Raw genomic sequence first — 108,411 nt, forward strand, 5'->3', positions numbered from 1 at the left:
CCCCCCCCCCCCCCCCCCCCCCCCCCCCCCCCCCCCCCCCCCCCCCCCCCCCCCCCCCCCCCCCCCCCCCCCCCCCCCCCCCCCCCCCCCGGCCCTGTATGGCTGTGGAGCTGCAGGGAATCGAACCCTGGTCCTCCGCTGCATCTGTGAGACTTCTCCGGGTGCAGTCCGCATTGCCTTTTATCGAGCCCCACCGATCACGCGGACGAGACGGTGTGGCGGGCTCTAATCGCCGAAAATCTCGGCCAGCGGTCCCAGCGATCAAGACGTCGGCCCAGCATCCTTAAATGATGCCGCGAACCCAGAGCGGATGCGCCTCTGGAGCGGCAACTTCACGGTCGCTTAGGCAGCGAGAGCGAAGTCAGTGCGTTTTGCGTTGGCACTTATTGGTTTCCAACGTTGGTTTACGAGACAGCGTTGGCTTCCTCGACCCGCTTCCCTCACCTCAACATACGGAGTCGAAACCGATCAGCCCCGTGACTTTGGTGAGTATTTCACCCTGTTCAGTTGTGGGTCGTTCAGTAGTACTGCGGAATTCTAACCCAGTCCAACGGCGGGCGTCGAACCGATATTCCCGGGTCTCACTTCCCGCCGCGCTTGGCGGCGCGGCCCATGGCCTTCTCGATCTCGCGGTCGGACTCGCGCTTGGCGATGGCCTGCCGCTTGTCGTAGTTCTTGCGGCCCCGGGCCAGCCCGAGCTCCATTTTGGCGTACCCGTTGAGGAAGTACACCGAGAGCGGGACCAGCGTCAGGCCGGGCTCGTCGAGCTTGTGCGCCAGCTTGGCGATCTCGCCGCGGTGCAGCAGGAGCTTGCGGATGCGCCGGGGCGGGTGGTTGGTCCACGTCCCGTAGTCGTACTCGGGGATGTGGAAGTTGTGGACGCGCGCCTCGCCGTTGTAGATCTCGGCGTACGCGTCGACGACGTTGGCCTTCCCCTGGCGCAGGGCCTTGACCTCGGTCCCCGACAGGACCATCCCGGCCTCGTAGGTGTCCAGGATCTCGTAGTCGTGCCGGGCCTTGCGGTTGGTCGTCACGACCGAGCGCTCGGGACCCGAGTGCTTGACCTTCTCCTGCTGCTTCTTGGACACGCAGCAAGCTTAACGATCGAACATGTGTCTGTCGAAACCTATTTCGCTCAAGGCGGAGCGCTACCGGCATAGACAGCCGGGCAGGTATCCCACCGGGTTCACCCGCTCGCCGTGGACGCGGACCTCGAAGTGCAGGTGCGGGCCGGTGCTGTCGCCGGTGCTGCCGACCGCCCCGATGCCCTCATCGCGGTCGACGTGCTCGCCGTTGCTGACCCAGATCGCCGACTGGTGCGCGTAGCAGGTCGACAGGCCCCCGCCGTGGCTGATGCACGTCAGCTGGCCGTAGCCCGAACTCCAGCCCGCGTAGACGACGGTGCCGGAGTCGGCGGCGTGGATCGTCGCGCCGGTGCCGGCCGCGAAGTCGGTGCCGCCGTGGAGGCGGGTGGTGCCGTAGATCGGGTGGCGCCGCCACCCGAAGTCGGAGGACTTCCAGCCGTCGACCGGGACGACGAACCCGCCACCGCCGCCGCCGGAGGACGAGCCGCCGCCGGAGTCGTTGTCGTCGTCCTCGTCGCGGGCGGCCCGGCGCAGCTGCTCGGCCAGTCGCTCGGACTCGGCCTCGAGGTCGTCGTACTCGGACTGGGCGTCGTCGCGGGCGTCCTCGGCGACCGCGAGCGCCGCCGCGTGCTCGCCGACGAGGGCCTGCACGGCCAGCCGCGCGGCCTCGGCCTCGGAGTAGCGGACTTCTGCGGCCGCGAGTGCTTCGGCGGCGGCCGCCTCGGCGGCCTCGGCCTCGGTCTCGGCCAGGGACGCCGCGTTCTCCGCGTTGGCGGCCTCGCGGCGGGCGAGGGTGACCTCCTCGACCGCGCGGTTCTTGCCGTCCATCATGAACTCGAGGTAGGTGAGACCGTCGACGGCGGTCTGCGGGTCGCCGGAGGCGAGGATGGCGTCCACGGTGAGGAGCTCGGAGCCGCGCGCGGTGGCGGCGAACAGGGAGGCGCGGGCCTCGCGGGCGGCCTCGACGGCCGCGCGCGCGGCCTCGTACTCGGCCTCGGCGGCCTCCAGGGCCTCCCGGGCGGCGTCGGCCTCGCGCTGCGCTTGGGCCGCTTCGGCTTCGGCGGCCGCGACCCGGCCCTGCGCGACGTCCACGGCGTGCTCGGCGACGGGCAGCTCGGCCTCGGTCTCGGCCAGCACCTGGCCCGCGGCGCGGACCTCGTCCGAGGCGTCCTCGAGCTGCGCGGCCATCTCGGCCTTCTCGCGCTCGACCTCGTCCAGGTCGGACTGGGAGACCCCGAAAGCGGGACTGCTCGCGGTCCCCGCCAGGAGCAGGGCCGCGAGCAGCCAACCGATTCGCCTCATAAGGCCCGAATTTAGTCCATCTACGACGGACATTCAGGCCGTTCGGGGTATAACCCCCGAATGCTGCAGATCAGACCTTGATGTTGAAGCGCAAGGTGATCCACGCCGTGATCGCGCTGATCGCCGTCGAGACGCCAACGAGGATCGGGAGCAGGATGAGGATCGCCTGCATCGTGATCGGCGGCATCAGCTTGAACAGGTCCGCGAACTGGCCGTCGATGACCAGGAACTTCGCGGCGATGAGCGTGCCGAAGGCGAAGATCGAGCCGATCACGCCGGCGAAGACCGCCTCGAGGACGAACGGCGCCTGGACGAACCAGTTCGGGGCGCCCACCAGTTTCATGATCGCGACCTCGCGGCGCCGCGAGTACGCGGCCACCTGGATCGTGTTGGCCACCAGCATGAGCGCGGCCACGCCCTGCACGAGGGCGACGATCAGCGTGAGGCGCTGGGCCCCGCCGAGGATGTCGAACACCTGCTGCAGGATCTCGCGCTGGTTGGTGACCTGGTAGACGCCTTCGCGCTCCTCGAACTGCTTGATGAGCTCGGGGGCGTCGGTGATGTCCTTCATCTTGACGCGGAACGCCGACGGCAGAACCGTGGGGTCCACGGACTTCACCAGGTCGGGGGTGTCCTCGAACGTCTCCTGGAAGCGCTTGTAGGCCTCCTCCTTGGACTCGTACTGGACCTCGGCGACGAGGTCGTTGTCCTTGAGCTCGGCCTGGATCTGGTCGGTCATCGCCTGGTCGACGTCGCGTTCCAGGTAGACGACCACCTCGAGGTTGGTCTGGTAGTACTCCTCGATCACGTCGACCTGGTTGTACAGCAGCAGGCCCGCGCCGAGCATCGTCAGCGAGACGGCCATGGTGATGATCATGGCGACGGTCATGGAGATGTTGCGCCACAGTCCGAGGAAGACCTCGGACATCACGTACTTCGCGCGCATGTGCTCTGAATCTGCCTTCCGCTTAGCCGTAGACGCCGCGAGCCTGGTCGCGGACGATCTGGCCGTTCTCGATCTCGATGACGCGACGGCGCATCTGGTTCACGATGTTGGAGTCGTGGGTGACCATGAGGATGGTCGTGCCCGTCCGGCTGATCCGGTCGAGGAGCCGCATGATCTCGATCGAGGTGTCGGGGTCGAGGTTACCGGTGGGCTCGTCGGCCAGCAGCAGGAGCGGCCGGTTGACGAAGGCGCGGGCGACCGCGACGCGCTGCTGCTCGCCGCCGGAGAGCTCGTGCGGGTAGCGGTGCTCCTTGCCGCCGAGGCCGACCAGTTCGAGCACCTCGGGGACGACCCGGCGCGCGACCGAGCGCGGCTTGCCGATGACCTCGAGCGCGAACGCCACGTTCTCGGCGGCCGTGCGGTTCGGCAGCAGGCGGAAGTCCTGGAACACGCAGCCGATACTGCGCCGGTAGGCGGGGACCTTCCACCGGCGGAGCCTCGTCACGTCGGTGTCCCCGACGGTGATCTTGCCCTTGTCCGGAACCTCTTCGCGCAGCAGGAGCTTGATCATCGTGGACTTCCCCGCACCGGTGGGACCGATGAAGAAGACGAACTCTCCCTTGTCGATGAAGACGTTCACGTCCTCGACCGAAGGGCGGTTCGACCGGGGGTAGTGCTTGGTTACACCCTCAAGCTGAATCACGAGGCGGAGTCTAACCGCCGAAGCCCGGGGCCGGTCGGGCGGCTCCAGTACAAGCGTGGCATATTCCGCAGTTTCAGCCCCATATGTCACGGCCGCGCAAGGGTTACGACGCGATTTCAGCCGAACGGAGGAAGCCTGCATGGTCAGGCGGCCCATGAACGGTCGGCGGAGCGTCACCGGGCGGCCACGGACCGGTCCCTTTCGGGCACCGGCCCGCGGGGCCTACGCGTGCTTCTCGCCGCTCTTGCGCCAGCGGATGCCGGCCTCCAGGAAGCCGTCGATGTTGCCGTCGTAGACGCCCTTGACGTCGGCGGTCTCGAAACCGGTGCGCAGGTCCTTGACCATCTGGTACGGGTGCTCGACGTACGAGCGCATCTGGTCGCCCCACGAGGCCGTGGCCGAGCCGCGCAGCTCGTCGACCTTCGCCCGCTCCTCGTCGCGGGTGCGCTGGAGGAGCTTGGCCTTGAGGACGCCCATCGCGGTGGCCTTGTTCTGCAGCTGCGAGCGCTCGTTCTGGCAGGAGACGACGATGCCGGTGGGGAGGTGGGTCAGGCGCACGGCCGAGTCGGTGGTGTTGACGCCCTGGCCGCCGGGGCCGGAGGAGCGGTAGACGTCCACGCGGATCTCGTCCTCGGGGATGTCCTCGATCTCGTCGGTCTGCTCCAGGGCGGGCACGACCTCGACGGCCGCGAAGCCGGTCTGGCGGCGGCCCTGGTTGTCGTATTTGGAGATGCGCACGACGCGGTGCGTGCCCTGCTCGACCGAGAGGTGGCCGTACGAGTACGGGCCCTTCACGGCGAACGTGGCGGAGCGGATGCCGGCCTCTTCGGCGTAGGAGATGTCGTAGACCTCCGTGCCGAAGGAGTGGGCCTCGGACCACCGCAGGTACATGCGCATGAGCTGCTCGGCGAAGTCGCACGCGTCGGCGCCGCCCGCGCCGGAGCGCACCGTGACGACCGAGTCGCGCTCGTCGTACTCGCCCGAGAGCAGCGTGCGCACCTCGAGCTCGTCGACGGCCTTGCGGATCGAGTCGAGCTCCGCGGTGGCCTCGGCGGCCGCGCCGGAGTCGCTCTCGGCGTCGGCGAGCTCGAACAGGACCTCGACGTCGTCCATGCGCTCGTGGAGGGCCGCGAGCTTCTTGAGCTCGGCCTGCACATAGGAGAGGCGGGAGGTGAGCTTCTGGGCGTGATCGGGGTCGTCCCACAGCCCGGGGTCGGCGGCCGCGGCCTCGAGCTCGGCCAGCTCGCGCCTGAGCGCGGGGAGGTCGAGGACGGCCTCGACGCTGGCGAGCGTCGCCTTCAGTTCACGGAGATCGGCGGAAACATCGACACTGGTCACAACAGCTCAGCGTACGCCTGTATTCGGGCTCATACGAAACGGGACGCGAGCCCTGCGAAGGGCCGCGTCCCGTTCCGTGCTTGATCGTCGTTCCCCCGGGTCAGGGCCCGGGCCTTGCTAATTTACAGCTCCGCAAGCGTTCGCCGTGGGCGCTATCGCTTCTTCAGCCAGCTGAGGGCCGAGCGGTGGTAGCCGATCGCGAACTCCATCGCGATCGCCGCGTTCGGGTCCTCGTCCGCGTAGTCCTTCGCAGCGGCGCGGGCCTCTGCCAAGGCCTCCTGGTGCTGCTCGGTCGCGTCGGCGAACATCTCCTCGGCGGTGTCCTTGGAGAGGTAGTCGAGGAAGGCCGTGCGCAGCGCGACGGGGTCGCGCAGCTGGCCGATGCGGGCCGGCTCGTTCAGCCAGCGGGTGAACGCCCGCTTGCCGTTGGCGCTGATCGTGTAGGGCACCGAGGCCCTCGGTCCCGGCTTGCCGACGCGGACGAGTCCGCCTTCGGCGAGGGCCGGGAGTTCGCGGTAGACCTGCGAACGCGTCATGGTCCAGTACGGACCGAGGCGACGGGTCGCCTCCGCCATGAGTTGTCCGCCGGTCATCGGTCCTTCGTGCAGCAAGCCCAGCAATGCTGCTGAGGTTGCGTTGAGTTCTTTTCCTGCCATGCCCGACAGGATGCCATGTGGATGCCCTCATGACAAGTGGACAGCTCCAATGTGTCGATAGACCGTTACCGATACTTGATTGGATGGGTTCACGGATTACGCTGCAAGCCTTGCGAAACGGTCGGAGACCTCCGCTGGATTGCAACGCCTGTTTCGAGAATTCCAATCATGTGATCCCGATCGCCCCCTTGGGTTGCGATGACTCGGCGTTGCCCGGCGGTCACGGATCATTATCGACTGTCGCGATCGCTTTCAGTTGCGCGGCATCGGGGAACCGATGAGATCCGATCCGGGCGAGTCGTCGTCGGAACCGCCCTCAGTGGAATCATCATCCGCGCCTTCCGATTCGGACATTTCATCCGAATTCTGGTCAGGCGACTCGCTGTCGGCGTCCGGCCCTTGAGGAGTGACCGATTCCTCACCCGGCGTCCCGCTCGGCGCGGGCTCCGATTCCGTTGCCTCGTCCGGAGTCTGGCTCTCCACGGGCGCCGATTCGCTGACGCTAGCGGACGGATCGGCCACATCGTCCTCATCCGGAAGATCAGGGCGGGTAACCACCAGAAAGGCCCAGACGGCCGCGATCACGACGAAGCATCCGGCGAGGGCGAGGCCCACGACCCAACCGCGACCGAGCTTCTCGCCTTCTTTGCCGTACACCGCGCCGCGCGCGTCGCCGTCGCCGCCCGCGGGGGCGGTCATCATCGCCGCCAGCGCGGCCTGCTCGATCTCCGGCGCGTTCGGGGTCACCGGGTCGTACTTGAACGTGGCCGTCGCGTCCCGCTCCTTCAGCTCCGGCGCGATCGGCGCGGTCGCCTGGTTCGACAGGCGCGGGGCGAGGCGGCGCAGTTCGGCGGCGACCGTATCGAGGTCCCCGCGGGCGCGCGGGTCCAGCGCCAGGAGCATCTCGACGATCCGCCACAGGTCGGGGTCGACGGCGACGGGCTTGACGGGGATCTGCGTCAGGTGGCGCTCGACCACTTCGGTGATCGACCCGCCGCGGTAGGCGCTGTGCGCGGTCAGGGCCTCGTAGAGGACGAGGCCGAGCGCGTAGTTGTCGACGCCGGGGCTCGCAGAGTCGCCCGAGGCGACCTCGGGCGCGATGTACTCGGGGGTGCCGTGCGAGGGCGCGGTCTTGGACGCGGCGGCGCGGGCGATCCCGAAGTCGATGAACTTCAGGGCGTCCGTCCCGGCCAGCATGAGGTTGCCGGGCTTGACGTCCCCGTGCCGGTACCCGGCGCGGTGGACGGCCGCGAGGGTCTCGGCCGCGGACGCGCAGCGGCGGGCGGCCTCGGCGGCCGGGAGCGGGCCGTGCAGGCGCAGGTGCTCGCGCAGGTCCAGGCCGGGCAGGAACTCCAGGACGACCGCGCAGACCTCGATCGTGACGATGAAGTCCTTCACGGCGACCACGCCCGGGTGGTCGATGGTGCGGAGGATGTCGGCCTCGGCGCGGAAGCTCTCGAAGATCTCGGCCTCGTCGCGCAGCTCGGGGCGGAGGATCTTCACCGCCACGTGTTCGCCGGTGACCTGGTCCAGGCCCCGCCACACGACGCCGACCGCGCCGCGCGCGATCTCGTGCTCCAGGACGTACCGGTCGGCCAGAACCGTCTGCATGGGTGCTCCTAGGGGGCGGGCGAAGCGGGCTCAATCCACTGTAAAGGGGGCGTCACCGCAGCTCAGCGGCGGAGTCGCAGGGTGGCACGAACCGGGGATACAGCACGTCGGCGGCAAGGGCGGGCGCACCGGGATCAACGGTCGCGTGCTGTGAGTGGCGGGCCACTACACTTGCGCCCATGTCCCTCGAACGGCCAAGCTTTGAACAGACAGCCGAAACCCGGTGCGGAAACAGTGGTGATCGCCTGTGACCGAATTGCGTTGGCGCTATGGCGCCGCGACCGACGTGGGCAAAGTCCGCGACCTGAATGAGGACTCCCACCTGGCGTCGCGGCGGCTGCTCGCCGTGGCCGACGGCGTGGGCGGCGCGGCCGCGGGCGAGGTCGCCAGCGGCGTGACCATCGCCGAGGTGACACGGCTCGCCCGCCGCTCCCCCGTCGAGGCCACCGCCGAGCTCGGCGCGGTCGTCGAGGCCGCCCGCGACCGCATCCGCGCGGCCGTCGCCGAGAACCCCGAGTCGGAGGGCATGGCGACGACGCTCACCGGACTCTGGCTGGGCGACAACGCGGTCGACATCGTCCACATCGGCGACTCGAGGGCGTACCAGGTGCGCGGCGAGGACTTCGTCCAGGTCACGGTCGACGACTCATACGTGCAGCACCTCGTCGACGAGGGCGCGATCACGCCCGCCGAGGCCCAGGACCACCCGTACAAGTCGGTGGTCACCCGCGTCCTCCAGGCGAACCCGGCACCCGCCCACTTCGAGACGCGCCCGGCCCGGATCGGCGACCGGTACATGCTGTGCTCGGACGGGCTCAGCGACGTCGTCGGCGACACCGTCATCGAGAACGTGCTGCGCGACTTCACCGATCCGCAGGGCGCGGCCGACGAGCTCGTGCGCTTGGCCCTCGAAGGCGGCGGGCCCGACAACGTCACCGTGGTCGTGGGCGACGTCGCCGAGCACCGGCAGCTGCGGCGCTGGCCGTGGGCGATCGCCGCGATCGGCGTAGTGCTGGTGATCGCGGCGATCGTGGTGGCGCTGACCCTGCGGGGCTAGCTCCGCTACGCGCGGGTGTGCTCGTAGATGCCGCCGTCCGGGTATTCGAGCGACAGGGTGTCGGCTTCGGCGTCGAACTCGAACTGGACGGTGATCTCCTCCTCGGTCTCGGGTTCGGTGCCGGTGAAGGTGTGCGGGTCGCCGTCGTTCAAGGTGACCGTGCCTTCGTAGTCGCCGTGCTGGTTCGCGAAGGACGAGAGGGTCGCGGTGCCGTCCTCGTTGATCGTGAGGGTGGAGCCGTGCGGGCCGACGTCGTCGTAGGACGCCGCCCAGGTGCCGACGATGGCTTCGAGGCGCGGGTCGATCCCGGTGGGCTCCTCGGCGGGGGCCTCCTCTTCGGTGGTGGCCCCGGGGGCGGCTTCGGCAACGGTGGTGTTCTCCTCGGCCGGGTCGGCGCCCGGCTGGTTCCCGGCGTTGCAGGCGGCGAGGCCCGCGAGGGCGAGGAGGGCGGTTGCGGTGATCAATGAGAGGCGCATGATGGCGTTCCTTTTCGTCGAGTGCGTGTTCTTACCCAGGTAGACGAAAAGCGGGGCCAGGGCCCTTATCCCCGAATCGTGCCAGCCGTTCAGGCGCGGGCGTAGATGAACCAGCGGCCGTCGTCGCCGGACTCGACCAGGCACTCCCCCCGCATAGGTTCCATGGCGGCGTCGTCGCGGTTGCTCCGCTACGCGCCGTTGAAGGCGAGTCCGAGGTGCGCGCCTTCGGTGCGGGCGGTGTGGTCGAAGAAGAGGGCGTCGTCGGCGGTGACGTTGGCGAGGTGGCCGTGCAGCTCGTAGCCGATGATGCCGACGAGGCGGTTCCAGGCGAGGATGAGCCGGGCGGTCTCGTCGGGGGTGAACTCGTCGCCTTCCAGGAGCACCAGCATCTCGGGGGTGACGGCCTCGGGCGGGCAGACCGGTCCCGTTGGGGGCGTGAGGGTTCCGGCGCGTTTGGCGGCGGCGGCGATGCGCGCGAGGGTGAGCGGCATGCGCCCGGCGACCTCGATGGTGATGTGCGGGGCGATGTAGCCGGGGATGGGGGTGCCGAAGATGAGCGCGTACTCGTGGCGGTTGGCGAGGGACCAGGCGCGGACCGCGCGCCAGACGGCGAGCCAGCGGTCCTCGGGGGCGTCGCCGGGCCGGTCGGCGCCTTCGGCGGCCTCGCCGATCTCGGTGTAGGCCTGGACTATCAGGGCGGTGAGGAGTTCGTCGCGGCTGGCGAAGTAGCGGTAGACGGCCGAGGAGGCCATGCCGAGCTCGCGGGCGACCGAGCGCAGGGAGAGGTCGGCGGCGCCGCTCTCGCGGAGCTGGCGGCGGGCGGCGGCGAGGATCTCGGCGGTGAGCTCGGCCCGGGCACGCTCGCGGGCGGTTTTCGGCGCGTTCATCAGGCCAGTGTACCGAAACGAGAGCACCGCTCTTGCATTGTCAGCGCGAGTGTGCAATCATTGTTCTCAACAGAGAGCACTGCTCTCGAAGAAGAGCAGTGAACCCCAAGGAGCGAACATGTCCACCACCATGAACGACGCCCGGGCCCGCATGGGCGCCCTCGCCTTCGCCCTCGCAGGCGTCCTCTTCGTCATCTACGAGGCCGCCGCCCCGCGCCGCGACCAGACCACGCTCGAAGGCGCCGAGTCCTGGACCAGCGCCGGATGGTCGATCGCCCACATCGCCGCGATCGTCGCCCTCATCCTCATCCCGCTCGGCTACGGCGCGCTGCGCGGCCACCTCGAAGGCACCCGGAACGAGAAGACGGCCTTCATGGCCGCGACCATCGGCTACATCGGCTCGGCCCTGACGATCTCGTACTACGGCGCGGAGGTCTACGGACTCAAGGCGATCGGCGAGCGCGCCGTCGCGGACGGCGACGCGACCCTGACCGAGGTCGGCGAGGCGTTCCGGATGGACCCCACCGCGCTGGGCGTCTTCGTGACCGGCCTGGCCCTCATCGCGGTCGCGGCAGTGCTCGCGGCGGTGGCCGTGTGGCGCTCGGGGACCCTGAACAAGTGGAGCGCCGTGCCGCTCGCGGCCCTGCTCGTAACGATGCTCCCGCAGTACTTCATCCCCCACGCCGGCCGGATCGCCTGGGGCGCACTGGTGACCGTGGCGGCCCTGTGGCTCGCCGTCGAGATGTGGCGCGCCGGAGCGAAGCAGCCCGCCCGGGAGCTCCAGGACGCTTAAGCACAAAGCGCGAAAGCGGCCCCGCCGATGCGGGGCCGCTTTCGCGTCGTCTCGTTTCGCCTAGGCCGACAGGGCGATGCCGTCGAGGATGTCGTGCTCGGAGATGAGCACCGAGTCGATGCCGCTGCGCTCCATGATGGTCCGCAGGACGAGCGAGCCGCCGACGATGACGTCGGCGCGGCCCGGGTGCATCACCGGGATCGCCAGGCGCTCCTCATGGTTCGCGACCGCCAGGTCGGCGGTCACCTTCGCGACCTGCTCGTACGTGAGCCGCGTGCCGTCGATCGCGTCCGCGTCGTACTCCTTGAGCCCCAAAGAGATCGCCGCGATCGTGGTGGCCGTCCCGGCGACGGCGACGAGCTCGGTCGCCTCGCGGTCGGCGTCGGCCACGGCCAGCGCGCCGTCGGCGATGCCCGTGATGTCGGCGACCGCTTCGGCGATCTCGTCGGCGCGCGGCGGGTCGGAGCGCAGGTGCCGCTCGGTCATCCGCACGCAGCCGACGTTCACCGAGATCGCCGCGACGACCTCGGAACCGGTGCCGCGCACGAACTCCGTGGAGCCGCCGCCGATGTCGATGAGCAGGCGCTGGCCCTGGTGGGCCGGGAGCGTGGCGACCGCGCCGGTGAAGGAGAGGCGGGCCTCCTCGTCGCCGGTGATGACCTCGGGGTCCTGGCCGAGCACGGCCTGGACCATGGCCTTGAAGTCGGCGGCGTTCGAGGCGTCGCGGCTCGCGGAGGTCGCGACCATGCGCACCGCCTCGGCCCCGTGCTCGCGGATCTGGGCCGTGTAGTCGGCCAGCGCGACGCGGGTGCGTTCGAGGGCGGCGTCGGAGAGGCGGCCGGTCCGGTCGACGCCTTCGCCGAGTCGCACGACCTCCATGCGGCGCACGACGTCGTGCAGTCGCCCGGTGTCGTCGATGTCGGCGATGAGGAGGCGGATCGAGTTGGTGCCGCAGTCGATGCCGGCCACGCGGCGGGTCATTCGCCGTCCTCCTGGTTTCCGGTGGCGCAGCTGGTGCGCGTCCACCATTCGGGGAGCATTTCGATGGCCTCGTCGCCCATGGGGCTGACGCCCGGTCCGGCGGCGAGCGAGTGGCCGACGAGGGCGTGCAGGCACTTGACGCGGTCGGGCAGGCCGCCCGCGGAGATGCCGTCGATCTCGGGGACCTCGCCGAGGCGGGCGCGGCGGGCGAGGTAGTCCTCGTGGGCGCGGCGGTGCTGCGCGGCGAGCTCGGGGTCGGCGCCGAGGCGTTCGTTCATGTCCTTCATGACCCCGCCGCCTTCGAGCCTGCCGATGGCCGAGGCGGCTTTCGGGCAGGTCAAGTAGTACGTGGTCGGGAAGGGCGTGCCGTCGGGCAGGCGCGGTTCGGTCTCGATGACGGCGGGCTGGCCGCACGGGCAGCGCCAGGCGACGGCGTGGGCGGCGCGCATCGGGCGTCCGAGCTGCTTGCGGACGGCGGCCGCGTCGGCCTCGGTCACCGGTTCGGGCTGCTGGGGCCACTCGGCGGGCTTCACAGCGCCCCGCCTTGCAGCGCCGTCTTCAGTGCCGCGTGTCGCGGTCGTACGGCCTTCACTGCGCTGGTTCCTCTGTTTCCTCTGGTTCGATCCGGTCGGCGTCTGCAAAGGTATCGGCCAGCTCGTCGTACCAGGGCCGGTCCTCGGTCGCTTCGTCGTCTGCGCCACCGGTGTGCTTGGGGTCGTCCTCGTCGATCACGATGACGAGGTCCTCACCGGGGGGCACGAGGAGGAGGCTGGAGCGGATCTGGGCCTTGACGTACTCGGGATCGTCCCATTTGACGCGTTCGGCCTCGAGCTCCTCGATGTGCTCGGACTGGGCCGACTGCTCGGCTTCGAGGCGGTTGATCTCGATGCGCTGCTCGACGTAGGTGCGCAGGGGGTAGGCGTAGGCGAGGGCCAGCGCGGAGAGGACGAGGGCGAGGATCGCGGCGCGGCGGGAGACCTTGCGGGCGGGGCGGTAGCGGACCCGTTTGACCTCGGCGCGGCCGGTCCCGGGGGCGGGGCGGCGGGCGGCACGGGTGCGGCCGGGTCCGGTGGATCGTCCTCCCGGACGGCTGGGTCGGCGGCTCGCGTTCACGGGCCCAGCCTAGTCGATCGGGAAGTGCCCGGACGGGTTCGCCCGCTGCGGCACGGGATGCGCGAAGGCGCCCGGCTCGCTGGGGAGTCGGGCGCCTTCGTCTGCGTTTCCGCTGACCGGCTTCAGCCTGCCTTCAGGTTCGCCGGTCTACGGTTCTACTTGCCGAACTTCGGGAAGGCCGAAGCGCCGGCGTAGCGGGCGGCGTCGCCCAGGTCCTCTTCGATGCGGAGGAGCTGGTTGTACTTGGCGACGCGGTCCGAGCGGGCCGGGGCGCCGGTCTTGATCTGGCCGCAGGCCATCGCGACGGCCAGGTCGGCGATCGTGGTGTCCTCGGTCTCACCGGAGCGGTGGCTCATCATGCAGCCGAAGCCCGCGCGGTGGGCCATGTCGACGGCGTCGGTGGTCTCGGTGAGCGAGCCGATCTGGTTCACCTTGACGAGGAGGCCGTTGGCGGCCTGCTCGTCGATGCCGCGGCGGATGCGCTCGGGGTTGGTCACGAACAGGTCGTCGCCGACGATCTGCAGGCGGGAGCCGACGGCCGCGGTGAGCGCGGACCAGCCGGCCCAGTCGTCCTCGGAGAGGGGGTCCTCGATGGACACGAACGGGTAGGCGGCGATGAGCTCCTCGTAGTAGGCGCTCATCTCCTCGCCGGTCTTCTTCTGGCCCTCGAAGAGGTAGGCGCCGTCGGTGTAGAACTCGGTGGCGGCCACGTCCATCGCGAAGGCGATGTCGGTGCCGAGCTTGTAGCCGGCCTTCTCGATCGCGACCGAGATGAGGTCGAGGGCGGCGCGGTTGGACTCGAGGTTCGGGGCGAACCCGCCCTCGTCGCCGAGACCGGTGGAGAGGCCGCGCTCCTTGAGGACGGACTTGAGCGCGTGGTAGATCTCCGCGCCCCAGCGCAGGGCCTCCTTGAAGGTGGGGGCGCCGATCGGGGCGATCATGAACTCCTGCACGTCGACGTTGGAGTCCGCGTGGGAGCCGCCGTTGAGGATGTTCATCATCGGCACCGGCAGGAGGTGCGCGTTCGGGCCGCCGATGTAGCGGTAGAGGGGCAGCTCGGCGGAGTCCGCGGCGGCCTTGGCGACGGCGAGGGAGGCGCCGAGGATGGCGTTCGCGCCGAGGTTGGACTTGTCGGGGGTGCCGTCGGCGTCCAGCAGGGCCTGGTCGACGAGGCGCTGCTCGGAGGCCTCGATGCCGATGAGGGCGTCGCGGATCGGGCCGTTGACGTTGTCGACGGCCTTCTCGACGCCCTTGCCGAGGTAGCGGTTCTTGTCGCCGTCGCGCAGCTCGATGGCCTCGAACGCGCCGGTGGAGGCGCCGGACGGGACCGCCGCACGCTGGAGCGTGTCGTCCTCCAGCAGCACCTCGACCTCTACGGTGGGGTTGCCGCGCGAGTCGAGGATCTCCCTGGCCCGGATGTCTTCAATTGCAGCCACTGTCACTCCTGAAATAGCCGAATCTGACGATCGACCCGATTACGGGGCCGTGTCCGAAGGATTTCGGCCGACCCGACACTGCGTCGGCCACAGCTCCTGAGGATACGCCCCGCGTGACTTGCCGATGGCTCCGAGCCGGTAAAAGGCCGAGTGGACGGGGCCGCGTGACGCGAATTGGTGTTGCCCGCAACGCGGACGCTCGTGTTACATAGGTCGTGGACGCACCGCTATAGGGTGGAGTCCTATCTCAGATCAGACACCTGTGCTAGGCGTGCCCCCCGGATGCCGCGCTCGGCGATGCTTGCGAGCCATTGGACACGCGCAGCGGCGGTCCCCCTCGCCTGGCGCAATGGAAGTGGAGCCCCATGATCTTGCAGAACCCCCTGCGGCGCTGCGCTGTACTGGGCGCGGCGGCGCTCATGGCCCTGGCCGGATGCTCGGTCGGCGCCGAGGGCGGCAAATCGGCCTCGGAGGACCAGGCCGCGCTCACCGAGCTGAGCGGCCGACTCGCCGAAGGCGACCGGCCCGCCTACACCGCGGAGTACCTCATCGAGGGCTCGGAGGAGTCCGTGCTCGTCGCGGTCGACCTCGAAGCCGGGACCGCCGCCGTCGTCGTCGGCGACCGGCCCAGCCTGTGGGCGGGCGAGGACGCCGCCGAACTCGACGTGTGGCTGGGCCGGGAGCTCGACGGCATCCTGCCCGCCGAGGCGACCGTGGCCGCGTGGCTCTCGGAGACCGCCGCCGACACCTCGGCCTCGACCGTGTTCTCCAACACGACGCTCGCGGGCGAACTGGCCGACTGCGTCGACGTCCAGGGCGCCGAGGACTCGAGCGTGGGCGCCTACGAGGTCTGCGTGACCACGGTCGGCGTCATCGCCAGCGTCACCGCGAAGGTCGGCGACACCGCATACACCGCGAAGCTCGTGAACTACCACGACGGCGTGGACGCCGCCTGGCTCGACGAGATCACCGGCCAGGGCGGGACCGCCAACCAGTAGGATCGGCCGCCGCCGGGCGGCCGACCGCGTTACAGTCGCTCGGCGGGCCGAGGTCCGGCGCCACGGGGGTTCACCTGAAAAGGTGTCGGCGCCGACCCGGCCCGCGCCCGTTCCCGGCACCCGCAAGGTAGGCCGCGTCACAACGAGTATCCCGGTTGCGGAACCCCCCTGAGTCCCGTGTAAAGTTGTCGTCGTTGCCGCGGCAAGCCGCGGAGGCAAAGGCAAGCGCCCGTCGTCCAGGGGCCTAGGACGCCGCCCTCTCAAGGCGGAAACGGCGGTTCGAATCCGCTCGGGCGTACCAGTTAGATATGCAATTCAGAGCCTCAGCACAGCTGGGGCTCTGTTGCTATTCGGAACGCAATGCCGGCAGACCGGCCGCGATGGCCCTGAGTATGCGGCGCATGGTCGGCGGGAACCGCGGCAGGGCGGATCGGCCGCAGCCCTCGCCGACGTCGGCACTTGTCGGTCCGGGGTCGTTTCGGGAAATTCTGGCACACTGGGTTGTTCGGGCAGTATTGTGGCGGTTTTGCCTTAGGCTTCCGGCATGTGTGCCTTGCGATTGTCTACAAGGGCCTGTGTGGCGCTGCTGTGCGCGCTCCTCGCGCTGGTGTCGGGCGGCTTCGTGTTCGAACGGGCCGCCCAGGCGCAGGCGAGCGGGGCGTGGAGTACGTGGGAGGCCTTCGGCGGCAGCTCCGGCGACTACCACACCGCGATGACCTTCGCGACCGGTCCGTCCGTCATCGCCGACATGAACACGGACTCGCGCGGCGGCGGTGTCGGGGTCGTCTCCGGCCAGTCCAACTGGCTCTCGGCCGGGACTCCGATCGGCGCGAAGTACGGGACGTCCAGGAACCAGCCGTACGTGAACCTGCGGCCCCAGGCCGACCGGGCCGACTCGCCCTCGTACACCGACTACTCCTTCGACCGGGCGGTGCCGCCGGGCGGCTGGGCGTTCGCCTTGGGCGACATCGACGCCGACCAGGTCCACATCGTCGCCAAGGGACCCGACGGCGCGACCCTCACCGCCGCCGAGCTCGGGTTCCAAGGCGCGTTCAACTACTGCAGCGCCTCCTCGGCCGGGGGGCCGTCCTGCACCCGGAACCCCGCCGACCAGCCGACCTGGAACGCCGGGACGCAGACGCTCACCGGCAACGACGCCGCCTCGGACACCGACGGCGCGAGCGGCTGGTTCGAGCCGACGGTGCCGGTCAAGACGCTCACGTTCGTCTTCACCCGCCGCGCCGGGTTCCCCGTCTACCAGACCTGGTTCGCCTCGACCGGCTGCGACGTGACGGGGACCGTGACCGACTCCGGCGCCCCGTCCGCGAACACGAAGGTCAACATCATCGACTGGGAAGGGCACCTGGTCGACTCGACCACCACCGGGGACGACGGGACTTACACGTTCGCGAACTACATGATCGGCGGCCAGTACACCGTCGAGGTCGTCCCGCTGGACGGGAAGATCGCAGACGGTGTGAAGCGCCAGCAGGTGGACCTGAGCTCCTGCCCTGCCGCCGCGGCGGACTTCCAGATCCGGGACGTCGTGCCGACCTCGGTGGGCGGCAACGTCTCCAACACCTTCGGCAACAACCTCGGCGGCGTCTCCGTGACGCTGCGGCTCGAGGACGGCTCCACCGTCACCACGGTCACCGACTCGGACGGCAACTACCTGTTCGACGACGTCCCGGCCGGGGACCACGTCATCGTGATCGAGAAACCCGCGGGCTACGACTACGAGGGGGTCGAGGAGCGGCCGGTGACCGTGACGAGCGGGCAGACCGAGCCGATCACCGGGCAGGACTTCCTGCTGAAACCGCTGCCTGCCATCTTCGGGTTCGCGGAGGCCTGCGGCGAAGCGGTCTCCGGTGTGACGGTCACGCTCACCATGCCCGACGGCAGCACCCTTTCCACGGTCACCGACGCGGGCGGCGGCTACATGTTCGAAGGGCTCGAGGACGGCGACTACACGGTTGAGGCCGATGTGCCCGCGGGCCACTCGGCGGAGGGTCCGCTGACGAGGAGCGTGACCGTAGCGGACGCCGATGTGGACGATGTCGACTTCATGTACTCCCGGCCCACCGCGGTCGTGGGGAAGGTGACCGGTCCTGACGGCGAAGCGATGGATGACGTGCAGGTCACCGTCACGCCGGAGGGCGAGGCGCCGCAGACGACCACGACCGGCGACGAGGGCTTGTACAGCGTCGGCAACCTGCCGTCCGGTACGCACACGGTGAAGATCACCGCCCCGGCCGGCTACGAGGTCGTCGGCGAGGACGAGAAGACCGTGTCCAACACCGAGACCTGCGGCGACGCGGTCGCCGACTTCGCACTGGTCAAGTCCGACGACCCCGACGACCCGGGTGACCCGGGCGGCCCGATCGTCGGCGCCCCCGCGCCCGGCAGTCCTGATCCCGAGGAACCCGGAGGCCCTGATCCCGGCGAACCCGGGGGCCCGGGAGCCGACGAACCAGGAGGCCCGGGGACCGATCCGGGCGATGACCCCGGCCAGGACCCGGCCGACCGTCCGGACGGCGGCGCACCGGCCGGAGCCGGCCTGCCCCGCACCGGCCTGAGCTTCTATACCGCGCTCACGGCCGCCGTGTTCCTCCTCGGAGCGGGCGCGGTCATGGTCGCGGCGGTGCGGGCCAGGCGAACCGAGGAGTCCGATCCGCTGTTCTGATTCGGGAGCGCGGAAAGGGGAGGCCGGCCCGCGGGCCGGCCTCCCCTTTCGCTTGGGTCCCTAGACGCTCGGCCATTCGGTTGCGGCTTTGCGGGACCGGCGGATCATGAGCCAGCCGATCATCGCTGCGACGAGGGCGACCGCGCCGAGGGCGGCGTAGAGCATGCCGGAGCCGCCGGTCACCGGGAGCGCCGTGTCAGGGGACGGGGAGGCTCCCGAGGTTCCGGGGTCGGACGGGTCCTCGGAGGCGCTCGGGTCCGGGCCCGGGGGCGTGCCGGTGTTGGTGACGGTGCATTCGATGTCGTCGCCGACTTTGACCTTCACGACCTGGGACGTGCCGTCGCCGGAGGGCAGGGACGGGTCGGCCGCACCGTTGTTCGTGCACGACCAGGCCTGGGTGTAGGTCGAGAGGTCGGTGCCGCCTTCGGCGGTCTCGGCGAGGGTGTAGTCGCGCCCGCCGAGGGCCGCGAGGACCGTCTGGGGGTCGACCGTCGCGGAGTCGCCGCCGCCCGTGGAGGCCTCGCCGATGAGGTCGTCCGATTCGTCCACGATGGAGATGCCGAACGAGTCGGCGGCATCGGTCCTGTCCTCGACGGCCTTGGTCATGCCGACCTTCGCGGTGAGGATGCCGAACGCGACGCCCTGCACGGCGTTCGCGGTGCGGTCGAGGAAGCCGATCGTCGCGGTGGTGGGTGCGACCGAGTAGAGGACGATCTCGTCGACCGGGAGGCCCCCGGCGGTGTTGCCCTTGCAGGTGACCGAGGTCGTGCCGATGCCGGTGAGCTCGCCGCCGCACGCGGGCTGCGCGTCGGGCATGGTCGCACGGGTCAGCTCCTCGATGGGCTTGTCCGACGAGAACGTCAGGCCCTCAAGGCGGTTGGTGGTCTCGGCGTCGGCCATGACGATGCCGTAACCGTCGACGGCGGTCCCGGACGGGCCGGTGACGACCAGGTCCTCGATGGTGAGCGTGCCGAGGTCGCCCGAAGCACCCGTACCGGCGTCGACCTGCTGGTACAGCGCGGGCTTGCCGGGGGTGCCGGTGTAGACGGTGTTGCCGATGGGAGCTTTGTTGTACGTGGGGAACGCGGTCGGCTTGAGGACGCGGTACCCGTTCGTTCCCGGCACGACCTTGAACGTGAACGACATCGTGTAGTCGGGGGTCAGCTCGATCGTCATCGGCTGCCCGGCCGCGCTCATGGCGGTGGCCTGGTCGAAGCCGGTCATGTCGATCCAGCAGATCGTGTTGGCGTAATCGCCGCCCGAGCCGTACCCGCACCCTGTGGTCTGCGCCGCCGCCGGAGTCCCGAAGAGGGTCCCTGCGGCGACGACGGCGAACGCCGCCGCCAGTCTGGCAAAAGTCTTCACTGTGAAAGTCCCTGCGTGATCGCTGGAAAACTGGAGATACCGAGACGCGAAGCTAGAAGAGTCGCTTTTGTCCGATCGGTCCAGTGAGCATAAGGGACAGGGCAGGTCGCAAGGAGGAACGACGGGCCGGGACGCAGCACGGGCCGCCCGGAGGCGGCCCGTTTCAGGTTGCGGCGGTTCAGGCCGCGAGGTACTGCTCCAGGTCGTCGAGGATCATCCCGGCGGCGGTGACGCCGATGCCGGTCATCCAGACCTCGTCGTCCACGTTGTAGGCCTTGCCGCCCTGGACGGCCGGGATCGACTGCCACAGTTCGCCGCCGGTGTAGTCGGCGAGCATCGCCTCGCCGTCGGTGCCGTACGCGCAGTAGAAGACCACGTCGCCGCCCACCGAGTCGAGCTCCTCCGCCGAGACCTCGCCGAAGCGCTTGTCCTCGGCGTCGGCCAGCAGCTGCAGCTCGGGGCGAGCCAGGCCCGTGTCGCCGACGACGATGCCCGAGAACGAGTCCGGGCCGTAGACCCGGATCTGGTCGGGCATGAACCGCACGATGCTCACCTCGGTGGCGACCGCGTCGCCGAGGGACGCGCCGAAGTCGGCGGCGCGGGTCTCGTAGTCGGCGAGGAGCTGCTTCGCCTCCTCGCCCTTGCCGAGCGCGTCGCCGTCGAGGAGGAAGTTCTCCTTCCAGGTGACGCCGACCAGCTCGGTGAACACGGTCGGGGCGATCGCGTTCAGCTCGTCGTAGAACGCCTCCTGGCGGAACTTCGAGCCGAGGATCAGGTCGGGTTCGAGGGCCTCGATCGCCTCGAGGTCGGGTTCGGCGGTGGTGCCGACCACGGTGACTCCGGAGAGGTCGCCGAGGTAGCCGGGCAGTTCGGTCTCGCTCGCGCGGGCCGCACCGACCGGGGTGACCCCGAGCGAGAGCGCGGTGTCGATCTTGTCGGTGTCGAGGACGACGACCCGCTGCGGGTCGGCGGGGATCTCGGTCGAGCCCATCGCGTGCTCGATCGTGCGGGTCTCGCCTTCGGCCTCGTTGCGTTCGGCGGCGGGGTCAGAGGTCCCGCACGCGGCCAGCGCGACCGCGCAGGCCGAAGCGAGGCCGGCGGCCAGGAGTGCTCTTCTCATTTCGGGTTCCTTTCGTGAGCAGGAGGTAGATGAGGTAGGCGCCGCCGAGTGCGGCGGTGAGGACTCCTGCGGGCATCTGGTAGTCGCCGAACGCGGTGCGGCCCAGCCAGTCCGCGAGGACGAGGAGGACCGCGCCGGTGAGGGCGGAGGCGAGGAGGGGCGGGCGGGAGGTGCGGGCGAGGCGGCGGGCGATCTGGGGTGCGGCGAGGGCCACGAACTCGACGGCGCCGACCTGGGCGACGGCGGCGGAGGCGAGGACGACGCCGAGGACGGCGAGGCCGAGGCGCTGGCCGGTGACGCGGACGCCGATGCCGGTGGCGGTGGGGTCGTCGAGGTCGGTGGTGTCGAGGGCGCGCTGGGCCCAGACGAGGGCGGGGAGGGCGAGGAGGAGGAAGGCGGCGAGGAACGCGGTCTCGTTCCAGCCGCGTCCGGCGAGGGTGCCGATGAGCCAGATCTGGGCGCGCTGGGCGTCGATGGCGTCGGCGGCCAGCAGGAGGATCTGGGTGCCGGATTTGAGGAGTACGGCGACGGCGACGCCCGCGAGGACGAAGCGGGGCGCGGAGAGCGAGCCGCGGTTGGCAATGAGGAGGACGATCGCGGCGGCGGCGAGGCCGCCGGTGAGGGCGGCGGGGGCGAGGAGCGCGTAGGAGAGTCCGGCGGTGAGGGCGAAGGTGGCGGCGAGCCCGGCTCCGGCGGTGACGCCGATGATGTCGGGGCTGGCGAGGGGGTTGCGGGCGACGGACTGGATGAGGGCGCCCGCGATGCCGAGGGCCGCACCGGCGGTGACGGCGAGGACGGTGCGGGGTAGGCGGAGGATCTCGATCGTGCGGTCGTACCCGGTTTCGCCGGTGAGGGTGGCGAGCGTGTCGGCGAAGGTGATGTAGGTGTCGCCCAGGCAGAGTGCGGCGGTGACGGCGCCGAGGAGGGCGATGAGGAGGAGGGCCGAGACGGCGGCGCTGCGGCGGTGGACGGTGACGGAGAGGGCGCCGGAGCGGAGGACGGTGCGGCCGGGGAGTTGGAGCTGCGTCATGCCGTCACCGTCCCCTCGGCGAAGCTTGCGAGCCGTAAATTTGTCTAGCCTTGCGTACCAGGGCGATCAGGAGCGGTGCGCCGATCACGGCGCAGATGATCCCTGCGGGGGCTTCGCCGGGGACGATGAGGCGGCCGATGACGTCGGCGGTCAGGAGCATGCAGGGTCCGAGCATGAGGCTCAGCGCGATCTGGCTGCGGTGGGCCGCGCCGACGGCCCAGCGGGCGAGGTGCGGGATGGCGAGGCCGATGAAGCCGATGGGTCCGGCGGCTGCGACTGCCGCGCCCGTCAGGAGAGCGACCGTGGAAGCGGCGGCGGCGCGGGTGAGGCCGACGCGGTGGCCGAGTCCGGCGGCGGCTTCGGCGCCGAGTTGGAGGCCGTCGAGGCCGCGGGCGGCGAGGAGCGCGAGTGCGATGCCGCCCAAGAGGAACGGGGCCATGCCCCAGGCGACGTCGGCGCCGCGTCCGGCGAGTGAGCCGACGGCCCAGAAGCGGTACTGGTCGAAGGAGTGCACGTCGGTGGCGAGCACGGCGTAGACCATCGCGGAGAGGCTGGCGTCGAGGGCGGCGCCGCAGAGGGCGTAAGTGGCCGTGCCGCCGCCGGTGTTGCGGGTCGCGACGGTGGAGACGGCGTAGCCGACGAGTCCGGCGAGGAGCGCTCCGGCGATGCCGAGCCACACGTACTGGCCGATGCCGGTGAGGCCCAGGACGCTCAGGCCGATGACGACGCCAAGGCTGGCGCCTGCGGCGACGCCGAAGATGCGCGGGTCGGCGAGGGGGTTGCGGGTGAGGGTCTGCATGAGGACCCCGGCGACGGCGAGTCCGGCCCCGGCGAGGAGGCCGACGGCGGTGCGGGGGACGCGCTGCTCCCAGACGACGGCGGCCGCGATGGGGTCAGTGCGGGTGAGGCCGCCCCAGAGTTCGGTGAGGCTGAGGTCGCGGGCGCCGAGCGCGAGGGAGGCGATCACGATGAGGCCCAAGGCGATCGCCGAGACAGCAATGCTGAGCGTCCTTTTTCGGCTCGCAAGCTTCGCCGAGTGCGCGCGCCCGCGTGCGGTCCGGGCGGGGCGCAAGCGGGCGGCGGGGAAGGGCACGCCCTAGAGCATAGGGGAGCCTAACCTAATGCGGAAGTGCCGCGTACGGAATGTGACTTGCGCGCGCTAACCGGCAGGTCATTCGGGGTAGCGGATGCCCTTGGCGACGGCCTCGACCGCTTCGGAGCCCTTGCGCCCGAAGGGGTCGCGCACCTCGACGGCGAGGCCGGGCTCGATGAGGCGGGCGATCTCGTGCTCGCTCTCGAAGCCGTCGTCGCCGAAGTCGCTCGGGTTCCAGTCGTCGCCCCGCTCGTGGTATTCGACCAGGAACTCCCTGAGCGCCTTGAGGTCTTTGAGGCGGGGCGCGCGCATGACCTGGACCTGGAGGTCGACGCGCCAGGTGTCGGGCCCGATCTCGGTCTCCCAGACGCGCTGCGTGCAGTCGACGCCCTCCCACTCGGTCACGAAGTCGGAGGGCGTGCCGAGGCCTTCGGGGAGGTGGGTGAGGGCGAGGCCGTCGAGACGGGATTCGGTGCCGCTGATCGTCATGCCGCGATCGTACCCATTTGGCCGCGCGCGGAAACGGACTTCCGGGGCGCGGGCGCCGGTTCGCCAGATGTCCGCATCGGGATGGTTTCGTAAGTTTGGAGTGTCCGGGAGGTAAAAGATGGTTTCACCCCTTGCACGGACTGGACATCCCATGATTCGATGATTCCCAGGAGATTGACGCATTCACGTGCGCCGCTCCGACCGTCCCCATCGCAACCGCCGGTCACTCCCCCATCTGGAGCTCCCATGCATGCAGTCAAACGCGCCTTGAAGCGTGCCGTCGCCTTCGCGACGGCCGCTTCGCTGGCCGTCATCACCCTGCTCGTCCTCGACACCGCCCCCGCCGCCGCAGTGCGGCCCCCGGGCATCCCCTCGCTCTCCACCGCGCAGTCCGAGCTCAACGCGCTCACCGTCCGCGCCGAGGCCAACGGCGACACCTACGACCGCGACCTCTTCCCGCACTGGAAGTCCGTGAGCGGCTCCGGCGGCTGCACCGCCCGCCAGTACATCCTCAAGCGCGACGGCCAGAACATCGTCACCTCCGACGGCTGCCAGCCCACCTCCGGCAACTGGCAGTCCGACTTCGACAACGTCTGGACCACCTCGGTCTCCAACGCCACCATCGACCACGTCGTGGCCCTCTCCGAGGCCTGGGCCTCCGGTGCCAGCTCGTGGACGACCTCGCAGCGCCAGGCCTTCGCCAACGACATCAACTCGCCGCAGCTGTGGATCGCCACCACCTCGATCAACTCCTCGAAGGGCGACAAGGACCCCGCCGAGTGGCTGCCGCCGAACACCTCGGTGCGCTGCGACTACGTCAAGGCCTGGACCCACGTCAAGTACCTCTACGGCCTCTCCGTGAACTCGGCCGAGAAGACCGCGATCCAGTCCGCCCTCAACACCTACTGCTAGACAACGAGAACGGCGGCCCTCCCGGTTCCGGGAGGGCCGCCGTTTCGTAATGCTTAAGCGGTCGCCAGGGCGATCAGGCCGGTGAGCACCGCGAGCCCGCAGGCGATCAGGCCCAGGATCAGGCCCGAGGTCGCCACGCCCTTGCCCGAGACGCCGCCCTGCGCGGCCCGGATCTGGCGCTTCGCGTACACGGCCAGGGAGACCGAGCCGATGCCGAACAGCGCCGCGGACATGAAGAACGTGAGACCGGCCCACGGGCTGAAGATCGCGCTGATCAGCCCCGGGATCGCGCCGCTGATGCCCGCGATCCCGGCCACCAGCGAGCCGACGGCCGGACCCGAGGGGATCGGTTTGAGCCGGGGAAGCGTGAGATAGAAACCGTCGACCATGGCAGGTGCGGGGACTGCCATCGGCTGCCAGACGGGCTGCATGGGGTGCGCGGGTTGCATCGGATAGGGGTGCGGGTACTGCGGCTGCGCGTAGCCGTGGACCGGCGGGGCGGGCGGCGCCTGGGGAGGCGGCGGCTGCATGTGAGGTTGGTACGGGTCCTGCGCGGTCACGCCACCAGACTAGCCGCCCCGAAGGGATCTCGCGACCTCGGTGAAGTACTCGTCGACCTCCTTGGTGTCGTACCCGCGCATCGTGAGCTGGAAGCCGAGATCGGTGAGGGAGTCGGGGTGCGGAGGCGCGCCGGCCTCGGTCGCTCTTCTGATCCGGGCCACGGCGCGATCGACTTGGGCCCGGTCGTATCCGCGGAAACGGACAGAGAAGAAGGGGTTCTCCATACGTCACAGTCTGCCAGGTCTACGCCACTGAGTGGGATCGCCCCGGCCTTGATCAAATTTCGACGGTCATAACAACTCGTAACGGCCACAAGTTAAGTGAGGAAACGTCTCACCCATTTCACTTGATGCCGAATTGTCCGTGAGAAAGGTGCGACCAATGCCGTAGCAGCATCCGCGTCGGCCTCCGAGACCGCTCCCGGGGCGAAAGCCGCCGCGTTCACCAGACGCGGCAAAGCACCGATGTCGGCCTTCAGCGCCGAAAGCCGCACTGCGGCCTCTTCCGCGTTCGCATGACCGGGAACCTTCACGCCCGCCCGCGCGGCCTCCGCCAGCACCTCCGCCCAGGCCCCCGCGACCCGCTCCGCCGGAGTGCCCTTCCGCAGCCTGCGCCTGCGCCGCAGCGCCCGGCGCGCCTTGAACACCAAGGGGACGCACGCGAGCAGCAGCGCACCGGCCGCGTACCAGACCCAGCGCGGAATCCCCGCGTCCTCCTGCCCGGCCTGGTCGTTGAAGTCGCCGTCCTGCTCCAGCGCCTCGTCGTTGAAGTCCTCGGCCTCACCGCCGCCGCCCTCGGCCTCCTCCGGGCTCGGCGTCTCCTCCTCCATCTTCTCGAGGGTGTCCTCCGGCGGGACCGGGGCGACCCCCGCGGCCGGCATCGGATCGAACCGCACCCACCCGGGCCCGTCGAACGCGACCTCCGGCCACGCCTGGCCCTGCGCCGCCGTCACCGTGCTCGCACCCGACGGCACGTCGAACCCGACCACAACGCGCGTCGGCAGCCCGACCAGGCGGCCGATCACCGCGTACGCGGCCGCGAAATGCTCGCTCGTGCCGCGCTGGCCGCCCGCGGTCACGGGGCTGGCGAGGAAGAACCCGAGCGCGGGCAGGTCGTGCCCGGACGGCGCCTCGGCGTCGAACGCGTAGTGCTGGGAGAGGAAGTCCGCGAGCCCTTGGGCCCGTTCGTAAGGCGTGTCGTAGGTGGCGTTGATGTACTCGGCGATCGTCGCCATGATCTCCGGGGTCCCGGGCGGGACTGCCACCGTGGTGATGTCGGAGAGGTCCGGGCGGGCCGACTCGGCCCCGGCCGGGTCGTTCGCGACGAGCGCGGAGTCGACGTGGAAGCTCGTGCCCGTAGCGAGGCCGTCCGGGGTGAGCAGGCATTTCGTGTAGAGGTTCACGGCGATCGGCAGATCGGTGACGCTCGCGGGGTCGGCCGCGGCGGGCACGAGCTTCCCGCCGAGCTCGATGATCTCGACGTCGGCCGAGTAGGTCGCCTCGCCCGCGCCCGGGACCACGGTGCCCGCGGTGCGGAAATCGCCCGTGGCCTGCCAGGTCGTGCCGTCGTACTCGGTGAGCACAGCCAGGCGCATCCACGCGTCGGCGCTCGTGTCGGCCTTGAACAGCTCCTGCTCGGGGTACTTGGCCCACTCGGCGATGCGCACGAGCGGGTTGAGGTCGATGTCGGTGAGCTGCGGCGGCTCCACGTACTCGCGCGGGTCGCCGGGGCTGGAGGTGACCAGCCGCGCGGCGGCCGGACCGAGGACCGCGACGGCCGCGAGCAGCACGGTGGTCGTGATGACGGCGCCCATGAGGGCAGGGGTGCGCGACGGCGGCTGCCCGTCGACAGTGGCATCGCTGTCGGGCCTGCGCTCGGGCGGCGCGGCGGTCACCGCCAGCGCGGCGGCGGCGAGGACGCAGAACACGATCGCGTACAGCGGGGCGGTCTCGGCGTTCGGGCCGACGAGGTACAGCCCGGCGGCGTACAGGAGGGTCGGCGGGAGGCAGCCGAGGAGCGTGCGGCCGTAGCGGATCGCGAACTCGCACGAGAGCGTGGCGGCGAGCCAGGTCAGGAAGACCGGGACGATCACGGTGTCCGGCACGGGTTCGACGGGGATGAGCGCGGTCAGTGTGCGCGGCACGGCGTTGACGAGCGCGTCCACGATCGTCACGCCGAGCGGGTCGGTGCCGGGGCTGGTGAACCAGATCGCGGCGAGAAGGTACGCGGCCAGGCCGGCGGCGGAGGCGCCGGGGGCGAGGAACGACGGCTTGTTGCGGAGCGCGAAGCCGATCGCGAAGGCGCCGAACGCGGCCCCCGCGACCAGGATCAGCAGCAGCTGGCCGTGGTAGACGCGGGCGGCGACGGTGCCCGCGACCAGGCACATGAGGGTGAGGCAGGCGGCGACGGCGGCGACGCGGAGGCGGTAGCGGGTGCGTCTTGCGTTTCTGGTGCTCACAGCCGGGTGCCGCCGTTGTTCCAGGCCGCGGCGAACTGCTCGCCGTCGGCGGCGCGGATCGTGGGCACGCCCCCGGCGAGCGACGCGGAGGCCGCGAGGCCGTCCGCGAGGTGCACGGCGATCACGGTGGGGTAGGCGCGTTTGAGGACCGCGAGGCGGTCGGTGGGCGGCTCGGTCCCGGTGATCCACACGAGGGTGTCGCCGTAGCGGGCGGCGGTGAGGCGGGAGACGTACGCGCCCAGGGAATCCGAGGCGTTCGGGTGGAGTTCGGCGAGGAGGTCGCCGTAGGAGTCGCGCCCGGCGCCGGAGACGACCGCGCCGGAGGCGGGCACGAGCGCGGCGTGGTACTCGGCGCGGAAGCAGGCGGTGAGGATCGAGTAGGCGGCCTCGCAGGCGGCCTCGAAGGGGCCACCGGGGGACGCTTGCGAGCCCGGCTTGGGTGCAGTGGGCCAGCTTTCGGCACGGTCGTCGATGGCGATGGCGACGGTGGGGAGCGAGGTGTCGAGGTGCTCCTTCACCATGAGCTTGCCGATGCGCGCGGAGGTGCGCCAGTGGACGTGGCGCAGCTCGTCGCCGATCACGTACTCGCGCAAGGCGTGGAAGGTGAGCGAGCCCTGCTCGACCTTGTCGGCGGTGCCTTCGAGGGAGCGGGCGAGGCCGTCGGGGGTGCGGCCGAGCTGGTGCAGGCGCGGGTGGATCCAGAGGCGGGCGGTCCCGCCGAAGTTCCCGGCGGTCGCGGCGAGGCCGAGGAGGTCGCGTTTGCCGATGCTGAGCGGCCCGGCGTCGATCACGCCGCGCCGGTCCGCGCGGATCGGGTAGCTCGCCCCGGCGCTCTTGCCCGGGCGCAGGCGCGCGAGCGGGACGGCGACGCGGCGGGTTTCGAGGCCGGTACCACCGAAGGCGTCGACGGCGCGGGCGTTGACGGAACGCCAGCGCGCGGCGTTGCGCACGTTCAAGTGGACGTTGGCGTTGTCCCCCACCGAGACCCGGTCGGGGGTGACCTGGCGTTCGACTTCGAGGCGCGGCTTCGCGGCGATCACCGAACCGGCGGCGACGCACGCGAGCGCGGCGGCCGCGCCGATCGTCGCGAACTCCGGGTAACCCCAGATCCAACCGGCGGCGAGCAGCCCGGCGGCCGCGATCGCAAGGGCGACACCGCGACTGGTGACAGGGACGGCGAGCGCGAGGTTCGCGAACCGCTTCGCACGGCTCTGACCAGTCAAAATGGACTTGTCGGCCTCGCCCGGTCCGGCGCCGGCGGCCCGACCGGACTCGCTCATGCCGCCGAGGCCGGCAGCGGCACGGGGACCTGGTCGAAGGCGTCCGCGACGATCTGGGCGCCGGTCGTGCCGCGCATGGCAGCGTCGGGCGCGAGCTGGATGCGGTGCGCGAACACCGGTCCGGCGAGGGCCTTCACGTCCTCGGGGATGATGTACGTGCGGCCCTGCGAGAGCGCGAACACGCTTGCGGCCCTGGTCAACGCGATGAGACCGCGCGGGCTGACGCCCACGGCGACCTGCGGGTGGTTCCGGGTCGCGTTCGCGAGCTGCACGAGGTACGCGTACAGCGGCTCGGCGATGTAGACGTGCTTCGCCATGTCCGCCATCTGCGCGACCGTGTCGGTGTCGACCACGGGGCTCAGGTGCTCGGGGCTGCGCTGGTGCGTGCCGCGCAGGACCTCGATCTCGGCGGCCTCCACCGGGTAGCCGACCGAGAGCTTCACGAGGAAGCGGTCGAGCTGGGCCTCGGGGAGGCGGTAGGTGCCGTCCATCTCGACGGGGTTCTGGGTGGCGACCACGAGGAACGGCTGCGGCACCTGGTGCGGGTTGCCGTCCACGGTGACCCGGCCTTCCTCCATCACTTCGAGGAGGGCGGACTGGGTCTTCGGGCTGGCCCGGTTGATCTCGTCGGCGATCACGATGTTCGCGAAGACCGGGCCGGGGTGGAACTCGAAGGCCCCGCTGCCCTGGTTGAAGATCGTCACGCCCGAGACGTCGGAGGGCAGGAGGTCCGGCGTGAACTGGATGCGCCGCCACTGGCCGTTCACGGCCGCCGCGATGGTGCGGGCCATGGTGGTCTTGCCGGTGCCGGGCACGTCTTCGAGCAGGATGTGGCCCTGCGCGAACATGGCCGTGAGCGCCAGGCGCACGACCTCGGGCTTGCCGAGCACGATCGTGTCGACCGCTGAGGCCAGCGCCTCGAAGGTCGCGGCGAACTGCTCGGCCTGCGCGGCGCCCAGCTGGACCGGCTGCTGCAGGCGCCTAGGCACTTGCAGCGGGTGGGTCTGCGAGGTGTCGTGCATGCGTCATCTTTCTGCTCTTATCCGCAGTCGCGCAGTGCGCCAACGGAGTTCTTGCCTTCGCCGTCGATGTTGAACCAGGCGAAGGAGATATAGGCCTTGTCGTTGTTGCCGTAGTTGATCCGGACCCAGATGTTCGTCTCGTTCTTGTTCGGGTGGTAGTCGTGGTAGCCGTCGGACTCCTGGCCGCGCGGGACGATATTGGTCCCGGTAGTCGTGCAGAGCGCGGTGAAGCGGTCGCCGGTGTTGCCGTAGCCGAGGTGGCTGCCGCCCGAGGCGGCGCTGCGGATCGAGACGCCGTCGGCGCCGCCGCCGCTGGAGTTCGACTCGTTGCAGTACGCGGTGTCCATCTCCGAGCAGCCGAAGTACACCTCGCCCCAGATGTCCTGGGTGCGGACCGTGACCGTGTCGGAGGCGGCCGTGCCGACCGCGTTGGTGATCTCGATCCTGAGGTCGTGGTCGGTGGAGGCGTAGTGCGGGTCGGTGGTCATCGACCCGTCGCAGGTCTCGGTGACCTCCGGGGCGGTCGCGGTGGACCGGTAGAGCTCGCAGGTGGCCTGGCCGCCGCCGTCGTCGTAGGTGAAGTCGACGGTCATCAGGCTCGTGGTGCTCGAGTTGCCGGTGAGCGTGATCTGCGGGGCGACCATCGTGTTGGACGTGGTCGTGGCCGGTTCGGACTCGCCCGCCTCGTTCACGGCCACCACGGAGACGTTGACCTGCTCGCCGTCGCTGAAGCCCGAGACGCGGGTGGCGGTGGTGTTCCCGGCGACCTCGACGGTCTGGTCCCCGGCCCTGACGATGTAGCCGGTGATGTCGCGGCCGTTGTTGGAGGGCTGCTCCCAGGTCACGTCGATCGATCCGGCCGCGTCCGTGGCGGTCTCGGCGAGCGGGTTCGTCGGCGCGTCGGGCACGTTGAACGGGGTCACCGAGTTCGACGGCGCCGAGGGCGACGAAGCGGCCGCTCCGGCGAGGGTCGTCACCTGGAAGACGTACTGGGTGCCGTAGTCAAGGGTCCCTTCGGGAACGGTGAACGTGGTCGTGTCGGACTGGCCGACCACGATCTGCGACCCCTCGGGGCCGATGGCCTCGACCTGGTAGCCGCTGACGTCGTTGCCCTGGCCGTTGGCCTCGTCCCACTTCACGGTGACGGTGCCGTCGTTGTTGGCGGTGGCCTCGACGCTGCCGACCGGGTCGGGCACTTCAGCCGAGGGAATGATCGACGGCGAGGTGGCGCTGTCGCCCTGGCCCTCGGCGTTGTGGGCGGTCACCGTGAAGGTGTACGGGGTGCCGTTCTCGAGGTCGCCGATCTCCAGGACGCGCTGGTCCGGGGCGATCTCCCAGGTCTGGCCCGCGCCTTCGACCGTGTACTTGGTGAGCGCGGAGCCGTTGTTCGGCGCGGCGTCCCACGAGAGGTTGATGAGGCGGTCGCCGACCGTGCCGCGCAGGTTGGTGACCGCGCCGGGCGGGCCGATCTGAGGAGCGGTCTCGTCGTTGCCGTCCTCGTCGCCTTCGTCGCCGTTCGCTTCCTCGTCCTCGGGCGGGACGTTGCCGCCGAGGATGTCGTCGCGGTCCTTCTCGGCCTGGCGGGCGTTGCCGTCGGAGGAGACGACGACGGCCGCGTTCGTGTTGACCGCGTTGGCGAAGAGCGTGTCGCCGGTGTGGTACAGCTCGACCGGGCCGCCGCCCGCGTCGATCTCGATGCGGTCGAGCTCCTTGCCGTCGAGGTCGTAGACCCAGACGAGGCCCGAAGCGCCGTCCGGGACGTAGATGCGCTGGTGGAACTCGACGGAGGCGCCGAGGAGGTTCGACGCGGCGGCCGAGATGGCGAAGGTCTTCGACTGCTCGTCGTTGACGGTGACGACCGACGGCGGGTCGGTCACGGTGACCGAGGCGATGGTGCCGGGGCTCGTGTCGGCGGTCTCGGCCGGTCCGGCGAGCTCGACGTCGGTCACCGACTTGCGCCCGTCCGCGCGGAGGGTCGTCATCTGCTTCGCGGTCGAGTTGAGCACGGCCACGCCGTCACCGAGGACGGTGAGCGCCAGCTCCTGGCGCGGCTCGGCCACGACCTCGGTCTTAACGGTCTTCGCGCCCTGGTCCTTCGGCTCGATCTGGACGATCGTGCCTTCGCGCGGGACGCCGACCCAGAGCTTCCCGGTCGAGTCGAACGCGCCGCCGGTGAGCCCGGCGGGGAACTGCAGGGCGTCGCCGATCGCGGTGAGCGTGCTCGGGTCGACCTGGTTGACCAGGCCCTGGGTCTGGTCGATGATGAACGCGCCCTCTTCGGCGAGCGCGAGCCGCACGCCTTCGCCCGGGGCCGTCTCGGCCTCGCCGGTGAGTTCGAGGGTGGAGAGGTCGATCGCGGAGACCTTGCCGGAGGCGATCTCGCGGAGGAGGAGGTGCGAGTCGGTCTGGACGATCTGGACTTCGTTCCCGGCGGCGTCGGTGAGGGGGAACCGCACGTCGGTGGCGGCGGTGAGCCCGTTGACGCGGGCGATCTCCCCGGCCGGGGTGGTCCACAGCCACAGGCTCTCGTCCTGGAGGTCTGAGTCGCGGCTGAACGCGCCGGTGCCGAGGAGGGTGGCGACGAGCGCGCCGACGAGCACCACAGGCAGGCCTACCGCGATGAGCAGGCCCTTGACGTTGAGGCGTCGGGCGTCGACGTTGCGAGTGGTCATAAGGGGGAAGTCCTCTGCGGGGTCAGCTATGCCGGGTTGTGGGGGCGCGAGCGCCAGAAGGGCCCCTGGTGCCTCGGGGGCGGCACACGAACCCGAGCCTAATTCATCGGCGCAATGAGGACCAGGCTGCCATTGTCACAGGAAGGTATCGGTCCGGGGTGGGCCAAAGTGGCCTGAGTCGGTCAGGTTACCGGCACGTAGGGACAAGGAAAACGCCCTGAGAACGCAAAGGGGCGGTGCGCTGGGCGCACCGCCTTCGTCGTCTGCCAGTGTTCGCTTTCTCGGCGACCTCGTGCGGGCCGCCGACACCTGTCTATCCATCGCCGTCCGCTAGGCGGCCTCGCCGAGTTCGAGGATGCCTCCGCGGCGGGAGCGGGCGACGCCTGCCAGCGTCAGGATCTCCTGGGCCACATGGGCCTCGGCGAGTTCGCCGGGGGTGTAGACCGGGGCGTCCATGCCCGCCGTGGCCTCGCGGACCGCGAGCTGGGACTGGGTGAGCTTGCCGGAGGCGGCGATCACCGGGAGTCCGAGGCCGCGCAGGTGCTGCGCGCCGTAGCGGGCGCCGGCGGCGTCGGCCGCGGCGAGGACCACGCCGTCGACGAGCTCGCGCACGAGCGGGTGCTCCAGGAGCGCGGAGGTCTCGGCCTGGAGGATGCCGTCGGCGATCTCCATGACCACGGCGTCGACGTCGTGCGCGGCGGCGTGGTGGTAGAGCGTCTGGGCGAGCTCGGCGAGTTCGGGGACCGGGATGCCCGCGGTGGTCGGGTAGCCGCCGTCGGTGAAGTCGGCGGCGACGACCGCGCCGGAGTCGCGGAACATCCAGGGGTCGCCCCCGGCGCCGGTCCCGGTGATCTTGATGCCCGCGACGCGGCGGCCGCCGCGCGAGAGGCCGCGGATCACGCTGGCGGCGGTGGTGGACTTCCCGGCGTTCATGGAGGTGCCGACGACGCACACCACGGGCGGGTGGTCGCCGAGGCCGAACGGCGCGAGCACGCTGTAGCGGCGCAGGTCGATCGGGACGCCTTCGCGGTCGGCGAGGATGCCCAGGGGCTCCAGCCGGGTCGGGGGGCGCATGTCGCCGTGGCGCGAGAGGACCTCGCCCGCGACGCCGCCAGCGGCGACGAGGTCGACGGACGTGCCGAGGACCTCGGGCACGCGCGACTCGTACTGGTCGGGCGCGTAACGCTCGCCGAACGCCAGGAGGATCTCGTCTCCGGGGTAGATCGCGGCCTTGCGGCCGGTACCGAGCTCAAGCCAGTTGTGGTGGCCGATCGCGTCGACCCGCGCCACGAGGATGTGGCCGGGTCGCGGCGCGCATCCGTCGACGAGGGTCAGCCCGGGCGTTGTCAGGTCGACATTCCGGACCGCATAGGCGACTTTGAGCCGCGAAGCGAGCTCAGCAGAGAACTCACGAATGCGCATGCACACTCCAAAAAGGACAATAAGGGTCAGCGGGGTACACCCGCTTGAATGGAAGTACACCAGTGGTGCAGAACGTGACCACGGTGGTTTAGCGCAACGATCGCTGCGCTGTTGATGGACGAATATTACGGCCTGGGGTCGACCTTGTAAAGGGTGGATCAGGTAAAACTGCGGCGGCATCGGAATGAATCTCCGACGCCGCCGCAATTCAGGCTTCTACCTGCGAGAACTTACAGTTCGCGGGCCCTCCCGGCGACGTCCCCGATGACGATCACGGACGGGTGGTGCGCTTCGGTGACACCGAGGTCGGCGAGCGCGCATTGGCGGACGGTCTGGTTCTTCGTCGTGGCGTTCTCGACGATGCGCACCGGGGTCTCGGGTGCGCGGCCGCCCTCGATGAGCGCTTCGGCGATCGCGGCGCGGTTCTTGACGGCCATGAGCAGCACGACCGTCCCGTTCCCGGCGCCGAGCGCGTGCCAGTTGACCTTGCTCTGCGGGCCGGGCGGCACGTGGCCGGTGGCGACGGTGAAGTCGTGGACGATGCCGCGCTCGGTCACGGGGACCCCGGCGGCGGCCGGTCCGGCGATGGAGGAGGAGAGGCCCGGGACGACCTCGACGGGCACCCCGGCCTCGAGGCACGCGTCGAGCTCTTCGGCGCCGCGGCCGAAGACGAACCCGTCGCCGCCCTTGAGCCGCACCACGAACTTGCCTTCGAGGGCGCGTTCGACCATGACGGCGTTGATCTGCTCCTGGGTGGTGTGCCGGCCGTACGGGAGCTTCGCGGCGTCGACGATCTCGACGTCCTCGCCGAGCATGTCGAGCAGTTCCTGCGGGGCGAGGCGGTCGGAGACGACCACTTCGGCCTGGCGGAGCAGTTCGAGCCCGCGGAGGGTGATGAGGTCGGCGTCGCCCGGCCCGGCGCCCACGAGGGCGACACCGGCGGGGCGGGCGGTCCGGTTGCGGGGCGCTTCGATCTCGCCGGTGCGCAGCCCGGCGGCGACGGCGTCGCGGACGGCGGCGGCGCGGCGGGGGTCGCCGGAGGCGGAGACCGCGACGGAGACGCCGTCGAACTCGGCGTGCGCGAGGGTCCAGGCGTCGGAGGCCTGGGCGTCGTCGGCGCGCACGCACCAGGTGCGGCGGGCCTCGGCCTCGGCGGCGACGGCCGCGTTCACGTCAGGCGAATCAGTGGCGGCGAGGACGAACCAGGCGTCGTCGCCGTCGCCCGAGCGCCACTCGCGCCGCTCCCACTGGATCTCGCCTGCGGCGGCGTAGTCCGAGAGCGTGGTGGTGGCTTCGGGGGCGACCAGCAGGACGCGGGCGCCGGCGGCCAGCAGGCGGGGGACCCGGCGCCCGGCGATGGAACCGCCGCCGACGACGAGCACCGACTTGCCCTGCAGCCGCAGACCGATCTCGTAGACCGACACGTGTGCCTCCTCCAGCACTCCCAGTTAAGACTCGCCAAGCGTATGCGGATTTCATCGCGGGCATCTAACCGGCGGATTGCGAGCCTGTTACGCGAAACCCGCGATGCGGGACTGAACAGAGTTATGCGAGCACCTAATACATTCGGCGCCTTCAAGAAAGCAATGCCTGGGGTCGTGAGTTTTTTCACCTTGCGGCCATGCGTGTGCCCTAGGCTGGATATATGCGCGATCGACCCCGCCCGCACCGTGTGCCCGGACTGTCCGCACACGGGAGCGACGAACCCGGACCATCCGCCGAAGGCGTATACGCCCTGTTGCGCACGAGCCTGCTCGCCGGGCTCGCGATCGCGGCACTGGTGTTCCCGCTCGCCGCCATGGCGGGCCTGAGCGCGAAGGCCGGGTTCGACTCGATCGACACGCTCTCCGTGGCCGTCACCGAGACCGACCCGCCGCTGACCTCGTACGTGTACGCGGCCGACGGCGAGACGCTCATCAGCCTCTTCTACGACGAGTTCCGCCGCCACGTCACGCTCGACGAGGTCTCGCCGCTCATGCAGCAGGCCATGGTCTCCGCCGAGGACTCGCGGTTCTACAGCCACAACGGCGTCGACTACCGGGGCATCGCGCGCGCCTTCGTCGCCAACAACTCCTCGGGCGGGGTCGAGCAGGGCGCCTCCACGATCACCATGCAGTACGTGCGCGGCGCGCTCCAGCTCAACGCCGAGACCATCGACGAGGTCATCGCCGCCACCGAGCAGACCGCCGTCCGCAAGCTCCGCGAGGCCCGCCTCGCCATGGCAGTAGAGGAGCAGCTCACCAAGGACCAGATCCTCGAGCGGTACCTCAACCAGGCCTACTTCGGGCACAACGCGTACGGGATCTTCGCCGCCGCGCAGGTCTACTTCTCCAAGCACCCGTCCGACCTGAACCTGCAGGAGTCGGCCACGCTCGCCGGGCTCGTGCAGGCCCCGTCCGCGTACGACCCGATCACCTCCGACCAGACGCAGGCCCTCGCCCGCCGCAACTGGGTGCTCGACCGGATGGTCGACATCGACTACCTGTCGCGGGGCGACGCCACCGAGGTGCGCGGCCTGCCGATCGAGCTCGACGTCTCCGACCCGCCGAACTCGTGCATCGGCGTCACCGGCACGCCCACCGAGTTCGGGTTCTTCTGCGATTACTTCCGCCGCTGGTGGCGCGAGCAGGACGCCTTCGGGGCGACCCCGGCCGAACGCGAGCGGGAACTGCGCCAAGGCGGGTACACCGTCATCACCACGCTCGACCCCGACCTGCAGAAGATGGCGAACAAGCACGTCAACAGCGCCAAGAGCGAGGAGTCGAAGCTCGCGCACGGCGCCGTCGTGATGGAGCCGGGCACCGGCAGGATCAAGGCCCTCGGCCTGAACCGCACGTTCTCCTACGACCAGAAGAACAACGGGCCGCACTCCAACCCGTCGTTCGACCGCAAGGGCAACTACCCGAACACGGTGAACCCGGTGCTCGGCGGCGGCGCCGAGGGCGGCTACCAGGCCGGGTCGACGTTCAAGATCTTCACGATGCTCGCCGCGCTCGACGCGGGCTATCCGCTCGACTACAACATCTACTCCCCCAACCGGGTCGCCACGAGCTTCGTCTCCGCGACCACGGCCTGCGGCGGCAGATGGTGCCCCAAGAACGGCTCGGCGTCCATGGCCGGCAACCGCGACATGTGGTCCGGGTTCGGGATGTCGGTGAACACGTACTTCGCGCAGCTCATCGACCGCGTCGGCGCCGACAAGGCGGTGGAGATGGCCGAGCGGATGGGCCTGCAGTGGCGCTCCGAAGGCGACGCGTACTACGCCTCGGAGGAGCGCCGCTCGGGCTGGGGGCCGTTCACGCTCGGCGTCTCGGACGTGCAGCCGATCGAGATGACGAACGTGTTCAACACGCTCGCCGCCGAAGGCCTGTACTGCGAGCCGATCCCGGCGATGCGCATCATCGACCCCGAGGGCCAGGAGCTCGACGCCGCCTCGCCGCGCTGCCACCAGGAACTGGACGCGGACGTCGCGCGGGCCGCGACCGACGCGGGCCGCTGCGTCACCGAGACCGCCCGCAAGGGCGCGCAGTGCGGTTCGTGGGGCACATCGAAGGTGGTGGGCGTCCTGGCCGGGCGGCCCATCGCGGGCAAGTCCGGTACGACGGACAACAACCGGGCCTCGTGGTTCCTGGGCTACACGCCGCAGCTGACGGTGGGGGCGTTCATGGCCGACCCGGACTACATCTTCAACCCGGTGGGCAAGTCGAACACGACGACCTCGAAGGAGACCGTGGGGAAGATCTTCAGGGACGCTTTGAAGGGCGTCGAGGAGGTCAAGTTCAAACCCCCGTCACGCGAGATCATGTACGGGGACTAGCAGCCTCGGACTCAGCGGCCTCCGGCTCCGAGCCGGGGGCCGCTTCTGTATCCATGTCTTTGCGCTCGCGGCGGGCCAGCACGACCCAGCCGACCGGGACCATCGCGGCGAACAGGGCCCACTGGACCGCGTAGGAGTAGTTCTGCCAGTCCTTGAAGGAGGGCGTCTCCAGCGCGGTGAACCCCTCGGCCGGTTCGATGTCGGCGATCCACGCCGAGCGCAGCTCGTAGTCGAGGTGCGGGCCGAGCAGGTCGATGCTCAGGCGGCGCGACTCGAGGTGCCCGTCCGCTTCGCTGACCCCGCCGCTGGCCTCCTCGTACTCGTAGACGCGGCCGGTCACGGTGACTTCCCCGGACGGCGCGGCCGGGAAATCGGGGACGCTGCCGGTGTTCTCCGACGGCACGAAGCCGCGGTCCACGAGGATCGCGGTGCCGTCTGCGAGGACCAGGGGCGTGACGATCTCGAAGCCGTTGAGGCTGCTGTTGGTCTGGGCGCGCAGCACGATCTCGTGCTCGGTGTCGTAGACCCCGGTGGCCTCCACGAGGGTCCAGCGCACATCCGCGTCCAGGCCCTCCCCGGCGGGCAGGGTCTCGTCGAGCGGCGCCGCGTCGCGGCTGGTCTCGATGACCTCGTTCGCGGCCGCGCGCTCGACCGCCCTGCCCCACTGCCACTGGGAGAGGAGCACGCACACGACCATCACGACCAGGCCCGCCAGGCTCAGCAGGAGCCAGCGCGGAGCGAGGACGAATCGGTATCGCTGCATCACGCCGCCGAGTGTAGACCCGGCATAGGATTGCGCCTCATGAGCGATGTAGTGAATGCGGTGCGCGCCGCCATGCCTGCCGTGCGCGCCGATCTGGAGGCCCTCGTCACGATCCCGGCGATCGCCTTCGAAGGACTCGACCACGAGCCGGTCCGACAGGGTGCCGACGCCGTGCAGCGGCTGCTGGAGGAGGCCGGTGCGGCCGAGGTCCGGCAGCTCTCCCACGGCGCGGGCCAGCCGAGCGTGTACGCGCACTTCCCCGCGCCCGCAGGGCAGCCGACGGTGCTGCTGTACGCCCACCAGGACGTCCAGCCGGTCGGGGACCTGAGCCTGTGGGAGCAGCCGGACCCGTTCACGGTGGTCGAGAAGGACGGGCGCCTGTACGGGCGCGGCGTCGCCGACGACAAAGCCGGGGTGATGGCGCACGTCGCCGCGCTGCGCGCGTTCGGCGGGAAGCCGCCGGTGGGCGTGAAGCTCCTCATCGAGGGCGAGGAGGAGTTCGGCTCGCCGACCCTCGAAGGGCTGCTGCGCGACCACCAGGACCTCCTGGCCGCCGACGTCGTCGTGATCGCCGACTCGCAGAACTGGCGCACCGAGGTCCCGGCGCTCACCACGACCCTGCGCGGGGTCATCAACGTGTACCTGGAGGTCGCGGTCCTCAAGGGCGCCGTGCACTCTGGGATGTTCGGCGGGCCGATCCCCGACGCGCTGACGGCGCTGGCGCGGCTCGTCGCCACCTTGCACGACGACAACGGCGATGTCGCGGTCGCGGGTCTGGTCTCGGGCCGCAGCTCGGACCTCGACTACGACGAGGCGGCTTTGCGCCACGAGGCGGGGATGCTGCCGGGCACCGAGTTCATCGGCACCGGGCGCATCACCGAGCGGCTGTGGTCGAAGCCGACCGCGACGGTGCTGGGCATCGACGCGCCGGGGGCGGCGGAGTCGGCGAACGCGCTGCAGCCGAAGGCACGCGCGAAGGTCTCGTTCCGCCTCGCGGCGGGCGACTCGGCCGCGAACGCGTTGAAGGCCGTGCAGGAGCACTTCCGGGCGAACGCGCCCTGGGGCGCCGAGGTCACGGTCACTCCTGAAGGCGGCCTTGGCGACCCGTGCGCGATCGATGCGACCGGCCCGTCCTACGACGCCGCGCGCGCCGCGTTCGCGGAGGCCTGGGACGGCACGGAGCCCGTGGAGATCGGCGTGGGCGGCTCGATCCCGATGATCGCCACGTTCCAGGAACTGTTCCCCGAGGCCGCGATCCTGGTGACGGGCGTCGAGGACCAGTACTCGAACCCGCACGGCCCCAACGAGTCCCTGGACATCAAGATGTTCGAGCGGGTCTGCGTGGCCGAGGCGCTGCTGCTGGAGAAGCTCAAGCGCTAAGACATGCGAAACGGGCCGGTCCACTCAGGACCGGCCCGTTTCCGTTCGTCTAGAACCCTTCGCGGACCTTCTTCAGGACCTTCGCGAGCGGGTCGCCCGAGGCCTGGAACGCGGTGCGGTAGGAGTTCGCGGCGGCCTTGGCCTCGGCCGCGATCGAGGCGTCCTTGTCGTCCTCGCGCTTCGGGTAGTCCCCGGCGAGGTAGTCGCGGTACTCGCCGTCGTCGATCCAGGTCTTGATCGCAGCGGCGCGGGCGACCGCGAAGTCGTGGCTGCGCTGCTCCAGGAGCATGAGCTTGAGGAAGCTGTCGCGCAGGTCCCCGCCGGTCTCGAACTCCTTGGCCTGCTCGAGGAACGCGGCGGTGTCCACATCGTGCAGGTCGCCGCCTCCCGCGAGTTTGGCCATGACGCGGATCGCGGCGGCCGGGTCCTGCACGGCCAGCGCCCCGGCCCGGTCGGCCGACAGCTCGGACTTGCGGGCCCACTCGTAGAGCGCGGCGGTGATGACGCGCAGGCCGACGACACCGACCGGTATCCACGCGACCGAGGTGGTCAGCCGCACCAGGACCATGAGGAGGGTGCGGTAGAGGCCGTGGCCGGAGAGGGCGTGGCCGAGCTCGTGTGCGAGCAGGAACTTCAGTTCGGGATCGTCGAGCAGCTCGATCGAACCGGAGTTGATGACGATGACCGGCTTGTCGATGCCGATGCACATGCCGCCGAGGTCGGGGTCGCGGGTGATGTACAGCTCCGGCAGGTCCGCGGCGTCGAGTACGGCGCCGACCTGCTGGTACGCCTCGTAGACGCGGGAGTACTGGTGGCGGTCGACGCGGATGGAGGAGCCCATGAGGCTCAGGCGCAGGGCCCGCTCGGAGATCATGCCGGAGACCTTGCGGAGGACGACGTCGAAGCCGCGCAGCTCCCGCAGGGCGACGAGCGCGCCCCGGTCGGCGGGGTGCTCCCAGGCCCGGGTCGATATGCCGCGCAGGATGACCGGCCCGCGAGCCTGATCCCTGGTCTCGACCGGACCGCCTTCGGCCGGTGACTGGTCGTCGCTCATGCCCGCTCCTCACGGTTGGCTCTGGTGCAAGTGTGGCACGGCGGCGCCATCGGCGGCGGTCTCGCGCGAACGGCAGGGCCGCAGGCCGATCGGCGTCCGGTCGCCGCCGCGGTGTCGGATTTCACCCGCGAAGTCCGCAAGGGCCCCAAGCAGTCAGGACGCATAGCGGGCATTGCCGCCCACAAGGGGGCGAGATAACGAATCGGCGTCAACACGCCGCACGGCGCTTGACACCTCCGCCCGCAGCGACTACTCATTGATACGGGTCAGCAATTCCGGGGCGTCGCGGAGAATCGTTTGGGGTGTTCTTGCGACGCCCCGTATCCATGCCCTCTTCTGGACTCCCGGGTGCCCTGACGGACCGGTCTGCGGGTATTCTTACCGCTGGCGCGGTGCCCTGTGCGGCCCGCCCGGCGCCCGTAGCTCAGCTGGATAGAGCACTGGACTTCTAATCCAATGGTCGCAGGTTCGAATCCTGCCGGGCGCGCTCACGCCCTTTCAGAAACCGTCGTCGCCCTCTTCGCGGTACTTCACTCCTTCGACGCCTTCGATCTCCCTGAGCTGCACCGTGAGTGCGCCGACCGGGCCGCGGCCGGTGAGGACGAAGTCGGTGCTCCTCTCGAAGCCGTCGCCGTCCTCGCCCTGCATCTCGGCGACTTTGAACCCTTCCGCTGTACATCGCGCGAGCGCTGCGGCGAGCGCGGCCGAGCTGGTGTAGCGGATCTGGAGGCGTCCGGTGTGCTTCGCGTGGCGGGCGATGACCGACTCGACGGGGGCGAGCCCGGCGACGACGGCGAGCTGCGCGACGGCGACCGCGACGCCCGCCCAGTACAGGCCCGCACCGCAGGCGACCGCGATGGCGGTGGTGGACCAGATCGAGGCGGCGGTGGTCATGCCGTGGACGATGTTGCGGTGGAAGAAGATGACGCCCGCGCCTAGGAAGCCGATGCCGGTGACGACCTGGGCGGCGACGCGGGCGGGGTCGACGCCGGGCGTGCCGGGGACGATCTCGGGGAAGCCGTACCGGCCCGCGAGGACGAACAGGCAGGTGCCGACGGCGATGAGGCCGTGCGTGCGCATCCCTGCGGGTTTGCCCTGCCATTCGCGTTCGGCGCCGACGGCGAGGCCGAGGAGCAGCGCGAGCGCGAGCGGTCCCAGATAGGTCAAGATCTCCATAGGGTCTGGGGGTACCCGGTCAGGGGCCCGCCGAATCAGGCGAGGAGGTCGGTTTCCCAGCCGTGTTCGCCCTGGCCGGGGCCTTTCTCGCCGGTCACGAGGCGGTAGTGCTCGGCGGCGATGGCGTCGTCGCCGAGTTTGTCGCCGAGGACGTCGAGCCAGTCGCCGGGGGCGATCTGGGTGGCGTAGGCGGCCATGGCCGCGCGCTTCTTCGCGGGGTCGCCGGTGACGCACGCGTCGATCTGCTCGTCGGGGACCCCGAACGGGAGGTCATCGACGGTGGCGGCGTCGGCGAAGGGGTTGTCGCTCGCGCCTTTGAACGCGTCGAACTGGGCTTCGATGATGCTGCGGGGCATGGTGGTCCAGTAGACCTTGCGGATCTCGTGGGCTGAGCCGAGGTCGGGCCGCCACGCGGGGTCGGCGGCGAGGCCGGCGGCGCGCATGGCGACGCGGTGGGCCTGGATGTGGTCGGGGTGGCCGTAGAAGCCGTCGGGGTCGTAGGTGACGAGGACTTCGGGGGCGCGGTCGCGGATCACGGCGACGAGGTCGGCGGCGGCCTCGTCGAGGTCGGCGCCCCAGAACGCGCGCGGGTGGGCGTTCGAGGGCAGGCCCATCATGCCGGAGTCGCGGTAGCGGGCGACGCCGCCGAGGAAGTGCGTGTCGGTGACGCCGAGTGCGGCCGTGGCCTGGCGGTACTCCCAGTAGCGGTAGCCGCCGAGCTGGTCGGCCTCACCTGCGGCGAGCCCGGCGAGGTGCGGGACGCGGACCTCGCCCTCCTCGCCGAGGGTGCAGGTGACGACGGTGACGTGCGCGTCGGGGCGGGCGGCGTAGTGGGCGACGGTGGCGCCGGTGCCGACGGTCTCGTCGTCGGGGTGGGCGTGGACGAAAAGCAGGCCGCGTGCGCTCATGGCCCCAAGACTAGCGAGCACAGGGGAAACTTCCACCACAGTGGTGCCATCGAGGCAAACTTTGCAATCTACAGTCCCAGAAAGAGAAAAGCTCGTAATTGTGATGCACCCCATGGACTTACGTCACAGGTTCGGGGATATCCTGCGCTGATGACCACGACCGAAGACAGTGCCGTCTCGTCGCCGAGGGCCGCGATCGCCGCGCGGAACCTGCGGACCGACAACTGGCGGCGGGGCCCGATCCTGACGGTGCTCGGCATCACCGTGTGGGTCGCCTACGCGACGTTCCGCGTCTTCTACCAGGGCGACTACTGGGTCGCCGACTACCACTACCTGACGCCGTTCTACTCCCCGTGCGTCTCCGAGGGCTGCGTCCCCGAATCCGCCCACTTCGGACGGTTCATCCCGGACCACCCGCTGATCCCCTACGCCGCCTTGAGCCTGCCGTTCCTGCTGGCGTTCCGGCTCACCTGCTACTACTACCGCAAGGCCTACTACCGGTCGTTCTGGCTCTCGCCGCCCGCGTGCGCCGTCCCCGACGGGCACCCGAAGTACACCGGCGAGACCCGCTTCCCGCTGATCATGCAGAACTTCCACCGGTACTTCTTCTACCTGGCGTTCGCGATCTCGCTCGTCAACACCTGGGACGCGGTCCTGGCCTTCCACTCCCCCGAAGGCTTCGGCCTCGGGCTGGGGAACCTCGTCCTGTGGGCCAACGTAGTGCTCTTGTGGTGCTACACCCTCGGCTGCCACTCCTGCCGCCACGTCATGGGCGGGCGGCTCAAGCACTTCTCGAAGCACCCGGTCAGGTACCGCCTGTGGACGCTCTCCAGCGCGCTCAACACCCGCCACATGATGTGGGCCTGGATCACGCTCGCGTCCCTGGCGCTCACCGACCTGTACGTCATGGCCGTCGCCGCCGGCTGGATCACCGACCTCCGATTCGTCGGGTAAGGGGAAGCGCATGAGCGACAACGGCATGAACGACGTCGAGCACCTCGCCTGCGACGTCCTCGTCATCGGCGCGGGCGGGGCCGGGCTCCGGGCCGCCGTCGAGGCGCGGCTCGCGGGCAAGAGCGTCATCGTCATCTCGAAGTCCCTGTTCGGCAAGGCGCACACCGTCATGGCCGAGGGCGGCGCGGCCGCCGCCATGGGGAACGTGAACTCGAACGACAACTGGCAGGTCCACTTCCGCGACACGATGCGCGGCGGCAAGTTCCTCAACAACTACCGGATGGCCGAGCTCCACGCCCAGGAGGCGCCCGACCGGATCTGGGAGCTGGAGACCTACGGGGCCCTGTTCGACCGGACCCCCGAAGGCAAGATCAGCCAGCGCAACTTCGGCGGCCACGAGTACCCGCGCCTCGCGCACGTGGGCGACCGCACCGGGCTCGAACTCATCCGCACGCTCCAGCAGAAGCTCGTCTCGCTCCAGCAGGACGACGAAGCGGCCGGCGAGCCGGAGTCGAAGCTCCAGGTGATCGACGAAACGACGATCACCGAGCTGTTCACCGAGAACGGCGCTGTGAAGGGCGCCTTCGGGTACCGGCGCTCGACGGGGCGGTTCATGGCGGTCGCGGCGCCCGCGGTCGTGCTCGCCACCGGCGGCATCGGCCGCTCGTTCAAGGTCACCTCGAACTCGTGGGAGTACACCGGGGACGGCCACGCGCTCGCGATGCGGGCCGGGGCGAAGCTCGTCAACATGGAGTTCATCCAGTTCCACCCCACCGGGATGGTCTGGCCCCCTTCGGTCCGCGGCATCCTCGTCACCGAGTCGGTGCGCGGCGACGGCGGCGTCCTCAAGAACTCCGAAGGCAAGCGGTTCATGTTCGACTACATCCCCGAGGTGTTCAAGGCGCAGTACGCCGACAACCCCGAGGAGGCCGACCGCTGGTACACCGACCCCGACCACAACCGCAGGCCCCCGGAGCTGCTGCCGCGCGACGAGGTCGCGCGGGCCATCAACTCGGAGGTCAAGGAGGGCAGGGGGACCGAGCACGGCGGCGTGTACCTCGACATCGCGTCCCGGCGCGACCCCGAGACGATCCGCAAGAAGCTCCCGTCGATGTACCACCAGTTCAAGGAACTGGCCGATGTGGACATCACGGCGGAGCCGATGGAGGTGGGCCCGACCTGCCACTACATCATGGGCGGCATCGAGGTCGACGCCGACACGACCGCTTCGGCCGTGAAGGGCCTGTTCGCGGCCGGGGAGGTCTCGGGCGGCATGCACGGCTCGAACCGGCTCGGCGGCAACTCCCTCTCGGACCTCCTGGTGTTCGGCAAGCGCGCGGGCGAGTACGCCGCCGAGCACGCCAGCGCCTCGGAGTCGCCGAAGCTCACGGACGCGGAGATCGCGGCGGCGGCCGAGGAGGCCTTGCGGCCCTTCGGGAACGACGGCGAGAACCCGTTCGCGCTGCAGAACGCGATGCAGTCGATCAACGGCCGCCTCGTCGGGATCATCCGCCGCCAGGGCGAGCTGCAGGAGGCGCTGGTCGAGCTGACCGCGCTGAAGGAGCGGATCGCGAACGTCAGCGCGGGCGGCGGCCGGGCCTACAACCCCGGCTGGCACCTCGCGCTCGACCTGCGGAACATGTACGTCTGCTCGGTCGCGACCGCGATGGCCGCGCTGGAGCGCGACGAGTCGCGCGGCGGGCACACCCGCGAGGACGCGCCGGGCATGGACCCGCAGTGGCGCAAGGTGAACCTCGTGGCCTCGCTCGAAGGCGACGAGGTGCGGCTGGAGCGCCAGGACGTGCCGACCATGACGGCGGAGCTGCTGGGGCTCTTCGACACCACGGAACTCTCCAAGTACATGACCCCCGCGGAGTACGGCTCCGCTGTGGCGGAAGGCGAGGACGGATGAGCGAGCGGACCTTCCGGGTATGGCGGGGCGACGCCGACGGCGGCGACTTCGCCGAGTTCGACGTCGAGGTCAACGAGGGCGAGGTGATCCTCGACGTGGTGCACCGCATCCAGGCCGAGCAGGCGCCGGACCTGGCCGTGCGGTGGAACTGCAAGGCGGGCAAGTGCGGTTCGTGCTCGGCGGAGGTGAACGGCATGCCGCGTCTGATGTGCATGACCCGCATGAACCTCTTCGAGGAGGGGGCCACGGTGACGATCACGCCGCTGCGGACGTTCCCCGTGGTGCGCGACCTCGTCACCGACGTGTCGTTCAACTACGCGAAGGCCCGGAGCATGCCGGCGTTCGAGCCGCCGGAGGACCTGAAGCCGGGCGAGTACCGGATGCAGCAGGTCGACGTGGAGCGCAGCCAGGAGTTCCGCAAGTGCATCGAGTGCTTCCTGTGCCAGAACACCTGCCACGTGGTGCGCGACCACGAGGAGAACAAGCCGCCGTTCTCGGGCCCGCGCCTGTTCATCCGGGCCGCCGAGCTCGACATGCACCCGCTGGACGCGCGTGAGGACCGGCGCGAGCAGGCCCAGGACGACCAGGGCCTCGGGCTGTGCAACATCACGAAGTGCTGCACCGAGGTGTGCCCCGAGCACATCAAGATCACCGACAACGCGATCATCCCGATGAAGGAGCGCGTCGCGGGCGACCGGTACGACCCGCTGGTGTGGTTGGGCCGCAAGATCTTCCGCAAGTAGGCACGAGAAAGGGCCCGCCGTGACCGGCGGGCCCTCTCCCTTACCCTGCGTAAAGCCTAAGCGGTGTGGACGAGGTCGACCTCGACCTCGATGTTGCCGCGCGTCGCGTTGGAGTAGGGGCAGACCTCGTGGGCCTTGGCGACCAGGGCCTCGGCGATGTCGCGGGAGGCGCCGGGGGTGGCGACTTCGAGGATCGCGCTGAGCCCGAAGCCCTCGCCCTGCTTGTGGATGCCGACGGAGGCCTCGACGGTGGAGTCGCCCAGGTCGACCTTGGCGGCGCGGGCGATCATCTGGAGCGCGCTGTGGAAACAGGCCGCGTAGCCCGCGGCGAACAGCTGCTCGGGGTTGGCCTTGCCTCCGGGGCCGCCCAGTTCCTTCTGGATGGCCAGGTCGAGGTCGATGATGCCGTCGCCGGTGGCGACGTGGCCGTTGCGGCCTTCGCCGGAGGAGACGGCGTTCGCGACGTAGAGGGCCTGTTCCATGTGTTTCCCCTTGCCTATTCGGTGGTGGTGGTGGTGTCGTACGTGCGGATGGAGTCGGTGAACTCGTGGAGCTTGTCGCGCAGGGCGACCAAGTCCTCGTAGGGCATCCCGGCGGCGGACCCGACGACCTGGGTGATCTCGCAGCCTTCGCGTTCGAGCGCGGCCCCGGTCCCGGTGAGGTGCACGGTGACTCGGCGCTCGTCTTCGGATTCGCGGCGGCGCTCGACGAACCCGGCGGCTTCGAGCCGCTTCAGGAGCGGCGAGAGCGTGCCGGAGTCGAGTTGGAGGGCTTCGCCGAGGGCGCTCACGCTCATGCCGTCGGTCTCCCACAGCGCCATGAGGACCAGGTACTGCGGGTAGGTCAGCCCGAGCTTGTCGAGCATGGGCCGGTAGAGGCCGATCACCGCGCGGGAGGCGGTGTACAGCGCGAAGCAGGCCTGCTCTCGGAGCCGGGGCGTCTTGTCCATGGAGACGACGATAGTGCACAACTAAGTTGCGCACAACTTAATCGTGTGTGACTTAGCTCCGTGCCGCTGGAGACGCGCATCCTTACTGGCCGAAGCGGACGCGTTTGGCGATCTGGCGCAGGGCCGCTTCGGGGTCGTCCTTGACGGCCTGCGGGAAGTTGCCGCCCATGAGCAGGCCCGCGAAGCCGTGGACGAGGGACCAGGCGCCGAGCGCGTCGGGATTGAAGGCGGCGTCGGGTTCCTGCTCGCCCGCGCCGCGCACGAGCGCGGCGTTCGAGCGGGCCTCGGCGCGCTGCAGGTCGGGGTCGTCCTCGTGGAGCAGTTCGGGTCGGAACATGGTTTCGAAGTACGCCTTGTTGTCGATGGCGAAGCGCACGTAGGCGACACCGACCTCGACAAAGTCGCCGGTCGCCTTCCACGCGTGGTCGAGTGCGTCGGCGAAGCGGTCGTAGCCTTCGGCCGCGACGGCGGTCAGGAGCCCGGCCTTGTCGCCGAAGTGGTGGGCCGGGGCGGCGTGCGAGACGCCGGCCCGTTTGGCGACGGCGCGCAGGCTCAGGGCGCTCGGCCCGCATTCGGCGATGGCCTCGACGGCGGCCCCGATGAGCGCGCGGCGCAGGTCGCCGTGGTGGTAGCGATCGGTCACGAGAGCCACTGTAGCGCGGATCTTGACAGTGTCAAACACCACTGCGTCCGCCTAGGCAAGCAACTTGACACTGTCAAGACTCGCGCGTACGTTGGGTTTCCAAGCCACTCACGATTGGAAGCCCCCGATGTTCGAGTCCACTTTCGCCCTGAGCGACGCCTCCCGCATCATCGCCGGAGTCGGCCTGCTCACCATCGTCACCATCGAGTTCGGCGGCACGTTCCTGCTGAAGATCGCCGCGGGCAAGGTGCCCTTCACCGAGTTCCAGAAGGCCTTCTCGCGGGCCGGGCACGCCCACGCCGGGGTCCTCGTCATCCTCAGCCTCGTCACGCTGGTCCTCGCCGACGCGACCGCGCTCGAAGGGTTCTGGGGCTGGACCGCCCGCATCGCGGTCCCGGCCGCCGCCGTCCTCATGTCCGGCGGGTTCTTCGCCGCCATGGCGGGCAAGGGCCGCACCGTCCCGAACCGCTTCATCGCGATCGTCTTCGCCGGGGCCGCGAGCCTCGCCCTGGGCGTCGTGACCCTCGGCGTCGGCCTGCTGGCCGCCTAACACACATCTCCAGGTCGCGCCGTGACACCGCGGCGCGGCCCCGCCTAGACTTGACCCTCGTGAAACTCAGCATCGGTATCGTCGGCCTGCCCAACGTCGGCAAGAGCACGCTGTTCAACGCGCTGACCCGCTCGGAGATCCTCGCGGCGAACTACCCGTTCGCGACCATCGAGCCGAACGTCGGCGTGGTCGCCGTCCCGGACGCCCGGCTCCCGAAGCTGGCCGAGATCTACGGGTCGGAGAAGATCCTCCCGGCGACGGTGACCTTCGTCGACATCGCAGGGCTCGTCAAGGGCGCCTCCGAAGGCGCGGGCAAGGGCAACCAGTTCCTCTCCAACATCCGCGAGACCTCGGCGATCGCCCAGGTCGTGCGGGTCTTCGAGGACGGCAACGTCACCCACGTCGACGGCAAGGTCTCCCCCGTCGACGACATCGAGACGATCAACACCGAGCTGATCCTCGCCGACCTCCAGACCGTCGAGAACGCCCTCAAGCGCCTCGAGCGCGAAGCGCGCATGAACAAGGACGCCAAGGCCAAGCTCGAGGCCGTCCAGACCGCGCAGCAGGTCCTCGACTCCGGCAAGACCATCTTCGCCGCCGGGCTCGACACCGAGCTGCTGTACGACCTCCACCTGCTCACCGCGAAGCCGTTCATCTACGTCTTCAACGTCGACGAGGACCAGGTCGCCGACGAGGAGCTGGCCGCGAAGCTCCGCGCGATGGTCGCCCCCGCGCAGGCCGTCCTCCTCGACGCCAAGTTCGAGTCCGAGCTCATCGACCTCGACGAGGCCGAGGCCCGCGAGCTCCTCGAGTCGACCGGCCAGACCGAGCCTGGCCTGGACCGCCTCGCGAGCGTCGGCTTCGAGACCCTCGGCCTCCAGACCTACCTGACGGCGGGCCCGAAGGAGACCAGGGCCTGGACGATCAAGAAGGGCGCGACGGCGCCCGAGGCCGCGGGCGAGATCCACACCGACTTCCAGCGCGGCTTCATCAAGGCCGAGATCGTGTCCTTCGACGCGCTCCTGGAGGCCAAGACCATGCAGGCCGCCAAGGCCGCGGGCAAGGTCCGCATGGAAGGCAAGGACTACGTCATGGCCGACGGCGACGTCGTGGAGTTCCGCTTCAACGTCTGAGCCCCCCAGAACAGCGATCGAGGCCCGCACGGCTTACCGTGCGGGCCTCGTTGCTTCGGCGGTTGCGCGGAGAGGTGGGGTCCCCGGCGGTCCGCCGTGCGGGTTCTGGTTATTCGCCGCGCCGGAGCCAGCGGAAGCGGCCCTTGGAGGCGATCTCCTGGACGGCGAGGTCGCCTGCGATGGTGATGTAGGCGGTCTCGACGCGGCCTGCGAAGGTCACGTCGGTGAGGCTGTAGCCGCCTTCGCGGGCGAGCACGATGAGCGTGGCTTCGTCGGTGCGCGACACGTCCGGCCTGACGCCGAGCGTGTCAGCGAAGATCTTGATGTGTTCGGCGAGCTCCGCGTGCTGGGAATCGTCGAGCGGCAGCGACCGCGAGAGGCGGCCGTCGTCATCCGCTACCCAACCGTTGAGTTCCCTCAGTGCATCCAGCAGCACGTTGTCGTCTTGCTCCGTTCTCCCCATATGGCACCATCGCCATTCATCCTGGCCGTCCGACCTGCCGCGCCCGGCAAAGCGGTGCCCTGCCTGGGCAGGGCCGCGACCGATCAGTAAGGTGGTCTGATTCGGCTCCGACGGACACGGGGGCTTCGTGTCTGAATTGTCGCCGGATCTTTATCGTTTCTGAACCGAGTCTTGCGCGTCTCCCAGTTTCTGTCCAGACCGGCAAACAGGATCAATCGGGAATACCGGTTACCGAGGGACAGTTCTTGTCTGGTTTTGTGCTGGTGGACACGATTCCTGACCGTAGGGTCTACACCGCATCATCCGAACGTATGAGCAACAGGTTGCTCACTAGCGATCACAGCTCGTAATCTGGCGCGCGAAAGATCACGAAACGCCCTCAAACCGGCAACGGTGGCAACCTCGCACGCCTGCCCCGGGCCGATATCCTCTTGCGGTGAACGAACCGCGCATCGTAGTGGGCGCCGCGATCCGCGACGGGCGGCGCGTCCTGGCCGCCGCCCGCGCCTACCCGCCCGAGCTCGCCGGGCTCTGGGAGTTCCCCGGCGGCAAGGTCGAACCCGGCGAGACCGAGGCCGAAGCGCTCGTGCGCGAATGCCGCGAAGAGCTCGGCGTCGAGATCCAAGTCGGCGAACGCGTCGGCGGCGACCTCTCCACGGGCAACGGCCGGTACCTGCTGCGCGTCTACTTCGCGGTCCTCACTGCGGGCGAGCCGCACGCCGAGGAGCACGCGGAACTGCGCTGGCTCGAACCCGGCGAACTCGACTCCGTGCCGTGGCTCCCGGGCAACAAGCCGGCGGTCGACGCCCTCCGTGAACTCATGGGCGCCTAGTCCGCTTGGCGAGATGACGCTAGTGGTCACCCTTTGCCCTGCATAGACTGACGCTCCGTGCCGATGGAGGGAGGACGCCGCGTGGCCGCAATGGACATCGTGATCCGGGGAGCCGAGGTCGCCGACGGGACCGGTGCGCCCCGGTTCGCGGCGGAGGTCGGGATCAAGGACGGACGCATCGCGGCGGTCGGCGCCGAGCGCCTGGACGGGCGGCGGGTGATCGACGCGGGCGGCCTGGTCCTCTCGCCGGGGTTCATCGACATGCACGCCCACTCCGAGCTGGCGGTCCTCGCCGACCACGACCACCTCGCGAAGCTCGGCCAGGGCTGCACCCTCGAAGTGCTCGGCCAGGACGGGCTCTCCTATGCGCCCGTGGACGAGACGACCGCGCCGCAGATGTGGGAGGCCATCGCCGCCTGGAACGGCCGCCTCGACGTGGACTACGACTGGCGCACGGTCGGCGAGTACCTCGACCGCCTCGACCGGGGCATCCCGACGAACGCCGCCTACCTGGTCCCCCACGGCACGGTGCGCATGCTCGCGATGGGCTGGGAGGACCGCGAGCCGACGCCCGCCGAACTGGACGCGATGAAAGCCCTTGTCGCCCAGGGCATGGAAGAGGGCGCGTTCGGGCTCTCGGCCGGGTTGAGCTACCCGCCGGGCATGTACGCGAAGACCGCTGAGCTGGTCGAATTGTGCAGGGTCGTCGCGGGCTACGGCGGCTACTTCGGCCCCCACCAGCGCAGTTACGGCGCGGGCGCGATGGAGGGGTACGCCGAGATGATCGAAATCGGCCGCGGCGCCGGTTGCGCGCTGCACCTCGCACACGCCACTCTGAACTACCGCGTCAACGAGGGCCGCGCCGCCGAACTCCTCAAGCTCATCGACGAAGGCCTCGACGAGGGCCTGCCGATCAGCCTCGACACGTACCCGTACCTGCCGGGCATGACCATGCTGGCGGCGCTGCTGCCGAGCTGGTCGGTCGCCGGAGGCTACGGGGCCCTGAGCGAGCGGCTGCGCAGCGGGGACGTGCGGGCCCGGATCGTGCACGAGCTTGATGTGGAGGGCACGGACGGCGCCAACGGCGTCCCGGTCGACTGGTCGCGGATCGAGATCGCCGGGGTCGCCAGGCCGGAGCTGCGGGGCCTGGTCGGCAGGCGCGTGAGCGAAGCCGCTGGGGCCCAGGCACCTTCTCAGTTCTTCCTGGACCTGATCGAACGCGACGAGTTCGGCACCGCGTGCCTCATGCACGTGGGCAACGAGGAGAACGTGCAGGCGATCATGCGCCACGGCGTCCACACCGGATCGACCGACGGCGTGCTCGCGGGCGACAAGATCCACCCCCGGGCCTGGGGCTCGTTCGCCCGGTACCTCGGGCACTACACGCGGGAACTCGGACTGTTCTCTATAGAGGAGTGCGTGGCGCACCTCAGCGGCCGACCGGCCGCGACCCTCGGGCTCAAGGACCGGGGCCTCGTCAAGGAGGGCTTCGCGGCCGACCTCGTGCTGTTCGACCCGCAGACCGTGGACGCCCGCGCCACCTTCGATGAACCCCGCCAGCAGGCGTCCGGTATCCCGTACGTGTTCGTCAACGGTCAAGCGGCCGTTGACGAAGGGAAGCGGACCGAGGCCCTGCCGGGCCGCTCCGTCCGCCGCCCTCGATAAGAGGAGCGGCGGACCGGAGGCTTGACCCCGTCTTCCGATCCGCCGCCCCGGCCTTGCACCGGTGCCCCGCCGAGACGAGTGTCGGAGCACCGGACACCTATTACTTGAGACCCGAAGTCGAGAAGCCCTGCACGAAGAACCGCTGGAAGAACAGGAACATCAGCAGCACGGGCAGGATGAACATGGTGGAGCCCGCCGCGAGCAGGTTCTGCACGGGGAAGCCCTTCTCGTTCACGTACCCGGCGGTCATCATGACCGCGAGCGTGGTCCGGTCCGAACTCAACAGCAGGCTCGGCGCGATGTAGTCGCCCCACGCCGCAGTGAAAGTGAGGACCATGCACGCGGCGAGGACGGGCCACGACTGCGGGATGAAGATCCGCCAGAAGATGCGCACGTGCCCGCAGCCGTCGAGGATCGCGGCCTCCTCCAGCTCCTTCGGCATACCCGAGAAGAACTGCCGGAACAGGAAGATCATGTACGCCGCACCCGAGAGGCCCCACAGGATCCACGGCACGTACGTGTCGACCAGGCCCATCTTCGCGAACATCAGGTAGGTCGGGATGAGCGTGATGATGCCGGGCATCATCATCGTCGAGATCAGGAGCCCGAACCAGAACTTCTTGCCCGGCGCCGAGAGCCGCGCGAAGCCGTACGCCATCCACGCCGACGAGAGCGTGGTCAGCACCGCCGAGAGCGTCGAGATGATGAGCGAGTTCCGGGCGTAGCCGAGGAAGTCGATGAACGTCAGCGCGTCGATGTAGTTGTGCCACTGCGGGACCGCCGGGAACAGCTGGATCGGGAAGACCGACAGCTCGTCCGGGGCCTTCAGCGAGGTGAGGATGAGCCAGCCGAGCGGCCCGGTGAAGATCACCGCCAGGACGATGAGGGCGACGTAGAGGGCCGTGACGCGGGCCCGGCGCGCGATGGTCTCGGTCATGTCCTAGCCCTTGCCTTCCGAGGGGTCGACGCCGCCGTAGAAGACCGCCCTGTTGCCGATCTTGAACACGATCCCGGTGATGAGCAGCACGAACAGGAACAGCACCCACAGGAGCGCGGAGGCGTAACCGAAGTGGCTCTTGGCGAAGTACTCGGCGTAGACGTGCACCATGAAGAAGTAGTTGCCTTCGGGCACGGCGGTGACGGCGGCCGCGCCGTTGACGGGCGCGAGCAGCAGCGAGGGCACGAACACCTGCAGCGAGCCGATCACGCCGGTGACGACCTGGAAGAAGATGATCGGGCTCAGCAGCGGCAGCGTGATCTTGAAGAACGAGTACACCGGCCCGGCGCCGTCCACTTTGGCGGCCTCGAGGAGTTCGCGAGGCACGTCCTGCAGGGCCGCAAGGGAGACGATCATCGAACCGCCCACGCCCCACAGGATCATGAAGATCAGGACCATGCGCACGTACGGGTCGGCGAGCCACGAGATCGGCTCCCCGCCCGCGGCACCGATGGCGGCGTTGGCGAAGCCCGCGTTCTTGTCGAAGATGATCTTGAACGTCAGGGCGGCGGCCACGCCGGGCACGACGGCGGGCAGGTAGAACAGGGCCCGGAACAGCGCCCGGCCCCGGAAGTCGCGGTTGAGCAGGACCGCCATCGCCAGGCCCGCCGCCACGCCCGTGGGCACGGTGGCGAGCATGAAGACCATGGTGCGGCCCAGCGAGGCGATGGTCTGCTCGTCCTGGAACACGCGGATGTAGTTGTCGAGGCCCACATAGGACCAGTTCGGGGAGAGCCCGTCGGTGTTGGTGAGGCTCATCCAGAACGCATAGGCGAGCGGGAAGACCGTGAGCAGCGCGAACCCCATGATCCAAGGCCCCACGAACAGGTAGAACGTCCGGGGGCGGGTGCCCGCCCGGCCGCGCTTCCCACTGCGCGGCCGGGCGGTTCCGGGGGGAGTCTCCCGCGACGCTTCGAGCGTTGCGGTCACTTCACGAGCTCCTTGCCTTCGGCCAGCAGGGCGTTCATGTCGGTGTTGAGGGTGTCGGCGAGCGACGCGGCGGTGGCGTCGCCGTTGATGGCGTCGGGCAGGTACTGGTTGAGGACCGCGTCGAGCGCCTCGACCTTGACGTACGGGGTGAAGGACAGGACCTTGAAGTACTCGGCCTCGGCCTCCTGGGTCGCGAGCGCTTCGGCCTGCGCGGTGGTGCCCGTGGGGAGGTCGGCGCGCAGGGACATGAGGCTCGGCATGCCCCAGCCGCCCGCGGCGCGCTCCTTGGCGGGGTCGCCGCCCATGAACCACTCGAAGAGCTGCCAGGCGGCGTCGTGGTTCTTGGAGGCCTTGGGAATCCAGTAGCCCGTGGCGCCGTAGCAGGGGCTGATGCGCTCGGTGCCCATGGTGGGGGCGGGGGCGAGGCGGGAGGTCTCGGCGAGCTCGGCCTCGGCGGCGATCGCGCCGCCGAACCAGTAGCCGGACCAGGACATGGCGAGGCGGGAGGTCTGGTACGGGGGCCAGTCCCAGCCGTCGGCGTTGGGCTCGACGGGGCTGAAGCCGACGCGGGCGCGGGCGTACTCGAGGTACCAGGAGAGTGCCTGCTGGCCTTCGGGAGAGGAGAAGTCCACAGTGGCCAGGTCGTCGGAGAAGAGGCTGCCGCCCGCCGAGCCGACCATGTTGACCAGGCCGAGGAACAGGCCGAGGCCGCCCGCGGAGAGGCCGTAGACGGAGACGGTGTCGCCGTCCTTCTGCGTGAGGCGCTTGCCCATGTCGAGCCAGGCGTCGTAGGTGACCGGCTCGGTCTCGGAGGGGTACTCGACCCCGGCGGCGTCGAAGAGGGCGGTGTTGTACCAGAACATGGCGTCCTGGGAGTAGTCCTTGGCCATGCCGTAGCGGGGGCCCTGGCCCTGGACCGAGCCGTCGAAGCGCCACACGTCGTTGACGGGGTCGATGTCGTCCTCTTTGAGCAGTTCGCTCTTGGCGAAGTAGTCGTCGAGGGGCAGCGCGAGGTCGCGGGAGACGACGTAGGGGGTCTCGACCGCGCCGAGGCCGCGCACCAGGTCGGGGGCGGTGCCGCTGGCGAGCATCGCGGTGAGCTTGGTCGGGTCGACCTCGACGCGCTTGATGGTGACGCCGAGGTCCTTCTCCGCGGTCTTCAGGAACTCCGGGCTGAACTCGTTCTCCGGGGCCATGATCGTGAGGGTGTTCTTGCCGCCGCCCCCTCCTGCCGAAGGGGCGCAAGCGGAAAGGGCTCCGGCACCGGCTGCCGCCGCCGCTCCGAGGGCCGTGCCGCGCATCAGGTTGCGACGGGTCAGTGCCTTCGAAGACAACGCCGTCCCGAGGGATTCACGCATGGGTTCTCGCCTTTCAGAAAGGGGTACGAAAAGTCTGTGGACGAAGGCTAGCTCTACTCACTTAAGTACGTCAATAGTCTTGACACAGATTTATGAGCGGGTTGTATGATCAGCGCATGCCCCGGACGAAGAGCGGTTCCCTCCAGTCACTGCGCCGGGCGAACCAGGAACGGCTGCTGACCCTCTTGCTGCGCAAGGGGCCCACGCACCGCGCCGAGCTCGCCCGCCGCGCCGACCTCTCCCGCACCACCGTGTCGACCATCGTTACCGAACTGATGGCTCGCGGCCTCGTGATCGAGCAGGACGGCGACCCCGACGGGGACGGCCGCGCCAAGGAGGCGCTCGCCGTCAACCCGGGCGCCGCCGTCGCGCTCGGCCTCGACTTCACCTTCGACCACGTGTGGGTGCACCTCTCCGACCTGGCGCACAACGAGATCGGCGGCGCGGGCCGGGCCGTGGACCCCGACCTGGGCTGGGCCGAACGGATCGAGGTCGCCGCCGACCTCCTCGACGGCCTCATCGCCGAGCACCGGCTCGACCGGGCCCGCATCGTCGGAGCCGGGGTCGGCCTGCCCGGCCCCATCGAGAAGGCCACCGGCATCGTCTCCACGTCGCTGCCCGACCAGCCGTGGTCCCACGTGCACGCCGCCGACGAGTTCCAGCGGCGCCTGCGGCTGCCCGTCGCGATCGAGAACAACACGCGGCTCGAAGCCGTCGCCGAGGCCTACAGCGGCGCGGGCCGGGGCGTGCGCGACCTCATGTACGTGGGCCTGTCCAGCGGTATCGCGGCCGGGCTCATCCTCGACGGACGGGTCTTCCGGGGCGCGGTCGGCGCCGCCGGGGAACTCGGCCACACCTCGATCAATGTGGACGGACCGGCGTGCCCGTGCGGCAACCGCGGCTGCCTCGTCCTCCACGCCGGCATCCCCGCCGTCCTCAAGGCGCTGCGACCCCACCTGGGCGCCAAGGCGACCGTCGAGGACGTGCTCGCCGCAGCAGCGGCGGGCGACCGCGCCTGCGAAGGCGTGCTCGCCGACGTCGGCCAGATGACCGGCCGCGTCCTCGCCAGCCTCTGCAACCTGCTCAACCCCGAGCGCATCGTCGTCGGCGGCGAACTCGCCCGCGCGGGCGAAGCGCTCCTCGACCCGCTGCGCACCGCGATCCGAAGGTACGCACTGACACTCGTGCGCGAGGTCGACGTCGTCCCCGCCGCCCTCGACCTCGGCGCCCGCGCCGGAGCCGTCGGCGGCGCGGCCCTCATCCTCAGGGAGCGCCCCGGCCTGGCCTCCGCGCTGGTGGACCTGACCGAACCCAAGGGCGCCAAGCCGACCGGGACCGGCGGATAGGGTCGCCGTATGCATCGATTCGAAGGCAAAGTCGCCGTCGTCACCGGCGGCGCCATGGGCATCGGGGCCGCCACTGTGCGGCGGCTCGCGAGCGAGGGCGCGGTCGTGTACCTCGCCGACGTCGACGACGCGGCGGGCGAGAGGCTCTGCGCCGACACCGGGGGAACCGTCCACTTCGTCCACTGCGACGTCTCCCGGGCGGACCACTGGGCGGCCCTCGCCGCGCAGGCCGCCGACCAGTACGGGCACGTCGACATCCTCGTCTCCAACGCCTACACGCTCCGCTTCGGCGCGGCCCACGAACTGCACGAAGCCGACTGGGGGCACGTGCTCGACGTGACGCTCAAGGCGACCTACCTCGGGATGGCCGCGCTCGCCGAACCCCTCACGGCGGCAAAGGGCTCCGTCGTCGCCGTCTCCTCGGTGCACGCGCACGCCTCCATGCCCGGGTTCACCGCCTACGCCGCCGCCAAGGGCGGCCTCAGCGCGCTGGTGCGCCAGCTCGCCGTCGAATACGCCCCGGCCGTACGCGTCAACGCCGTCGCGCCCGGCCCGATCCACACCCGGCAATGGGACGGCGTCGATCCCGCGGGGATCGCGGAGGAGGCCGGGCGCACCCTCGCCGGGCGCCTCGGCCGCCCCGAAGAGGTCGCCGCGGCCATCGCGTTCCTCGCCTCCGACGAAGCGGGGTACATCACCGGGGCCGAACTCCCGGTCGACGGCGGCCGACGCGTCGGGCTCTACTGACCCCCGCACCTCCACAAGAGATAGAGGTTCCCTTGAACATCGCCAGAATCGAGACCTTCTTCGTCCGGCCCCGGTGGCTCTTCGTGCGCGTCGAGACCGACGACGGCCTCGTGGGCTGGGGCGAGCCGATCGTCGAGGGCCGCGCCGAAGCGGTCGCGGCCACCGTGGAAGCGCTCGCCGACAGGCTGATCGGCGCCGACGCCTCCCGCATCGAGGACCACTGGCAGGTCATGACCAAGGGCGGCTTCTACCGGGGCGGGCCCGTCCTCTCCAGCGCCGTCGCCGGGATCGACCAGGCCCTGTGGGACCTCAAGGGCAAGGCCCTCGGCGTGCCCGTCTACGAACTGCTCGGCGGCGCGGTGCGCGACACCGCCCGCGTCTACACGTGGATCGGCGGCGACTCCGCGCAGGCGCTCGCCGAAGATGCTTTGCGCGCCAAGGCGAACGGCTTCGACGCCGTCAAGTGCAACGCCTCCGCGCAGATCGGGCACATCGAGACCGCCGCGCAGGTGCACCGCATCGTCGACCAGTTCGCGGAACTCCGCTCGGCCGTGGGCGACGACTTCGACTTCGCGATCGACTTCCACGGCCGCTTCTCCACAGCGATGGCCCGCCGCGTCCTGCCGCTGCTGGAGCCGCTGTTCCCGCTGTTCTGCGAAGAGACCGTGCTGCCGGAGTTCTCCCGCGACCTGCGGGCGGTCACCTCGAGTACGTCCATCCCGATCGCCACCGGCGAGCGGCTGTACTCGCGCTGGGACTACCGGGACGTGCTCTCCACGGGCATCGCCGTCGCGCAGCCGGACCTCTCGCACGCGGGCGGCATCTCCGAGGTGCGGCGCATCGCGGCGATGGCCGAGGCGTACGACGTGGCGCTGGCCCCGCACTGCCCGCTCGGGCCGATCGCGCTCGCCGCGAGCCTGCAGGTGGACTTCGCGTCCCCGAACTTCCTGATCCAGGAGCAGAGCCTCGGCATCCACTACAACGAGGGCAACGACCTGCTCGACTACCTCGTGGACCCGGCGGTGTTCGCGTTCACGGACGGGCACGTCGAGCGCCCGACCGGGCCGGGCCTGGGCATCGAGGTCGACGAGGCGGCCGTGCGCAAGGCCGCCGAGGACCCGCACCGGTGGCGCAACGAGATCTGGCGGCTGAAGGACGGCTCGTTCGCCGAGTGGTAGGCACCCGGCATGGGGGCGGGACGCGATGCGTCCCGCCCCTTTGTCATTCACTGAATCCCAAGCACCCCTTGGGTAACGGGGTGGTGACACGGATCGGGCCAGCGCTTTCAGACCCCCTCGGCGACCACTGTGCCCCGTAACCGCGAGGACACGTTTCGCACCCTTTACGGCAGAAGCGGCTTGGCATAGGATCGGCGCGGCAATGTCCACTTGGGGCGTTTCGCGCCTCCTGACCCCCTATCCCCCGATCCCCACCCCCATCCGAAGCCGGGCCCCTCCCATCGGCCCGGCCCCCACTGATCTCAGGGAGACAGTGTGTCCAATTTCAGAAAGAAGATCGGCCTGCTGGCCGTCGCGCTCATAGCGGCGGCATCGGCGGTCGTCGCCACCGCCTCGCCAGCGCAGGCCGCGAACTACGGCCCGTACCCCGCGAAGGTCGCCATCGACGGGCGCGGCTCCATGGACCCGTACGACCGGGCCAAGACCGACGCGTACGCCTCGGGCGCGAACGTCTACATCCAGTGCCAGGACTTCGGCATGCTCGCCGGAGGGTCCTACCTGTGGGACTACACCTCCACGGGCTACTGGGTCCCGGACGCGTACATCTCCACCGGCACCGACGGGCGCGTCTCGGGCGTCCCGCTGTGCTCTGACGTGGGCATCGACGGCACGCCCGCGGGCAAGGGCATGAACGCCGGTCCTTACAAGGCCAGCACCGCGATCGACGGCCGCGGGTCGATGGACCCGAACGACCGCGTCAAGACCGACGCGTACCTCTCGGGCGCGAACATCTACATCCGCTGCCAGGACTACGGCCTGACCGCGGGCGGCTCGACCGTGTGGGACTACACGACCGACGGGTACTGGATTCCCGACGCTTACGTCTCGACCGGCACCACCGGGTTCCTCGGGACCGTGCCGCGCTGCATCTCGCTCGGCATCGACGGCGTCACCAGCACGGGCGGCGCGAACGCCGGGCCGTACCCGGTGAACACCGCGATCGACGGGCGCGGCAGCCCCACCTCGACCGACCGCGTGCGCACCGACGCGTACGAGGTCGGCGAGACCCTGTACGTGCGCTGCCAGGAGTACGGCGACTCGGTCGGCGGCTCCACGCTGTGGGACTACACGACCGAGGGGTACTGGGTCCCTGACGCTTATGTCTCGACCGGGACCTCCGGGCGGCTCTCGGGCGTCCCGCTGTGTTCGGCCATCGGCATCGCTTCCGACCCGATCCCTTACAGCGGCAGGCAGTTCAAGATCCGCGCGACCCTGAACGGGTACTTCCAGAAGTCCCTGGACTCGCGCAACGTCTGGGACCGGTACCCAGAGGGCGGTTACGTCACGATCATGTGCCAGGCCTACGGCGCCACCAACTACGGCGGCTCGGCGATCTGGAACTTCACCTCCGACGGCCTGTGGATTCCCGACTACTACACGGCCACCGGATCGTCCACGATGGTCATGAGCGCCTGCGACGGCGACGGCGCCTCCGGCGGCGGGAACAGCTTCCTCGTCAAGGAAACCCTGAACGGCTACAGCGGCAAGAGCCTCAGCAGCTCCTACACGCTCGACATGTACGCCAAGGGCTCCTACGTGACCGTCACCTGCCAGGCCTACGGCGACTGGAACTACGGCGGCTCGGCGATCTGGGACTACACGAGCGACGGCGTCTGGGTGCCGGACTACTACGTGCAGACCGGCTCCACCGGGTTCGTCACGACCCGCTGCGACAACGACCCGATGCCCGACGGCGGCACCGGGAACCCGACCACCGACACGCCGCCCGCGGCGGGCTCGATCCCTGAGTCGGAGATCCGCGACGCGATCGTCAACGCCGCGTACAGCCAGCTCGGCACCGCCGAATGGGGCGACAACTGCAACCCCTACGGCGACAACGCCTCCACCAAGTGCGGCGACCCGTGGTGCTCGATGTTCGCGTCCTGGGCCTGGCAGATGGCCGGGGTCGACGTGTACTTCCCGTACTCGGGGACGTTCGAGACCTGGGGCAAGAACAAGGGACTCATGAGCTCCAAGTCGGGCGTCCTGCCCGGCGACGTGGTCATCTACGGCACCAGCTACGGCGACAGCGACCACATCGGCATCGTCGTCGACGTCGACCCGCTGACCGGGAACATCACCACCATCGAGGGGAACTACGGCAACAAGGTCACGATGGTATCCAACATGGACCCGACGAACCCGGGGACGGTGCACACCTACAGCAACATCTACGCCGTCGTCTCCCCCGTCGACGACTCGAACACGAAGTGGGCCACCGGCACCGGCATGACCGATGAAGCCGACTTCGGCGATTCCCCCGACGACGACATCTGCACCGCGGTCCACGCCTCCGGCGGCATGCAGTACCAGCTGTGCCTCGAAGGCTGGGTCACCGCCCCGTCCTCGACCTACGGCGCCTACACCAACACCAAGTACCGCGGGCGCCTCTCCATCCGCTACGACCAGGGCAGCGGCGACCCCGCCTACTCGGCGGCCCAGGCCGCCGTCGACCTGTACGTGCCGGGGAACGGCTGGGGCGAAGGCAGATGCGTCTCCAACCTCATCGGCGACAACGTCCAAAGGGACTGCTACACAGGGTGGCTCGATATGGCCGACAGGGGCGCGAGCATCCTCGACGCCACGGTCACCATCGACGGCGTGGACCAGAACGAACTGCGCGTCACCGGCCTGCCGATGATCGGGTACATGCAGGAGACCGCGACCTACTGCGGCCCCGCGACCATCAAGTCCTCCGCGATGACCATGCGCGCCAGCAGCGCCCCGAGCCAGGCGTCCATCGCCGACCTCGCCAAGACCGACGACTACGGGTTCACGTACCCGGCGGACATGGCCGAGGCGTGGGGCGCGTTCGTGCCGACCGGGCTGGGCTACTCGTTCTACGACTGGTACTCCGCGTCCACGTCCGGCGTCTCCATGGAGATGCAGGTCGAACGCATCAGGGAGCACCTCGACAACGGGCAGCCCTCATCGACGCTCGTCCAGTACGGGTACCTGCCGTGGGGCGATCCCGCGGCGGACACCTCGGTGCGCCACTACATGATGATCTACGGGTACTCCGCGTCCTACAACGCTTCGGGCGAGTACACGAACTGGCCGGTCACGGCGTTCCACGTGTGGGACTCGGCCAGCGGATCGTCGTACACCATCACCGTCGACGACCTCATCACCGCCTCGCAGACCGCGGCGGGCGTGGGCGGCTTCGACGTGATCGCGCCGACCGGCTGAACCGCTAGCGCCGCAACCGCATAGAGAAGGGCCCCGCCGCATCGCGACGGGGCCCTTCCCAATGCTCAGAAACCGCCGAAGTCGCCCCCGCCGAAGTCCCCGCCGCCGAAATCACCGCCACCGGCGTCACCGCCGCCGGCGTCACCGGCGTCAGCGCCCGCGTCGCCACCGGCATCGCTCCCGGCGTCACCGCTGCCGTAGTCGCCGCCCTCGATCGCGCCCAGCGCGTAAGCGGGGGCGATCATCGCGTCGAACACCATCATGCCGACGAACACGCCCGCCGCACCCGCCAGCGCGGGCTGCCACCAAGGCGTGTTGTACCAGCCCGCGGGCACGGGACGGCCGTTGACGCGGCCGCCCGGGTAGTAGTGGCGGTTCTCGTCGCTCGGGTCCGGGGAGCCGGTGTAGGAGCGGCCCTCGACCTCGGCGCTGACGGGCTCGGTGAGCGCGCCGGTGCGGCGCTGGCCGCGCATCTGGGGGATCTCGGGTCCGGGGTCGATGTCCATGGCGGTGCGGGCGGCGCGCACGTAGTGGAGGCCTTCGATGGAGGTCTCGGCGACGAGACGGTACTGGTTGATCGTGCGCGCCGATTCGAGCTGGGAGCCCGCGGCGGTGTACCGCTCGCCGGCGTCGGCGAGGGCCTGGCCTGCGGGGAGGTTGTCGCCGGGGGCGGTGAGGTTCATGGTCTGGCCGCCGAGGCGCTCGTAGAGGCGGCGCGCTTCGGCCTCGGCGTCGGCGAGTTCGGCCAGCGCCCGCTTCTTATTGGATTGCACCACGAAGAAGATGACGACGATAGCGACGACCAGCAGGGTCAACCACAGCTCCATGTACCGACTGTACCCGCGGCGGCTTGCCTAGACTGGCCCGTATGACGTGGGTCCTATTGGCGGTGGTGTGCCTGGCGGCGGGCGGTTTCGGGGGCTGGTTCGCAGGTAGGTCGCGCCAAGCGGCCGAGCTGGCGGCGGCCACGGCGCGGCTGGAGGCGGCGGCGGACAACGAGCAGCGGCTCGAGTCGACCCTGAAAGCGGTGGCGTACGAGGCGACGGACCATTCGCGGCAGGCCGTCGGGCAGGTGCTCGCGCCGATCTCCGAGACGTTGGCGCGCTATGAGACGCGACTCGGCGATGTGGAGCGGGCGCGCGTGGACGCGTACGCGCAGTTGCGGATTCAGCTGTCGGGGGTCGCGGACATCTCGGAGGACCTGCGGGAGCAGACGGGGCGGCTACTGGGGGCGCTGCGGTCGCCGCAGGTGCGCGGGCAGTGGGGCGAGGTGCAGCTGCGGCGGATCGTGGAGGCGGCGGGGATGGTCGAGCACTGCGACTTCTCCGAGCAGTTCACGGGCTCGGTGGACGGGCGCGGGGTGCGCCCCGACCTTGTAGTGAAGCTTTCCGGCGGGCGGACGCTCGTTGTGGATGCGAAGGCGCCGCTGCAGTCGTACCTGCAGGCGCTGGAGTCGGAGGACGAGGCGGGCCGGGACCAGCTGCTGCGGGCGCACGCGAAGCACTTGCGGCGGCACGTGGAAGCGTTGGCGGGCAAGGAGTACTGGCGGGCGTTCGAGGACACGCCGGAGATGGTGGTGCTGTTCGTGCCCGCCGACGCGTTCCTGGACGCGGCGCTGCGGGGCGACCCGGCGCTGCTGGAGGACTCGTTCGCGCGCGGCGTCGTGATCGCTTCGCCCGCGACGCTGATGGCGCTGCTGCGGACGGTGGCGCACACGTGGCGGCAGGAGGCTCTCGCGCAGCACGCCAAGGAGGTGCACAAGCTGGGCCGGGAGCTGCACGAGCGGCTCGGCGCGGTCGCGGGCCACTTCTCGCGGCTCGGGTCGTCGCTGGAGGCGGCGGTCGGGTCGTACAACGCGGCGGTCGCGAGTGTGGAGTCGCGGCTGCTGGTGACCGCGCGGCGCTTCAGCGAACTGGAGGTCGCGGGCGACGCGCCGGAGTCCCCGGCGCCGGTGATCACCCCGACCCGGAAGCCGACTTGGGACGAGACTCAGGCCTTCTGAGCGGCCTTGAGGTCCTTCGCGAGTTCGCGCGGGAGCGAGAACGCGATCTTCTCGGTCACCGGCTCGAACTCCTCGACGCTCGCGAAGCCGCGCTCGGCGAGGTGCGCGAGCACGTCCTGCACCAGGTTGTCCGGCACCGAGGCCCCCGAAGACAGGCCCACAGTGGACGCGCCTTCGAGCCAGGCCTCGTCGATCTCGTGCGCGTAGTCGATCAGGTGCCCGGCGCGCGCGCCGTGCTGCACCGCGACCTCGACCAGCCGCACCGAGTTCGAGGAGTTCTTCGAGCCGACCACGAGCATGACGTCGCAGTCCGCCGCGATGTCCTTGACGACCTGCTGGCGGTTCTGGGTCGCGTAGCAGATGTCGTCGCTCGGCGGGCTCTGCAGCATCGGCAGGCGCTGCTTCAGGCGGTTGACCGTCTCCATGGTCTCGTCCACCGAGAGCGTCGTCTGCGACAGCCACACGACCTTCTCGGGGTCGCGCACCTTGACCTGGTCGACCGAGTCGGGCCCGTCGACGAGCTGGATGTGCTCGGGCGCCTCGCCGGAGGTCCCGATGACCTCCTCGTGGCCCTCGTGGCCGATGAGCAGGATGTCGTAGTCCTCCTCGGCGTACCGCACGGCCTCCTTGTGGACCTTCGTCACCAGGGGGCACGTCGCGTCGATCGCCTTCAGGCCGCGCTCGGCCGCCTGGTCGTGGACCTCGGGCGCCACGCCGTGGGCCGAGAAGACCACCACCGAACCCGGCGGCACCTCCTCGTTCTCCTCGACGAACACCGCGCCCTTCCCGGCGAGCGTCTCCACCACATGCCGGTTGTGCACGATCTCCTTGCGCACGTACACCGGAGCGCCGTAGAGCTCCAGCGCCTTCTCGACGGTCACCACGGCCCGGTCCACGCCCGCGCAGTACCCGCGCGGCTTGGCCAACAACACTCGCTTCGGGTCTGCCACGCCTCGATGGTATCCGGCCGCCCGGTTTCGTCACACCCTGCAGTTAGGCTTGCCACGTGACCGACGCACCCAGCAGTGCTTCTGAAAACAGCGCCACCGACAGCGCCGCCGAAAACAGCACCACCGGAAAGCCGGGTACCGGACCCGGCGTGCCGATGAGCGCCGAGAACCCGTGGCCGCTGCGGGTCGTCTCGAAGAAGATCGGCGACTGGCTCGCCCGCCTCGGCGAGGTGTGGACCGAGGGCCAGATCACCGAGATCAGCCACCGCGGCCGCACCGTCTACCTCACCTTGCGCGACCCGTCCGCCGAGGTCTCCATGCGCGTCGTCGACTTCACCGGCGCCGTCGCCGCGTGCGACCCGCCGCTGCGTGACGGCGCGCAGGTCGTCATCCGCGCCCAGGCCCAGTGGTGGGACAAGAACGGCTCGCTCTCCCTCCACGTGCGGGAGATCCGCCAGGTCGGCCTCGGCGAGCTCCTCGCCCGCCTCGAACGCCTCAAGAAGCTCCTCGCCGCCGAGGGCCTGTTCGCGGCCGAGCGCAAGCAGCCGCTCCCGTTCCTGCCCTACCGGATCGGGCTCATCACCGGCCGCGCCTCCGACGCGATGCGGGACGTCCTCAAGAACGCCAAAGCCCGCCTGCCCTCCGCGGACTTCGAGGTCCGCGAAGTCGCCGTCCAGGGCCCGCGCGCGGTCACCGAGGTGTGCGCGGCGCTGGCCGAGCTCGACCGGGACCCGGACATCGAGGTCATCGTGATCGCCCGCGGCGGCGGCTCGATGGAGGACCTGCTGCCGTTCTCGGACGAGACGCTGTGCCGCGCGGTCGCCGAGGCGGTCACGCCCGTGGTCTCCGCGATCGGGCACGAACCGGACACGCCGATCCTCGACTACGTCGCCGACTGGCGCGCCTCGACCCCCACCGAGGCCGGGAAGAAAGTCGTCCCCGACCTCGCCGAGGAGCAGCGCGGCCTCAACATCAGCCGCACCCGGCTGCGCCAGGCGCTCGGCGCGATGCTCACCCGCGAGACCGACGGGCTCGCCGCGATGCGCGCCCGACCCGTGCTCGCGCGGCCCGAGACGATGCTCGAGACGCGCGGCGACGTCGTCGCGAACCTCCAGCACCGCATGAGAGCCCGCGTCGGCTCCCGGCTGGAGCGGTCGACGGACGAGCTGGTGCACCTGCGGGCGCGGCTGCGGTCGCTCTCACCGCAGTCCACACTGGACCGGGGCTACGCGATCGTCACCGACACCGAGTCCGGTGCGGTGCTTCGGGACGCGTCCGCCGCCGGAGAAGCCATCGAAGTGCGGCTCGCGGCGGGATCGCTGCGCGCCGCGGTCGTGCAGACGAGAGAGGACGACTAGTGAGCGAGCAGTTGACGTACGAAGAGGCCCGCGCCGAACTCGTGGCCACGGTCGAACGCCTCGAAGCGGGCGGGGCCACGCTCGAGGAGTCGCTCAAGCTCTGGGAGCGCGGCGAGAAACTGGCCGACCTGTGCCAGTCGCACCTCGAAGGCGCCCGCGAGCGCCTGAAAGCCCGCACCGAACCCGAAGCGGGCGACGAAGGCTAAGCGCCCTCGGCCACGCCCTCGGCGAGCTCGGGGAGGTCGTCCGCGCCGTCGGTCTCGGCGCTGATGACGACGGTCTCGCCGCCGATCTCGGCCACCCAGGTCTCGCTCGTGGCCGTTTCGTATGCGGCCCATTCGATCCCGGCGGCCTCCACGGGCGTCCCGGCGCCCGTCAGGTCCTCGTTCACGTCGGCGGGCGTGCCGTTGGTCTCGGCGAGCTGGAGGCCGTGGCCCTCGGGCGAGTAGTAGCCGGTCCGCAGCACCACGGTCTCGCCCTCGACGGCGAGGTCGGTCGAGATCGGCTTCCACTCGTCCGTCAGCTCCGGCTCGATCGCCGCCAGGCCCAAGCTCGCGGCGGTCGCGTGGTTCTCGGTCGTGTCGACGACGCTGACCTGCCGGTCCGAGGCCAGCCACTGCCACCCGACGTAGAACACGCCGATCGGCACCAGCAGCACCGCCATCGACAGCGCCATGTCGCGCATCCGCCGCTGCTTCGGGCGCGCGGGCTTGACGGCCGCGCCGTCCCCGGCCGCGTCCGCAGACCCGGCTCCGACCTTGACCTCTTCGGTGGACATGCCTCCATCCTGAACGACCGCCCCGCGCCCCGGCGCACCGCCCCGCCCCGGCGTGGCGCACGAGGCCACCGCGACGCGAATCCGACTTCCAAGCGCTCAATGCCCTGCAATACCCTCTCCGCAGCGGCACCGCGCCCGATGGAAGGAGCCCCCTTTGATCCTCGTGGCAGGCGAGAACGTCATCGACCTCGTCCCGGCCCCCGGCGGCCAGCTCCGGCCCACCTGCGGCGGCGGGCCCGCGAACACCGCCGTCGCGCTCGCCCGGCGCGGCGTCCCTACCGCGCTCGTCGGCGCCGTCGGCGGCGACCACTTCGGCCGCCAGATATGGCGCCGCCACATCGCCGCGGGCGTCCGCCGCGACTGGCTCCTGCGCACCGACCTGCCCTCCACGCTCGGCCTCGCGGTCGTCCGCGAGGACGGCACCGCCGAGTACGACTACTGGACCACCGGCACCGCCGACTTCGCGTGGGAGGGCCGGGCCCTGCCCAAGCCCGACCCGGCGCAGATCGACCTCATCCACTTCGGGTCCCTCGCCGCCTACCTCGAACCCTCCGCCCGCGCCATCGAGCACTGGGTCAACCGCGCCCGCCGCGCCGTCCCGGTCTCCTTCGACCCGAACATCCGCCTCGCCGCCATGGGCGACCGCACGGCAGTGGTCGAACGCACCGAGCGCCTGGTCGGCCTCGCCACCTTGGTGCGCGTCTCCGAACGCGACCTCGCGCAGCTCTACCCGGGCGCCGCCCTCGACGAGGTCGCCCGCAAATGGCTCGGCTCCGGGCCCGAACTGGTGGTCGTGACCCTCGGCGACGCCGGGTCGGTGGCGTTCCACCGCAACCACGTCACCGAGATGACCACGCCCGCCGTGGACGTCGTCGATCGCGTAGGCGCAGGCGACGCGTTCACCTCCGGGCTCCTCGGCTGGCTCACCTCCGCGGGCTGGATGCGCCTGGACCGGCTCCCGGCCTGGGGCAACCAGGCCGTGGTCGCCGCGGCCCTGCGGTACGCCGGCCAGGTCGCCGCCCAGGCGTGCACGGTGCCCGGGGCGCCGTGACGCCCGTTGTTCACTGGGGCGAAACATGCCGCAAGTCGACATAAGATCGAGGTGTGTCTGCTCCTGAACTGCGGATCTGCATCGACGAGTCCGACCTCGACGCGTCGCTCCGCCTCGACGTGCGGCGGGGCCTCACCGCCCACCCCAAGCACCTGCCCCTGCGCCTGCACTACGACGGGCGCGGCTCGACCCTCTTCGGGGCGCTCACCCGCCAGCCCGAGTACTACCAGACCCGCAGCGAGCGGGCCGTCCTCCACGACCGGGCCGGGGAGATCGCCGACGCCCTCGGCACCGACCCGGTCTCGGTGATCGAGCTCGGCGCGGGCCGCGCCGAGAAGATCCGGCCGCTCCTCGGCGCCCTCTCGGACGCCGGGCGCCTCGACGCGTTCTGGCCCTTCGACGTGGCCGAGAGCGAGGTCAGGGACGTGCTGGCCGAACTCGCCACGGCCTACCCGGACGCCCACCTCGGCGGCATCGTCGGCGACTTCACCCGCCACCTCGCGCAGCTGCCCGACCACCACGACACGCGCCTCGTCGCGTTCCTCGGCGGCACCTTCGGGAACTTCACCGGCATGGAGCGCAGCCAGTTCCTCCGCGACCTGCGCGAATCCGTGCGCCCCGGCGACTGGTTCCTGCTCGGCGCCGACCTCGTGAAGGACCCCGACGTGATCCTCGCGGCCTACAACGACGCCGCCGGGGTGATGGCCGAGTTCAACCGGCACGTCCTGTACGTCCTCAACCACCGCCTCGACGCCGATTTCGAGCCCGACAACTTCGAGCACATCGCCTTGTGGGACAGCGACACCGCCACGGTCGACCTGCGGCTGCGGGCGATGAAGCCGATGAAGGTGGACGTCTCCGCGCTCGCGCTCGACATCAGGTTCTCCGTCGGCGAGGAGATCCACACCGGGATCTCCACGAAGTTCATGCGCGGCGAGCTCGAGAACCAGCTCCAGGCCACCGGTTTCGAGACGACCGGGTGCTGGACCGACGAAGACGGCTACATGGGCGTGTTCCTCGCCCGCGCGATCTGACCGGCCCCGCCCGATCGCGGGTGCCTGCGGCCGGGCCGGATTAAGGTGGTCGGCATGGGAGAGATCGTGCTCATCCGCCACGGCGAGACCACCTGGTCCGCGTCGGGCCAGCATACGTCCGTCACCGACCTCGACCTCACCGAGAACGGTGTGTCCCAAGCGAAAGCGCTCGCGCCGCTGCTCGCCGGACGCGACTTCACGGCGGTCTGGTCGAGCCCCCGCAAGCGGGCGCTCATCACCGCCGACCTCGCGGGCCTCGACGTCACCGCCGTCATCCCCGACCTCGCCGAATGGGGCTACGGCGACTACGAGGGCCGCACCAGCGAGGAGATCGAGGCCGAGAACCCGGGCTGGTCACTGTGGACCGACGGCGGCAAGGGCCCCGGCGGCGAATCGGCCGACGAGGTCGCCGCACGCCTCGACCGGGCCATCGTCGAGGCCGAACCGCTCCTGGAACGCGGCGACGTCGCGTTCATCGCCCACGGCCACAGCCTCCGCGTCGCCGCGGCCCGCTGGCTCGGCCGCCCGGCCCGCGACGGCCGCGAATTCAAGATCGACACCGCCTCGATCGCCGCCCTCGGCTACGAGCACGGGCACCACGCGATCACCCTGTGGAACCTGACGGCCGCCGCCGCGAACGGCGAGTAGACCGCCTAAGGCCGCCAGACGACAACGCCGGTGGACACCTCACGCTCCGAGAACCGCCCGCCCTCCTCGGCCAGGAGCGCGCGCAGCTCGGCCTCGAACGCGGACAGGCGATCGCCGAACAGGTGCGGCGCTGAGCTCGACAGCGAGAACACGGCCGAGACGACCGAGTCGGCATCGCGGGTGAAGACCCGGCCGTCGTCGATCTGCAGGCGGGTCACCTTGGTGTACCCGGCTTCCCGCATGATCCCCTCTTCGCCGCCCGCCGTACCACCCGGCAGGAACCCCTGCCCCGCACGGCGAACCGGCCCGAGATAGGCCGCGACCAGCTCACCGATCTGGTCCCAGGGCGGGGCCGGGTGCGGCAGCGACTCGTCGTGGTCGGCGCCGCGATGGGTGGTCGCGCCGACGTGAATCCAGTAGCCCTCCGGCTCGAGTAGGCCGCGCACGCGACGGGCCACGACCAGCCGGTCCATCCAGTGGAACGACTGCGCGAACGCCGCGACCTTGAACGTCCCCAAGTCATCGGGAAGTTCCTCAGCCCTGAACTGCCGCCACTCGATGCTGTCAAACCCAGCCTCCTCGCCTCGCCTAGCGGCCTCAGCAAGCATCCCCGCATCCGGATCGACACCCACAGTGGACGTAAACAACGGCGCAAGCATCAACGTCAACGACCCGGGCCCGCAACCGACATCAAGAAGACGGCCGGTGCCATCAAGGCCGAGAGCGTCACCGACCGCCTTGACAAGGCCGGTCGGATAAGGCACGCGGCCAACGCTGTAATGCCGGGCAGTGCCAGCGAAAAGCGTCTCGTCCCATTCCCAGTCTCCGTAAGTCATCGGCGCAGCATCCCCGATCGGAAACCGGACCGCCAGCGCTTTTCCAGGGCCCTCACCCACGCCCGCCCACCGGTAGTCTGGGAGCAGGCCTTGAACGGAGGGTGCCCCATGGATCCGATTCTCCTCTCGATCGCAACCGCTGCCGCAGGTAAAGCGGCGGAAGTGCTGGCGCAGAACGGCGCCGATGTAACGCGCAAAGTGGTCGACCTGGTCCGCAAGCGGTTCGGCGCCGACGATGCCCCGGCTCAAATCGAGGCAGCGACACTGGAGCAGACCTGCGCTTCGGACCCGGCTTTCCGCTCCGAGCTCGAAGCACTCCTCGGCCGCCCGGTCCAAGTCATGAACGTGAAGTTCCAGAACAACTTCAACGACGGCGCGCCCAAGAACGTCATCCAGGCCGAGACCATCAACGGCCTGACCCTCAACTAGGCCGGGGCCACCGAGGGCTCTGGTAGGCTCCGGGCCCCATGAACCCTCCCCTCGTCCTGATCCGCTCGGTGCTGGTGCGCTTCCCGGCGCGCCTGTGGCTGTGGGCGTTCGCAGTAGCCATCGCGATCGACCTCGCCGCAATAACCTTCGACGCCGAGCCGGTCCGCTGGGCGAGCAAGCCCGCGCTTACGCTGCTGCTCCTCTGCCACTTCATCGTCTCGACCTCCCCGGGCCTCCGCACCGCCCGCCTCTTCGGCCTCGGCCTGCTCCTCGCCTGCGCGGCAGACATCGCCCTACTGGTCGACGGCACCACCGCGTTCCTGACCGGCATGGGCCTGTTCGCCCTCATGCAGATCACCTACCTAGCGGTCTTCATCCGCCTAAGCACGTCCCCGATCCACCGCCGCTGGCCCGTGCCCGCCTGCTATCTCGCGTTCTGGCTGGGCGCCAACGTGGTGCTCTGGCCACGCCTCGACTTCCTCGCCATACCGGTTGCGGTGTACAGCCTGCTGCTCGTCGCGATGGCGGCGGAAGCAAGCGCCCTCAACCGCACCGCCGCTCTCGGCGGCCTCCTCTTCGTGGTCTCCGACCTCATCCTCGGCTCAGGCGTTGCGGGCTTCGACTTCCCGCTCCAGTCCCAATCGGTGATGGCGACCTACGCCGCAGCCCAACTCCTACTGGTCCTCGGCACTTTGAAAGCCCTGCACCTCAAGGCAATCGAATGACCACGCTGGTCAACCTCGCCGCGATGCTCGTGTTTGCGCTCCTGGTCTTCGCGGTAGTGGCGGTGGTGCTCCGGTTCCTGATCCCTTCGGAGCCTCACCAGCCCGCGAGCCCAGAGCCGACACGCGCGGAGTCCTGGCGTCGCAATCTCATCGACATCGCCGGCCTCGTGGCGGTCATTGCCCTGGTGTCACTGGCTGTCGAAGTCCGGTTCGCCTACGGCGCACCGTTCGGCGAGCGCGGCGACTCCACGGCCGAAGTGGTCGAGGTCGGCGAGTGCGAACGCGCCGCGCTCAGCTTCGGTATCGCCCGCACCTGCGAACTGACCTCGGTCCGCTACGCGGCCCCTGAGGTGTCCCCTGGCGCGATCGAAGTAGTCACCGGCGAGCCGGTGAACCCCGGCGACCTGGTTGCGCAGTACTCGTCCTCCGGCTGGACCGATTTCGTGTTCATCGGTTCAGGCGGTTCGCGCTGGCAGCCGGTGTCGGCCGAGGAGCATCCGAACCTCGTCTGGCTCCCCACCGCAACACTCATCGCAGCGACTGCGCTGGTCACCGCCTTGCGAAGACGAAACCGCGCGCAGGCCCCAAACGAACCCGTCTAACGCGACGACCCTGACACGGTCGTGCGCTTGTTCGCCATGCACGCGGTCGGGTTTCGCCGGGCCAGGTCCTGTGTTGCCTGGTCTGGGATTGCCTGTTGCGCTGGCGGGTCTGTCTCTGATTGCGTGTGCCTCGGGGTGAGGCAACGCCTACTGGCGGGGTGATCCCTTCCAGGAAACCGTCCACCCAGTCACGGCCCGTCGGGGGCGCGGACAGCTGCGGTCCGATGGCACGGGGATGAGATCTGACGCCCCCGAGAAGGGGGAGAACCCTGGCATTACCGGGTCGTCGCCTCGGAACAAGTCGGTTTGTCGGATCGGCCAGAGGCTTGGCGTAGTCTGCTTGCACCTACCCCGTCACCTGTACGAATTCCCTGTCCCTGTACGTACCTCAATTATCCCTCGAACAGGCCCAGGCTGTCATCACCCACACGTGTATAAAACCTTCACATCTAGGCCCGACCCACAAGCGCCGCAAGGGAACAGGCGACCCCCGGCCCCCGCGGTCGGGAGTGTCGCGCCCCGCCCCAAAACCAACCGGCAAGCCACCAACAGGCCCCGGCCGGCTATCCACCTCTTCGTCGCTGCCCGCCTGAACCGCAAGCAAACGCAATCCGGAAGCGCGCTAGGCGAGGTCGATCCGCGTGAGCCGCTGCGTAGCGCGCGTAAGGACCACGTAGGCGACACCCGCACCATGCGATGACGCGACGGCCTCGAGGTCCACGGCGATGACCGCGTCCCATTCGAGGCCCTTGGACTCCAAGGGCCCCACCAAGGTCACGCGTCCGTCGTGGACGATGTTCGCGAGTTCGGCGTGGCGGCCGTAGGGCGCGATGATGCCGACGGTGCCTTCGACCGCGTCAAGCGCCTGGACGACGGCGCCTGCGACCTCGGGGAGGAGCGCGTCGTCGGCGACGGCGAGCTGGGCGACGGCGACGCCGGTCTCGCGCACGGCCTCGGGGAGGTCGATGTTGCGCAGGCGCGGCTTGGCCCATTCGGCGGCGTACTCGAAGACCTCTTTGGAGTTCCGGTAGTTCTTCGTGAGGTGGAACTCGTGGAGGCGTCCGCTGGGGACGGCGCGGCGTCGGGCGTCGGCGCTCTCCCTCGGGCGCGGCCAGCTGGACTGGGCCTCGTCGCCGACGATGGTCCATCCGGCGCCGCGGCCGCGGCGGCCGAGCATGCGCCACTGCATGGGCGAGAGGTCCTGGGCCTCGTCGACGATGACGTGCGCGTAGTCCTCGTAGAACGCGTCGCGGGCCTGCCGTTCGGGCCGGTCGTAGTAGCGGTCCTGGACGGTGGAGACCTCCTGGATGCCGTCCCAGGACCGGATGCGGTCCCGGTTGCGCGGCTGCGGCTTCACCCCGAGGAGGATGCGCAGCTCGTCCAGGAGCGCGACGTCGGGGATGGAGAAGTCGGTCTCGCGCAGCGAGGCCGCGACGCCTTCGATGGCGTCCTTCTTCATGTGCCCTTCGGCGGCCGAGGCGAGGCGGCGGGCGTCGCCGCCCCAGCCGAGGACGTCGGCGGGGTCGAGGTCGGGCCACCAGTGGTCGAGGAAGGTGAGGAATTCGCCGCGCGAGCCGACGTCACGGGAGAACTTCGCCGGTTCGGCCTCTTCGATGACCGGTTTGATCTTGCGCCACAAGGCGATGAGGAGGGCGCGTCCGGCCTCGGTCTTGGCGAGGTTGGGGCGCGGCTCCTTCTCGAAGACTCGGGCGCGGGCGGCCGCGAGCTCGGCGGCGTCGAGTCTGAACACGTCGCCGCGGTAGACGATGCGCAGCTCGCCGGGCGCGCCGGGCGGGGTCTGGCGGACGAGGCGGCGCAGGATCGGGAGCATCACGGTGCCGCCCTTGACGGCCGCGACCTCGGGCCGGTCCTGCCGGGTGGCCTCGACCCCGGCGTACAGCTCGCCGAGGGAGTACAGGGCGGCGGTCTCCTCGCCGAGGCTGGGGAGGACCCGCCCGATGTACTTCATGAACACGGCCGAGGGGCCGACGACGAGGATGCCGGCGGCCTCGTAGCGGCTGCGGTCCTGGTAGAGCAGGAACGCGGCCCGGTGGAGGGCGACGACGGTCTTGCCGGTGCCGGGCCCGCCGGTGATGATGGTGGCGCCGCGGCCGGGCGCGCGGATCGCGGCGTCCTGCTCGGCCTGGATGGTGGCGACGATGTCGCGCATGCGCCCGGTCCGCTTGCGGCCCAGTGCGGCCATGAGCGCGCCGTCGCCGATCACGGGCAGGCGGTCGGCGGCGTCCTCATTGAGCAGGTCGTCGCTGATCTCCTCGACCGAGCGGCCGAACGAGCGGATGACGCGGCGGCGGGCCACGTCCTGGCGGTCCACTGCGGTGGCGCGGTAGAACGGCGCGGCGGCGGGCGCGCGCCAGTCGACGAGGAGCGTGCGGTACTCCTCGTCGCGCACGCCGAGGCGGCCGACGTGGCGGACCTTGCCGTCGTCGAAGTCGAGGCGGCCGAAGACGAGCCCCTCGTGCTGGGAGTCGAGGTCGGCGATGCGGCGGGCGGCCTGGTAGACGAACACGTCGCGCTCGTACCGGGCGCCCGGCACCGTGGCGGCGAGGTGGGCGTAGCCGGAGTCGCGGTTGCCTTCGGCTTCACCGCGGAGCACGTCGACGCGCGCATACACGCGGTCGACGAAGCCCTGCTCGATCGCGATCTCCTGCTCGGGGGTGCTGCCGGGATCGGGTACGGGGACGGCGTGCGTCGTGTCGACGTCCTGCTCCTGCTGGGCGTCGGCGGGGCCTGGTTCCTGGGACACTGCGCTCCTCGCTCGAATTCGAGAACGCACCAGCCTAGCGCGTCGTGGCGACACCCGTCCGCCGATCATGGACCAGCGAGTGTTCGCACACGGTTATGGCTGCGCGGGCCGCACCCGGTACATCCACGAGTAGTCGTCGTCGATCTCGCTGAACCCGAACTGCCGGTAGAGACCCTGCGCGTCGGCGGTGGCGAGGAGGACGCGTTTGAGGCCCATCCGCTCGGACTCGTCCACGATGTGCGCGACGAGCCGCTTGCTCAGGCCCTGCCCACGCGCCTCGCGGTCGACGTAGACGTCGCTGAGCCACGCGAACGTCGCGCGATCGGTGACCAGCCGCGCGAACGCGAGCTGGCGGCCGTCCGCGTCGTAGAGCCCGTACGGAATCGCGTTGTCGATGGCGCGGTCCATGCGCTCGCGGGTGCGGTCGCCGCCCCAGTACGTGTCGGTGGAGATGACCTTGTGGATCCAGTCGCGGTCGAGGCGGTCGGGGTCGGAGGAGATCGTGTACGCGTCGCTCATCGCCCCAACCTATGCCCGCGGTTCAGGCGGCGCCAGCGGAAATCCGGCGGTTCGCCTTGCGGCGCAGGTAGATCTCGATGAAGAGGAGGTTAAGGACGATCGAGCCGACGATCGCGGCGGTGTAGGCGACGCTGAAGAGCGCCTCGAAGTCGCCGCCGTAGACGCTCTCAAGCAGCGGGATCTGCACGGCGATGAACAGTCCCAGGTAGACCCGCAGCATCACGGCGGCGAACGTCGCGGCCATACTGCGCAGCATCCACCGCTCGTGCGCGGCGAAGTCGCGGGCGCGCACGGCCCGGTAGGCGCGCACGGCCGCGTACAGCCAGAACACGTCGAGGAACACGAACGAGACGAGCGCGATCGGCCCGGCCGTGGTCAGGACGCCGACGACGATGCCGGTGAGGGCGCCCGGGAGGATGCCGCCGAGCAGGTAGACGCGGCCGAGGACGCGGTGGACCTTCGGGGCCCTGCGGCGGATCGAGCCGAAGAACTGGAAGGGACCGACGAGGAGCGCGATGCCTCCGGCGGCGGCGTGGGCGATGAGGAACGGCAGGTGGATCGGCACGTCTTCGCGGATGCCGACGCGCGATTCCATGCCCACGAGGTAGGGCGGCACGGCGTAGAGGACGATCGCGACGCTGGCGATCGCGACTACGAGGACGGCGATGCGGCCGCGTCTGGCGGCAGGTTTGGTGGCGAGGGTGGCGCTCATGAGGGGTGCTCCTTGCATTGAGAGCGATACTATCGATAGTGAAACTATCACTAAATCGGCCGGGTCACCACCGCGGTTCGGGTAAGAAGGACGCATGCGAATCGGTGAGCTCAGCGCCAGGACCGGGGTCCCCGTGGCCACGATCAAGTACTACGTGCGCGAAGGGCTCGTCTCCGGCGGCGAGCGGACCGGCCACAACCAGGTCAGCTACGGCGAGGAGCACGTGCGGCGGCTGCGGCTGGTGCGCTCCATGGTCGAGACCGGCGCGCTCCCGATCGCCAAGGTCCGCGAGGTCCTCGCCGAGGTCGAGGACCCGCGCCGCGACCTCGACAGCGCGCTCGGCGTCGCCAGCCGGGCGCTCTCCAGCCACCGCGCGCCCGCCGAGCAGCCCGAGGACGCCGACATGGAGACCGCGCGGGCGATCGTGCGGCGGCGCGGCTGGAACCTCGTCCCGCCCGACCACGAGTACCTGACCCAGCTCGCCGACGTCATCGGCCGCCTGCGCCTCCTCGGCCTCAGCGACCTCGTCGAGCACGAGGACCGGTACGCGCGCGCGGCCGAGGAGATCGCCGGGGCCGACATCCACCTCCTGTCGCTGCGCGAGGACCGCGACGAGATTCTCGAGGCCATGATCGTCGGCACCGTCCTCGGCGACGCCCTCCTCGCGACCCTCCGTCGAATCGCACAAGTCGAGATCTCCGGCCGCGAGTTCAAAGGGCCCGAGCAGCATCGGGCCGAACGCGAAGAAGCCTTATCCACAAGGGACTCTGAGACCGGGCGATCCGCGCCTGGAACCGCGGTTTCCCATGCGCAAATGGCAATGTCTGCACTTGTCGGGTTTTCGACTGTGCAAGTCGATTGGGCGGTTCTACGCTGATTCCACGCACCCCGGTGGCGCGGCGGCAGAGACCAAGCCTGCTCGACAAGAGACTTTGCCGCCATCACCAGGAGGCCGTCCGACGAAGTGGGGTAGTCGGGACGGCCGGCGGCGGGGCTCCAACTACCTGGCCTGGAGCCCCGCCGCACTTCCGTGCGCACTAAGGGCGGTGGAGCCAGGTCAGGAGGTCCTGCGGGGCCAGCGCCGCCACGCGTTCGGTGTAGGCCGCGAGTTCTTCGGGGGTCAGGAGCCCGGCGGCCGAGCCCGAGGTGCCGCTCCGGAAGAAGGCGTCGCGGCTGCGGAAGAGGCCGACCGGGTCCGGGGCCACTTGTTCGGCCTTCGACTTCATTTCGGAGAAGGTGGCGGCCCGGACGAGCTCAGGCCAGCGCGCCTCGTCCACTTCGATGCCGAGCCAGGCGGCGATGCGGCGCATCTGGCCGTCGAGGTCGGCGGCGAGGTCGGCGTAGTGGACGAGGAGGAGATTGGGTTCGGCGCGGCGGGCCCAGGCGTCGCCGAGGTGCATCATGACGCCGGGGAGCATGTCCGGGTGCTCGCGCGGGTCGTTGCCCGAAAGGGTCCAGCCGACGAGCCAGTCGTGGAGGTCGGGGCGCGGGCCTTTCTTGGCTTCGGGGACGGGTTCGCCGGTGAGTTCGGCGACGCGTTCGCGGATGATGTTGGCGCCCTGGTGGTAGAGGGAGACGGCGGCGTCGAGGGGGTGGCGGGCGACCACGATGTAGCGGACGCCCGGGTGGATCGGGATGCCGTCGAGCGGGGTGTGGGTCTTGATGAAGCGGCGGTGCTCCTGGGCGGCGAGGCGGGCGAAGACCTCGTCTTTGGGGGCGATGGTCCAGTCGAGCCAGGGCGAGGTCTCGGAGAGGTGCGCGGGGAGGTCGGGGCTCTGGAAGACCAGGAGGGCGCAGATCATCTGCGTCCAGGTGGTGCCGTGTTTGGAGCGCGTGTTGATGACGATGTCGCCGTCGCGGACGGGGAAGTCGAGCCAGCGGTGGCTGTCTTCCATATCTGAGAGGTATCGGTGGGGAAGCACCGGAAGAGCTTAGGGCAGCAGGGGAACGATCGCAGAGAATTTTCGCGCGGCGCCCTACGATGGGGTTCTGTCATTCATGTGAGGAGTGCGATTCCTTTGGCCCTCAACTCGAACATGGTGCCGCTCGGCACGCCCGCCCCTGATTTCTCGCTGCCGGACCTGGACGGGGAGGTGCGTTCGCTCGCGGGGTTCGACGCGCCGATGCTGCTGGTGGCGTTCCTGTGCAACCACTGCCCGTACGTGCGGCACATCGAGCAGGTCTTCGGCTCGGTCACGGCCGGGCAGGCGGACCTGGACGTGGCGGCGGTGTGCGCGAACGACGCCGTGAGCTATCCGGACGACGGCCCGGCGGGCCTGGCCGACCAGGTGGCGCGCGCGAGCTGGACGTTCCCGTACCTGGTCGACGAGTCGCAGGAGGTCGCGCGCGCCTACAGCGCGGCCTGCACACCGGATCTGTTCCTGTACGGCCCGGACCGGACGCTCGCCTACCGGGGCGCGTTCGACGGTTCGACCCCCGGCAACGGCGTGCCCGTCACCGGGGAGTACCTGGCGCGCGCGATCGAGCTGGTGCGCCGGGGACGGCCGGTGCCCGAGCCGCACTACCCGTCGACGGGGTGCGGCATCAAGTGGCGTTAGACCAGTGCGCCTTCACGGGCGACGATGCGGCCGTTCTTGACGACGAGCGTGCGCGCGCGGTGTTCGAGGACGGCCTCGGAGGGGTTGCGGCCCTTGAGGGCGACGAGGTCGGCGGTGTCGCCGACGGCGAGGCCGTAGCGGTCGAGTTTGAGCAGGCGCGCGCCGCCGAACGTGGCGGCTTCGAGGGCGAGTTCGATGTCGGCGTCCTTGCTGAACCCGGCGTTGCGCGCGAACCACTGGGTGCGCTGGAGGTTGTCGCCGGTGCCGTAGGGGCTCCAGAGGTCGCGCACGCCGTCGTTGCCGATGCCCATGGCCACGCCCGCTTCGTCGAGTTCGCGCAGCGGCAGGATCTTCTTGGGCGCCACGGAGGTGAGCCCGATCTTGAGCTCGGCGAGGTCGGCGATGAGGCGGGCGCGGGTGGCGTCGTCGGCGTCGCAGAGGGCGAAGGCGTGGCTGATGACGACCTTGCCGGTGTAGCCGAGGGCGCGGGTGCGCTCGATGATCTGGTCGAAGGTGCGGACGCCGAGTTCGCCGCCGTCGTGAAGGTGGATGTCGATCTCGGCGCCGTGCTTCTCGGCGAGCGCGAAGACGAGGTCGAGGTGGTGTGCGGCGTCGCCGTCGAAGCCTTCGGGGTCGATGCCGCCCACGGTTTTCACGCCGGCGGCGAGGGCCTCGTCCATGAGCTCGGCGGTGCCGGGGCTGGCGAGGATGCCGGTCTGGGGGAAGGCGACGAGTTCGACGTCGATGCGCCCGTCGAGGCGTTCGACGGCTTCGCGCACGGCGTGGACGGCGCCGATGCCGATCCCGGGGTCGATGTCGACGTGGGAGCGGGCGTGGGTGGTGCCGGAGACGCTCATGTTCGTCAGCAGCGCGGTGATGAAGTCCGCGTTGGGAATCCCGAACTCGGCGCGGCGCTCGGCGCCGTAGGCGATGGCGGCGGCGAGGCCGGGCCCGGCGGTGCGGGGCACCCAGGGGCCGCCCCAGAGGGTCTTGTCGACGTGCGCGTGGGCGTCGACGAGGCCGGGGATGACGACGGCGCCGCCGAGGTCCTCGACGTGGGCGCCGTCGGCCGGGAGCGTGTCGGCGACGGCCGCGATCACGCCGTCCTTGACCAGGAGGTCGGTGCGTCCTTCGCGGCCCCAGAGCCGGGCGTCGCGCAGCAGCAGGTCGGTCATGTGCGAATCTCCTTCTTAGCGGTATACCACTAGCCGCGACCGTATACCGTTGACCCGACCCCCGGCCACCCGGCCGGGCCCGTGGAGAGAGCGATCATGACCCGAGCCGAACAGGTCTACCAGGCACTGCGCGAACGCATCGTCACCTTGGGGCTGGAACCCGGCGCGCGCCTCATCGAACGCGACCTCGCCGCCGAGTTCGAGGTCTCCCGCATCCCGCTGCGGGAAGCCATGCAGCGCTTGGCGGCCGACGGCCTCGTCACCACCGTCCCCGGCCAGGGCAGCATCGTCACCGTGCCCACCCCGAAGGACATCGAAGACCTCCTCGACGTGCGCACCGGACTCGAACCGCTCGCCGCCCGCCTCGCCGCGACCGGCGCCGGGCCCGAAGCACTCGCCCGCCTGCGAGCATGCGTGCGCCCCCAGGCCGACCCCGAAGCGCTCACCGACGCGAACGCCGCCTTCCACCGCGAGGTCACCGCGGCCGCGGACAACCCGCTGCTCGCGCAGATCATGGAACCGCTGGAAGCGCGCATGCGCTGGCTCTTCCACCTCGCGGTGGAACTCGACCCGGAGCGCCAGCGCCAGGAGCACGCCGAGCTCCTCGAAGCACTCGAAGCGGCCGACCCCGAACGGGCCGCCGCGATCGCCTTGGCGCACATCGAGAACGGGCGCGGCCCCACCTTGGAGGCGGCACGCCGCTGGCGCCTGGAAGCGGTGGACGCCAAAGAGGCCACGAAGACCCGGAGGCGCCGCGTCAGCGCCTAACGCCACAGGCTGTGCAGCGGGATCTCCAACTCACCGAGCATGTTGCGCAGCAACGGCATCGACAATCCGATCACCGTGCCGGGGTCGCCGTCGATGCGGTCGATGAACGCCGAACCGTAGCCGTCGAGCGTGAACGAACCCGCCACGTGCAGCGGCTCGCCCGTCGCCACGTACGCCGCGATCTCCTCATCGGAGACCTCCGCGAAGTGGACCTCGGTCCCCGCCGAGCGCACGATCTGCCGGTCGGCGGCCACGTCGATCAGGCAGTGCCCCGTGTAGAGCGTCCCCGAGCGCCCGCGCATCCGCTTCCACCGCGAGGTCGCCTCCTCGGGCCCCTCCGGCTTGCCGAGCACCTCGTGCCCGAAGTGCAGCACCGAATCGCACCCGAGCACCAGCGAATCAGGGCCGACCAGGTTCAGGACGGCGTTCGCCTTCATCTCCGCGAGCGTCGCCGCCAGCTCGGCCGGGTCGTGGCCCATCACCCGGCTCTCGTCGACGCCGGAGACGATCACCTGCGGCTCGATCCCGGCCGCCTTCAGCAGCTCGCGCCGCGCCGGCGACTGCGAGGCCAGCACAAACGGACGGCTCAACGGTCCATGCCCTTGCGGGCCGGAACGGACGTGTCGCGCCAGGACCGGCGCACCCGCAGCTGCAGCCCCGGGTTCGACCACGCGGCCCGGCGGCTCGGCGCCTCGGACTCCTCGACCGGGCGCGGCAGGGCCGCGATCAGCCCGACCAGGGCTGCCAGTTCTTCGGGGGAGGGACGACCCCGAAGAACCTTGAGCACAGGCTCATCGGTGGGGTTGCCACGGCGGGCCGGGACGAAGTCCCGGACGACCTTGAGTTCCAGATCCATCGAGCGCTACTCCTCGCCTGTCCTTGAGCCGTCAATCGTCGATATCGAATTCGCGGTGCACCCGCTCCCAGAAGCCGTCGCGGACCCAGATCCGCGCTTCCGGGTGGTCGCGTAGAGAGTAGCCGAGTTCCTTCTCGGCTTCCACCAGCAGCTCCTTGTCGATGACCGTCGGCAGCTGCGGGCCGGGCAGGAGGTCCGCTATATTGTCCGGCCCCCTGGTCAGGAGCCATTTGTGGCCCACGTACTCCCCGATCTGGCGCACCGTCTCGGGGTCGAGCTTCTCACCGGTCTGCGTGGTGCGCACGAACTTCGGCCGGGCCGACTCGGCCTGCGCGAGCGCGTCGGCGGCGTTCATGGTCACGGCCACCGACTGGCGCTGGCCGAACACGGCGGCCGGGCTGGGCACGCGCGGCTCCGGCTGCGTCATCGGCGCCCCGACCATGCTGTACGTGGCCGCGGCGGCGGTGCCGCTCTTGGTGAAGTACGCGCGCAGATCCTCGGCTTCGATGGTGGCGACGGTGTCGGACTCCCAGACGAGGCGCTCGGCCTGGTTGGTGCCGTACGGCGGCTCGACGCCCCACAGGTGGACGCGCACGCCGTAGGCCTGGGCGACCTCGACGGCCGGGACCATGTCCTCGTCGCCCGCGAGGAGGATCGCCTCGTGCACGGCGTGGTGGCGGGCGAGCAGTTCCAGGTCGGAGCGGATCTGGGCGTCGACGCCCTTCTGCTGCCCGCGCGAGTTGAGGTTCCCGAGGCGGACCTTGACGAACTCCATGTTGGCGATGACCCGCTGGTCCACTGTCGGGACGCGGTCGCGGGCGGCGTCGAACCAGTACAGGCGCAGCAGCTCGCCGTCGGAGAGGTGGTGGGCGGCCCGTTCGATGAGGGATTTGATGAGCTTCTCGGCGTCGACCCGGTAGTCGCGGCGGGAGGTGGCGTCGAGCAGGAGCTCCGCGGCCGCCGCGTAGAGGTAGCCGACGTCGATCAATATGGCGTACCGCCGGGACGGGAGCCCTGGCAGCATCCCTCCGATTGGTGTCATGGCCCACTCCCAACGTCGGGCGGGACGAATTGTCCCGCTTCCCCCAGCTGTATAAGACGGTACCCGGATCGGACCCCAGGGATGGGAGTGGTGCGCGTCGCTTCGCGTGGCACGGCGGTTTCCCCCGGTCGCGGGCGGGGCGTGGACAGCGGACGTGTGGTGGTCTCACCGGATCGGGTGAGAGGAAACGGAAAGGGGCGGCGCGAGCTGTCCACATTTACGGCTCGCAAGCTTCGCCGTGGCTAGTCCGCGCCGCCCCTGAAGCCTTGCTACAGCGGGATGTTGCCGTGCTTCTTGGCGGGCAGCTCGTCGCGCTTGGAGGCGTTCATGCGCAGGCCGCGCACGAGCATCGCGCGCGTCTCGCGCGGCTGGATGACCGCGTCGATGAGGCCGAGCTCGGCCGCGACGTACGGGTTGTTCAGCTTCTCCTCGTACTCGCCCATGAGCTCGGCGCGCTTGGCCTGCTCGTCGTCGGCCTTGGCGAGCTCGCGGCGGTACAGGATGTTGACCGCGCCCTGCGACCCCATGACCGCGATCTCCGCGGTCGGCCAGGCCAGGCACAGGTCGGCGCCGACGCCCTTGGAGCCCATGACGCAGTACGCGCCGCCGTAGTCCTTGCGGCACACCACGGTGAGCTTGGGGACGGTGGCCTCGGCGTACGCGTAGATGAGCTTCGCGCCGCGGCGGATGATGCCGTCGTGCTCCTGGGAGGTGCCGGGCAGGAAGCCCGGGACGTCCACGAAGGAGATGATCGGGATGTTGAAGGCGTCGCAGAAGCGGATGAACCGCGCGGCCTTCTCCGAGGCGTCGATGTCGAGGCAGCCCGCGAAGTGCATGGGCTGGTTGGCGACCACGCCGACGGGCTTGCCGTCGAGGCGCCCGAAACCGGTGATGATGTTCTTCGCGAACAGCGCCTGGGTCTCCAGGAACTCGCCGTCGTCGAGGACGGACTCGACGACCTTGTGCATGTCGTACGGCTGGTTGGCCGAGTTCGGGATGACCGTGTCCAGCGCCAGGTCGTCGGCGGTCAGGTCGAGGTCGAAGTCCTTGGACTCGTAGGCCGGGGGCTCGTCGAGGTTGTTCGACGGCAGGTACGACAGGAGGTGCTTGACGTACTCGAGCGCGTCGCCCTCGTCCGAGGCGAGGTAGTGGGCGTTGCCGGCCACCGCGTTGTGGGTGCGGGCGCCGCCCAGCTCCTCCATGCCCACGTCTTCGCCGGTCACGGCGCGCACGACGTCGGGTCCGGTGATGAACATGTGGGAGGTCTGGTCGACCATGATGGTGAAGTCGGTGATCGCGGGCGAGTACACGGCGCCGCCCGCGCACGGGCCCATGATGAGCGAGATCTGCGGGATGACGCCCGAGGCGCGCACGTTGCGGAAGAAGATCTCCGCGTAGCCGCCGAGGGAGGCCACGCCCTCCTGGATGCGGGCGCCGCCGGAGTCGGAGATGCCGATGATCGGGCGGCCGGTGCGCAGCGCCAGCTCCTGGATCTTCGTGATCTTCTCGCCGGAGACCTGCCCGAGCGAGCCGCCGAGGACCGTGAAGTCCTGCGCGAACACGCACACCTCGCGGCCCTCGATGGTGCCGTAGCCGGTGACGACGCCGTCGCCGTAGGGCCGGTTGGCCTCCATGCCGAAGCTGGTGGAGTGGTGGCGGCGGAGGCTGTCGAGTTCGACGAACGACCCCTCGTCGAGCAGCTGCTCAAGGCGTTCGCGGGCGGTGCGCTTGCCCTTCTCGTGCTGCTTCTCGATCGCCCGGGGGTTCCCGGTGGCCGCTTCGGAGAGGCGCTCAGCCAGGTCGGTGAGCCGCCCGGCGGTCGTGTGGAAGTCGATGTCGGTCACGCTTCGGATCGTATCGACTGCTTCAGTGGTTACGCTATGCGCGTGGACACACCGATGAGAAAGCCACTGGACCGGCACGAGCTCTGGTCGCTGTTGTCGGAGAAGTCCGACTTCTGGACCGAACTCGATGTGGTGCAAGTCACTGGATCGACGAACGCGGACCTCGCGAACGCCGCCAAGCACGGCGCGCCCGAGGGCAAGGTCCTCATCAGCGAGGAGCAGCAGCACGGCCGCGGCCGCCTCGACCGGAAGTGGATCAGCCCGGCCCGCGCCGGACTCACCATGTCGTTCCTCCTGCGGCCCACCGTCCCGCGCGAGCAGTGGGGCACGCTGAGCCTGCTCACCGCCGTCGCCCTCGAGGAAGCGCTCCGGGCCGTGTGCGGGGTGCACGCGAAACTCAAGTGGCCCAACGACGTCCTCCTCGACGGACGCAAGGTCTGCGGCATCCTCGCCCAGGTCGAGGGGAGCGCCGTGATCGTCGGCGCGGGCCTCAACGTCTCCCTCACCGAGGACGAGCTGCCCGTCCCCGAGGCCACCTCGCTGGCGCTCGCAGGGGCCTCGACGCTCGACCGCGCCGAGATCGCCGCGGGCTTCCTCGCGCACGTCGCAGCGGTCTACGAGACCTGGAACGAGCGGGGCCCCTCCTCCGTCATCGAACGCTGGCGCCGGAATTCGGCGACCCTCGGACGCCATGTGGCGGTATCGTTCCCGAACGGCCGCAACCTCACCGGTCGCGCCGTGGGCATCGACGACAACGGCTGCCTCCAGGTCGCCGCCGAGGACGGCACCGTGGAGACCGTCGCCGCAGGCGACATCGTCCACCTGCGGCCCCAGGACTGAAGGGGCCGCGCAGCACGAGCGAAGGAGTGGCGTATTGGCGGACCAGGCGCGCAGCGGCGGCGATCCCGACACCCGGTGGGCCCGGCAGCCTCCGGGACCGACCGGCCTCGACCCCGCTTCCGAAGGGCTCTACCGGCTCCTCCTGTCCAAGACCGACGCGACGGCCTCCCAGCTCGCCGCCGACGCCGGGCTCGACGCCGCGCAGACCGGGCACCTCCTCATGCGCCTGGTCGACGACGGCTTCGCCACGATGGTCGCCGACTCCCGCTTCCGCGCGGTCGGGCCCGACACCGTCCTCGGCGCGCGCATCGCCTCCCAGCTCGGCGGCGTCCTCGGCGAGTACGAGGCGCTGCGCGAACTCCTCGAGATCCACCGAACCGGGACCGGCCCCGGCGGCGAGCGGGGCGGCTGGGAGGTCGTCTCCGGGCCCGTCGCCATCCGCTCGCGGCTGCGCCAGCTGAAGGCGGGCGCGGAGAAGAGCCTGCGCACGTTCGTGCGCCCGCCCATGGTCCTGCCCGTGCCCGAGGCGGCCCTCCACGAGGACCTGCAGGCCCGCGGGGTCTGCCACCGCGTCCTGTTCGACCGGGCGGTGCTCGACATCGACCCGTACTCCGACTACCTGCGCCACGCGCTCGCCTCGGGCGACGAGGTGCGGTTCGCGAAGCGCCTGCCGCTCAAGCTCCTGGTCGTGGACGACAAGACGGCGCTCATGGAGGAGGCGGGCGGCCTCCCGAAGGCGATCGTCACCGGCAACCGCTCCATCGTGGAGCTCGCGGGCGCGCTGTTCGACCAGTTGTGGTCCACGGGCATCCCGGCGACCTCGGCCGCCAGCAGCGGGGAGCGGCTCGACGAGGACGACGCGGTCCTGCTGGGGCTCTTGATCGCCGGGCTCACCGACCAGTCGATCGCCTCGAAGCTCGGGATCGGCCTGCGCACGGTGCAACGACGCGTGCGCGAGCTCATGGACCTGGCCGATGTGGACACCCGCATCCAGCTGGGCTGGCACGCCGCCAAGAACGGCTGGGTCCCTTAGCGCTGGGCCCCTTGGTGAATACGAACGGCACACGGGTTCGGGGGTTTCGCCGGAATCGTGGGGCGAACGGCGCGGCCAAGGTGTTGTAGTGTGCTTTTGACATTGGTACCAGCGGCGCGAGCCGTGTACGAGTATTGCCCCCGCCCGTTCTCACTCCTGGAGGTCCGCAGTGGGATATCCCGACGATCAGCTCGCCCGCGGCGAAGTGGTCAAGCTGCACACCCGCCCGCACTGGAAGGAAGGTGTCGGCCCGGTCCTGTGGTTCGTCGTCTTCCTGGCGATCGCCGCCATCGCGATCACGTTCACGGCCAAGATCGACGCGTCCTGGGCCATGTGGCTGATCCTCGCCGAGGTCGTCATCTTCCTGGCGCTGCTCATCTGGCTGTCGGTGCTGCCGTGGATCCGCTGGCGCTCGACCCACTACGTCATCACCGACCAGCGCATCATGTGGCGCGAAGGCCTCGTGACCCGCGAGAGCCGCCACATCCCGCTGGCGCGCGTGAACACCGTGTCGTACACCCAGAACGTGATGGAGCGGATCTTCGGCTTCGGCGACATGAACATCGACTCGGCTTCGGACGACGGCGAGATCAACCTGATCGACGTCCCGAAGGTCGACAAGACGAAAGCCCTGCTCTACCAGCTGGCCGAGGACGACCGCTCGCGCCGTGCGGGCGACGGCGACGGCACCTGATCCAGGCGTGGTGAAAGGCCCGTGCCGTTGCGGCGCGGGCCTTCTGCGTTATTTCGCTTCGGCGAGTTCGGGCTGGTGGCGGAAGACCCAGGTGCGGTAGGCGAAGAACCGGAAGACCGAGCCGAGGCCGACGCCGACGACGTTCGCGGCGATGTTCACCGCGAGGTCGGTGCCGAAGACCTGCGGCCAGATCTGGGCGAGGCCTGAGTTGGCCCACAGGCAGGCGAGCGAGATGAGCAGGCCGATGCCGTTGAAGAGGAAGTAGAGCGCGTACTGGCGGTGGGCGGCGGCGCTGCCGCGGCGCTCGCGCCAGGTCCAGTGCCGGTTGCCGAAGAACGCGACGGTCATGGCGATGACCGCGGAGATGATCTTGGCGTACCAGTAGGACCAGTCGAGGCCAAGGAACATCAGGTTGAACAGCCCGATGTCGATGACGTAGGCGACGCCGCCGACCCCGGCGAAGCGGATGAGCTCGGCGGCGTGGCGCGTGACCCACCCGGCAGCACGCCCGAACAGACCCGGGAGGCCGCGGCGGGCCGGACGCTGCGGCGGAGTCTCAATGGAGGTCGACATCAAGCCACAGCCTACCCGCAGCGGCGAGGGGGCGATACCGCCGAGGACGCCTCGGGGCCGCTATTCGGCGGTTTCGTCGCCTTTCGGGGCGGCGACCGCGACGACGCCCACGATGAACGGGTCGTCGCCGCGTTCGAAGCGGATCACCGCGTCCTCTCCGGTCGCGACGCGGTAGACGTTGACGTCGACGCCGAACGCGTACCAGTCCGGGTTCTCCACGGCCCCTTGCGCATGGCACGTGGCCGGTTCGCCCAGGCCCTGCCCGCCCGCGCTGAGGCCGTCGCCGCCGCGGTAGCGCGAGCCGCCCCACAGGGTCGCCGCGATCTGGACCTCGCCGCCGTCCTCGACCTCGATCTCGGTGTCTGAAGCGCGGGGCCCGTCGTAGACCGCGACCTCGGTGGCCGCCGCCCCCGGCTCGGCGTAGACCACCGTCAGCGACCAGCCCGCCCAGCGCTCCTCGACGCAGTCCGCGCCCAGGTCGATCGGCCAGTGGTCGCACTCGGAGGTCGGCAGCGCGTGGTTGTCCGTGGCGACCCAGTACTCGCCGCCGCCCGTCACGAGGTCGGTGACCTCGACGAACGCCTGCTGCCCGGGTTCCATGTCGCGCACCGCCGCCGCGCTCAGGCCGGTCCAGGACCCGCCCGGCCCCGCGAGTGCGACCTCGGTAGGCAGGCTGTCTTCGATCCCGGCCCAGTAGAGGCCGGCCCATTGGATCTCGGCGCTGCCGGGGACGTCGAGCACGGCCCCGGAGACGGCGTCGCCTTCGCGCCCGGGCGGCGCGGTCTCGGGCTTGTACGCCTTCATCGGCCAGCGGTCGCCCGCGCCGATCGCGACGGCCTCGCGGCAGCCGGGGACCGAGCAGGTCAGCCAGGTGTTCCCGGCGGCGGTGACGCCGGTGGCGTCGACGCTCGCGAACCCGACCTCGCTCCCTGCGGGTGCGATCGGCACCTGCAGCGAGGTGGTCCCGCTGATGCCCGGGCCCTCGACCGCGACCTCGAACGTCTGGTAGCCGCTCACGTCCTCGCCGATCATGATGCGCACGTTGGCTTCCGCCGGGTCGGGCATCGCGGCGATCGAGCAGTGGACGACCGAGCCCTCTTCGGCGCAGGTCCAGCCGGGGTCGGCGGTCTCGGAGGCGAGCGTGATCCCGGCGGGCATCGTGATGTCGAGCGTGACGCGCTCGGACGCGGCCTGGCCCCGGCCGCGGGACTCGGCGGCCGATTCGGCGACGGGCGCGTAGCCGCCGCCGCGTCGTCCGGACTCCCCGACCGGTGCTGCTTGTCCCCCAGTCGTTGCAGCCCGCTCGGTCACCGGCGCGTAGGCGCTGCCGCTCGGGGCTTCGAGCGTGATCGGGAGGATCGCTTCGCCGCCCGCGACGAGGCCGCTCGAGCCGAGCCCGTGCTCGATCGCGTAGGCGGCCGGAGTCGCGGCGGGCGGTTCGGTCTCGTCCCCGGGTTCGGGCCGCGGCGCGGCCGGGTCCTCCGGTTCGGGTTCGGGGTCCGGCTCCGGAGGCCGCGGGCCGGGCGTCTGGGTCTCGTCCTCGGGCGCTGCGGGCACGACCACCGAGTCCTCGGGGGCGGCCTGCGGCGGCTGCTCCTCCTCGTCGCCGGTGAGCGCGAAGACGGCCACTGCGGCGGCGACCGCCACGGCCGTGCCCGTCGCGACGGTGCCCTTGGTGCCGAGCTGCTGCACGATCCGGCGGACCCAGTTCGCGAAGGCCTTGAACGGCGCGAACAGGAACGCCAGCGCCCCGCCGAACGCGATCCCGGCGGCCGAGACCGCGCCCGCAGCGAGGTACGGGGAGGCCGCGCCGCCGAGGAAGATCACGGCGATGACGCCGCGCAGCCCCGAGTTCAACTCGGTGAGCTCGGCGAACAGCAGGTTGCAGGTGACGCACGAGTCGAGGTGGTCGTCCACTTTCGACGCGTCGCGCTCGCCGAGCTTGCCGCGCACGCGCGCGCCGATGCGGTCGACGGTCCAGCGGCACTCCTCGCGCGGGGAGTCGGCCGCGTGCTCGCTCAGGTAGTTCTGGCGCAGCTTCTCGCGGGCGCGGTAGGCGAGCGCGGAGACCCCGTTCGGGGTCATGCCGAGCATGGTGGCGATCTTGGCCGGGGAGTCCTCCTCGACCTCGGTGTGCCACAACACCATTCGCCAGCGCTCGGGGAGCTTCCCGAAGGCGAGGGCGGCGTAGCGGCGCTCCTGGCCCTCGACGGCGGGGTCGACGTAGATCTCGCCGGAGTCGTGGGCGGTGAGGTCGTCGGTGAACTCGACCTTCTTGTCGCGGCGGACGCGGTCGTAGAAGGTGTTGCGGAGGGTCTGGAGCATGTAGGGGCGGAAGGCGAGGTCGGGGCCGCCGCCTTCGCGGAAGGTGTGGAGGAGTTTGGCGAACGCCTCGGAGACGAGGTCGTCGGCGCCGGCCGGGTCGCGGGAGAGGATGCGGGCGAGGCGGCGCGCGGAGTGGACGTGGCGTTCGTAGAGGACGGCGTAGGCGGTGGTGTCGCCGCCGCGGGTGGCGGCGATGAGCTCGGGGTCGGAGCGGGTCTCGGGGCCATCGAAGGGGTCGAGGTGGCGGGGATCGCCGGCGGGGACGGTCTCGGGCATCGTTCGCCGGTGCTCCTTCCATGTTGCGCCGAGCTCGTACGATCGGGGGGCTCGGGTTTGTTCGCTCGCGGGCCTTCGAGTGGAGGAATACCCGTTGTCCCCGTAGACGAGCCTTCCTTGACTTAACGATCGAGTACGCCTCGAGTTGCGCCCGTTCAGCCGTTCGGGCAAGGTTCCGGCGAACTGGACATTGCCGCGAGTTTAGGGCAGAAACCCGGCATAACCGTGAATTGTGATGTGATTGTGACCAGGTGTGATCGTATTGGGACTTCCCGCCCTGGTTCCAGTCAACTGTCGGAATTGCGTCAAGCGATTGCGTACAGTTTGCTCACGCATTCCCGGCCGACAACGACGCAAGGGAGGTGAACGATGCCCGCATCGGTCCTGCTCGCGCTCCTCGCCGCCACGGCCCTGCTGGCCCTGACGCCCGCGCTGGTGCGCCGCTACGACCCCGACGAGCGCATGATCGCCGACCGGGCGTCGTCCGACGCGCGCGTCCTCGACCGCGAAGGCCACCGGGGCACCCGCCCGACCTCCCACGACAGCGCCATCCACGACAGCGCCGACCTCGGCCTCCCCGGGCAGGCCGGGGACGACCACTCCCTGGACGAACTCCTCGACGGCCAAGGCCTTCCCGCGCAATCGAACTCACGCGGGTGGGAGCGGCGCGGCACGCGCCGCGGCGACTCGGTACGGTTGGAGACCGACGAGTCGTACTCCGGCGAGGAAGACCCCGAGATGCACGAGCAGGCCAGGCTCCGGCAGATGCGCGCCGAATGGTGGCGGCGGCGCCACCGCCGCATCCTCTACGTGCTCATCGCACTCACCGTGCTCGAGCTCGCAGGGGTGGCGGTCGCCGGTCCCGGGTTCTGGATCGGCGCGGGCCTGTCCGCGGCGGCCCTCGGCGGCTACGTGTACTTCCTGCGCGACCGCGCCAAGCGCCGCCGCCCCCGCCGCAGGCCCAAGGCGATGATCACCGCCGAGCCCGAGCACGACGAGGTCGGACCGCCCACCTACGTGCCCGAGCAGCCCGACGGCGACGAAGACGACGAGGACACCGTCCCCCGCGAGTCGTACCTGTTCGAGAACGGCACGATCGGCGACGAGCCGTCCCCGCCGCCGCGCCCGGACCCGCGCCGCCCCGACGGCCCCGCCGGGGTCCGCGGCCGCTCCTACGAGGCCCCCGCCAAGCTCGAGCGCTAGCTCCAGGTCACACTCGACCTGCGGCTAAACTTGCCCGGTTATGCCTGATGAGGAACCGCAGCACCGCCACATCCTGACGTTCAACTTCCGTCAAGGACGCAACAAGCCCCGCCACGACGACGCGTTCGCGTCCCTGTGGCCGGACTTCGGCCTGGACTGGAAACCCGAGCACGGCCGGATCGACTTCCCGGCGCTGTTCGAGCGCACCGCCCCCCTGATCCTGGAGATCGGCTCGGGCAACGGCGAGGCGACCGCCGCGATGTGCGCGGCAGACCGGGACCGCGACCTCCTCGCGGTCGAGGTCTACCCGCAGGGCATCGCCGACCTCATGGCGCGCGGCTTCGAGCAGCAGCTCGACAACCTGCGCGTGTACCAGGGCGACGCGCTGCCCCTCATGTGGCACGGCATCGCGCCCGGGTCGCTCGACGAGATCCGCGTGTACTTCCCCGACCCGTGGCCGAAGAAGCGCCACCACAAGCGCCGCATCATCCAGACCGCGCACGTCCAGACCATGGCCGGCCTGCTGCGCCCGGGCGGCCTCATCCACTGCGCCACCGACATCGCCGACTACGCCGAGCAGATGCTCGAAGTGCTCACGGCCGAACCGGCCCTGGAGAACACCGCCGACGGCTACGCCCCGCGCCCCGAGCACCGCCCGATCACGAAGTTCGAACGCCGCGGCGTCAAAGCGGGCCGCGACATCTTCGACCTGCTCTTCCGCAAGCGCTAAGCCGTGAGGCGGCGGTGCCAGGCCGCTGCTGAGGCGTCGGTGAGGGACGCGACCTGGTCGATGGCGACGCGCAGCCGCGCGGCGTCGTCCGAGGCGAGCTTCCACGACTCGGCGAACATGGGCTCCAGGGCGTCCGGGCCCCGGTCGCACAGGACCGCGACGAGTTCCTGCAGGATCTCGCGCTGGCGGGTGTACCAGGATTCGTCGCTGCGCGGCTGCATGACGTAGCACCAGGCGATGCCTTTGAGCAGGGCGCATTGGACGCGTTCGCGTTCGGGGACGACGAGGTCGGCGTCGTAGCGGTGGAGGCGGCCGTCGCCGAACTGGGCGCGGGTGGCCGAGGCGGCGGCGTTCACGAAGCGGCCCACCATGGTCGAGGTGAAGTTCTTGACCGAGACCATCGCGCCGAACGAGCCGTCGTAGTCGTGGATGCCGGCCAGGACCGGGTCGGCCAGGAGCTCGCGGAGCGCTTCGCCGAGGTGGGCGGGCGATTCGTCGCTGTAGCGGCCGGTGACGGCCTCGCAGACGCGGGCCTGCTCGTCGGGGTCGCGCATGAGCTCGGCGAGGTTGATGTAGCCGCCGTGGAGGCCGTCCTCGACGTCGTGCACCGAGTAGGCGACGTCGTCGGACCAGTCCATCACTTGGGCCTCAAGGCATTTGACGCCTTCGGGGGCGCCGCCGCGCAGCCACGCGAAGACGGGCAGGTCGTCCTCGTAGGCCCCGAACTTGCGCACTCCCGGGCGGGCGGACCACGGGTACTTGCAGGTCGCGTCGAGCGAGGCGCGGGTGAGGTTGAGGCCCACGGAGCGGCCGTTCCCGTCGAGCACCTTCGCTTCGAGGCGGGCGAGGACGCGGAGGGTCTGGGCGTTGCCCTCGAAGCCGCCGCAGGGCCCGGCGATCTCGTGGAGGGCGTCTTCGCCGTTGTGCCCGAACGGCGGGTGGCCGAGGTCGTGGGCGAGCCCGGCCACGTCGACGACGTCGGGGTAGCAGCCGAGCGCGGAGCCCATCTCGCGGGAGATCTGGGCGACCTCGAGGGAGTGGGTGAGGCGCGTGCGCAGGAAGTCGTCGGTGCCGGCGGTGTGCACCTGGGTCTTGTCGGCGAGGCGGCGGAACCCGGCGGAGTGGAGGATGCGGGCGCGGTCGCGCTGGAACGGGGTGCGGACCGAGTCCGGCTCGGCGACCAGCCGCTCCTCGGCGGGCCAGCGCGCCTGGAGGCTGCGGAGAACGGGATCGGTCACGCCATCGAGCGTAGCGCGGCCGATCCCGTCCTTTGAGGTGTTGATCCCTCGTGATGCGCGGTGTTCATCCCGCGGCGGGGAGTGTTAATCCTTCAGGTAGAGGCGCATGACGCCGGTGCCGTCGCCGTCCTGGGCGCCGTGGGCCCAGGCGAAGGCCGAGAGCGGTTCGAGGCCGGAGTAGTCCTCGGGGTCGCCTTCGACGATGCTCGCGAGGTCGACCCAGGCGATGACGGAGCACTCGGCGGGGGCGTTCCCGGAGAAGTCGCGGAAGCGGTCGTCGTCGGCGAGCTTGCCTTCGGCGGTCGCGGACCCGGTGTAGCTGAGCTCGGAGCCGTCCACTTCGACGCCTTCGGGGAGGGGTTCGCCCTCGCTCCAGGTCGCGATGAGGTCTTCGAGCTCGGCGGCGCGGTCCTCGGCGAGGTGCGCGGCGAAGAACAGCGAGTCGGGGTCGAAGTCCTCGCTGGCGTCGACGTCGGCGCCGCCGGTGAGGGTGGCTCCGGCGAGGAGGCCCGCGAAGTCGCCCACGGCGGTCTCCATCTCGCCGAAGTCGGGGCCGTAGGTCTCCTCGACGTACGGGTCGTCCTCGGTCCCGGCGGACCAGTAGCGGGCGTCGAGCTCCCAGTAGCGCTCCTCGTCCTCGGCGGCGAGGGTGTCGGCCCAGTACTGGGCGTCGAGCTCCATGTACTCGGCGTACTCGGCGTCGGTGAGCGGCGCTTCGACCGCTTCGGCCTCGGCTTCGACGCCGTAGAACTCCTCGAAGAAACCGAGCCAGCCCTGGGTGATCTCGTCGATGTTCTCGGGGACGTAGGCGGCGACGGCGAGGTCGGCGGCGGGCTGCTCGCCCATGGTGTCCATGAGGCCCTCGGTGCCGGTCCACAGGTGTGCGGCGTCGCCGAACATCCGGTAGGTGACCTGGAAGCCCTGGTCGAACGCGGAGAAGCCGTAGATGACGTGGCCGGAGTAGAGGTCCTTGACGGCGTCGCCCTCGGCGCCGGTGGTCATCTCGGCGAGGTCGCCGACGGCCTCCATGTCGATCCAGTGGACGAGGATCTGGTCCTCGTCGAGCCACTGGCGGGCCTCGCTGTACTGGTCGGATTCGGCGAGGGGCTGGTCGGCGGCCTCGGTCGAGGCGGCGGCGAGCGCGTCGGCCGCGCCCTCCTCGCCGATGACGACGAGGACGTGGTCGTCCTCGACCTTGTAGGCGAACTGCTCCTCTTCGGTGCCGGCGGCGCTGCGGATCTGGGCCATGCCGTCCTCGGCGGCGTCCGCGTCGGTGCTGGCGAGGCTCAGGACGGCGTAGGTCTGGCCGTCGTGGTCCCAGGTGGCGAGGCCGTGGCGGAGGCCGAGCCAGGAGTTGACGTCCTCCTCGGCGTCGACGCCTTCGATGCCGGACTCCTCGATGAAGCCGTCGATGAGCTCGTCGGTGTCGTCGTAGTCCTCGAGGTCGTCGAACTTCTGGAGGTGCTCCAGGAGCTTCGGGGTCTGGTCGAAGGACGGGTCGAGGTTGAGCTCGACGTACATGCTCGCGGTGGCCGGGAAGCTCTCGGCCGGGTCCGGGCCGCGGTTGAGGACGAACTTGAACAGGACGACGGCGCCGACGGCGGCGAGGAGCACGACGGAGAGGATCGCGGCTACGGCGACCTTCGGGCCGCGCCCGCGTCCGTTCCTGGAGGGCGGCACGGGGACCGGCGTGTAAGCGCCCGGCGGCATGTAGGCCCCCGGCGGCTGCTGCGGAACTCCCGGTTCCACATAGGGCTGGGGCTGGTACGCGCCCGGCGGCGGCCCGTAGGCGCCCGGGGGCGGCTGGTTGGGGTCGCCGGGGTACGGCTGGGGGCTGGCATCGCTCGACATCCTTCGACGCTACGGCCGCTGTGCAACAGCCGTATCCCGGGAACGTGCCAGATGCGACACCGCCCGGCGGGCCGGTGAGCGAACGGTGCCTTTAGAACTCGTAGACCTGGCCGGGGCGGACGACCTCGACGGGCCCGGTGTAGGCGGCGCGGGCCTCGGCGAGGGTCTGGTCCTTGGCGTTCCAGGGTTCGACGAGGTGGGTCAGGAGCAGGCGGGCGGCCCCGGACTTCGTGGCGTACTCGCCCGCTTCCTTACCCGTCAGGTGCACGTCCTTCGGGTTGTCGCGGCCCTCCAGGTAGGAGGCCTCGGCGAGGAGCACGTCGCAATGGGTCGCGAGCGTCTCCAGGGCCTGGCAGGGCCCGGAGTCGGAGGTGTACGCGAGGGAGGACCCGGCGTGCTCGACGCGGAGGCCGAAGGTCTCCACGGGGTGGGCGACGCGCTCGGCGGTGACGGTGAGCGGGCCCAGGTCGAACGTGCCGGACTGGAGCTCGCGGAAGTCGTAGACGTCGCGCATGTTCGGGCTGCACAGCTCGCCCTGGCCGCCGTACGCGGCGACGATGCGGTCGGCGACGCCGGTGGGGCCGTAGAGCGGCAGCGGGTGCCCGGGCGCGTTCGAGGCGTAGCGGCGCATGACGGCGTACGCGCAGGCGTCGAAGAAGTGGTCGGCGTGCAGGTGGGTGACGATGACCGCGTCGATCAGGTGCGGGTCGAGGTGCTTCTGCAGTTCACCGAGCGAGCCGGTGCCGAAGTCGATGAGCAGCCGGTAGCCGCCCGCTTCGACCAGGTAGGCCGAGCAGGGGGTGTCGGGTGCCGGGAATGAGCCGGCGCAGCCGATAACCGTCAGTTTCATGGCAGATCACACCTTGTCCAGTACGGCCGCCGCCGCGTTCGGGAACAGGTTCCCCAGGAACCGGCGCGCGGTCCTGGTGAAGGCCTCCGGGTCGCCGGTCGCGAGGAACCGGTGCTCGGCGGGTTCGGTGCGGGCGGCCAGGAGGTCGTGGTCGGTGAGCACGCGGTAGAGTTCGCGCGCGCTCTCGCTCGCGGAGTTCACCAGTGTCACGTCCTCTCCCATCACCAGTCCTATGAGTCCCGACAGCAGCGGATAGTGGGTGCAGCCCAAGACGACAGTGTCGACGTCGGACTGCTGTAGCGGCTCAAGGTACCCCTGGGCGAGGCCCAGGAGCTGTCGGCCGGTTGTCACACCGCGTTCCACGAAATCCACGAACGCCGGGCAGGCCACCGCGGTCGCCTTGACGTCCGGGACGGCGTTGAAGGCGTCCAGGTACGCGCCCGAGGAGATCGTGGAGACCGTCCCGATGACCCCGACCCGGCCGGTGCGCGTCGTCGCGACGGCGCGGCGGACGGCGGGCCGGATGACCTCGACGACAGGGATGTCGTAGCGTTCGCGGATGTCGGCCAGCGAAGCCGCCGCGGCGGAGTTGCAGGCGATCACGAGCGCTTTGACCTCCTGTTCGACCAGGTGGTCGCAGACGTCGAGCGAGAACTTGCGGACCTCGGCGATGGGCCGGGGGCCGTAAGGGACATGGGCGGTGTCGCCGACGTAGACCAGTTGCTCGGCGGGCAGCAGTTCGCTGATCGATCGGGCGACGGTCAGGCCTCCGACACCGGAGTCGAAGATCCCGATGGGCGCGTCGTTCATGGGCTCCGAGCGTACGTCCAAACGGGCCTGGAACGCCCCTGCTCGTCACGGGAATGTCGCCAAAATGACAGGGTGGCGATCGCCACAGAATCGGTGTTCTCGTGGCGTTCATGTCGGACCCGTGGGCGAGAGTCGAGGCAGGCGTGATCTACCCACCCTGGGCGGGAAGTCCGCCCGCGCCGGGCCGCGCCTCCCCGCGCGCGCCGCTTCGCTTGCGCGGCAAGGCCCTCGCGGGCCCGGTGGTGCGGGTCGGCTAGGCGCGCAGCATGACGAACGCGGCGAACAGCGTGATCGTGGAGGCGGCCATGAACATCCACGGCACGCCCTTGAAGCGCAGCGTCGCGAAGGCCATCATCGCCAGGAGCATGCCGATCACGCCGCAGGAGATGAACGCCGGGGTGAACCAGGCGGGGCTCTCGCCGAAGACGCGGAACAGGCCGACGATCGCGGTGGCGACACCGGCGAGCACGAGGACGAGCGCCCACGAGGCGACACCGGCGAGGCGCCGCAGGCGCACCGCGGGCTTCTCGGGGCGCAGCGGCGCGGCGTCCTTCGCAGAGGCGATGCCGCCCTGGATGCTGCCGAGGGCGCCGGAACTGGTCGGCGTCGGGTCGTCAAGTGCCGCAGTGCTCTGCGGCGCCGAGCCTTGCCGGGGCAGCCCGCCCGGCTTGCGGAGCGAGACGGAACGCAGCTTGAGCTTGCCGGCGGAACTCATGCGGCCAGGCTAGCAAGCCACTGAGGACGCCTCAGGATCGCACCGCGGCCGTGCGGCCGAAATCGCCGAAACCGGAAACAACCAAACGGCCGGGCCGCGCAATGTCGTACCCGCAGCGCACCCTTGCACGAGGGGCGACGGAATCGACACACCCGACCCCGGGTGGCGGTCACCGCAAACGAAACGGCCAGGCCGCGCTTTCGCGCTGCCCGGCCGTTCGCTCGTTCCGTTACGCCCAGACCTGGCCGTCGAGGGCGTTCGCCGCCTCGTCCAGGCCGTCCGAGTACGCACCCGTCGACAGGTACTTCCAGCCGCCGTCGGCCACCAGCATCGCGATGTCCGCCGACCGGCCCGCCTTCGCGGCCTCGCGCGCCAGCGCGAGCCCCGCGTGGAGCACCGCGCCCGTGGAGAGCCCCACGAACAGGCCCTCCTCGCTGAGGATCTCGCGGGTCCGCCGCAGCGCGTCCTCGGTCCCGACCGACAGCCGCCGGTCGAGCACCTTCTCGTCGTACAGCTCGGGCACGAACCCCTCGTCGAGGTTCCGCAGCCCGTACACCAGCTCGCCGTAGCGCGGCTCGGCCGCGACGATCTGGACGCCCGGCGCCTGCTCGCGCAGGTACCGGCCGACGCCCATGAGCGTCGCCGTCGTCCCCAGCCCCGCCACGAAATGCGTGATCTCAGGCAGGTCCCGCAGCAGCTCCGGCCCGGTGCCCTCGTAATGCGCGGCCGCGTTCGCCGGGTTCGCGTACTGGTTGAGCATCACCAGGTCGGGGCGTTCGGCACTCATCGCGCGCGCCTTCGCCACGGCCGCGTTCGACCCGCCCGCGGCCGGGGAGAACACGATCTCAGCGCCGAACGCGGCCAGCAGCTGCCGCCGCTCCACCGAGGTGTTCTCGGGCATGACGGCGATGAGCTTGTAGCCCTTGCGCCGCGCCAGCATCGCCACCGCGATGCCGGTGTTCCCCGAGGTCGGCTCGAGGATCGTCGAACCGGGCCGGAGAAGCCCGTCGGCCTCGGCGGCCTCGATCATCTTCGCGGCGACCCGGTCCTTGACCGAGCCGGTCGGGTTCGCGCCCTCGAGCTTCACCCACAGCCGGACGTCCGGCGAGGGCGAGAGCCGCGGGAGTCCGACGAGCGGCGTGTCGCCGAGCGTCGCGGTGATGTCCGTGAAGCGTGCCACGGCCGGTCCCTTCTGCGAACTACATGCCGCCCGCGACGGCGGGGAGGATGGTGACCTGGTCGCCGTCGGCGAGCGCCGCGCCGAGCCCGCCGATGAACCGCACGTCCTCGTCGTTGATGTACACGTTCACGAAGCGGTGCAGCGTGCCCTCGTCGGTGACGACGCGGCCCTTGAGGCCGGCGTGCTGCGAGTCGAGGCTGTCGAACAGCTTCGCGAGCGTGTCGCCCTCGCCTTTGACGAGCTTCTGGCCGCCGGTGTGGGTGCGGAGGATGGTGGGGACGCGGACTTCAACGGACATGATGGATTTCCTTCGATTCTCGGAACAGCCCGGCAGGGGCCGTCGATATGGCTGGTGCGCAGCGGGAACTGCATACTGCATGGCGAACGCCGGGCCGGGCCCGGCGGGAACTCAGGAACAGTCGTAGACCGTCGAGTCGGGGGTGTGCGCGAACTTGTAGCTCTGCACCGCTTCCGGGGCGCCGTGGACCTCGATGGGCTCCTCGGTGATCACCTCGTCGGCGATGCGGAACGACCTGACCTCGGCGATGTCCGGGTCCTTGGTCGTCACCAGCACGTAGTGCGCGCCCGGCAGCCCCAGCTGCGAGGCGATCCCCGCGTCGGAACGCGAAGGATAGGCCTCGGTGTGGGTGTGCGAGTGGTAGGCCACGACGACTTCCTCGTCGTTGTCCCACATCTGGTCGTAGACCTGCTTCCACTCCTCCGAGTCGAACTCGTAGAAGGTCGTGGAGCGGGCAGCGTTGACCATCGGGACGTGCCTCTTCGGCTCTCCCGTGCCCTCGGGGCCCGCGATGAGGCCGCACGCCTCGTCGGGGTGGTCAGCCCGGGCGTGCGCGACCATCGCCTCGACCAGTTCATGCGCGATCCGCAACACGCAAGCAAGCGTACACGCGGCGCGAGGAGGCCAGAAGCCCTCGCTCAGACCGTGAGACACACCCCTCCACCTGCAACTGGAGGGAATAAACGGGCGGGCGTGAACACCGCTCGCGCACGCGGCCCACCGGCCCCGCAGGTGCATTACGCTCACCACTATGTCCGTCACGCTGCCGCGCACGCCCCTGTACACCGACCACTACGAGTACACGATGCTCGAAGCGGCCCTCCGCGACGGCACCGCCGAGCTGCCTTGCGTCTTCGAGGTCTTCGGCCGCCGCCTCCCCACCGGCCGCCGCTACGGCGTCGTCGCCGGGATCGGGCGCCTCTCCGAGGCCATCGAGCGGTTCCGCTTCGAGGACTCGGACCTCGACGACCTCACCTCCCGCGGCGTCGTCAAGGAGTCGACGGCCGCATGGCTCGCCGACTACCGCTTCAAAGGCGACATCGACGTCTACGCCGAAGGGGAGCTGTACTTCCCCGGCTCCCCCATCGTGACCGTATCCGGGACGTTCGCCGAGTGCGTGCTCCTGGAGACCCTGACCCTCTCGATCCTCAACCACGACAGCGCGATCGCCAGCGCCGCCGCCCGCATGGTCACCGCCGCGCGGGGCCGCCCGATCCTGGAGATGGGGTCGCGGCGCACGCACGAGGCGGCGGCGATCGCCGCGTCGCGGGCCGCGTACCTGTCCGGGTTCGTGGCGACCTCGAACCTGGAGGCGGGGCGGCGCTACGGCGTGCCGACGTCGGGGACGAGCGCGCACGCGTTCACGCTGCTGCACAAGTCCGAGGTGGAGGCGTTCCAGGCGCAGATCGACGCGTTCGGCACCGACACGACGCTGCTGGTGGACACGTACGACATCACGCAGGGCATCCGGAACGCGATCGAGGTGGCCGGGCCGCGCCTACGGGCCATCCGCATCGACTCGGGCGACCTGGACGTGATGGCCACGGGCGCACGCGAACAGCTCGACGGGCTGGGCGCGCTCGACACGAAGATCGTCGTCTCGGGCGACTTGGACGAGTTCTCGATCGCGGCGCTGGCGGCGGCCCCTGTGGACATCTACGGGGCGGGCACGGCGGTCGTGGTCGGCTCGGGCGCGCCGACGGCGCAGCTGGTATACAAACTGGTCGAAGTGGAGGGACGCCCGGTCGCGAAGCGCTCGGAGCACAAGGGCACCAACGGGGGTCGCAAGATCGCGGTGCGCCGCCACAAGCCGACGGGCACGGCGGTCGAGGAGGTCGTGGTGTCGCAGGGGGAGCCCGCTTCGCACCCCGGGGACAAGCGGCTGCAGGTGCCGCTGTTCCGCGGCGGGGAGCTGGTGGGGCAGCCGTCGCTGGAGGAGTCGCGGGAGCTGCTGCGCCAGCGGCTCATCTCGATCCCTTGGGAGGGGCTGAAACTCTCGCCCGGCGATCCGGCGATTCCGGTGGTCCAGCTGCACGGGGGCGAATAGCGGCGGCGCTTTCGGGATACGATCGGTGCGCCCCTGTCCGCGTTCCCACCCCGCTGTGGCCTTCTTTACGACAGTGCCTTCGTATCCCCGAAAGGAACCGCCCCAATGGTGTTCAGCAAGCTCAAGGCCATTCTCGGTAGTGGCATCCAAGTCGACACGCTCCTGCACGAGAAGCACGTGGTCCCCGGCGGTGTCCTGAAGGGCGAGGTGCGGATCTCCGGCGCCGAAGTGGACGCCGCGGTGGAGAGCGTCGCGATCGAGTTCACGGCCCTGGTCGAGGACGACAGCAAGGGCGAGGACGCGGCCGGCGTCGTGCACGACTACTTCAAGGCCGAGATCTCGGGCAAGTTCGACCTGGCGAAGGGCACGGCGCACCCGATCCCGTTCGAGGTGCAGGTGCCTTGGGAGACGCCGTTCAACAACGTCGACCAGCGCCCGCTGGTGGGCGGCATGAAGCTCGGCGTCTCGACGCACCTGTCGCTGGACCAGGCCCTGGACAAGGGCGACCTGGACTGGCTGACGGTGGAGGCGCTGCCGGTGCACAAGGCGGTCTGGGAGGCGCTGGAGGCCTTGGGCTTCGCGTTCCAGGAGACCGACCTGGAGCTGGGCACGATCCAGGGCGCGACGGTGCCGTTCTACCAGGAGGTCGAGTTCTGGGCGACCGAGGGCGAGTTCCACGGCCGCATCCGCGAGCTGGAGGTCGTGTTCGTGGCGGGCGAGGCGAACACGGACGTGGTGTTCGCCGCCGACAACTCGGCGGAGCTCCTGGCGCCGGACCTGAACTCGACGATCCGGTTCTCGCTGCCGAGCGCCGCGCCCGGTGACGTGACCGAGACGGTGAAGGCGCAGCTGACGCAGCTGGCGGCCCAGAAGGGCGCATAAGCCCAGGTCAACGCTTCGGAGGGCGGTTCCGCGACGTGTCGCGGGGCCGCCCTTCGGCGTGCTCTGCACCTTTGCGGCTTCGCAAGCGTGCGCCGCGGCCGAAAAGAAATCGGGGATCGGGCTTGCACATGGCCTACGTATACGTATAGTCTCTACGTATACCGAGAACGACCCCTGGAAGGAGGTTAAGATGCCGTCATGCCCAACAAGACGATCTACGTCGCCGACAAGGACCTGCCCCTCTACACCCGAGCGCAGGAACTCGCGGGAGGCAACCTCTCCAAGGCGATCTCGACGGCGCTCAAGCGCTACGTCGACGCCGAGGAGGGCCGCCTGGAGGGCTACGAGGAGATCACCGTCCCCGTCGGCCCGGGCTCCGGACGCAAACGCCAGCGCCAGCGCTTCACCGGCGTCAAGATCGGCGAATGGGTCCGCTCGAACGAGAAGAAGGCGGAGATCTACCGGGTCTACCGCTCCCGCTCGGGCAAGTTCGTGATCCACATCGAGAAGACGCCCGACTACGTCCACGAGACGAACGAGACCGGCTGGCGCAAGCTCCTCGGCTTCGGCGAGCAGAGCTACGCCATGAACTACGGGGACGCCACCCTCGAGGTCGTCGACACGCTCGACGAGCTCAAGGCGAAGATCCCGGCCGAGCTGTACCAGATGGTCGCCGCCACGGCGGAAGCGCCGCCGGTGCAGGACCTCGACATCTAGCCGGACCGGCACCGCCTCCGTCGACCTGACGGCCCCGGGCACGTCCCGGTAGCCGACCGCACCCTCCGCAAGGCACGCCCGCCGGGGCGGAGCCCTGCCCACCGACAGTCCACATTGCACTGTCACTGATCCCGGACATCGAGGTGAAACCGTGTTCGACCTGGGAATGGTGCTCACGCTCTACCCGCCGCCGCACCGGCTTTCACCGGAACTGACGCCACGTCAGGTCGATGTCAGCGCCATGTCAGCGGCCCCGGCCAAAGTACTCACATGCCCGGCGAGGGAAACCGAACCGGAACCGGAACAAGAACCAGAAGACCCCCGAAAGCAGGAATCATGACCACCCAGCCGATCGCCATCGAAGCCCGCAACCTCACCAAGTCCTACGGCGAGAAGTCCGTCCTCGGCGGCGTCGACATCTCCGTCCCCGAAGGCACCATCTTCTCCCTGCTCGGCCCCAACGGCGCCGGCAAGACCACGACGGTCAACATCCTCACGACCCTCATCCCCGCCAGCGGCGGCGACGCGTTCATCAACGGCAACCACGTCGTGGGCGATGCCGACGCGGTGCGCAAGAGCATCGGCGTCACCGGCCAGTTCGCGGCCGTCGACGGCCTGCTCACCGGCCGCGAGAACCTTCACCTCATGGGTCGCCTGCACCACCTGGGCAAGGCGGAGACCAAGCGCCGCACCGAGGACCTGCTGGAGCGGTTCGACCTCATGGACGCCGCCAAGCGCGCCCCGGCCACCTACTCGGGTGGCATGAAGCGCCGCCTCGACATCGCGATGTGCCTCATGGGCGACCCGAAGGTGATCTTCCTGGACGAGCCGACCACCGGCCTCGACCCGGCCGGCCGCCGCGTCGTCTGGTCGATCATCCGCGAACTCGTCAAGGGCGGCACCACGATCTTCCTGACCACGCAGTACCTCGAGGAGGCCGACGAGCTGGCCGACAAGATCGCGGTCCTCAACGGCGGCAAGATCGTCGCCGAGGGCACGCCGGAGGAGCTCAAGCGACTCGTCCCCGGCGGCCACGTCAAACTCCGGCTGCACCGCGGCGACCAGGTCCAGAAGGCCGTGGAGATCCTCGCCGCCACCGTCTCCGACACGGACCCGCTCGGCGTCCAGGTCGCCGCGGACGGCTCGGTCGAATCGCTGCGCAAGATCCTCGACACCATCGACCGCGAGGGCATCGAGGTCGACGAGCTCACCGTGCACACGCCGGACCTCGACGACGTCTTCCTGACCCTCACCGGCCACACCACGAACATCGAAGCCGCGGTCTCCGCGTAACCCGCCCCCTGAACCTTTCACCAACGCCCACAAGGAGCCTTCCGATGAGCACCCTCGCCTACACCGTTTCCGACACCTCCACGATGCTGCGCCGCCAGTTCAAGCACATGCTGCGATACCCTTCGCTGACCCTCATGCTCGTCGGCATGCCGGTGGTCTTCCTCCTCCTGTTCGTCTACGTCTTCGGCGGGACGATCGGCGACGGCCTCGGCGGCCCGACCGGCGGCCGCGAGGCGTACCTGACCTACCTGACGCCCGGCATGCTCCTGATGGCGGTCGTCGCCGCCGTGCAGGGCACCGCGATCAGCGTGGCCATGGACATGACCGAAGGCATCATCGACCGCTTCCGCACCATGTCGATCGCCCGGGTCTCCGTCCTCACCGGACACGTGATCGCCTCGGTCATCCAGTCGTTCCTGTGCATCGCCGTCACGCTCGGCGTCGCCGTCGCGATCGGCTTCCGCCCCGAGACGGACGCGCTCGGCTGGCTCGGCCTCGCCGGTGTGATGCTGCTGATCTCCTTCGGTCTGACCTGGCTCACCGTCGGACTCGGCATGGCCGCCAAGACCGTCGAGGAAGCCTCGAACACCCCGATGCCGCTGATGCTGCTGCCGTTCTTCGGCTCGGCGTTCGTGCCCACCGACTCGATGCCCACCGTGGTCCAGTACTTCGCCGAGTACCAGCCCTTCACCCCGTTCATCGAGGTCGTCCGGGCGCTCCTGTTCGGCAACGCGGTCGACGGCCTGGACCTGGGCCTGACCATCGCCTGGTCGCTCGCCTTCGCGCTGCTGGGCTACGTGATCTCGAAGAAGAAGTTCAACAAGCGCTAAGCGCCGCAAGCCAACTCGAAACACCCGAGCCCGGCCCCGCACCACGCGGGGCCGGGCTGTTTCCATGCCCGCGCACGCCGGACGGTTCGAACGACCGGAACGCCACCGTCGTCCGGCCCGGCACCGGCCGCGTGACGGCCGGCATAGCAGCGCTCAGGAACGATGAATCCGCGCCGGGGCCCTCGTCTGCACGGGTGTACCGACCACACCTGGAGGACCCGCATGACCGCGCCGCAGCCCAAGGGCCCGCACTCGTACTTCCCCTCGATCGAGCAGAAGTACGGCCGCCCGATCGCCGACTGGCTCGCCGACATCGCCGCGAGCGACCTCGACGGCCACAAGCCCCTCGTCGACTGGCTCAAGGCCGAGCACGGCATGGGACACGGCCACGCGAACGCCCTGGTCACGTACCAGCGCAACCCGGGCAAGTGGCCGGTCTACACCGCCGGATGAGCGAGCGTCCGACCTCGTCCGTGGTCTCGCCGAACATGCCGTCGCCGAGCGGTTGGGACGCGGTCGTCCCCGATGGTGCGGTGCGGGTTTCGGGGCTGCGGTGTCGCCTGGTGCGGGAGTGGTGTACCCATGGGGCATGGTTCTCCCTGCTGCAGTGGTCGCGCCCGTGATGGTCGAAGTCGGTCGAGGACATCGCCTGGCGGTGCGCCGACGCGGGGACGGCGGTGTGCCGCTGCTGCTCGTCCACGGGTTCCCGTGCACCAGCCGGATCTGGTCGCACAACCTGATCCCCTTGGCCGAAGCGGGATTCGACGTGGTCGCCCCGGACCTGCGCGGCTACGGCGACTCCGATTTCGCGCCCGACGACTTCTACGACTTCAACGCGTTCAACACCGACCTGACCGGGCTGCTCGACGCCCTCGGGTGGGACAAGGCCGTCGTGGCCGGGCACGACCTCGGCGCGATGATCGCCATCGACATGGCGACCCGCCACCCCGACCGGGTCGAACGCCTGGTCGTCCTCGACGACTCCATGCCCGAACTCGACGAGGCGTTCACCGCCGCCGGCATCCCGGCCGGACGGCCCAAGCCCGCCGTGTACGACTACCAACGCCGCCAAGGACTCCACGCCGACGAGCTGGTCGCCGAACTCGACACGCCCGAGCGCCGCCGCCGCTACATCGGCGAGTTCTTCGGGCACCGCATGTGGTGCCCGCCCGACGCGTTCGACGAGGACGACCTGGCCTATCTGACCGAGCCCTACGGCGACGCGGCCCGGCTGCGCGCTTCGTTCGCCGACTACGAGGTCGTCATGGGCGCCAGGAAGCTCTCCGCTCCCGAGATGACCGACCGCCCCGTCCCGCACCGGACCCTCGTCCTCGTCGGCGCCGACCAGGTGACCCTCGGCGAGCACATCGAGGAGAAGTGCGCCATCGCCTTCCCCGCCGCGGTCGGCCCCTTCTGGGTCAAGGGCGCCGGGCACTTCATGCCCTGGGAACGGCCCGAGATCGTCAACCGCGCCATCGCCGCATTCTGCGGCGACCTCCTGGCCGCCTGAGACGCAACGAATCGCTCGATGCGCTTCCGCAGCAGCGGTCGACCTCCTCGTACAAAAGCGTGAGCCCGGCCGCGACACATCGCGGCCGGGCTTTGGTTGTAGCCCTTCCTAAGCGGGTGTGGCTCAGGAGGCTCGTCAAGTCACCGGCCGAGAGGTCGAACACCGGGGAGGCGTCGCCGAGCTTCGAGTCGCGGACGTGGAAGCCGTCGCCTTCAGGGCAGGCGGCCAGTTCGACACAGTCCGTGTTGTTGCCCGGTCCGCTGCGCGTGCTCTTACGCCAGGCTCGGCGGAGTTCCACGCAGTTCGAGTCGTTGCCCGGTCCGCTGCGGGGGCTCTTACGCCAAGCCGTTACGTTGGTCATTTAGGTACTCCCTCAGTGGAATCGATTTTGCCCACAGGGCTCGCCAGACTTCATCGTAACGCGCGATCCGGTTGGTCTCTTCGATGCACCAGCTCTCATCGAGAACTTCCGTATAGACGAATGGAGGGCTGCCGAACTCGGCGCCCCCGGGCTTGTATGTCGAAAAAGCGCTTGCGCCTTCGGGGTAGGGACCGGTAAGGATACGGATCTCCCAGCCTGCGATCGAGTTGAGTTCAACCAGGCGGTCGACCTGCCCTTGCCGATGGACGTCCGAGAGCAGCTGGAGGTCCCGGATCGCCTTATCGCCGATAAGCAGCTGTACCTTCGGGTTGTCGGTGCGATTGAGCAGCCCCTCCTGCCGCCCTCGCTTGAACGACCATCCCGGGTTCAGCTCTTCCTGGTTCGTCTTCCATGCCAGGGGCAGGAAATGGAAGTGGTATGCCCGAGTCTGGGCGATGCCCGGGACGAACACCGGCTCCCACTTTCGGATCTGGCCGTTCGAGAGCTCGGCCATGCGCAGGCACATCGCATTGAAGCGGCGGTCGGAGCGGAAGTTCTGCACGTGCTCGTTCTCGGCGATCTGGATCATGTACGCACGCAATTCATCGTCCATGCCGAGATTCGCGGCGAGGGCCCACATCTGGCCGACATCAGGACACTTCTCGCCACGCTCCCACTTGGCGACGGTCTGGTCACTTCGCTTGACGAACCTTCCGACAGCTGACTGACTGAGCTTCCTCTCGAGTCGGCGGATTCGGATTTCCCTGCCCGGGAGCCACTTTGCGAGCCTCGATGATGGCACGGTGGGTTGCCTCCTGCCTCAGCGGATTTCATGCTGGCTTCCAATGATGACATTGCGTTGCAGCAAGGTGGACACCTGTCACAGACGGCACTCCTAAAGCACGCCATACAAATGCACCTATAGAAAACAGGCCCTATTTACTAGGGGTTCAAAGCAAGGCGCTCCCGACTCACGGCAGGAATCACCTGGTCAGCGGCTTGCGCGCTCCGTAGGTTGAAGAGGTCCCGGCTCGGCAGTACGCCAGGGATCTGTCGGATATCCGACAACATCCGAAGTGGAGTGAGTGCAATGAAGACCGCTGAACCTTCCGATCCGCTGCTGCGCGGACGATTCACGGACGGCCGCAATGAGTTCTGCGTCCGCGCATCGAGTGAACCTTTCTCAACCTGAGTGACGCTCTTTGTGGTTGAGAGCGGCGACCGCTCGGGCGATCTGGGTTGCCCGGTGTGGGTCGCAGCGGAGTTTC

Annotated in this window: 103 protein-coding genes, 2 tRNA genes, 1 other RNA gene and 1 pseudogene; 44 read left to right on the forward strand and 63 right to left on the reverse strand. The window is 70.0% G+C overall.

Annotated features, from left to right (window positions below; translation table 11 throughout):
• Positions 1–102: 102 nt before the first annotated feature.
• From ssrA to ACZ60M_RS12745, 8 genes are all read right to left on the reverse strand, one after another.
• Positions 103–476, reverse strand: a transfer-messenger RNA (tmRNA) gene (gene ssrA / locus ACZ60M_RS12710).
• Positions 477–581: 105 nt separating this feature from the next.
• Positions 582–1,088 carry an SsrA-binding protein SmpB gene (gene smpB, locus ACZ60M_RS12715; protein WP_465417572.1) on the reverse strand — a complete coding sequence of 169 codons (507 nt, stop codon included), beginning with the start codon at positions 1,086–1,088 and terminating at the stop codon, positions 582–584.
• A 60-nt stretch (positions 1,089–1,148) separates the two neighbouring features.
• Positions 1,149–2,387, reverse strand: a complete 1,239-nt coding sequence (locus ACZ60M_RS12720; protein ID WP_465417573.1) for a peptidoglycan DD-metalloendopeptidase family protein — start codon at positions 2,385–2,387, stop codon at positions 1,149–1,151.
• A 70-nt stretch (positions 2,388–2,457) separates the two neighbouring features.
• Entirely contained in the window at positions 2,458–3,333 is an 876-nt protein-coding gene (ftsX, locus tag ACZ60M_RS12725) for a permease-like cell division protein FtsX (RefSeq protein ID WP_465417575.1), read from the reverse strand.
• Between the two features lie 22 nt (positions 3,334–3,355).
• Positions 3,356–4,036 (reverse strand): cell division ATP-binding protein FtsE, encoded by a 681-nt coding sequence (ftsE, locus tag ACZ60M_RS12730; protein WP_205326604.1) that lies wholly within the window; start codon positions 4,034–4,036, stop codon positions 3,356–3,358.
• Between the two features lie 222 nt (positions 4,037–4,258).
• Complete coding sequence (gene prfB / locus ACZ60M_RS12735; RefSeq protein ID WP_465417577.1) at positions 4,259–5,374, reverse strand: peptide chain release factor 2; 1,116 nt, start codon at positions 5,372–5,374, stop codon at positions 4,259–4,261.
• 152 nt (positions 5,375–5,526) lie between these two features.
• A complete protein-coding gene (locus ACZ60M_RS12740) occupies positions 5,527–6,030 on the reverse strand; it encodes a PadR family transcriptional regulator (RefSeq protein ID WP_030155315.1) in 504 nt (167 codons plus the stop codon).
• Between the two features lie 252 nt (positions 6,031–6,282).
• A complete protein-coding gene (locus tag ACZ60M_RS12745) occupies positions 6,283–7,641 on the reverse strand; it encodes a serine/threonine-protein kinase (protein WP_465417580.1) in 1,359 nt (452 codons plus the stop codon).
• Between the two features lie 247 nt (positions 7,642–7,888).
• On the opposite strand from ACZ60M_RS12745, the gene ACZ60M_RS12750 reads away from it, so the two are divergent.
• On the forward strand, positions 7,889–8,698 hold the full coding sequence (locus ACZ60M_RS12750; RefSeq protein WP_465417582.1) for a PP2C family protein-serine/threonine phosphatase: 810 nt from the start codon (positions 7,889–7,891) through the stop codon (positions 8,696–8,698).
• 5 nt (positions 8,699–8,703) lie between these two features.
• Here the strand turns inward: ACZ60M_RS12750 and ACZ60M_RS12755 are convergent, their stop codons facing one another.
• Both ACZ60M_RS12755 and ACZ60M_RS12760 read right to left on the reverse strand, forming a co-directional pair.
• Entirely contained in the window at positions 8,704–9,174 is a 471-nt protein-coding gene (locus ACZ60M_RS12755; RefSeq protein WP_465417583.1) for a hypothetical protein, read from the reverse strand.
• Positions 9,175–9,362: 188 nt separating this feature from the next.
• Positions 9,363–10,061 carry a TetR/AcrR family transcriptional regulator gene (locus tag ACZ60M_RS12760; protein WP_465417585.1) on the reverse strand — a complete coding sequence of 233 codons (699 nt, stop codon included), beginning with the start codon at positions 10,059–10,061 and terminating at the stop codon, positions 9,363–9,365.
• 118 nt (positions 10,062–10,179) lie between these two features.
• Between ACZ60M_RS12760 and ACZ60M_RS12765 the strand changes: the two genes are divergently transcribed.
• Complete coding sequence (locus ACZ60M_RS12765) at positions 10,180–10,854, forward strand: hypothetical protein (protein ID WP_465417589.1); 675 nt, start codon at positions 10,180–10,182, stop codon at positions 10,852–10,854.
• Between the two features lie 60 nt (positions 10,855–10,914).
• Here ACZ60M_RS12765 and ACZ60M_RS12770 read toward each other — a convergent pair whose 3' ends face one another.
• The 4 genes from ACZ60M_RS12770 to eno all read right to left on the reverse strand — a co-directional run bounded on the left by ACZ60M_RS12770 (position 10,915) and on the right by eno (position 14,384).
• On the reverse strand, positions 10,915–11,835 hold the full coding sequence (locus ACZ60M_RS12770; RefSeq protein WP_465417591.1) for a Ppx/GppA phosphatase family protein: 921 nt from the start codon (positions 11,833–11,835) through the stop codon (positions 10,915–10,917).
• Positions 11,832–12,368 (reverse strand): DUF501 domain-containing protein, encoded by a 537-nt coding sequence (locus ACZ60M_RS12775; protein ID WP_465417593.1) that lies wholly within the window; start codon positions 12,366–12,368, stop codon positions 11,832–11,834. The genes ACZ60M_RS12770 and ACZ60M_RS12775 overlap by 4 nt, the downstream gene beginning before the upstream one ends.
• Positions 12,369–12,423: 55 nt before the next feature.
• Complete coding sequence (locus ACZ60M_RS12780; RefSeq protein WP_465417595.1) at positions 12,424–12,948, reverse strand: FtsB family cell division protein; 525 nt, start codon at positions 12,946–12,948, stop codon at positions 12,424–12,426.
• Between the two features lie 155 nt (positions 12,949–13,103).
• Positions 13,104–14,384, reverse strand: a complete 1,281-nt coding sequence (eno, locus tag ACZ60M_RS12785) for a phosphopyruvate hydratase (protein WP_465417597.1) — start codon at positions 14,382–14,384, stop codon at positions 13,104–13,106.
• Positions 14,385–14,749: 365 nt separating this feature from the next.
• Here eno and ACZ60M_RS12790 point away from each other — a divergent pair, with 365 nt between their 5' ends.
• From ACZ60M_RS12790 to ACZ60M_RS12800, 3 genes are all read left to right on the forward strand, one after another.
• Positions 14,750–15,382 carry a hypothetical protein gene (locus ACZ60M_RS12790; RefSeq protein WP_465417599.1) on the forward strand — a complete coding sequence of 211 codons (633 nt, stop codon included), beginning with the start codon at positions 14,750–14,752 and terminating at the stop codon, positions 15,380–15,382.
• 225 nt (positions 15,383–15,607) lie between these two features.
• A tRNA-Glu gene (locus ACZ60M_RS12795) sits at positions 15,608–15,683 on the forward strand.
• 243 nt (positions 15,684–15,926) lie between these two features.
• Complete coding sequence (locus ACZ60M_RS12800; protein ID WP_465417601.1) at positions 15,927–18,065, forward strand: MSCRAMM family protein; 2,139 nt, start codon at positions 15,927–15,929, stop codon at positions 18,063–18,065.
• A gap of 60 nt (positions 18,066–18,125) precedes the next feature.
• Here the strand turns inward: ACZ60M_RS12800 and ACZ60M_RS12805 are convergent, their stop codons facing one another.
• From ACZ60M_RS12805 to ACZ60M_RS12825, 5 genes are all read right to left on the reverse strand, one after another.
• On the reverse strand, positions 18,126–19,430 hold the full coding sequence (locus tag ACZ60M_RS12805) for a CshA/CshB family fibrillar adhesin-related protein (RefSeq protein ID WP_465417603.1): 1,305 nt from the start codon (positions 19,428–19,430) through the stop codon (positions 18,126–18,128).
• Between the two features lie 178 nt (positions 19,431–19,608).
• A complete protein-coding gene (locus tag ACZ60M_RS12810; protein WP_465417605.1) occupies positions 19,609–20,550 on the reverse strand; it encodes an ABC transporter substrate-binding protein in 942 nt (313 codons plus the stop codon).
• Entirely contained in the window at positions 20,477–21,580 is a 1,104-nt protein-coding gene (locus tag ACZ60M_RS12815) for a FecCD family ABC transporter permease (protein WP_465417606.1), read from the reverse strand. The genes ACZ60M_RS12810 and ACZ60M_RS12815 overlap by 74 nt, the downstream gene beginning before the upstream one ends.
• Before the next feature lie 4 nt (positions 21,581–21,584).
• The gene (locus ACZ60M_RS12820) at positions 21,585–22,673 is read right to left on the reverse strand and encodes a FecCD family ABC transporter permease (RefSeq protein ID WP_465417608.1); all 1,089 of its coding nucleotides are present in this window, start codon (positions 22,671–22,673) and stop codon (positions 21,585–21,587) included.
• Between the two features lie 78 nt (positions 22,674–22,751).
• Positions 22,752–23,162 carry a hypothetical protein gene (locus ACZ60M_RS12825; protein ID WP_465417610.1) on the reverse strand — a complete coding sequence of 137 codons (411 nt, stop codon included), beginning with the start codon at positions 23,160–23,162 and terminating at the stop codon, positions 22,752–22,754.
• Between the two features lie 246 nt (positions 23,163–23,408).
• Here ACZ60M_RS12825 and ACZ60M_RS12830 point away from each other — a divergent pair, with 246 nt between their 5' ends.
• Complete coding sequence (locus ACZ60M_RS12830) at positions 23,409–24,074, forward strand: HNH endonuclease family protein (RefSeq protein WP_465417612.1); 666 nt, start codon at positions 23,409–23,411, stop codon at positions 24,072–24,074.
• A 53-nt stretch (positions 24,075–24,127) separates the two neighbouring features.
• On the opposite strand, the gene ACZ60M_RS12835 is transcribed toward ACZ60M_RS12830, so the two are convergent.
• The 8 genes from ACZ60M_RS12835 to cobA all read right to left on the reverse strand — a co-directional run bounded on the left by ACZ60M_RS12835 (position 24,128) and on the right by cobA (position 34,913).
• Entirely contained in the window at positions 24,128–24,634 is a 507-nt protein-coding gene (locus ACZ60M_RS12835) for a DUF4190 domain-containing protein (RefSeq protein WP_465417614.1), read from the reverse strand.
• A gap of 9 nt (positions 24,635–24,643) precedes the next feature.
• Positions 24,644–24,859 carry a DivIVA domain-containing protein gene (locus ACZ60M_RS12840; RefSeq protein WP_465417616.1) on the reverse strand — a complete coding sequence of 72 codons (216 nt, stop codon included), beginning with the start codon at positions 24,857–24,859 and terminating at the stop codon, positions 24,644–24,646.
• 92 nt (positions 24,860–24,951) lie between these two features.
• The gene (locus ACZ60M_RS12845; RefSeq protein WP_465417618.1) at positions 24,952–27,093 is read right to left on the reverse strand and encodes a transglutaminase-like domain-containing protein; all 2,142 of its coding nucleotides are present in this window, start codon (positions 27,091–27,093) and stop codon (positions 24,952–24,954) included.
• Positions 27,090–28,373, reverse strand: a complete 1,284-nt coding sequence (locus tag ACZ60M_RS12850; RefSeq protein WP_465417620.1) for a DUF58 domain-containing protein — start codon at positions 28,371–28,373, stop codon at positions 27,090–27,092. The genes ACZ60M_RS12845 and ACZ60M_RS12850 overlap by 4 nt, the downstream gene beginning before the upstream one ends.
• Positions 28,370–29,395: an AAA family ATPase gene (locus ACZ60M_RS12855; RefSeq protein ID WP_465417622.1), complete on the reverse strand. Its 1,026-nt coding sequence runs from the start codon at positions 29,393–29,395 to the stop codon at positions 28,370–28,372. The genes ACZ60M_RS12850 and ACZ60M_RS12855 overlap by 4 nt, the downstream gene beginning before the upstream one ends.
• 17 nt (positions 29,396–29,412) lie before the next feature.
• A complete protein-coding gene (locus tag ACZ60M_RS12860) occupies positions 29,413–32,067 on the reverse strand; it encodes a fibronectin type III domain-containing protein (protein WP_465417624.1) in 2,655 nt (884 codons plus the stop codon).
• A 330-nt stretch (positions 32,068–32,397) separates the two neighbouring features.
• Entirely contained in the window at positions 32,398–33,489 is a 1,092-nt protein-coding gene (locus ACZ60M_RS12865) for a DUF1611 domain-containing protein (protein WP_465417626.1), read from the reverse strand.
• 230 nt (positions 33,490–33,719) lie between these two features.
• Positions 33,720–34,913, reverse strand: coding sequence for a uroporphyrinogen-III C-methyltransferase (gene cobA, locus ACZ60M_RS12870; RefSeq protein WP_465417628.1), 1,194 nt, complete (start codon positions 34,911–34,913; stop codon positions 33,720–33,722).
• A 314-nt stretch (positions 34,914–35,227) separates the two neighbouring features.
• On the opposite strand from cobA, the gene ACZ60M_RS12875 reads away from it, so the two are divergent.
• Positions 35,228–37,306, forward strand: a complete 2,079-nt coding sequence (locus ACZ60M_RS12875) for a transglycosylase domain-containing protein (protein WP_465417630.1) — start codon at positions 35,228–35,230, stop codon at positions 37,304–37,306.
• Here the strand turns inward: ACZ60M_RS12875 and ACZ60M_RS12880 are convergent.
• Positions 37,290–38,069, reverse strand: a complete 780-nt coding sequence (locus tag ACZ60M_RS12880; RefSeq protein ID WP_465417747.1) for an SURF1 family cytochrome oxidase biogenesis protein — start codon at positions 38,067–38,069, stop codon at positions 37,290–37,292. The genes ACZ60M_RS12875 and ACZ60M_RS12880 overlap by 17 nt on opposite strands.
• A gap of 39 nt (positions 38,070–38,108) precedes the next feature.
• Here ACZ60M_RS12880 and ACZ60M_RS12885 point away from each other — a divergent pair, with 39 nt between their 5' ends.
• Complete coding sequence (locus ACZ60M_RS12885; RefSeq protein WP_465417632.1) at positions 38,109–39,449, forward strand: M20/M25/M40 family metallo-hydrolase; 1,341 nt, start codon at positions 38,109–38,111, stop codon at positions 39,447–39,449.
• 49 nt (positions 39,450–39,498) lie between these two features.
• On the opposite strand, the gene ACZ60M_RS12890 is transcribed toward ACZ60M_RS12885, so the two are convergent.
• A complete protein-coding gene (locus ACZ60M_RS12890; protein ID WP_465417634.1) occupies positions 39,499–40,503 on the reverse strand; it encodes a M48 family metallopeptidase in 1,005 nt (334 codons plus the stop codon).
• A gap of 413 nt (positions 40,504–40,916) precedes the next feature.
• Between ACZ60M_RS12890 and ACZ60M_RS12895 the strand changes: the two genes are divergently transcribed.
• A tRNA-Arg gene (locus tag ACZ60M_RS12895) sits at positions 40,917–40,990 on the forward strand.
• 11 nt (positions 40,991–41,001) lie between these two features.
• On the opposite strand, the gene ACZ60M_RS12900 is transcribed toward ACZ60M_RS12895, so the two are convergent.
• Both ACZ60M_RS12900 and mshB read right to left on the reverse strand, forming a co-directional pair.
• Positions 41,002–41,679: an MgtC/SapB family protein gene (locus tag ACZ60M_RS12900; RefSeq protein ID WP_465417636.1), complete on the reverse strand. Its 678-nt coding sequence runs from the start codon at positions 41,677–41,679 to the stop codon at positions 41,002–41,004.
• 35 nt (positions 41,680–41,714) lie between these two features.
• A complete protein-coding gene (gene mshB, locus ACZ60M_RS12905) occupies positions 41,715–42,587 on the reverse strand; it encodes an N-acetyl-1-D-myo-inositol-2-amino-2-deoxy-alpha-D-glucopyranoside deacetylase (RefSeq protein ID WP_465417638.1) in 873 nt (290 codons plus the stop codon).
• 150 nt (positions 42,588–42,737) lie between these two features.
• On the opposite strand from mshB, the gene ACZ60M_RS12910 reads away from it, so the two are divergent.
• The 3 genes and pseudogenes from ACZ60M_RS12910 to ACZ60M_RS12920 all read left to right on the forward strand — a co-directional run.
• Positions 42,738–43,541: a hypothetical protein gene (locus ACZ60M_RS12910; RefSeq protein WP_465417639.1), complete on the forward strand. Its 804-nt coding sequence runs from the start codon at positions 42,738–42,740 to the stop codon at positions 43,539–43,541.
• A gap of 25 nt (positions 43,542–43,566) precedes the next feature.
• On the forward strand, positions 43,567–45,453 hold the full coding sequence (locus ACZ60M_RS12915; RefSeq protein ID WP_465417749.1) for a fumarate reductase/succinate dehydrogenase flavoprotein subunit: 1,887 nt from the start codon (positions 43,567–43,569) through the stop codon (positions 45,451–45,453).
• Positions 45,450–46,193, forward strand: a pseudogene (locus tag ACZ60M_RS12920) (succinate dehydrogenase/fumarate reductase iron-sulfur subunit); the annotation flags it as partial. The gene ACZ60M_RS12915 and the pseudogene ACZ60M_RS12920, both read left to right, overlap by 4 nt.
• A 59-nt stretch (positions 46,194–46,252) precedes the next feature.
• On the opposite strand, the gene ACZ60M_RS12925 reads toward ACZ60M_RS12920, so the two are convergent.
• The 3 genes from ACZ60M_RS12925 to ACZ60M_RS12935 form a co-directional block, all read right to left on the reverse strand.
• Entirely contained in the window at positions 46,253–46,678 is a 426-nt protein-coding gene (locus ACZ60M_RS12925; protein WP_465417641.1) for an organic hydroperoxide resistance protein, read from the reverse strand.
• Between the two features lie 14 nt (positions 46,679–46,692).
• A complete protein-coding gene (locus ACZ60M_RS12930) occupies positions 46,693–47,145 on the reverse strand; it encodes a MarR family winged helix-turn-helix transcriptional regulator (protein WP_465417643.1) in 453 nt (150 codons plus the stop codon).
• An 82-nt stretch (positions 47,146–47,227) separates the two neighbouring features.
• A complete protein-coding gene (locus ACZ60M_RS12935; protein WP_465417645.1) occupies positions 47,228–47,788 on the reverse strand; it encodes a TetR/AcrR family transcriptional regulator in 561 nt (186 codons plus the stop codon).
• A gap of 127 nt (positions 47,789–47,915) precedes the next feature.
• On the opposite strand from ACZ60M_RS12935, the gene ACZ60M_RS12940 reads away from it, so the two are divergent.
• Positions 47,916–48,338: a hypothetical protein gene (locus tag ACZ60M_RS12940; protein WP_465417647.1), complete on the forward strand. Its 423-nt coding sequence runs from the start codon at positions 47,916–47,918 to the stop codon at positions 48,336–48,338.
• 59 nt (positions 48,339–48,397) lie between these two features.
• Positions 48,398–49,471 (forward strand): redox-regulated ATPase YchF, encoded by a 1,074-nt coding sequence (ychF, locus tag ACZ60M_RS12945; protein WP_465417649.1) that lies wholly within the window; start codon positions 48,398–48,400, stop codon positions 49,469–49,471.
• A gap of 109 nt (positions 49,472–49,580) precedes the next feature.
• On the opposite strand, the gene ACZ60M_RS12950 is transcribed toward ychF, so the two are convergent.
• Positions 49,581–49,934: a 4a-hydroxytetrahydrobiopterin dehydratase gene (locus tag ACZ60M_RS12950; protein ID WP_465417651.1), complete on the reverse strand. Its 354-nt coding sequence runs from the start codon at positions 49,932–49,934 to the stop codon at positions 49,581–49,583.
• A 436-nt stretch (positions 49,935–50,370) separates the two neighbouring features.
• Between ACZ60M_RS12950 and ACZ60M_RS12955 the strand changes: the two genes are divergently transcribed.
• Both ACZ60M_RS12955 and ACZ60M_RS12960 read left to right on the forward strand, forming a co-directional pair.
• Positions 50,371–50,766: a (deoxy)nucleoside triphosphate pyrophosphohydrolase gene (locus ACZ60M_RS12955; RefSeq protein ID WP_465417652.1), complete on the forward strand. Its 396-nt coding sequence runs from the start codon at positions 50,371–50,373 to the stop codon at positions 50,764–50,766.
• Positions 50,767–50,856: 90 nt separating this feature from the next.
• The gene (locus ACZ60M_RS12960) at positions 50,857–52,431 is read left to right on the forward strand and encodes an N-acyl-D-amino-acid deacylase family protein (RefSeq protein WP_465417751.1); all 1,575 of its coding nucleotides are present in this window, start codon (positions 50,857–50,859) and stop codon (positions 52,429–52,431) included.
• Between the two features lie 100 nt (positions 52,432–52,531).
• On the opposite strand, the gene ACZ60M_RS12965 is transcribed toward ACZ60M_RS12960, so the two are convergent.
• From ACZ60M_RS12965 to ACZ60M_RS12975, 3 genes are read right to left on the reverse strand one after another with little or no spacing between them, the layout of a single operon-like run.
• The gene (locus ACZ60M_RS12965; RefSeq protein ID WP_465417654.1) at positions 52,532–53,368 is read right to left on the reverse strand and encodes a carbohydrate ABC transporter permease; all 837 of its coding nucleotides are present in this window, start codon (positions 53,366–53,368) and stop codon (positions 52,532–52,534) included.
• Between the two features lie 3 nt (positions 53,369–53,371).
• Positions 53,372–54,358 carry a carbohydrate ABC transporter permease gene (locus tag ACZ60M_RS12970; RefSeq protein WP_465417656.1) on the reverse strand — a complete coding sequence of 329 codons (987 nt, stop codon included), beginning with the start codon at positions 54,356–54,358 and terminating at the stop codon, positions 53,372–53,374.
• On the reverse strand, positions 54,355–55,716 hold the full coding sequence (locus ACZ60M_RS12975) for an extracellular solute-binding protein (RefSeq protein ID WP_465417657.1): 1,362 nt from the start codon (positions 55,714–55,716) through the stop codon (positions 54,355–54,357). The genes ACZ60M_RS12970 and ACZ60M_RS12975 overlap by 4 nt, the downstream gene beginning before the upstream one ends.
• Positions 55,717–55,832: 116 nt before the next feature.
• On the opposite strand from ACZ60M_RS12975, the gene ACZ60M_RS12980 reads away from it, so the two are divergent.
• The 4 genes from ACZ60M_RS12980 (at position 55,833) to ACZ60M_RS12995 (ending at position 62,236) form a co-directional block, all read left to right on the forward strand.
• Positions 55,833–57,062 (forward strand): ROK family protein, encoded by a 1,230-nt coding sequence (locus ACZ60M_RS12980; RefSeq protein ID WP_465417659.1) that lies wholly within the window; start codon positions 55,833–55,835, stop codon positions 57,060–57,062.
• Positions 57,063–57,071: 9 nt separating this feature from the next.
• The gene (locus ACZ60M_RS12985; protein WP_465417661.1) at positions 57,072–57,809 is read left to right on the forward strand and encodes an SDR family NAD(P)-dependent oxidoreductase; all 738 of its coding nucleotides are present in this window, start codon (positions 57,072–57,074) and stop codon (positions 57,807–57,809) included.
• Between the two features lie 32 nt (positions 57,810–57,841).
• Positions 57,842–58,987, forward strand: coding sequence for a galactonate dehydratase (dgoD, locus tag ACZ60M_RS12990; protein ID WP_465417663.1), 1,146 nt, complete (start codon positions 57,842–57,844; stop codon positions 58,985–58,987).
• A 315-nt stretch (positions 58,988–59,302) separates the two neighbouring features.
• Positions 59,303–62,236, forward strand: coding sequence for a hypothetical protein (locus ACZ60M_RS12995; protein WP_465417665.1), 2,934 nt, complete (start codon positions 59,303–59,305; stop codon positions 62,234–62,236).
• 65 nt (positions 62,237–62,301) lie between these two features.
• On the opposite strand, the gene ACZ60M_RS13000 is transcribed toward ACZ60M_RS12995, so the two are convergent.
• A complete protein-coding gene (locus ACZ60M_RS13000; protein WP_465417666.1) occupies positions 62,302–63,063 on the reverse strand; it encodes a hypothetical protein in 762 nt (253 codons plus the stop codon).
• A 41-nt stretch (positions 63,064–63,104) separates the two neighbouring features.
• On the opposite strand from ACZ60M_RS13000, the gene ACZ60M_RS13005 reads away from it, so the two are divergent.
• Positions 63,105–64,238, forward strand: coding sequence for a DNA recombination protein RmuC (locus ACZ60M_RS13005; RefSeq protein WP_465417668.1), 1,134 nt, complete (start codon positions 63,105–63,107; stop codon positions 64,236–64,238).
• Here the strand turns inward: ACZ60M_RS13005 and ACZ60M_RS13010 are convergent.
• The gene (locus tag ACZ60M_RS13010; RefSeq protein ID WP_465417670.1) at positions 64,226–65,188 is read right to left on the reverse strand and encodes a 4-hydroxy-3-methylbut-2-enyl diphosphate reductase; all 963 of its coding nucleotides are present in this window, start codon (positions 65,186–65,188) and stop codon (positions 64,226–64,228) included. The genes ACZ60M_RS13005 and ACZ60M_RS13010 overlap by 13 nt on opposite strands.
• Before the next feature lie 155 nt (positions 65,189–65,343).
• On the opposite strand from ACZ60M_RS13010, the gene xseA reads away from it, so the two are divergent.
• The gene (xseA, locus tag ACZ60M_RS13015; RefSeq protein ID WP_465417753.1) at positions 65,344–66,546 is read left to right on the forward strand and encodes an exodeoxyribonuclease VII large subunit; all 1,203 of its coding nucleotides are present in this window, start codon (positions 65,344–65,346) and stop codon (positions 66,544–66,546) included.
• Positions 66,546–66,752, forward strand: a complete 207-nt coding sequence (locus ACZ60M_RS13020) for an exodeoxyribonuclease VII small subunit (RefSeq protein ID WP_465417672.1) — start codon at positions 66,546–66,548, stop codon at positions 66,750–66,752. The genes xseA and ACZ60M_RS13020 overlap by 1 nt, the downstream gene beginning before the upstream one ends.
• On the opposite strand, the gene ACZ60M_RS13025 is transcribed toward ACZ60M_RS13020, so the two are convergent.
• Positions 66,749–67,324: a DUF4245 family protein gene (locus ACZ60M_RS13025; RefSeq protein WP_465417674.1), complete on the reverse strand. Its 576-nt coding sequence runs from the start codon at positions 67,322–67,324 to the stop codon at positions 66,749–66,751. The genes ACZ60M_RS13020 and ACZ60M_RS13025 overlap by 4 nt on opposite strands.
• 163 nt (positions 67,325–67,487) lie before the next feature.
• Here ACZ60M_RS13025 and ACZ60M_RS13030 point away from each other — a divergent pair, with 163 nt between their 5' ends.
• From ACZ60M_RS13030 to ACZ60M_RS13040, 3 genes are read left to right on the forward strand one after another with little or no spacing between them, the layout of a single operon-like run.
• Positions 67,488–68,375, forward strand: coding sequence for a carbohydrate kinase family protein (locus tag ACZ60M_RS13030; RefSeq protein WP_465417755.1), 888 nt, complete (start codon positions 67,488–67,490; stop codon positions 68,373–68,375).
• A gap of 53 nt (positions 68,376–68,428) precedes the next feature.
• A complete protein-coding gene (gene egtD / locus ACZ60M_RS13035; RefSeq protein ID WP_465417675.1) occupies positions 68,429–69,409 on the forward strand; it encodes an L-histidine N(alpha)-methyltransferase in 981 nt (326 codons plus the stop codon).
• Positions 69,410–69,463: 54 nt separating this feature from the next.
• Positions 69,464–70,057, forward strand: a complete 594-nt coding sequence (locus tag ACZ60M_RS13040) for a histidine phosphatase family protein (protein WP_465417677.1) — start codon at positions 69,464–69,466, stop codon at positions 70,055–70,057.
• Positions 70,058–70,062: 5 nt separating this feature from the next.
• Here ACZ60M_RS13040 and ACZ60M_RS13045 read toward each other — a convergent pair whose 3' ends face one another.
• Positions 70,063–70,893 (reverse strand): class I SAM-dependent methyltransferase, encoded by an 831-nt coding sequence (locus tag ACZ60M_RS13045; protein WP_465417678.1) that lies wholly within the window; start codon positions 70,891–70,893, stop codon positions 70,063–70,065.
• 108 nt (positions 70,894–71,001) lie between these two features.
• On the opposite strand from ACZ60M_RS13045, the gene ACZ60M_RS13050 reads away from it, so the two are divergent.
• The 3 genes from ACZ60M_RS13050 to ACZ60M_RS13060 are packed head-to-tail and all read left to right on the forward strand — an operon-like array spanning position 71,002 to position 72,649.
• Positions 71,002–71,322 carry a hypothetical protein gene (locus ACZ60M_RS13050; RefSeq protein WP_465417680.1) on the forward strand — a complete coding sequence of 107 codons (321 nt, stop codon included), beginning with the start codon at positions 71,002–71,004 and terminating at the stop codon, positions 71,320–71,322.
• A 38-nt stretch (positions 71,323–71,360) separates the two neighbouring features.
• Positions 71,361–72,047, forward strand: a complete 687-nt coding sequence (locus ACZ60M_RS13055) for a lysoplasmalogenase (RefSeq protein WP_465417681.1) — start codon at positions 71,361–71,363, stop codon at positions 72,045–72,047.
• Positions 72,044–72,649: a hypothetical protein gene (locus ACZ60M_RS13060; protein WP_465417683.1), complete on the forward strand. Its 606-nt coding sequence runs from the start codon at positions 72,044–72,046 to the stop codon at positions 72,647–72,649. Before ACZ60M_RS13055 ends, ACZ60M_RS13060 begins: the two co-directional genes overlap by 4 nt.
• A 622-nt stretch (positions 72,650–73,271) precedes the next feature.
• Here ACZ60M_RS13060 and ACZ60M_RS13065 read toward each other — a convergent pair.
• The 3 genes from ACZ60M_RS13065 to ACZ60M_RS13075 form a co-directional block, all read right to left on the reverse strand.
• Positions 73,272–75,413, reverse strand: a complete 2,142-nt coding sequence (locus tag ACZ60M_RS13065; protein WP_465417685.1) for a HelD family protein — start codon at positions 75,411–75,413, stop codon at positions 73,272–73,274.
• A gap of 93 nt (positions 75,414–75,506) precedes the next feature.
• On the reverse strand, positions 75,507–75,932 hold the full coding sequence (locus tag ACZ60M_RS13070) for a GNAT family N-acetyltransferase (RefSeq protein WP_465417687.1): 426 nt from the start codon (positions 75,930–75,932) through the stop codon (positions 75,507–75,509).
• Positions 75,933–75,954: 22 nt separating this feature from the next.
• On the reverse strand, positions 75,955–76,644 hold the full coding sequence (locus ACZ60M_RS13075) for a DUF2306 domain-containing protein (RefSeq protein WP_465417689.1): 690 nt from the start codon (positions 76,642–76,644) through the stop codon (positions 75,955–75,957).
• Between the two features lie 94 nt (positions 76,645–76,738).
• Between ACZ60M_RS13075 and ACZ60M_RS13080 the strand changes: the two genes are divergently transcribed.
• Positions 76,739–77,521, forward strand: a complete 783-nt coding sequence (locus tag ACZ60M_RS13080) for a MerR family transcriptional regulator (protein WP_465417691.1) — start codon at positions 76,739–76,741, stop codon at positions 77,519–77,521.
• A 160-nt stretch (positions 77,522–77,681) separates the two neighbouring features.
• Here ACZ60M_RS13080 and ACZ60M_RS13085 read toward each other — a convergent pair whose 3' ends face one another.
• Positions 77,682–78,539, reverse strand: coding sequence for a sulfotransferase domain-containing protein (locus ACZ60M_RS13085; protein ID WP_465417693.1), 858 nt, complete (start codon positions 78,537–78,539; stop codon positions 77,682–77,684).
• A 123-nt stretch (positions 78,540–78,662) separates the two neighbouring features.
• On the opposite strand from ACZ60M_RS13085, the gene ACZ60M_RS13090 reads away from it, so the two are divergent.
• Positions 78,663–79,202, forward strand: coding sequence for a thioredoxin family protein (locus ACZ60M_RS13090; protein WP_465417694.1), 540 nt, complete (start codon positions 78,663–78,665; stop codon positions 79,200–79,202).
• Here ACZ60M_RS13090 and ACZ60M_RS13095 read toward each other — a convergent pair.
• Positions 79,199–80,377: an amidohydrolase gene (locus tag ACZ60M_RS13095; protein ID WP_465417696.1), complete on the reverse strand. Its 1,179-nt coding sequence runs from the start codon at positions 80,375–80,377 to the stop codon at positions 79,199–79,201. The genes ACZ60M_RS13090 and ACZ60M_RS13095 overlap by 4 nt on opposite strands.
• A 96-nt stretch (positions 80,378–80,473) precedes the next feature.
• Between ACZ60M_RS13095 and ACZ60M_RS13100 the strand changes: the two genes are divergently transcribed.
• Positions 80,474–81,145: a GntR family transcriptional regulator gene (locus ACZ60M_RS13100; RefSeq protein ID WP_465417698.1), complete on the forward strand. Its 672-nt coding sequence runs from the start codon at positions 80,474–80,476 to the stop codon at positions 81,143–81,145.
• Here the strand turns inward: ACZ60M_RS13100 and ACZ60M_RS13105 are convergent.
• The 4 genes from ACZ60M_RS13105 to ACZ60M_RS13120 all read right to left on the reverse strand — a co-directional run bounded on the left by ACZ60M_RS13105 (position 81,142) and on the right by ACZ60M_RS13120 (position 84,896).
• Positions 81,142–81,735 (reverse strand): Maf family protein, encoded by a 594-nt coding sequence (locus ACZ60M_RS13105; RefSeq protein WP_465417700.1) that lies wholly within the window; start codon positions 81,733–81,735, stop codon positions 81,142–81,144. The two genes, ACZ60M_RS13100 and ACZ60M_RS13105, sit on opposite strands and share 4 nt — an antisense overlap.
• Entirely contained in the window at positions 81,732–82,001 is a 270-nt protein-coding gene (locus ACZ60M_RS13110) for an acyl-CoA carboxylase subunit epsilon (RefSeq protein ID WP_465417701.1), read from the reverse strand. Before ACZ60M_RS13110 ends, ACZ60M_RS13105 begins: the two co-directional genes overlap by 4 nt.
• A 31-nt stretch (positions 82,002–82,032) precedes the next feature.
• Positions 82,033–83,043, reverse strand: a complete 1,011-nt coding sequence (locus ACZ60M_RS13115) for an NYN domain-containing protein (protein WP_465417703.1) — start codon at positions 83,041–83,043, stop codon at positions 82,033–82,035.
• Positions 83,044–83,312: 269 nt separating this feature from the next.
• A complete protein-coding gene (locus ACZ60M_RS13120) occupies positions 83,313–84,896 on the reverse strand; it encodes an acyl-CoA carboxylase subunit beta (protein WP_465417756.1) in 1,584 nt (527 codons plus the stop codon).
• Between the two features lie 45 nt (positions 84,897–84,941).
• On the opposite strand from ACZ60M_RS13120, the gene ACZ60M_RS13125 reads away from it, so the two are divergent.
• From ACZ60M_RS13125 to ACZ60M_RS13135, 3 genes are all read left to right on the forward strand, one after another.
• Positions 84,942–85,727, forward strand: coding sequence for a biotin--[acetyl-CoA-carboxylase] ligase (locus ACZ60M_RS13125; RefSeq protein ID WP_465417705.1), 786 nt, complete (start codon positions 84,942–84,944; stop codon positions 85,725–85,727).
• Between the two features lie 34 nt (positions 85,728–85,761).
• Complete coding sequence (locus tag ACZ60M_RS13130; protein WP_465417707.1) at positions 85,762–86,760, forward strand: hypothetical protein; 999 nt, start codon at positions 85,762–85,764, stop codon at positions 86,758–86,760.
• Between the two features lie 169 nt (positions 86,761–86,929).
• A complete protein-coding gene (locus tag ACZ60M_RS13135) occupies positions 86,930–87,454 on the forward strand; it encodes a PH domain-containing protein (protein WP_465417709.1) in 525 nt (174 codons plus the stop codon).
• 48 nt (positions 87,455–87,502) lie between these two features.
• On the opposite strand, the gene ACZ60M_RS13140 is transcribed toward ACZ60M_RS13135, so the two are convergent.
• Positions 87,503–88,027 carry a GtrA family protein gene (locus ACZ60M_RS13140; RefSeq protein WP_465417711.1) on the reverse strand — a complete coding sequence of 175 codons (525 nt, stop codon included), beginning with the start codon at positions 88,025–88,027 and terminating at the stop codon, positions 87,503–87,505.
• Positions 88,028–88,087: 60 nt separating this feature from the next.
• Positions 88,088–90,628: a sigma-70 family RNA polymerase sigma factor gene (locus ACZ60M_RS13145; protein WP_465417713.1), complete on the reverse strand. Its 2,541-nt coding sequence runs from the start codon at positions 90,626–90,628 to the stop codon at positions 88,088–88,090.
• Positions 90,629–90,997: 369 nt separating this feature from the next.
• Here ACZ60M_RS13145 and ACZ60M_RS13150 point away from each other — a divergent pair, with 369 nt between their 5' ends.
• Together ACZ60M_RS13150 and trmB are read left to right on the forward strand one after the other, a co-directional pair.
• A complete protein-coding gene (locus tag ACZ60M_RS13150; RefSeq protein ID WP_465417715.1) occupies positions 90,998–91,831 on the forward strand; it encodes a hypothetical protein in 834 nt (277 codons plus the stop codon).
• A gap of 40 nt (positions 91,832–91,871) precedes the next feature.
• Entirely contained in the window at positions 91,872–92,561 is a 690-nt protein-coding gene (gene trmB, locus ACZ60M_RS13155; protein WP_465417717.1) for a tRNA (guanosine(46)-N7)-methyltransferase TrmB, read from the forward strand.
• Here trmB and ACZ60M_RS13160 read toward each other — a convergent pair.
• The 8 genes from ACZ60M_RS13160 to ACZ60M_RS13195 all read right to left on the reverse strand — a co-directional run bounded on the left by ACZ60M_RS13160 (position 92,558) and on the right by ACZ60M_RS13195 (position 100,097).
• On the reverse strand, positions 92,558–93,799 hold the full coding sequence (locus ACZ60M_RS13160) for a deoxyguanosinetriphosphate triphosphohydrolase (protein WP_465417719.1): 1,242 nt from the start codon (positions 93,797–93,799) through the stop codon (positions 92,558–92,560). The genes trmB and ACZ60M_RS13160 overlap by 4 nt on opposite strands.
• Before the next feature lie 84 nt (positions 93,800–93,883).
• Positions 93,884–95,650 (reverse strand): hypothetical protein, encoded by a 1,767-nt coding sequence (locus tag ACZ60M_RS13165; protein ID WP_465417720.1) that lies wholly within the window; start codon positions 95,648–95,650, stop codon positions 93,884–93,886.
• Between the two features lie 91 nt (positions 95,651–95,741).
• Positions 95,742–96,500 (reverse strand): MBL fold metallo-hydrolase, encoded by a 759-nt coding sequence (locus ACZ60M_RS13170; RefSeq protein ID WP_465417721.1) that lies wholly within the window; start codon positions 96,498–96,500, stop codon positions 95,742–95,744.
• A 6-nt stretch (positions 96,501–96,506) separates the two neighbouring features.
• Positions 96,507–97,310, reverse strand: coding sequence for a glutamate racemase (gene murI, locus ACZ60M_RS13175; protein ID WP_465417723.1), 804 nt, complete (start codon positions 97,308–97,310; stop codon positions 96,507–96,509).
• 253 nt (positions 97,311–97,563) lie between these two features.
• Complete coding sequence (locus ACZ60M_RS13180; RefSeq protein ID WP_465417724.1) at positions 97,564–98,025, reverse strand: hypothetical protein; 462 nt, start codon at positions 98,023–98,025, stop codon at positions 97,564–97,566.
• A gap of 229 nt (positions 98,026–98,254) precedes the next feature.
• The gene (locus tag ACZ60M_RS13185; RefSeq protein ID WP_465417726.1) at positions 98,255–99,205 is read right to left on the reverse strand and encodes a PLP-dependent cysteine synthase family protein; all 951 of its coding nucleotides are present in this window, start codon (positions 99,203–99,205) and stop codon (positions 98,255–98,257) included.
• A gap of 19 nt (positions 99,206–99,224) precedes the next feature.
• Entirely contained in the window at positions 99,225–99,503 is a 279-nt protein-coding gene (locus ACZ60M_RS13190; RefSeq protein ID WP_465417728.1) for a MoaD/ThiS family protein, read from the reverse strand.
• A gap of 111 nt (positions 99,504–99,614) precedes the next feature.
• The gene (locus ACZ60M_RS13195; RefSeq protein WP_465417730.1) at positions 99,615–100,097 is read right to left on the reverse strand and encodes a M67 family metallopeptidase; all 483 of its coding nucleotides are present in this window, start codon (positions 100,095–100,097) and stop codon (positions 99,615–99,617) included.
• Positions 100,098–100,254: 157 nt separating this feature from the next.
• Between ACZ60M_RS13195 and ACZ60M_RS13200 the strand changes: the two genes are divergently transcribed.
• The 7 genes from ACZ60M_RS13200 (at position 100,255) to ACZ60M_RS13230 (ending at position 106,782) form a co-directional block, all read left to right on the forward strand.
• Positions 100,255–101,550, forward strand: coding sequence for a nicotinate phosphoribosyltransferase (locus ACZ60M_RS13200; RefSeq protein WP_465417732.1), 1,296 nt, complete (start codon positions 100,255–100,257; stop codon positions 101,548–101,550).
• A gap of 105 nt (positions 101,551–101,655) precedes the next feature.
• Positions 101,656–102,432 carry a sporulation protein gene (locus tag ACZ60M_RS13205; protein ID WP_465417734.1) on the forward strand — a complete coding sequence of 259 codons (777 nt, stop codon included), beginning with the start codon at positions 101,656–101,658 and terminating at the stop codon, positions 102,430–102,432.
• Positions 102,433–102,630: 198 nt separating this feature from the next.
• Entirely contained in the window at positions 102,631–103,149 is a 519-nt protein-coding gene (locus ACZ60M_RS13210) for an EXLDI protein (protein WP_465417735.1), read from the forward strand.
• A gap of 336 nt (positions 103,150–103,485) precedes the next feature.
• Positions 103,486–104,442, forward strand: coding sequence for an ATP-binding cassette domain-containing protein (locus ACZ60M_RS13215; protein WP_465417737.1), 957 nt, complete (start codon positions 103,486–103,488; stop codon positions 104,440–104,442).
• 44 nt (positions 104,443–104,486) lie between these two features.
• Positions 104,487–105,272, forward strand: coding sequence for an ABC transporter permease (locus ACZ60M_RS13220; protein ID WP_465417739.1), 786 nt, complete (start codon positions 104,487–104,489; stop codon positions 105,270–105,272).
• A gap of 222 nt (positions 105,273–105,494) precedes the next feature.
• Positions 105,495–105,725: a DUF4287 domain-containing protein gene (locus ACZ60M_RS13225; protein ID WP_465417740.1), complete on the forward strand. Its 231-nt coding sequence runs from the start codon at positions 105,495–105,497 to the stop codon at positions 105,723–105,725.
• Positions 105,726–105,861: 136 nt separating this feature from the next.
• Positions 105,862–106,782, forward strand: a complete 921-nt coding sequence (locus ACZ60M_RS13230; protein WP_465417741.1) for an alpha/beta fold hydrolase — start codon at positions 105,862–105,864, stop codon at positions 106,780–106,782.
• Here ACZ60M_RS13230 and ACZ60M_RS13235 read toward each other — a convergent pair.
• On the reverse strand, positions 106,736–107,143 hold the full coding sequence (locus ACZ60M_RS13235) for a DUF397 domain-containing protein (RefSeq protein WP_465417743.1): 408 nt from the start codon (positions 107,141–107,143) through the stop codon (positions 106,736–106,738). The two genes, ACZ60M_RS13230 and ACZ60M_RS13235, sit on opposite strands and share 47 nt — an antisense overlap.
• A complete protein-coding gene (locus ACZ60M_RS13240; protein WP_465417745.1) occupies positions 107,118–107,945 on the reverse strand; it encodes a Scr1 family TA system antitoxin-like transcriptional regulator in 828 nt (275 codons plus the stop codon). Before ACZ60M_RS13240 ends, ACZ60M_RS13235 begins: the two co-directional genes overlap by 26 nt.
• Between the last annotated feature and the right edge of the window lie 466 nt (positions 107,946–108,411).

Source organism: Glycomyces sp. NPDC050141 (assembly GCF_055586545.1).

Coding starts and splice junctions, on each gene's coding strand:
- ACZ60M_RS12720 (WP_465417573.1), bottom strand. CDS start 2,387: ATGAGGCGAATCGGTTGGCTGCTCGCGGCCCTGCTCCTGGCGGGGACC.
- ftsX (WP_465417575.1), bottom strand. CDS start 3,333: ATGCGCGCGAAGTACGTGATGTCCGAGGTCTTCCTCGGACTGTGGCGC.
- ACZ60M_RS12740 (WP_030155315.1), bottom strand. CDS start 6,030: ATGGCAGGAAAAGAACTCAACGCAACCTCAGCAGCATTGCTGGGCTTG.
- ACZ60M_RS12745 (WP_465417580.1), bottom strand. CDS start 7,641: ATGCAGACGGTTCTGGCCGACCGGTACGTCCTGGAGCACGAGATCGCG.
- ACZ60M_RS12755 (WP_465417583.1), bottom strand. CDS start 9,174: ATGCGCCTCTCATTGATCACCGCAACCGCCCTCCTCGCCCTCGCGGGC.
- ACZ60M_RS12760 (WP_465417585.1), bottom strand. CDS start 10,061: ATGAACGCGCCGAAAACCGCCCGCGAGCGTGCCCGGGCCGAGCTCACC.
- ACZ60M_RS12765 (WP_465417589.1), top strand. CDS start 10,180: ATGTCCACCACCATGAACGACGCCCGGGCCCGCATGGGCGCCCTCGCC.
- ACZ60M_RS12770 (WP_465417591.1), bottom strand. CDS start 11,835: ATGACCCGCCGCGTGGCCGGCATCGACTGCGGCACCAACTCGATCCGC.
- ACZ60M_RS12790 (WP_465417599.1), top strand. CDS start 14,750: ATGATCTTGCAGAACCCCCTGCGGCGCTGCGCTGTACTGGGCGCGGCG.
- ACZ60M_RS12800 (WP_465417601.1), top strand. CDS start 15,927: ATGTGTGCCTTGCGATTGTCTACAAGGGCCTGTGTGGCGCTGCTGTGC.
- ACZ60M_RS12810 (WP_465417605.1), bottom strand. CDS start 20,550: ATGAGAAGAGCACTCCTGGCCGCCGGCCTCGCTTCGGCCTGCGCGGTC.
- ACZ60M_RS12815 (WP_465417606.1), bottom strand. CDS start 21,580: ATGACGCAGCTCCAACTCCCCGGCCGCACCGTCCTCCGCTCCGGCGCC.
- ACZ60M_RS12825 (WP_465417610.1), bottom strand. CDS start 23,162: ATGACGATCAGCGGCACCGAATCCCGTCTCGACGGCCTCGCCCTCACC.
- ACZ60M_RS12830 (WP_465417612.1), top strand. CDS start 23,409: ATGCATGCAGTCAAACGCGCCTTGAAGCGTGCCGTCGCCTTCGCGACG.
- ACZ60M_RS12840 (WP_465417616.1), bottom strand. CDS start 24,859: ATGGAGAACCCCTTCTTCTCTGTCCGTTTCCGCGGATACGACCGGGCC.
- ACZ60M_RS12850 (WP_465417620.1), bottom strand. CDS start 28,373: ATGAGCGAGTCCGGTCGGGCCGCCGGCGCCGGACCGGGCGAGGCCGAC.
- ACZ60M_RS12855 (WP_465417622.1), bottom strand. CDS start 29,395: ATGCACGACACCTCGCAGACCCACCCGCTGCAAGTGCCTAGGCGCCTG.
- ACZ60M_RS12860 (WP_465417624.1), bottom strand. CDS start 32,067: ATGACCACTCGCAACGTCGACGCCCGACGCCTCAACGTCAAGGGCCTG.
- ACZ60M_RS12865 (WP_465417626.1), bottom strand. CDS start 33,489: ATGCGCATTCGTGAGTTCTCTGCTGAGCTCGCTTCGCGGCTCAAAGTC.
- ACZ60M_RS12880 (WP_465417747.1), bottom strand. CDS start 38,069: ATGCAGCGATACCGATTCGTCCTCGCTCCGCGCTGGCTCCTGCTGAGC.
- ACZ60M_RS12885 (WP_465417632.1), top strand. CDS start 38,109: ATGAGCGATGTAGTGAATGCGGTGCGCGCCGCCATGCCTGCCGTGCGC.
- ACZ60M_RS12890 (WP_465417634.1), bottom strand. CDS start 40,503: ATGAGCGACGACCAGTCACCGGCCGAAGGCGGTCCGGTCGAGACCAGG.
- ACZ60M_RS12900 (WP_465417636.1), bottom strand. CDS start 41,679: ATGGAGATCTTGACCTATCTGGGACCGCTCGCGCTCGCGCTGCTCCTC.
- mshB (WP_465417638.1), bottom strand. CDS start 42,587: ATGAGCGCACGCGGCCTGCTTTTCGTCCACGCCCACCCCGACGACGAG.
- ACZ60M_RS12910 (WP_465417639.1), top strand. CDS start 42,738: ATGACCACGACCGAAGACAGTGCCGTCTCGTCGCCGAGGGCCGCGATC.
- ACZ60M_RS12915 (WP_465417749.1), top strand. CDS start 43,567: ATGAACGACGTCGAGCACCTCGCCTGCGACGTCCTCGTCATCGGCGCG.
- ACZ60M_RS12925 (WP_465417641.1), bottom strand. CDS start 46,678: ATGGAACAGGCCCTCTACGTCGCGAACGCCGTCTCCTCCGGCGAAGGC.
- ACZ60M_RS12930 (WP_465417643.1), bottom strand. CDS start 47,145: ATGGACAAGACGCCCCGGCTCCGAGAGCAGGCCTGCTTCGCGCTGTAC.
- ACZ60M_RS12940 (WP_465417647.1), top strand. CDS start 47,916: ATGTTCGAGTCCACTTTCGCCCTGAGCGACGCCTCCCGCATCATCGCC.
- ACZ60M_RS12950 (WP_465417651.1), bottom strand. CDS start 49,934: ATGGGGAGAACGGAGCAAGACGACAACGTGCTGCTGGATGCACTGAGG.
- ACZ60M_RS12960 (WP_465417751.1), top strand. CDS start 50,857: ATGGACATCGTGATCCGGGGAGCCGAGGTCGCCGACGGGACCGGTGCG.
- ACZ60M_RS12965 (WP_465417654.1), bottom strand. CDS start 53,368: ATGACCGAGACCATCGCGCGCCGGGCCCGCGTCACGGCCCTCTACGTC.
- ACZ60M_RS12975 (WP_465417657.1), bottom strand. CDS start 55,716: ATGCGTGAATCCCTCGGGACGGCGTTGTCTTCGAAGGCACTGACCCGT.
- ACZ60M_RS12980 (WP_465417659.1), top strand. CDS start 55,833: ATGCCCCGGACGAAGAGCGGTTCCCTCCAGTCACTGCGCCGGGCGAAC.
- ACZ60M_RS12985 (WP_465417661.1), top strand. CDS start 57,072: ATGCATCGATTCGAAGGCAAAGTCGCCGTCGTCACCGGCGGCGCCATG.
- ACZ60M_RS13000 (WP_465417666.1), bottom strand. CDS start 63,063: ATGGAGCTGTGGTTGACCCTGCTGGTCGTCGCTATCGTCGTCATCTTC.
- ACZ60M_RS13005 (WP_465417668.1), top strand. CDS start 63,105: ATGACGTGGGTCCTATTGGCGGTGGTGTGCCTGGCGGCGGGCGGTTTC.
- xseA (WP_465417753.1), top strand. CDS start 65,344: ATGAGCGCCGAGAACCCGTGGCCGCTGCGGGTCGTCTCGAAGAAGATC.
- ACZ60M_RS13025 (WP_465417674.1), bottom strand. CDS start 67,324: ATGTCCACCGAAGAGGTCAAGGTCGGAGCCGGGTCTGCGGACGCGGCC.
- ACZ60M_RS13040 (WP_465417677.1), top strand. CDS start 69,464: ATGGGAGAGATCGTGCTCATCCGCCACGGCGAGACCACCTGGTCCGCG.
- ACZ60M_RS13045 (WP_465417678.1), bottom strand. CDS start 70,893: ATGACTTACGGAGACTGGGAATGGGACGAGACGCTTTTCGCTGGCACT.
- ACZ60M_RS13050 (WP_465417680.1), top strand. CDS start 71,002: ATGGATCCGATTCTCCTCTCGATCGCAACCGCTGCCGCAGGTAAAGCG.
- ACZ60M_RS13055 (WP_465417681.1), top strand. CDS start 71,361: ATGAACCCTCCCCTCGTCCTGATCCGCTCGGTGCTGGTGCGCTTCCCG.
- ACZ60M_RS13060 (WP_465417683.1), top strand. CDS start 72,044: ATGACCACGCTGGTCAACCTCGCCGCGATGCTCGTGTTTGCGCTCCTG.
- ACZ60M_RS13070 (WP_465417687.1), bottom strand. CDS start 75,932: ATGAGCGACGCGTACACGATCTCCTCCGACCCCGACCGCCTCGACCGC.
- ACZ60M_RS13075 (WP_465417689.1), bottom strand. CDS start 76,644: ATGAGCGCCACCCTCGCCACCAAACCTGCCGCCAGACGCGGCCGCATC.
- ACZ60M_RS13080 (WP_465417691.1), top strand. CDS start 76,739: ATGCGAATCGGTGAGCTCAGCGCCAGGACCGGGGTCCCCGTGGCCACG.
- ACZ60M_RS13085 (WP_465417693.1), bottom strand. CDS start 78,539: ATGGAAGACAGCCACCGCTGGCTCGACTTCCCCGTCCGCGACGGCGAC.
- ACZ60M_RS13095 (WP_465417696.1), bottom strand. CDS start 80,377: ATGACCGACCTGCTGCTGCGCGACGCCCGGCTCTGGGGCCGCGAAGGA.
- ACZ60M_RS13100 (WP_465417698.1), top strand. CDS start 80,474: ATGACCCGAGCCGAACAGGTCTACCAGGCACTGCGCGAACGCATCGTC.
- ACZ60M_RS13110 (WP_465417701.1), bottom strand. CDS start 82,001: ATGGATCTGGAACTCAAGGTCGTCCGGGACTTCGTCCCGGCCCGCCGT.
- ACZ60M_RS13115 (WP_465417703.1), bottom strand. CDS start 83,043: ATGACACCAATCGGAGGGATGCTGCCAGGGCTCCCGTCCCGGCGGTAC.
- ACZ60M_RS13125 (WP_465417705.1), top strand. CDS start 84,942: ATGAGAAAGCCACTGGACCGGCACGAGCTCTGGTCGCTGTTGTCGGAG.
- ACZ60M_RS13140 (WP_465417711.1), bottom strand. CDS start 88,027: ATGTCGACCTCCATTGAGACTCCGCCGCAGCGTCCGGCCCGCCGCGGC.
- ACZ60M_RS13145 (WP_465417713.1), bottom strand. CDS start 90,628: ATGCCCGAGACCGTCCCCGCCGGCGATCCCCGCCACCTCGACCCCTTC.
- ACZ60M_RS13150 (WP_465417715.1), top strand. CDS start 90,998: ATGCCCGCATCGGTCCTGCTCGCGCTCCTCGCCGCCACGGCCCTGCTG.
- trmB (WP_465417717.1), top strand. CDS start 91,872: ATGCCTGATGAGGAACCGCAGCACCGCCACATCCTGACGTTCAACTTC.
- ACZ60M_RS13165 (WP_465417720.1), bottom strand. CDS start 95,650: ATGTCGAGCGATGCCAGCCCCCAGCCGTACCCCGGCGACCCCAACCAG.
- ACZ60M_RS13170 (WP_465417721.1), bottom strand. CDS start 96,500: ATGAAACTGACGGTTATCGGCTGCGCCGGCTCATTCCCGGCACCCGAC.
- murI (WP_465417723.1), bottom strand. CDS start 97,310: ATGAACGACGCGCCCATCGGGATCTTCGACTCCGGTGTCGGAGGCCTG.
- ACZ60M_RS13180 (WP_465417724.1), bottom strand. CDS start 98,025: ATGAGTTCCGCCGGCAAGCTCAAGCTGCGTTCCGTCTCGCTCCGCAAG.
- ACZ60M_RS13190 (WP_465417728.1), bottom strand. CDS start 99,503: ATGTCCGTTGAAGTCCGCGTCCCCACCATCCTCCGCACCCACACCGGC.
- ACZ60M_RS13200 (WP_465417732.1), top strand. CDS start 100,255: ATGTCCGTCACGCTGCCGCGCACGCCCCTGTACACCGACCACTACGAG.
- ACZ60M_RS13205 (WP_465417734.1), top strand. CDS start 101,656: ATGGTGTTCAGCAAGCTCAAGGCCATTCTCGGTAGTGGCATCCAAGTC.
- ACZ60M_RS13210 (WP_465417735.1), top strand. CDS start 102,631: ATGCCCAACAAGACGATCTACGTCGCCGACAAGGACCTGCCCCTCTAC.
- ACZ60M_RS13215 (WP_465417737.1), top strand. CDS start 103,486: ATGACCACCCAGCCGATCGCCATCGAAGCCCGCAACCTCACCAAGTCC.
- ACZ60M_RS13220 (WP_465417739.1), top strand. CDS start 104,487: ATGAGCACCCTCGCCTACACCGTTTCCGACACCTCCACGATGCTGCGC.
- ACZ60M_RS13225 (WP_465417740.1), top strand. CDS start 105,495: ATGACCGCGCCGCAGCCCAAGGGCCCGCACTCGTACTTCCCCTCGATC.
- ACZ60M_RS13230 (WP_465417741.1), top strand. CDS start 105,862: ATGGTTCTCCCTGCTGCAGTGGTCGCGCCCGTGATGGTCGAAGTCGGT.
- ACZ60M_RS13235 (WP_465417743.1), bottom strand. CDS start 107,143: ATGACCAACGTAACGGCTTGGCGTAAGAGCCCCCGCAGCGGACCGGGC.